This window comes from Geodermatophilus sp. SYSU D00779, from assembly GCF_054050595.1.
The window spans coordinates 171548-286890 of sequence record NZ_JBJGZQ010000001.1; the positions used below are offsets into that span (position 1 = coordinate 171548).

Annotated in this window: 99 protein-coding genes, 4 pseudogenes and 1 riboswitch (2 of these 104 running past the window's edge); of the genes and pseudogenes, 45 read left to right on the forward strand and 58 right to left on the reverse strand. The window is 75.4% G+C overall.

Annotated features, from left to right (window positions below):
* Positions 1-460: the 3' portion of a DUF7846 domain-containing protein gene (locus tag ACI79G_RS00785; RefSeq protein ID WP_456878830.1), read on the forward strand. The gene continues 1403 nt to the left of window position 1, outside the view; the window shows 460 of its 1863 coding nt (coding positions 1404-1863); its start codon lies off the left edge, out of view; its stop codon occupies positions 458-460.
* Here ACI79G_RS00785 and ACI79G_RS00790 read toward each other — a convergent pair.
* The 3 genes and pseudogenes from ACI79G_RS00790 to ACI79G_RS00800 all read right to left on the reverse strand — a co-directional run.
* Positions 460-621 (reverse strand): annotated as a pseudogene (locus ACI79G_RS00790) (IS5/IS1182 family transposase); the annotation flags it as partial. The gene ACI79G_RS00785 and the pseudogene ACI79G_RS00790 overlap by 1 nt on opposite strands.
* A 107-nt stretch (positions 622-728) precedes the next feature.
* On the reverse strand, positions 729-1934 hold the full coding sequence (locus tag ACI79G_RS00795; protein ID WP_456878831.1) for a hypothetical protein: 1206 nt from the start codon (positions 1932-1934) through the stop codon (positions 729-731).
* A 447-nt stretch (positions 1935-2381) separates the two neighbouring features.
* A complete protein-coding gene (locus ACI79G_RS00800; protein WP_456878833.1) occupies positions 2382-3560 on the reverse strand; it encodes an alpha/beta hydrolase family protein in 1179 nt (392 codons plus the stop codon).
* Between the two features lie 178 nt (positions 3561-3738).
* Here ACI79G_RS00800 and ACI79G_RS00805 point away from each other — a divergent pair, with 178 nt between their 5' ends.
* From ACI79G_RS00805 to ACI79G_RS00820, 4 genes and pseudogenes are all read left to right on the forward strand, one after another.
* Positions 3739-4602: a DMT family transporter gene (locus tag ACI79G_RS00805; RefSeq protein WP_456878835.1), complete on the forward strand. Its 864-nt coding sequence runs from the start codon at positions 3739-3741 to the stop codon at positions 4600-4602.
* A 107-nt stretch (positions 4603-4709) separates the two neighbouring features.
* A pseudogene (locus ACI79G_RS00810) lies at positions 4710-4897 on the forward strand (IS3-like element ISMysp3 family transposase); the annotation flags it as partial.
* Positions 4898-5010: 113 nt separating this feature from the next.
* Complete coding sequence (locus ACI79G_RS00815) at positions 5011-5652, forward strand: dihydrofolate reductase family protein (protein ID WP_456878838.1); 642 nt, start codon at positions 5011-5013, stop codon at positions 5650-5652.
* A complete protein-coding gene (locus ACI79G_RS00820; RefSeq protein ID WP_456878840.1) occupies positions 5649-5981 on the forward strand; it encodes a hypothetical protein in 333 nt (110 codons plus the stop codon). The genes ACI79G_RS00815 and ACI79G_RS00820 overlap by 4 nt, the downstream gene beginning before the upstream one ends.
* Positions 5982-6031: 50 nt before the next feature.
* Here the strand turns inward: ACI79G_RS00820 and ACI79G_RS00825 are convergent, their stop codons facing one another.
* The 5 genes from ACI79G_RS00825 to lysS form a co-directional block, all read right to left on the reverse strand.
* The gene (locus tag ACI79G_RS00825) at positions 6032-6367 is read right to left on the reverse strand and encodes a hypothetical protein (protein WP_456878841.1); all 336 of its coding nucleotides are present in this window, start codon (positions 6365-6367) and stop codon (positions 6032-6034) included.
* A 321-nt stretch (positions 6368-6688) separates the two neighbouring features.
* On the reverse strand, positions 6689-7174 hold the full coding sequence (locus tag ACI79G_RS00830; RefSeq protein WP_456878842.1) for a cupin domain-containing protein: 486 nt from the start codon (positions 7172-7174) through the stop codon (positions 6689-6691).
* 439 nt (positions 7175-7613) lie between these two features.
* Positions 7614-8774, reverse strand: a complete 1161-nt coding sequence (locus ACI79G_RS00835) for an adenylate/guanylate cyclase domain-containing protein (RefSeq protein WP_456878843.1) — start codon at positions 8772-8774, stop codon at positions 7614-7616.
* Positions 8775-8790: 16 nt separating this feature from the next.
* Positions 8791-10191: an APC family permease gene (locus ACI79G_RS00840; protein WP_456878844.1), complete on the reverse strand. Its 1401-nt coding sequence runs from the start codon at positions 10189-10191 to the stop codon at positions 8791-8793.
* Positions 10188-13586 carry a lysine--tRNA ligase gene (lysS, locus tag ACI79G_RS00845; RefSeq protein ID WP_456878845.1) on the reverse strand — a complete coding sequence of 1133 codons (3399 nt, stop codon included), beginning with the start codon at positions 13584-13586 and terminating at the stop codon, positions 10188-10190. Before lysS ends, ACI79G_RS00840 begins: the two co-directional genes overlap by 4 nt.
* 201 nt (positions 13587-13787) lie before the next feature.
* On the opposite strand from lysS, the gene ACI79G_RS00850 reads away from it, so the two are divergent.
* Positions 13788-14258: a copper chaperone PCu(A)C gene (locus ACI79G_RS00850; RefSeq protein ID WP_456878846.1), complete on the forward strand. Its 471-nt coding sequence runs from the start codon at positions 13788-13790 to the stop codon at positions 14256-14258.
* A 186-nt stretch (positions 14259-14444) separates the two neighbouring features.
* The gene (locus tag ACI79G_RS00855; protein WP_456878848.1) at positions 14445-15068 is read left to right on the forward strand and encodes a hypothetical protein; all 624 of its coding nucleotides are present in this window, start codon (positions 14445-14447) and stop codon (positions 15066-15068) included.
* Between the two features lie 98 nt (positions 15069-15166).
* Here the strand turns inward: ACI79G_RS00855 and ACI79G_RS00860 are convergent, their stop codons facing one another.
* The 4 genes from ACI79G_RS00860 to ACI79G_RS00875 all read right to left on the reverse strand — a co-directional run bounded on the left by ACI79G_RS00860 (position 15167) and on the right by ACI79G_RS00875 (position 19158).
* Positions 15167-16180 (reverse strand): LLM class flavin-dependent oxidoreductase, encoded by a 1014-nt coding sequence (locus tag ACI79G_RS00860; protein ID WP_456878849.1) that lies wholly within the window; start codon positions 16178-16180, stop codon positions 15167-15169.
* 612 nt (positions 16181-16792) lie between these two features.
* Complete coding sequence (locus ACI79G_RS00865; protein WP_456878851.1) at positions 16793-17233, reverse strand: hypothetical protein; 441 nt, start codon at positions 17231-17233, stop codon at positions 16793-16795.
* Positions 17234-17285: 52 nt separating this feature from the next.
* The gene (locus ACI79G_RS00870) at positions 17286-18167 is read right to left on the reverse strand and encodes a polysaccharide deacetylase family protein (RefSeq protein ID WP_456878853.1); all 882 of its coding nucleotides are present in this window, start codon (positions 18165-18167) and stop codon (positions 17286-17288) included.
* A 28-nt stretch (positions 18168-18195) separates the two neighbouring features.
* Positions 18196-19158, reverse strand: a complete 963-nt coding sequence (locus ACI79G_RS00875) for an asparaginase (protein ID WP_456878855.1) — start codon at positions 19156-19158, stop codon at positions 18196-18198.
* Between the two features lie 394 nt (positions 19159-19552).
* Here ACI79G_RS00875 and ACI79G_RS00880 point away from each other — a divergent pair, with 394 nt between their 5' ends.
* Together ACI79G_RS00880 and ACI79G_RS00885 are read left to right on the forward strand one after the other, a co-directional pair.
* Positions 19553-20950: a ferredoxin reductase family protein gene (locus tag ACI79G_RS00880; protein ID WP_456878857.1), complete on the forward strand. Its 1398-nt coding sequence runs from the start codon at positions 19553-19555 to the stop codon at positions 20948-20950.
* Positions 20951-21117: 167 nt separating this feature from the next.
* Positions 21118-22683: an acyl--CoA ligase family protein gene (locus ACI79G_RS00885; protein WP_456878859.1), complete on the forward strand. Its 1566-nt coding sequence runs from the start codon at positions 21118-21120 to the stop codon at positions 22681-22683.
* 9 nt (positions 22684-22692) lie between these two features.
* On the opposite strand, the gene nthA is transcribed toward ACI79G_RS00885, so the two are convergent.
* From nthA to ACI79G_RS00900, 3 genes are read right to left on the reverse strand one after another with little or no spacing between them, the layout of a single operon-like run.
* Positions 22693-23286, reverse strand: coding sequence for a nitrile hydratase subunit alpha (gene nthA / locus ACI79G_RS00890; protein ID WP_456878861.1), 594 nt, complete (start codon positions 23284-23286; stop codon positions 22693-22695).
* Positions 23283-23573: an SH3-like domain-containing protein gene (locus ACI79G_RS00895; RefSeq protein WP_456878862.1), complete on the reverse strand. Its 291-nt coding sequence runs from the start codon at positions 23571-23573 to the stop codon at positions 23283-23285. The genes nthA and ACI79G_RS00895 overlap by 4 nt, the downstream gene beginning before the upstream one ends.
* Entirely contained in the window at positions 23566-23922 is a 357-nt protein-coding gene (locus tag ACI79G_RS00900) for a hypothetical protein (protein ID WP_456878864.1), read from the reverse strand. Before ACI79G_RS00900 ends, ACI79G_RS00895 begins: the two co-directional genes overlap by 8 nt.
* A gap of 114 nt (positions 23923-24036) precedes the next feature.
* Here ACI79G_RS00900 and ggt point away from each other — a divergent pair, with 114 nt between their 5' ends.
* Positions 24037-25845, forward strand: a complete 1809-nt coding sequence (ggt, locus tag ACI79G_RS00905; RefSeq protein WP_456878866.1) for a gamma-glutamyltransferase — start codon at positions 24037-24039, stop codon at positions 25843-25845.
* Between the two features lie 7 nt (positions 25846-25852).
* On the opposite strand, the gene ACI79G_RS00910 is transcribed toward ggt, so the two are convergent.
* Together ACI79G_RS00910 and ACI79G_RS00915 are read right to left on the reverse strand one after the other, a co-directional pair.
* The gene (locus tag ACI79G_RS00910; RefSeq protein ID WP_456878867.1) at positions 25853-27406 is read right to left on the reverse strand and encodes a DUF6297 family protein; all 1554 of its coding nucleotides are present in this window, start codon (positions 27404-27406) and stop codon (positions 25853-25855) included.
* Positions 27407-27408: 2 nt separating this feature from the next.
* The gene (locus tag ACI79G_RS00915; RefSeq protein WP_456878869.1) at positions 27409-28107 is read right to left on the reverse strand and encodes an ABC transporter ATP-binding protein; all 699 of its coding nucleotides are present in this window, start codon (positions 28105-28107) and stop codon (positions 27409-27411) included.
* A 74-nt stretch (positions 28108-28181) separates the two neighbouring features.
* Here ACI79G_RS00915 and ACI79G_RS00920 point away from each other — a divergent pair, with 74 nt between their 5' ends.
* A complete protein-coding gene (locus ACI79G_RS00920) occupies positions 28182-28577 on the forward strand; it encodes a DUF6221 family protein (protein WP_456878870.1) in 396 nt (131 codons plus the stop codon).
* A gap of 110 nt (positions 28578-28687) precedes the next feature.
* Complete coding sequence (locus ACI79G_RS00925) at positions 28688-29248, forward strand: dihydrofolate reductase family protein (RefSeq protein ID WP_456878871.1); 561 nt, start codon at positions 28688-28690, stop codon at positions 29246-29248.
* A 40-nt stretch (positions 29249-29288) separates the two neighbouring features.
* Here ACI79G_RS00925 and ACI79G_RS00930 read toward each other — a convergent pair whose 3' ends face one another.
* Complete coding sequence (locus ACI79G_RS00930; RefSeq protein ID WP_456878873.1) at positions 29289-30221, reverse strand: alpha/beta hydrolase; 933 nt, start codon at positions 30219-30221, stop codon at positions 29289-29291.
* A gap of 242 nt (positions 30222-30463) precedes the next feature.
* Between ACI79G_RS00930 and ACI79G_RS00935 the strand changes: the two genes are divergently transcribed.
* Complete coding sequence (locus ACI79G_RS00935) at positions 30464-31492, forward strand: Atu2307/SP_0267 family LLM class monooxygenase (protein ID WP_456878875.1); 1029 nt, start codon at positions 30464-30466, stop codon at positions 31490-31492.
* 3 nt (positions 31493-31495) lie between these two features.
* On the opposite strand, the gene ACI79G_RS00940 is transcribed toward ACI79G_RS00935, so the two are convergent.
* Complete coding sequence (locus ACI79G_RS00940) at positions 31496-32125, reverse strand: CG0192-related protein (RefSeq protein ID WP_456878877.1); 630 nt, start codon at positions 32123-32125, stop codon at positions 31496-31498.
* Positions 32126-32310: 185 nt separating this feature from the next.
* Between ACI79G_RS00940 and ACI79G_RS00945 the strand changes: the two genes are divergently transcribed.
* The 3 genes from ACI79G_RS00945 to ACI79G_RS00955 all read left to right on the forward strand — a co-directional run bounded on the left by ACI79G_RS00945 (position 32311) and on the right by ACI79G_RS00955 (position 35641).
* Positions 32311-32961 (forward strand): hypothetical protein, encoded by a 651-nt coding sequence (locus ACI79G_RS00945; protein ID WP_456878878.1) that lies wholly within the window; start codon positions 32311-32313, stop codon positions 32959-32961.
* Positions 32962-33027: 66 nt separating this feature from the next.
* Complete coding sequence (locus ACI79G_RS00950) at positions 33028-34260, forward strand: MFS transporter (RefSeq protein WP_456878879.1); 1233 nt, start codon at positions 33028-33030, stop codon at positions 34258-34260.
* Between the two features lie 202 nt (positions 34261-34462).
* Complete coding sequence (locus ACI79G_RS00955) at positions 34463-35641, forward strand: FAD-dependent oxidoreductase (protein ID WP_456878881.1); 1179 nt, start codon at positions 34463-34465, stop codon at positions 35639-35641.
* A gap of 11 nt (positions 35642-35652) precedes the next feature.
* Here ACI79G_RS00955 and ACI79G_RS00960 read toward each other — a convergent pair whose 3' ends face one another.
* Positions 35653-37185, reverse strand: coding sequence for an ATP-dependent DNA ligase (locus tag ACI79G_RS00960; RefSeq protein ID WP_456878883.1), 1533 nt, complete (start codon positions 37183-37185; stop codon positions 35653-35655).
* Positions 37186-37311: 126 nt separating this feature from the next.
* On the opposite strand from ACI79G_RS00960, the gene ACI79G_RS00965 reads away from it, so the two are divergent.
* On the forward strand, positions 37312-38535 hold the full coding sequence (locus tag ACI79G_RS00965; RefSeq protein WP_456878885.1) for an MFS transporter: 1224 nt from the start codon (positions 37312-37314) through the stop codon (positions 38533-38535).
* A complete protein-coding gene (locus ACI79G_RS00970) occupies positions 38532-39302 on the forward strand; it encodes a PIG-L deacetylase family protein (RefSeq protein ID WP_456878887.1) in 771 nt (256 codons plus the stop codon). The genes ACI79G_RS00965 and ACI79G_RS00970 overlap by 4 nt, the downstream gene beginning before the upstream one ends.
* Here the strand turns inward: ACI79G_RS00970 and ACI79G_RS00975 are convergent.
* A complete protein-coding gene (locus ACI79G_RS00975; protein ID WP_456878889.1) occupies positions 39289-42120 on the reverse strand; it encodes an ATP-binding protein in 2832 nt (943 codons plus the stop codon). The genes ACI79G_RS00970 and ACI79G_RS00975 overlap by 14 nt on opposite strands.
* 153 nt (positions 42121-42273) lie before the next feature.
* Here ACI79G_RS00975 and ACI79G_RS00980 point away from each other — a divergent pair, with 153 nt between their 5' ends.
* Complete coding sequence (locus tag ACI79G_RS00980) at positions 42274-43320, forward strand: class I SAM-dependent methyltransferase (RefSeq protein ID WP_456878891.1); 1047 nt, start codon at positions 42274-42276, stop codon at positions 43318-43320.
* A 35-nt stretch (positions 43321-43355) separates the two neighbouring features.
* Here the strand turns inward: ACI79G_RS00980 and dhaM are convergent, their stop codons facing one another.
* From dhaM to ACI79G_RS01015, 7 genes are all read right to left on the reverse strand, one after another.
* Positions 43356-43781 carry a dihydroxyacetone kinase phosphoryl donor subunit DhaM gene (dhaM, locus tag ACI79G_RS00985; protein WP_456878892.1) on the reverse strand — a complete coding sequence of 142 codons (426 nt, stop codon included), beginning with the start codon at positions 43779-43781 and terminating at the stop codon, positions 43356-43358.
* Between the two features lie 3 nt (positions 43782-43784).
* Entirely contained in the window at positions 43785-44417 is a 633-nt protein-coding gene (gene dhaL, locus ACI79G_RS00990) for a dihydroxyacetone kinase subunit DhaL (RefSeq protein WP_456878894.1), read from the reverse strand.
* Positions 44414-45415 (reverse strand): dihydroxyacetone kinase subunit DhaK, encoded by a 1002-nt coding sequence (gene dhaK, locus ACI79G_RS00995; RefSeq protein ID WP_456878896.1) that lies wholly within the window; start codon positions 45413-45415, stop codon positions 44414-44416. The genes dhaL and dhaK overlap by 4 nt, the downstream gene beginning before the upstream one ends.
* 108 nt (positions 45416-45523) lie before the next feature.
* Complete coding sequence (locus ACI79G_RS01000; RefSeq protein ID WP_456878897.1) at positions 45524-45991, reverse strand: universal stress protein; 468 nt, start codon at positions 45989-45991, stop codon at positions 45524-45526.
* Positions 45984-46742: a hypothetical protein gene (locus ACI79G_RS01005; RefSeq protein ID WP_456878899.1), complete on the reverse strand. Its 759-nt coding sequence runs from the start codon at positions 46740-46742 to the stop codon at positions 45984-45986. Before ACI79G_RS01005 ends, ACI79G_RS01000 begins: the two co-directional genes overlap by 8 nt.
* 34 nt (positions 46743-46776) lie before the next feature.
* Positions 46777-47601, reverse strand: coding sequence for a YceI family protein (locus tag ACI79G_RS01010; protein WP_456878901.1), 825 nt, complete (start codon positions 47599-47601; stop codon positions 46777-46779).
* A complete protein-coding gene (locus ACI79G_RS01015; RefSeq protein WP_456878903.1) occupies positions 47598-50039 on the reverse strand; it encodes an MFS transporter in 2442 nt (813 codons plus the stop codon). Before ACI79G_RS01015 ends, ACI79G_RS01010 begins: the two co-directional genes overlap by 4 nt.
* Before the next feature lie 363 nt (positions 50040-50402).
* Here ACI79G_RS01015 and ACI79G_RS01020 point away from each other — a divergent pair, with 363 nt between their 5' ends.
* Positions 50403-51950: a DUF222 domain-containing protein gene (locus tag ACI79G_RS01020; RefSeq protein ID WP_456878904.1), complete on the forward strand. Its 1548-nt coding sequence runs from the start codon at positions 50403-50405 to the stop codon at positions 51948-51950.
* A 589-nt stretch (positions 51951-52539) separates the two neighbouring features.
* On the opposite strand, the gene ACI79G_RS01025 is transcribed toward ACI79G_RS01020, so the two are convergent.
* A complete protein-coding gene (locus ACI79G_RS01025; protein WP_456878905.1) occupies positions 52540-53142 on the reverse strand; it encodes a hypothetical protein in 603 nt (200 codons plus the stop codon).
* 354 nt (positions 53143-53496) lie between these two features.
* Positions 53497-54276 carry a sporulation protein gene (locus ACI79G_RS01030; RefSeq protein WP_456878906.1) on the reverse strand — a complete coding sequence of 260 codons (780 nt, stop codon included), beginning with the start codon at positions 54274-54276 and terminating at the stop codon, positions 53497-53499.
* Positions 54277-54426: 150 nt separating this feature from the next.
* On the opposite strand from ACI79G_RS01030, the gene ACI79G_RS01035 reads away from it, so the two are divergent.
* The gene (locus ACI79G_RS01035; protein WP_456878908.1) at positions 54427-55617 is read left to right on the forward strand and encodes a site-2 protease family protein; all 1191 of its coding nucleotides are present in this window, start codon (positions 54427-54429) and stop codon (positions 55615-55617) included.
* A gap of 27 nt (positions 55618-55644) precedes the next feature.
* On the opposite strand, the gene ACI79G_RS01040 is transcribed toward ACI79G_RS01035, so the two are convergent.
* From ACI79G_RS01040 to ACI79G_RS01050, 3 genes are read right to left on the reverse strand one after another with little or no spacing between them, the layout of a single operon-like run.
* Positions 55645-56484 carry an SDR family NAD(P)-dependent oxidoreductase gene (locus tag ACI79G_RS01040; protein ID WP_456878910.1) on the reverse strand — a complete coding sequence of 280 codons (840 nt, stop codon included), beginning with the start codon at positions 56482-56484 and terminating at the stop codon, positions 55645-55647.
* Complete coding sequence (locus ACI79G_RS01045; RefSeq protein WP_456878912.1) at positions 56481-57401, reverse strand: alpha/beta fold hydrolase; 921 nt, start codon at positions 57399-57401, stop codon at positions 56481-56483. Before ACI79G_RS01045 ends, ACI79G_RS01040 begins: the two co-directional genes overlap by 4 nt.
* Positions 57398-58894, reverse strand: coding sequence for a flavin-containing monooxygenase (locus ACI79G_RS01050; RefSeq protein WP_456878914.1), 1497 nt, complete (start codon positions 58892-58894; stop codon positions 57398-57400). Before ACI79G_RS01050 ends, ACI79G_RS01045 begins: the two co-directional genes overlap by 4 nt.
* A gap of 142 nt (positions 58895-59036) precedes the next feature.
* Between ACI79G_RS01050 and ACI79G_RS01055 the strand changes: the two genes are divergently transcribed.
* Entirely contained in the window at positions 59037-60203 is a 1167-nt protein-coding gene (locus ACI79G_RS01055) for a PucR family transcriptional regulator (RefSeq protein ID WP_456878915.1), read from the forward strand.
* Between the two features lie 69 nt (positions 60204-60272).
* Here ACI79G_RS01055 and ACI79G_RS01060 read toward each other — a convergent pair whose 3' ends face one another.
* The 3 genes from ACI79G_RS01060 to ACI79G_RS01070 all read right to left on the reverse strand — a co-directional run bounded on the left by ACI79G_RS01060 (position 60273) and on the right by ACI79G_RS01070 (position 62058).
* A complete protein-coding gene (locus tag ACI79G_RS01060; RefSeq protein ID WP_456878917.1) occupies positions 60273-61241 on the reverse strand; it encodes an NADPH:quinone oxidoreductase family protein in 969 nt (322 codons plus the stop codon).
* Positions 61242-61322: 81 nt separating this feature from the next.
* Positions 61323-61499, reverse strand: a complete 177-nt coding sequence (locus ACI79G_RS01065) for a hypothetical protein (protein WP_456878919.1) — start codon at positions 61497-61499, stop codon at positions 61323-61325.
* Positions 61500-61530: 31 nt separating this feature from the next.
* Positions 61531-62058: a DNA-directed RNA polymerase subunit alpha C-terminal domain-containing protein gene (locus ACI79G_RS01070; RefSeq protein WP_456878921.1), complete on the reverse strand. Its 528-nt coding sequence runs from the start codon at positions 62056-62058 to the stop codon at positions 61531-61533.
* An 87-nt stretch (positions 62059-62145) separates the two neighbouring features.
* On the opposite strand from ACI79G_RS01070, the gene ACI79G_RS01075 reads away from it, so the two are divergent.
* Both ACI79G_RS01075 and ACI79G_RS01080 read left to right on the forward strand, forming a co-directional pair.
* Positions 62146-63006: an alpha/beta hydrolase gene (locus ACI79G_RS01075; RefSeq protein ID WP_456878922.1), complete on the forward strand. Its 861-nt coding sequence runs from the start codon at positions 62146-62148 to the stop codon at positions 63004-63006.
* A 264-nt stretch (positions 63007-63270) separates the two neighbouring features.
* A riboswitch (cyclic di-AMP (ydaO/yuaA leader) is annotated at positions 63271-63390 on the forward strand.
* Position 63391: 1 nt separating this feature from the next.
* On the forward strand, positions 63392-64498 hold the full coding sequence (locus ACI79G_RS01080) for a LysM peptidoglycan-binding domain-containing protein (RefSeq protein ID WP_456878924.1): 1107 nt from the start codon (positions 63392-63394) through the stop codon (positions 64496-64498).
* Between the two features lie 183 nt (positions 64499-64681).
* On the opposite strand, the pseudogene ACI79G_RS01085 reads toward ACI79G_RS01080, so the two are convergent.
* Positions 64682-65350: pseudogene (locus ACI79G_RS01085) on the reverse strand (NAD(P)-dependent oxidoreductase); the annotation flags it as partial.
* A 779-nt stretch (positions 65351-66129) separates the two neighbouring features.
* On the opposite strand from ACI79G_RS01085, the pseudogene ACI79G_RS01090 reads away from it, so the two are divergent.
* The 3 genes and pseudogenes from ACI79G_RS01090 to ACI79G_RS01100 all read left to right on the forward strand — a co-directional run bounded on the left by ACI79G_RS01090 (position 66130) and on the right by ACI79G_RS01100 (position 67921).
* A pseudogene (locus tag ACI79G_RS01090) lies at positions 66130-66814 on the forward strand (glycoside hydrolase family 3 protein).
* Entirely contained in the window at positions 66709-66957 is a 249-nt protein-coding gene (locus ACI79G_RS01095) for a fibronectin type III-like domain-contianing protein (RefSeq protein WP_456878926.1), read from the forward strand. The pseudogene ACI79G_RS01090 and the gene ACI79G_RS01095 overlap by 106 nt, the downstream one beginning before the upstream one ends.
* A 19-nt stretch (positions 66958-66976) precedes the next feature.
* The gene (locus ACI79G_RS01100; protein WP_456878928.1) at positions 66977-67921 is read left to right on the forward strand and encodes an aldo/keto reductase; all 945 of its coding nucleotides are present in this window, start codon (positions 66977-66979) and stop codon (positions 67919-67921) included.
* Here the strand turns inward: ACI79G_RS01100 and ACI79G_RS01105 are convergent.
* Positions 67885-68244, reverse strand: a complete 360-nt coding sequence (locus ACI79G_RS01105; RefSeq protein WP_456878930.1) for a DUF7455 domain-containing protein — start codon at positions 68242-68244, stop codon at positions 67885-67887. The two genes, ACI79G_RS01100 and ACI79G_RS01105, sit on opposite strands and share 37 nt — an antisense overlap.
* Before the next feature lie 1137 nt (positions 68245-69381).
* Here ACI79G_RS01105 and ACI79G_RS01110 point away from each other — a divergent pair.
* Positions 69382-69507 carry a hypothetical protein gene (locus ACI79G_RS01110; protein ID WP_456878931.1) on the forward strand — a complete coding sequence of 42 codons (126 nt, stop codon included), beginning with the start codon at positions 69382-69384 and terminating at the stop codon, positions 69505-69507.
* 96 nt (positions 69508-69603) lie between these two features.
* Positions 69604-71235, forward strand: a complete 1632-nt coding sequence (locus ACI79G_RS01115) for a phospholipase D family protein (protein ID WP_456878932.1) — start codon at positions 69604-69606, stop codon at positions 71233-71235.
* A 517-nt stretch (positions 71236-71752) separates the two neighbouring features.
* On the opposite strand, the gene ACI79G_RS01120 is transcribed toward ACI79G_RS01115, so the two are convergent.
* Both ACI79G_RS01120 and ACI79G_RS01125 read right to left on the reverse strand, forming a co-directional pair.
* A complete protein-coding gene (locus ACI79G_RS01120) occupies positions 71753-72403 on the reverse strand; it encodes a trimeric intracellular cation channel family protein (protein ID WP_456878934.1) in 651 nt (216 codons plus the stop codon).
* A gap of 22 nt (positions 72404-72425) precedes the next feature.
* The gene (locus ACI79G_RS01125; RefSeq protein ID WP_456878936.1) at positions 72426-73331 is read right to left on the reverse strand and encodes a universal stress protein; all 906 of its coding nucleotides are present in this window, start codon (positions 73329-73331) and stop codon (positions 72426-72428) included.
* 334 nt (positions 73332-73665) lie between these two features.
* On the opposite strand from ACI79G_RS01125, the gene ACI79G_RS01130 reads away from it, so the two are divergent.
* From ACI79G_RS01130 to ACI79G_RS01145, 4 genes are all read left to right on the forward strand, one after another.
* Positions 73666-73845, forward strand: coding sequence for a hypothetical protein (locus tag ACI79G_RS01130; protein WP_091220486.1), 180 nt, complete (start codon positions 73666-73668; stop codon positions 73843-73845).
* 75 nt (positions 73846-73920) lie between these two features.
* Positions 73921-74241 (forward strand): TraR/DksA family transcriptional regulator, encoded by a 321-nt coding sequence (locus ACI79G_RS01135; RefSeq protein WP_456878938.1) that lies wholly within the window; start codon positions 73921-73923, stop codon positions 74239-74241.
* 73 nt (positions 74242-74314) lie between these two features.
* Complete coding sequence (locus ACI79G_RS01140; protein WP_456878940.1) at positions 74315-74779, forward strand: STAS domain-containing protein; 465 nt, start codon at positions 74315-74317, stop codon at positions 74777-74779.
* Positions 74776-76170 carry a DUF2254 domain-containing protein gene (locus ACI79G_RS01145; RefSeq protein ID WP_456878942.1) on the forward strand — a complete coding sequence of 465 codons (1395 nt, stop codon included), beginning with the start codon at positions 74776-74778 and terminating at the stop codon, positions 76168-76170. Before ACI79G_RS01140 ends, ACI79G_RS01145 begins: the two co-directional genes overlap by 4 nt.
* Positions 76171-76193: 23 nt before the next feature.
* Here the strand turns inward: ACI79G_RS01145 and ACI79G_RS01150 are convergent, their stop codons facing one another.
* Together ACI79G_RS01150 and ACI79G_RS01155 are read right to left on the reverse strand one after the other, a co-directional pair.
* Positions 76194-76970: a DUF6544 family protein gene (locus tag ACI79G_RS01150; protein WP_456878943.1), complete on the reverse strand. Its 777-nt coding sequence runs from the start codon at positions 76968-76970 to the stop codon at positions 76194-76196.
* 235 nt (positions 76971-77205) lie between these two features.
* On the reverse strand, positions 77206-77586 hold the full coding sequence (locus tag ACI79G_RS01155; protein ID WP_456878945.1) for a hypothetical protein: 381 nt from the start codon (positions 77584-77586) through the stop codon (positions 77206-77208).
* Positions 77587-77747: 161 nt separating this feature from the next.
* Here ACI79G_RS01155 and ACI79G_RS01160 point away from each other — a divergent pair, with 161 nt between their 5' ends.
* Both ACI79G_RS01160 and ACI79G_RS01165 read left to right on the forward strand, forming a co-directional pair.
* Positions 77748-78971, forward strand: coding sequence for a PucR family transcriptional regulator (locus ACI79G_RS01160; RefSeq protein WP_456878946.1), 1224 nt, complete (start codon positions 77748-77750; stop codon positions 78969-78971).
* Positions 78972-79071: 100 nt separating this feature from the next.
* Positions 79072-79818 (forward strand): SDR family oxidoreductase, encoded by a 747-nt coding sequence (locus ACI79G_RS01165; protein WP_456878948.1) that lies wholly within the window; start codon positions 79072-79074, stop codon positions 79816-79818.
* 26 nt (positions 79819-79844) lie between these two features.
* On the opposite strand, the gene ACI79G_RS01170 is transcribed toward ACI79G_RS01165, so the two are convergent.
* The 13 genes from ACI79G_RS01170 to uraD (ACI79G_RS01230) form a co-directional block, all read right to left on the reverse strand.
* The gene (locus tag ACI79G_RS01170; protein ID WP_456878949.1) at positions 79845-81101 is read right to left on the reverse strand and encodes a DUF6986 family protein; all 1257 of its coding nucleotides are present in this window, start codon (positions 81099-81101) and stop codon (positions 79845-79847) included.
* Positions 81102-81236: 135 nt separating this feature from the next.
* Positions 81237-82949: an NAD-dependent malic enzyme gene (locus ACI79G_RS01175; RefSeq protein ID WP_456878951.1), complete on the reverse strand. Its 1713-nt coding sequence runs from the start codon at positions 82947-82949 to the stop codon at positions 81237-81239.
* Positions 82950-83051: 102 nt separating this feature from the next.
* Positions 83052-84542 carry a nucleobase:cation symporter-2 family protein gene (locus ACI79G_RS01180; RefSeq protein ID WP_456878953.1) on the reverse strand — a complete coding sequence of 497 codons (1491 nt, stop codon included), beginning with the start codon at positions 84540-84542 and terminating at the stop codon, positions 83052-83054.
* A 35-nt stretch (positions 84543-84577) separates the two neighbouring features.
* Positions 84578-85456, reverse strand: coding sequence for a factor-independent urate hydroxylase (pucL, locus tag ACI79G_RS01185; protein ID WP_456878954.1), 879 nt, complete (start codon positions 85454-85456; stop codon positions 84578-84580).
* A 16-nt stretch (positions 85457-85472) separates the two neighbouring features.
* On the reverse strand, positions 85473-85805 hold the full coding sequence (uraH, locus tag ACI79G_RS01190) for a hydroxyisourate hydrolase (protein ID WP_456878956.1): 333 nt from the start codon (positions 85803-85805) through the stop codon (positions 85473-85475).
* The gene (gene uraD / locus ACI79G_RS01195) at positions 85802-86326 is read right to left on the reverse strand and encodes a 2-oxo-4-hydroxy-4-carboxy-5-ureidoimidazoline decarboxylase (RefSeq protein WP_456878958.1); all 525 of its coding nucleotides are present in this window, start codon (positions 86324-86326) and stop codon (positions 85802-85804) included. Before uraD (ACI79G_RS01195) ends, uraH begins: the two co-directional genes overlap by 4 nt.
* Positions 86323-87555 carry an allantoicase gene (gene alc, locus ACI79G_RS01200; protein ID WP_456878959.1) on the reverse strand — a complete coding sequence of 411 codons (1233 nt, stop codon included), beginning with the start codon at positions 87553-87555 and terminating at the stop codon, positions 86323-86325. The genes uraD (ACI79G_RS01195) and alc overlap by 4 nt, the downstream gene beginning before the upstream one ends.
* Positions 87552-88904 (reverse strand): allantoinase AllB, encoded by a 1353-nt coding sequence (allB, locus tag ACI79G_RS01205; protein ID WP_456878961.1) that lies wholly within the window; start codon positions 88902-88904, stop codon positions 87552-87554. The genes alc and allB overlap by 4 nt, the downstream gene beginning before the upstream one ends.
* Before the next feature lie 448 nt (positions 88905-89352).
* Complete coding sequence (locus ACI79G_RS01210) at positions 89353-90651, reverse strand: guanine deaminase (RefSeq protein WP_456878963.1); 1299 nt, start codon at positions 90649-90651, stop codon at positions 89353-89355.
* Positions 90648-91517 carry a xanthine dehydrogenase accessory protein XdhC gene (xdhC, locus tag ACI79G_RS01215; protein ID WP_456878966.1) on the reverse strand — a complete coding sequence of 290 codons (870 nt, stop codon included), beginning with the start codon at positions 91515-91517 and terminating at the stop codon, positions 90648-90650. The genes ACI79G_RS01210 and xdhC overlap by 4 nt, the downstream gene beginning before the upstream one ends.
* A gap of 10 nt (positions 91518-91527) precedes the next feature.
* Complete coding sequence (gene xdhB, locus ACI79G_RS01220; RefSeq protein WP_456878967.1) at positions 91528-93972, reverse strand: xanthine dehydrogenase molybdopterin binding subunit; 2445 nt, start codon at positions 93970-93972, stop codon at positions 91528-91530.
* Positions 93969-95432, reverse strand: coding sequence for a xanthine dehydrogenase small subunit (locus ACI79G_RS01225; protein WP_456878969.1), 1464 nt, complete (start codon positions 95430-95432; stop codon positions 93969-93971). The genes xdhB and ACI79G_RS01225 overlap by 4 nt, the downstream gene beginning before the upstream one ends.
* A gap of 90 nt (positions 95433-95522) precedes the next feature.
* A complete protein-coding gene (gene uraD / locus ACI79G_RS01230; protein ID WP_456878971.1) occupies positions 95523-97460 on the reverse strand; it encodes a 2-oxo-4-hydroxy-4-carboxy-5-ureidoimidazoline decarboxylase in 1938 nt (645 codons plus the stop codon).
* 502 nt (positions 97461-97962) lie between these two features.
* On the opposite strand from uraD (ACI79G_RS01230), the gene ACI79G_RS01235 reads away from it, so the two are divergent.
* From ACI79G_RS01235 to ACI79G_RS01280, 10 genes are all read left to right on the forward strand, one after another.
* Positions 97963-98778 (forward strand): hydroxypyruvate isomerase family protein, encoded by an 816-nt coding sequence (locus ACI79G_RS01235; RefSeq protein ID WP_456878973.1) that lies wholly within the window; start codon positions 97963-97965, stop codon positions 98776-98778.
* A gap of 31 nt (positions 98779-98809) precedes the next feature.
* Complete coding sequence (locus ACI79G_RS01240) at positions 98810-99688, forward strand: 2-hydroxy-3-oxopropionate reductase (RefSeq protein ID WP_456878975.1); 879 nt, start codon at positions 98810-98812, stop codon at positions 99686-99688.
* 76 nt (positions 99689-99764) lie between these two features.
* Positions 99765-101555: a glyoxylate carboligase gene (gene gcl, locus ACI79G_RS01245; RefSeq protein WP_456878977.1), complete on the forward strand. Its 1791-nt coding sequence runs from the start codon at positions 99765-99767 to the stop codon at positions 101553-101555.
* A 294-nt stretch (positions 101556-101849) separates the two neighbouring features.
* Positions 101850-102272 (forward strand): allophanate hydrolase-related protein, encoded by a 423-nt coding sequence (locus ACI79G_RS01250; RefSeq protein WP_456878979.1) that lies wholly within the window; start codon positions 101850-101852, stop codon positions 102270-102272.
* Positions 102273-102329: 57 nt separating this feature from the next.
* Positions 102330-103007 carry a GntR family transcriptional regulator gene (locus tag ACI79G_RS01255; protein ID WP_456878981.1) on the forward strand — a complete coding sequence of 226 codons (678 nt, stop codon included), beginning with the start codon at positions 102330-102332 and terminating at the stop codon, positions 103005-103007.
* Positions 103008-103385: 378 nt separating this feature from the next.
* On the forward strand, positions 103386-105518 hold the full coding sequence (locus tag ACI79G_RS01260; RefSeq protein WP_456878983.1) for a S8 family serine peptidase: 2133 nt from the start codon (positions 103386-103388) through the stop codon (positions 105516-105518).
* Between the two features lie 354 nt (positions 105519-105872).
* The gene (locus tag ACI79G_RS01265) at positions 105873-107225 is read left to right on the forward strand and encodes a family 43 glycosylhydrolase (RefSeq protein WP_456878985.1); all 1353 of its coding nucleotides are present in this window, start codon (positions 105873-105875) and stop codon (positions 107223-107225) included.
* A 275-nt stretch (positions 107226-107500) separates the two neighbouring features.
* The gene (locus ACI79G_RS01270; RefSeq protein WP_456878987.1) at positions 107501-108682 is read left to right on the forward strand and encodes a heparan-alpha-glucosaminide N-acetyltransferase domain-containing protein; all 1182 of its coding nucleotides are present in this window, start codon (positions 107501-107503) and stop codon (positions 108680-108682) included.
* 378 nt (positions 108683-109060) lie between these two features.
* Complete coding sequence (locus ACI79G_RS01275) at positions 109061-110413, forward strand: histidine kinase dimerization/phospho-acceptor domain-containing protein (RefSeq protein WP_456878989.1); 1353 nt, start codon at positions 109061-109063, stop codon at positions 110411-110413.
* 308 nt (positions 110414-110721) lie between these two features.
* A complete protein-coding gene (locus tag ACI79G_RS01280; RefSeq protein WP_456878991.1) occupies positions 110722-111264 on the forward strand; it encodes a DUF305 domain-containing protein in 543 nt (180 codons plus the stop codon).
* A 123-nt stretch (positions 111265-111387) separates the two neighbouring features.
* On the opposite strand, the gene ACI79G_RS01285 is transcribed toward ACI79G_RS01280, so the two are convergent.
* The 3 genes in view from ACI79G_RS01285 to ACI79G_RS01295 are tightly spaced (each overlapping or abutting the next) and all read right to left on the reverse strand, a layout consistent with a single transcriptional unit that may run on beyond the window.
* Positions 111388-112854: an NADH-quinone oxidoreductase subunit N gene (locus ACI79G_RS01285; protein ID WP_456878993.1), complete on the reverse strand. Its 1467-nt coding sequence runs from the start codon at positions 112852-112854 to the stop codon at positions 111388-111390.
* On the reverse strand, positions 112851-114494 hold the full coding sequence (locus tag ACI79G_RS01290; protein ID WP_456878994.1) for a complex I subunit 4 family protein: 1644 nt from the start codon (positions 114492-114494) through the stop codon (positions 112851-112853). The genes ACI79G_RS01285 and ACI79G_RS01290 overlap by 4 nt, the downstream gene beginning before the upstream one ends.
* A protein-coding gene (locus ACI79G_RS01295) for a proton-conducting transporter transmembrane domain-containing protein (RefSeq protein ID WP_456878996.1) crosses the window boundary here: on the reverse strand, positions 114491-115343 show its end. It continues 1028 nt past the right edge of the window; the window shows 853 of its 1881 coding nt (coding positions 1029-1881); its start codon lies off the right edge, out of view; it ends in the stop codon at positions 114491-114493. Before ACI79G_RS01295 ends, ACI79G_RS01290 begins: the two co-directional genes overlap by 4 nt.

Below are 115343 nucleotides of genomic sequence, written 5' to 3' on the forward strand. Positions count from 1 at the left end.
CCCGGGCCGTTCCCCGTACCGGCTGTCGCAGGACGACGACGACCCGCCGGTCGTCGAGCCGCTGCGGGTGGACGCCGGTCCGCAGGTGACCCTGCGGCTGCGGCTCGCCGTCCCTGCCGGCGCGCCCTCCGCCGTCGCCTACCTGCGGGTGGGGGACCGCACGTACGAGCAGCCCCTGGGCTCGTCCGGCGAGGTGAGCTGGACCGTCGCCGCGCCCGGCGCGGCGGCCGACCCCGGGGCGGTGGTGCTCGACGCCGACGGCGTGCTCGCCGTCGGCCTGGCCGTCCGCGCGCCGGGGGACGACGGCCCCGGCGACCGCTGGGAGCGGCGGGTCGCGCACCGCACCGTCGACGGCGGGGCGCGGGTGGAGCTGCTGCGGCCGGGCCAGGCCTGGGCGCGCGCCGACGGCGGCGGCTGGGTGCCCGACGCGACCGGCAGCCCGGTCGAGGAGTTGGGTTGACGGACCTGTCGCTCGGCGGGGGTCAGGACCGAGGCTGCAGCGGCGGTCGCACCGATCCGCTGCGGGCACAGGCGGATGTGGCGTAGCGCTCTGCACCGGGTCTCGAGCAGGGCGGTGCCGCGCTCGCCCTCGGCGCGTAGCCGGGTCAGCAGCTGATCGCGGTGCTCGGGGCCAGGCGGGCGCCCTCGAGTTCGAACCCCTTCTGTGACCCCTCCCGCGAGAACCCCCTACGCGGCACCGTGGGCCCTGAGGGACACCACGGCCGTGATCAGGGCGCCAGGAAGGCGCGCCATCCGTCGGGAGGAGGTTGACCCGGCGAGAGCGTCCGCAGCCGGGCGAGTGTGGTCGGGTCCTGGACTTCCAGCCAGGCGACGAGTTGGCGGAAGGACACCAGGCGGACGTCAGGCTGTTCGGCCATCTGGCGCAGGGCATCCTCGACGGCGTCCATGTAGATGCCGCCGTTCCACTGCTCGAAGTGGTTGCCGATGAACAGCGGCGCCCGGTTGGTGGTGTAGGCGCGTTCGAAGCCCGCGAGGTAGGCGTCGCGGGCCTGGGCTCGCCAGGTCGGGTACATGCCCGGGTCGCCGTCCGTATCGCCGTTGGTCTGCTTGTACATGATGTTGTAGTCCATCGCCAGGGCGTGGCGGGCCTTACCGGCGGGGGCGCCGGGGAACGGCACGGCCTGCAGGGGGAAGTCCCACAGGCCCAACCGCTGGTCGGGCCAGACCTGCACTCCACCGGGTGAGCTGGCGTCGTACTTCCAGCCCAGCGCGGCGGCGGTGGGCAGCAGCCCCTCCTGGCCCTGCAGGCAGGGGGTGCGGCCGCCGATGAGCTCGCGCTCGTAGTCGAAGGGGAGCGGCGCCACGTCGGGTCGGCCGGCCAGCCCGGTGGTGGTCTTCCAGGTCTGCACGAACCGCTTGGCCTGGGCGATCTCCTCGGCCCAGTCGGCCGGCGTCCACAGCGAGACCCCGTTGTCCCCGCAGAAGTGCCCGTTGAAGTGGGTGCCGATCTCGTGGCCGTCCAGCCACGCGGCGCGGATCTCGCTCATGGTGGCGACGACCTCGGCGGTGGACAGGAAGGTGATGTCCGAGGCGCCCACCGGGTGCCGCGGCGGGGCGTACAGCATCCGGTGTTCGGACGGCAGCGCGTAGATGCCGCTGAGGAAGAAGGTCATCGCCGCGCCGTACTCGGCCGCCAGCGAGCGGAACCGCGGGAAGAGTCCGGTCTCCAGGTTGGCGGCTCCGTCCCAGGAGAAGACCACGAACTGCGGCGGCGTCTGTCCTGGCTCCAGCCGCTGGGGCACTGGCTGGTGCGGCTGGGGACCTGTGTCGGCGGTCGACCCGTCGCCGATGAGCCGTCCGGTTCCGTCACTGCTCTCAGCAGGGTCGTACCCGGTCAGGCCACGACCCAGCCCGATCCCCAGCACTGCTACCGACGCATACTCCAGGAACTCCCGCCGGGACAACCCGCTCATGTGGCCGAGCTCCTTCCGCTTGGCGTCGTGTGCGGATGTCGAGTCGGACCGGGCTCGAACGGCATCCGCAGATCGGCCGCGACCGCCGCCACCAGCGCGGCCAGCTGCTCGTGGACGAAGCGGTCGCGGGCCCATCGTTCACGCGCTCCGGGATCAGCCGGTGGTGACGCGCCGAGCACCTGGACGACTGTCCGCGAACCCCGTCACGAGGTGTCCTCATCGGAAGGGGCTGTTCATGGGCGCGTGTCGGCCGCGTCGTCCCAGGACGCGTCGTGGACCTCGCTGACCGGGCCAGCCGTCGGGACATGGTCATGGTCATGGCGAGGTGGACCATCGCCTCGGCGTGCTCGGTGGGGGTCCGACTGAGGTCTTCTCACCCGGAGTTCACACCCAGTCGAAGGGCGCGGTTGGCGTCGCTGGGCTTCTCTCACCAGGATCCCGTGTCACTCAGGCCCACTGCCGCGCCAGCCAGTCGAGGACCCGCTCCCCGCGCAGACCGACGGCGAGCGGCTCGCAGTGGCCGGCCGCGCCCTCCTCGGCGGTGAAGCGCACGAGCTCCCTGGGACCGGGCAGCATCTCGTACAGCCGCCGGGACTGGCCCGGCCAGAACTGCTCCTGCTCGGGGTCGGTCACCAGCACCGGGCAGGTGACCTGCCGGACGACGTCCTCGGTCAGCGTGTACGCGCGGGCGGCGGTGAAGAAGTCGAACGGTGAGGTCGTGCCGTAGGGCCGCATGCGCCACGTCATCATCGCCTGGACGCGCGGGGTCAGCCGCAGCCCCAGCGTCACCTCCTTGTCGAACACCTCCCGGTTCCCGGCGTCGAGCAGCCGCACGAGGTGGTGCGGCAGGTGAGCGAGCATCGCCGCGGACACGTCGACGACGCCGGGGTCGGCGACTGCGGCGGCGACGCGGTGCTCGAAGGCCACGGCCCGGGGCACCCAGTAGCCGGCCTGGCTGACGCCGACCAGGGCCAGCCGGTGCGGGTCGACGTCGGGACGGGCGAGCAGGGCGTCGACGACCGGGGTGACGACGTGCTCCCAGTCGGGCCGGAAGTGCAGCCCCTGGCGGACGAGGGCGGCGTTCTGGCCGGGGCCGTCGAAGGTCATCGCGTTCCACCCGCGGGCCAGGGCGCCGGAGATGCCCCGCACCCAGGCACCCACCACCGAGCCGTCGCTGCCGTTGGTGTAGACCAGCGTGGGCCGGGGGTCGTCGGGCGCGCCGGACCGGAACAGGTAGCCGGGCAGGGTGGTGCCCTCGTAGGGGATCTCGAGGCGTTCGACGGCGAGGTCGGTGGCGTCGACGAAGGCGTCCCAGGCCCGCCGGTGCCGTTCCCACAGCGATGCGAACAGGCCGTCGTCGCCGGTTCGGTCGGCCGCCTCGGTCGCGGTGGCGAGGTAGCTCGCGGCGCGCAGGGCCCGGGCCGCGGTGGAGGCGGCGCTCCCGTCCTCGGCGAGCAGCCGGTCGGCGGTGGCGGTCCACTCGTCGACCCAGGACCGGCCGTTGCCGTCGCGGATCCGGTCGACGGTGGTGAGCACCTCGCCGACGTCGGCGGCGCCGGCGAACACGCCGCCGAGCAGGGTGCGGGTGGCGAACTGGAAGTCCTCGTCGGTGAAGAGGGGCCGCACGGCCGTCACCTCCCGGGTGGACGACGACTGTGCCGTCCGGCGGCAGCCCGCGGCACCCTGCCGGCGCCGCGCGGGGGCGGGCGCTCGCGGGTCGCGCCGGGGCGCGAGGGGACCGGCCGGTTCCGTGAGGCCGCGCAACGGGGTTCCCGGGCCGGACCGGGCCCGGCAGCATGGCGCGGTGGATGGACTGGCCGCGGCGCTCGCGCTGCTCGCCGCCGTCCTGTTCGCGGTCGCCTCGGCGGTGCAGCAGGAGTCGGCCGCCGACGTCCCCCAGGCGCAGGCCCGCGGCGGCCGGCTGCTGCTCGCGCTGGCCCGCAGCCCGCGGTGGTGGGCCGGGACGCTCTGCGACACGGCAGGGTTCGCCGCGCAGGCGGCGGCGCTGGGACTGGGCTCGCTGCTGCTGGTGCAGCCGCTGCTGGTCACCACCCTGCTGGTCGCGCTGCCGCTGGGCGCCCGCTGGGGCGGCCGACGGCTGCGCCGCTCGGATTGGGTCTGGGCGGCGCTGCTCGTGCTCGCCCTGGCCGTCTTCGCCGTGGTGGGGGAGCCCACCGCGGGCGTCGACCGCGCCGGCTGGCGGCCGTGGCTGCCGGCACTGGTGCTCCTCGGCCTGCTCGTCGGCGGGTGCCTGGCCGGCGCGGCGGTCCGCCGGGGGACGGCGCGGTCGGTGCTGCTCGCCGTCGCCGCGGGAGTGGCCTTCGGCGTCGGCGCGGCGCTGACCAAGGGCGTGGTGAGCCTGCTCGACGACGGGCTGCTCGCCCTGCTGACCAGCTGGGAGACGTGGCTGCTGGCCGTCGCGATGGGCGGCGGCACGCTGCTGCAGCAGTCGGCCTATCAGGCCGGGGCGCTGGAGGCGTCGCTGCCCGCGGTGACCGTGGGGGAGCCCGTGGTCGCCGTCGCCCTGGGCATCGCGGTGCTGGGGGAGCGGCTGCGGGCCGACGGGCTGGAGTGGGCGCTGGTCGGCGTCCTGGTCCTGGTCATGGTCGCTGCGACGGTGGCGCTGGCCCGGGCCGCGGCGCGGGACGCCGCGCCCGTTCCCGCCTGAGCACGGCGGACGAGGACGGGGTCGGGTCGGGTCGGTACAGCGCACAGGACGTCGTCCCACAACGCGGCGTGAGGGGCCCCTGACCGGACCGATGGGGTGTGATCCAGTCACCGTTCCGGCGCGGCAGGCAGCAGCGCCTCGGCGATGTCGAATTCCATCGCCCACTACGTGGCCTGGTACACCAGCAGCGCCTCATGCACCGCCTCGGCCGCGTCCCACCCACCGAGGCCGAGGTGACCTACTTCGTCGAGCCGTGGCCCGCCAACCGGCAGGCCCACCGAGACCCGAGGGTGCATGGAACCGGGGACGCTCCAGCTCGGACGAAGCTGAGCCGCACGGGACCGATGAGTGCCGAGGCCGGCAGAGGTCTCCACCCGCGGCAAGCAGCCAAGCGGACGGAGCGAGCAGATGACACGGACCCGCATCCACAACCTCTCCATGTCGTTGGACGGATTCGCCACCGGTGAGGGCCAGGCGCCCGACGCCCCCTTCGGCCACGCCGGCCAACGGCTGCACGAGTGGATGATCGCCACCCGCTTCGGCGCCCCGATCCTGGGACGCAAGGGCGGCACCGTCGGCATCGACAACGCGTTCGCCCAGCAGCACGAGCCGGGCATCGGCGCCGAGATCATGGGCGCGGGCAAGTTCGGCCCCCCGGGCTGGCAGGACGACGCCGACTGGAAGGGGTGGTGGGGGCCGAACCCGCCGTTCCACACGCCGACCTTCGTGCTCACCCACCGGCCGCGGTCGCCGATCGAGATGGCCGGCGGGACGACATTCCACTTCCTCGACGCGCCGCCGGCCGAGGCCCTCGACGTCGCGCGCGAGGCGGCAGCCGGCCAGGACGTGCGCATCGGCGGCGGCCCGACCGTCGCCCGCGACTTCATCGCGGCGGGGCTCGTCGACCACGTCCACCTGGTCCAAGTGCCGATCGTGCTCGGTCGCGGAGTGCGGCTGTGGGACGGTCTCGAAGCTCTAGAGGCGGACTACGACATCGAGGCGGTCTCGGCACCCAGCGGCGTCACCCACTTCACGTTCACGAGGTCGTGACGGCGCGGATCTTCCTGCGTGTCGATAACCGATGCCGGCTTGGGCGGTTTCAGTCAGGTCGGGATCTTGCCAAGGCGTTGATGGACGGTCAGATCCCGGCGAGCTTCACGGCGCAAGGGCCGACCGGCTCGGTCACAGAGGTGCTCGACATCGCTGAGGTGCACAGTGTGCCCGAGGCTCACATCTTCGCCTTCGACCTCGCGAAACAGCTGGACGCTGCCAAGAGCACGCGCGGGGACATCCGGAAGCTCCCGCGATGTCGACCTCAGGTAGCGGATGCGATCGGTTGGGCGCCCACTCGTCCACCTGCCGTGCGTCGCGGTTGGTGACGCCTCTTCCGCTGACTGTCCTTCAGTGGGCCGCTGAGGGGGAATCGCCGTCAGATCTGACCGATGATGAACCGCAGGAATGTCCAGAGTCCGAGGACCGCGAGCGCGACGACAAGACCGAAGGACAAGCCCACAGCAGTGCTGGCGAGGCGGTCAGACGAGGTCATCTCGTACGGGGTTGGTGGCACTGGATCAGGCAGTGGTCGGTGAAGCCATTCAGCGGCGTGCTGTTGCGAGCAGAAATCGGCATCCAGGAAGTCGAGTCCATCCCCGCGATCGTGACGGGTCACTTCCAGATGCAGCCAGTTCCGCCCGCCGTCAACATCCGTCCACCGCCGACCACAAGTCGCGCAGGCAGCTGCGTCCACCGGGTCGATCGTGGGCATGTCACAACCGACGGCGACGCCGCGATGGTCCCTGCAGAGGCAACACCGACGTCGTGGCGGCGAACGAGTCCGAGTCGGAACGGTGCGCGGTGTTCCATCGTGAGCTGCTCAAGAGCCCCCTGCCCAGCTCGCCGCGAGGACGGATTCGGGGACACGAGGCCGCACCTATCGCTCGTCCGAACCACCTTCCGGGCCACGTCTCGACGTGGCGACCCGGGCAACCCACGGCATCCGCTCCATGTGGAACGGCAGGGTCCGACTGATCGGGCCGATGATCAGAATCGCAGCTCGCCGGGACGAGCGGGGGTGTACGACCCGACGTCAGGGAGCCGGAGGTGGACCGGTGATGGACACCCCGTAGTCGCTGAGTATCTGCGAGAGCCGCTCCACTGCCTCGGGAGGCGGAGGCCCGGGTACGGGTGGCAGTTCACCACCGGGATGGCTGGGTGCGCCATCGGTGACGAAGAACTGCTCGAAACCGGCTGGCGTGATGAGCAGGAGGAACCGCGCGGTGTCGCTACGAACCCGGTACGCGTGCTCGCTGCCCGAAGGCAGATAGAGGGTGTCGCCGGCCGACACGACCGTGTGGTCCTTCTCCGACCAGCCGTCCAGGTCGCCGTCGAGGACGATGAAGGTCTCGGCCTCACGGGTGTGCCGGTGCAGGGGCGAACCCGCTCCCCGGCGCCCGATGTGCTCGATCAGCGCGAGACTGCCCGCGGTGTCCTGGCCGGTGAGGCGCATACGCAGACGCAGACCCAGGTGGTCGTACGTGCTGCCCGCGGCGGCACGAACGAGCTGAGTCGTCATGGTGACTCCCTTCCACGACGCCCCTGCAGTCTGACGACAGCCGGCGCGATTGTCTGCGTCGGCCGGCACCCCGGACGAGTCGACGTCGCCAGCCCGGCCGACCGCGGCAACGACGGCAGGAGTGGATGAGTCCGCGGCAACCTCCGGTGGGGACACCTCGACAGCCGGGCGCCGGAGGAGTCCAGGGCCCCGGTACGTCACCCGCCGCAGCGTCGGCAGCGGGTTCCGACGGCTCGGCGGGAGGTACGGTGTCGTCCCGGATCCGAGGTCCTACCTCTGACCGACGCGGTCGAGCCCCAGCGCAGCCACGTCCTGCCCGGCTGCCGAGCAGCGCCAGACCTCGTCCGCGTCGACCATGCAGCGGTCCCACACGGTCGAGGCGCGCAACCCGGGCTCCTGCGCCGATGAGCTGTTGCCCTGGTCCTCCTTATCCGGGGGCTCAGCCAGGTCGACGTCCGGGACCGTCGGGGACGTCGTCGGCGCGCTCGCCGATCAGGGGAGGACCCCCCTGCTCCCCGCCACTCGCAGGCTCGCGACGGGACCCCGCGGGGGGGCCGCCGTCCTCCCCATCCCTCCAGAGCTCAGGGCGGGACCTGGGACGGGACCTCGGCTCCTCGTCGGCGTCGCTGCGGCTGACCAGCCACGGCTGCAGGTCCTCGAAGCCGCGCACCGAGCGGCGCTGCAGCGGCTCGATCCGGTAGCCGGGGTGCCGCCGCAGCCGGGCGGCCAGCTCGCGGTCGACGAGCACGCTGCCGGCGCGGGCCACCGTGGTCAGCCGGCTGGCCAGGTTGACCACCGACGAGTACACGTCCCCGAGCCGGGTGAGCACCCGGCCGTGCGCCAGGCCGACCCGCAGCGGCGGCCGGTCCCCGGCCGCCCACCGCTCCGGCAGCGACAGCGCGATCTCCGCCGCGGCGGCCGGGTCGGTCGCGGTGAACAGCACCCCGTCGCCGACGGTCTTCACCACCCGCCCGCCGCCGCGCGCGACCACCTCGGCGGCGGTCGCCTCGAAGTCCTCGACCATGACGCCGAGCTCGGCGCCGCTCATGCCGCGCGTGCGGGTGGTGTAGCCGACCAGGTCGGCGAAGCCGACGGCCAGCTCGCGGATCTCGTCGCCGGGCGGTGCGGTCGGCGCCCGCTCGACGGCGTCGGCCAGGTGGCGGCGCCACACGTGGTCCTGCACCTCGCGCAGCCGCGACAGCAGCGCGTCGGCCGCCAGCGGCTCGCCCGGCTGGTCGGGCTGGCCGGCGCGATCCCGGCCGAGGGCGCCGGTGAGCAGGGGAGCCTGCCAGTCGGCCAGCCGCGCCAGCGGCTGCGCCAGCGCACGGGCGAACGACGCCTCGGTCCCCGGGCCCACGGACCCGGCGTCGGCGAGGTCCAGCAGGGTGCGCACCGCGGCGACGTCCTCATCGGTGAACACGACGTCGTCCTCGGCGACCTCGGCGAAACCCAGGGCGTGCCACAGCCGCCGGAAGCGGTCCGGCGGCAGCCCGGACAGCTGGGCCACCTGCGCCCGGGTGTACCGGCGGCGGCCCCCCAGCAGCAGCCGGTCGAGCTGCGCGGCGATCGGGTCGCGACGCGTCCCACACTCGTCGTGCACCTCCCGAGTGTGCGGCTCACCCCGGGACGGCGCTGCGCCGGCGCTCGAGCAGGGCGAAGACGAACGGCGGCAGCGAGAGCACCACGGTCGCCAGCGCGAGCAGCAGCACGTAGACCACCGGGTTGCCGGTCTGCAGCTGGTCGGGGGGCACGAACCCGAGCAGGAACGAGACGACGCAGCCGAGCAGGCCCACGCCGCCGATGAGCCAGACGCCGGGCAGGCCGCCGGGGATGCGGTAGGGGCGGGGGACGTCGGGCTGCGTGTGCCGCAGCCGGATGACCGCGGCGAACACCAGGGCGTACATGGTCACGATGACCTGCGCGGTGACCGCCGAGAGCATCCAGTACGAGGTGCTGACGCTCGGCACGAGCACGAACAGCAGCGCGAACACCGACCCCGCGACCGCCTGCACGACCAGCAGCGCCACCGGGACGTCGTTGCCGTTCACCCGGCCCAGCCGCGCCGGGGCCAGCCCCTCGCGGGCGACCGCGCCGACGCCCTTGGCCGGCCCCAGCACCCACGGCGTCAGGTGCGCGACCCCGCCGAGCGCGACGACGACGGCCAGCGGCGCCAGCAGCCACCCGATGTCGAGCCGCTGCAGCACGGTGGAGAACAGTTCCATCGTCCCGGAGACCAGGCTGATCTCCCGCTGCGGCACGACGAACGCCATGAACAGCGAGCCGAGCACCGAGAAGGCGACGGTGACGGCGACGGCCAGCGCGATCGCCCGGGGCACGGTGCGGCCGGGGTCGGCGGTCTCCCGGGCGTGGAAGCCGGCCATCTCCATGCCGGTGAACAGCAGGATGACCCCGCCGAGGAAGGCCACGTTCTCCAACCGCACGTCCGGCACCAGCGCGCCGGCGGAGAACGGGATCTCGGAGGGGCCGCCACGCAGCAGATACGCCGCCCCCAGAGCGACGACGAGGACGGCGGGCAGGATCGAGCCCGCGATCGTGCCGACCGCCCCGATCACCGACGACGTCCGCACCCCGCCCAGCGCGGCGGCGGTGGTGCCCCAGAAGACGACGAGCATGACCGCGACCAGGAAGAACCGGTCGTCCGCGAGCGCCGGGTCGAACGCGTAGGCCAGCGAGGCGGCGATGAACGACAGCACGGTGGGGAACCAGGCGATGTTCTCGGCGTAGTCGCACCAGACCGCCAGCGCCCCGGTCCGGCCGCCGAAGGCCTCCTTGACCCAGGCGTACACGCCGCCCTCGCGCGGCCAGGCGGTGCCGAGCTCGGCCGCGGCCATGGACACCGGCACCAGGAACACGCCGATCGACAGCGCGAACAGCGCGAGCATCGACCAGCCGTACTCGGCCATGACCGGCAGGTTCCGGGCGCTGACGATCGAGGCGATGTTGACCATGGCCAGCGACAGGACGCCGAGGCGGACGGTGCCGCCCGGCCGGGTCACGCCGCCGACCGCCGCTCCGGCGCCGACGGCGCGGGCACGCCGCCGACGGCCTTGGGCACCAGCAGCTCGCCCAGCCCGGGCAGGGCCAGGAAGCCCTCCGCGCCGGCGTAGCGCAGTCCCACCCGCGGGAGGTCCGCGCGGCGCCGGTAGGCGAGCACCCGCGGCAGCCACTCGGGGTCGAACTTGGCGTTGAAGTCGTGCAGCGACTTGATCTGGAAGAACGGGTTCAGCACACCGACCGCCCAGCGCGCCGCGCGCTGCGCGGGGGTGAACGGGACGTCGTCGGCGAACAACCGCCCCCACATGGCGAAGTTCATCGACAGCCGGGCCACGCCGCGGGCGCCCAGGGCGGTCGCGGTGGAGGCGATGAGGAACTCCGTCATCCCGTTCGGCGCATCCGGGTCGTGGCGCATCAGGTCCAGCGTGTAGCCGAACGACGGCCCGTAGGCGGGCACCAGCCGGAGGAAGCCGCCGGGCCTGCCCTCGGCGTCCTCCGCGACGCACAGCAGGAACCCGGGGTCTGCACCGGCGCCGCGGACGTCCTGGGACAGCGACATGGTGAAGCCGCGCTCGGGGTGCTTGCCGCGCCAGCGGGCGCTGATCGCGTTGAGCTGGTCGACCAGCGCCGGCGGGGCGTCGGCCTCGGCGACCAGCCGGAAGCGGTGGGTCCGCCCCACCCGCCGGACGGCGGCCCGCAGCCCCTTGCGGCCCGGGCCCTCGAGGGTGAACCGGCGGCAGTCGATGACCGCCTCGTCGCCCAGGTAGAACGCGCTGAACCCGCGCGAGGAGTACAGCGGCATGCTCGCCTCACGGGCGGCCAGCAGGGCCGGCGTCCAGGCCCGCTCGTCGCAGAGGGCGAGGAACTCGTCCAGCACCCGCGGCACCGACTCGCGGGCGCCGATCGGGTCGCCGGAGACCAGCGCGTAGCCGCCGAGGTACGTGTAGGCCAGGAACGCCTCGCCGTCCCGGGAGAAGAAGAACGACTTGTCGTCGCGCAGGGCGAAGTAGGCCAGGGTGTCCCAGCCGTAGGTGTGCACCAGCCGCTCGGCGTGCGCCCAGTCCTCCTCGGTGTGCGGACGGCGGGCCGCGGCCAGCGGGCGGAACAGCAGCACCGCCAGCGCGACCAGCCCGACCACCCCCAGCGCGAGCAGGGCCGCGGGGTAGAACGCCGCGAAGAACCGGGAGCCGTAGCTGTAGGGGCCGTCGAGGCCGACCAGCCCGGCGAGCACGGTCTGCAGCGCCCCGAGGAGGGTGAGCGGCGGGTCGACCCGCCCCCGCTCGGCCCACAGCGCGGCCAGGCCGAACAGCAGCACCGCGGTCAGGTACAGGGGGACGAACCGCAGCAGGCGCAGCAGGGACGGCGGATCGGCCGGGGCACGGAACGCCGACCGGTACCGCACCAGCCCGGCGAGCAGCGCCAGGCACAGCGCCACGGCGACCGGGTGCGGCCCCTTGACCACGTGCGCGACCGCCCCGACGGCGAACAGCAGCACCGCCAGCCGCCAGGCCAGCGCCTTGCGCCGGGCCAGCTGGTCGGACAGCAGGAGGAGCAGCAGCCCCACCACAACCGACGCGACCGCGCCGCTCACCGGGACCCACAGCGGGCCGAACGCCGTCCCCCGGCCGACGAGCCGCTCGTGCACCACGGGCAGGGCGGTGAGCAGCTGCAGGACGCCGGAGAGCGCGGTCAGCCCGGCGAGCACCCGCACGGCCGGCGCATGGGTGCGCGCCGTGGGCGGGGGTGCCGGGACCGGGCCGGAGGAAGGGGCCATCGACGGCAGCGCGACGACCGAGCCGTCCGCCGTCCCCGCGCCGTCCGGGCCGGCCGTGCTGCCGGCGGGCAGCGGGGTGGGGGCGACCAGCGGGCGCACCGCGCCGTCCGGGCCGGTGCCGGGGACCTCGGGGCGCAGCGTCGGGAAGAGGATGACCTCGCGGATCGAGTCGACGCCGGCCAGCAGCATGACCAGCCGGTCGATGCCGATGCCCAGCCCGCCGGTGCAGGGCATCCCGCACTCCAGCGCGCGGACGTAGTCGAGGTCGACGTCCCCGGCCTCGGGGTCGCCGTGCGACTTGGCGCGGGCCTCGGCCTCGAACGCGGCGAGCTGCTCGACCGGGTCGTTCTGCTCGGAGTAGGCGTTGCACAGCTCGAAGCCGGCGACGATCAGCTCGAAGCGCTCGACGTAAGCGGGGTCGTCGCGGTGCACCCGGGCCAGCGGCGAGACCTCGCGCGGGTAGTCGACGCAGAACACCGGCCCCACGACCGAGTGCTGCACCTTCTCGTCGTAGACCTCCTTCATCAGCCGCCCGGCGCCCCACGAGGCCTCGTAGGGGATGCCCAGCCGGTCGAGCACCGCGCGCGCGTCGTCGATCGGCATGGCCGGGTGCATGGGAGCGCCGGTGGCCTCGGCGATCATGTCGGCGAACCGCTTGCGGGGCCACGGCGTCGCGGCCAGGTCGATGGTGTGGCCGGCGTACCTGACGGTGAGGTCCTCACCCAGGGCGGCTCGTGCCGCGGCGGTGATCAGACCCTCGGTCAGCTCCATCATGTCGGTGATGTCGCCGAAGGCCTGGTAGGCCTCCAGCAGCGTGAACTCGGGGTTGTGCCGGGTGTCGACGCCCTCGTTGCGGAAGACCCGACCGATCTCGAAGACCCGCTCCAGGCCGCCGACGATCAGCCGCTTGAGGTGCAGCTCGAGGGCGATCCTCAGGTAGAGGTCGAGGTTCAGGGCGTTGGAGTGGGTGACGAACGGCCGCGCGCTGGCCCCGCCCTGGATGGTCTGCAGCACCGGCCCCTCGACCTCGGTGAAGTCGAGGTCCTCCAGGTGCCGGCGGATCGCCCGCACCGCCGCGTGCCGGATGCGGAAGACCTGCCGGGTGCGCTCGTTGACCTCGAGGTCGACGTAGCGCTGGCGGTAGCGGGTCTCCACGTCGGTCAGGCCGGCGTGCTCGGGCGGCGGCGCGCGCAGCGCCTTGCCGAGGACGGCGAAGTCCTCGACGCACACCGACAGCTCGCCGGTCCGGGTGGTCATCACGGTGCCCTCGGCGCCGATCCAGTCGCCGCGGTCGACGTCGTCGAACTCGGCGTGCCGGTCGGCGCCGAGGACGGAGCTGTCGACGTACAGCTGAATGGCACCGGTCCGGTCGCGCAGCGTCGCGAAGCTCAGCCAGCCCTGCCGGCGGATGAGCTCGACCCGGCCGGCGACCCGCACGCGGTCCGTCGTCCGCACGTCGGGGGCGAGGTCCGGGTGGGCCGCGCGGATGCCGGCGGCGGTGGCGTCCGGGGGCCAGCGGTAGGGGTAGGCGGCGGTGCCCCGGGCGCGCAGCGCCTCCAGCTTGGCCAGCCGGTGCGCGCGCTGCCCCGCGCTGCGCCCGGCGACGTCGGTTCCGCTGACCACCGGGCCATGATGGGGAGGACCCCGGGCGGTGCGATCCTCGCGACGACGCCGGTCGCCCCCGGCCTCGCGCGTCCCCGGTGGGTCGCTGCGCTCAGGGGCGGACGGCCCCCGCTGCGTGTGGTCGCGACCGGGACCCTCGCCCCTGGTGGCGAGCCGGGCGGGACGGGATCGTGCGCTCTCGTGCGACGGACTTCTCTTCCCGTGTGGGCAGCCGCCGGCCTCCTGGTGCTCGGCGGTTGCGCCGCCGGGCAGGAGGCCGAGACAGCCGAGGAGACCCCGGACGTCGCGGGCGTCGACGGCACGGTCGGCGAGGTGTCGCTGGACGACGTCTTCCTCGACGCCGAGGACACCGTCGAGGCAGGGGCCTCCGTGCCGCTGCGGGGTGTGCTGACCAACGACGCCGAGCAGGCCGACCGGCTGGTCGGCGTCAGCACCCCGGCGGCGGAGTCGGTCCAGCTGCTCGACGAGTCCGGTGCACCGAGCCCTGACGGGATCCAGCTGCCGGCCGGCGGTCAGGTGGAGGCCGTCAGCGGTGCCGTGCGGATGCAGCTGGAGGGGGTGACCGCACCGATCGCCCCCACCGACACCGTCTCGGTCACCTTCACCTTCGCGACGGCCGGTGAGGTGGCCCTCGACGTGCCGGTCGCCCCCGGCGCCGGTCCCGTCGACTAGGGCGCCGCCCGCACCCGTTCGGTGGCTCGGCCGGATGCGTGCCCGGCGGCGTGCGCTCGGTCCGCACGCGCCGGGACCGGCCCCGGCCGGCCCGACGGGACACCACGGGCGCCGCCGACCCCGGTGTGAGCGAGGACATTTCACCCTGGGCGGTGCCGCCCGGCGCCGCCAGGGAGGAGAACGGTCATGTACGCCAGGACCACCACCGTCCGCGGCGACCCGCGTGCGGTCGAGGACGGGGTCGCGTTCGCCCGGAGCGACCTCTGGCCGGCCATCCAGCGGATGGACGGGTGCATCGGGATGTCGATGCTGGCCGACCCCGAGGCGGGGCGGTGCATCCTCACCTCCGCGTGGGCCAGCGAGGACGCGATGCGGGCCAGCGCCGACGAGATCGGGGAGCTGCGGCGGCAGGCGGCCGAGGTGCTCCGCGCCGATGCCGTCGACATCGACGAGTGGGAGATCGCCGTCCTGCACCGGTCCCGGCCGGCGGGGGACGCGGCGTGCGTCCGGGGCACCTGGCTCGACGTCCCGGCCGGCCACGTCGACGAGATGGTCGACACCTTCCGGATGAGCCTGCTGTCGAGGCTCGAGGACCTCCCCGGCTTCTGCAGCGTCAGCCTGCTGGTCGACCGGCCCGGCCACCGCGGCGTGGCCGCCGTGACCTACGAGGACCGGGCCGCCATGGAGCGGGCCCGCGAGCAGGGCGCGGCGCTCCGTGAGGAGTTCAGCCGGGCGATGGGCGCGAGGATCACCGATGTCGCGGAGTTCGACCTCGCGATCGCCCACCTGCACGTCCCCGAGATGGCGTGAGGTGGTGGCGCCGCTGAGGCGGTGCCCCTGCAGTACTGCGCGCCCACGGCCCGTTCCGGTCCCCTGAACGGGCCACCGGCGCGCGACGACCGGTGGGCTCAGCCGCCGGGCCGCCACCCCAGCGCCGGGCCGAGGCGCGTGGCGACGTCGGTGAGGATCTGCTCGTAGTCCGCGGGTGCGAAGTCGAACGGCAGCGCGAAGACGACCTCGGTGACCTCGCGGAAGCCGGCGTGGGCGTACAGCGCCTCGGCGACCTCCTCGGAGCCGCCCAGCAGGTCACGGGCGAAGAGCATCCGCGCCGGGCCCTGCGGTGCCGTCGTCCGCGGGGTGCGGGCCTCGACGTAGGCGGCGTAGCGCGCCCGCTGCTCGGGGGTGGCGCTGTCGGTGGGGATGACCACCAGCCCCTGGGAGACCCGGCCGGCGGGGTTGGCGGCCCGGAAGGCCCGCACGTGCGAGGCCTGGACCTCGGCGAAGTCCTCGGACTGCTCGGCCTTGACCACGCTGGAGGTCAGGAAGTGCATGCCGTGCTCGCCGGCCCACGCCGCCGAGCGCAGGCTGCCCCCGCCGTACCACATCCGGCCGGCCAGCCCGGGGGACTGCGGCTGCACCCGGTCGGACCACTCCTCGACGACGCCCTCCCGGCCGACGAAGGTGGACGCCCGCTCGCCGCGGACGAACCCCAGCAGCCGCTCCACGCGCGCGTAGCTGAAGTCCTCGCGGTCGGCGGTGTCGGGGTAGAGGGCGTCCTTCACGTCGTCCCAGTGCATCGGCGGGCCGACGCTGACGCCCGGGTTGAGCCGCCCACCGGAGAGGACGTCGACGGTGGCGAGGTCCTCCGCCAGCCGAAGCGGGTTCTCCCACGCCAGCGGCGTGACGGCGGTGCCGAGACCGATCTGGCGGGTGCGCTGGGTGAGTGCGGCGAGGACGGCGACCGGTGAGGAGATGCCCGGCTGCAGGTGTCGGTGGCGCAGCCACGCGCTGTCGAACCCGAGCTGCTCGCCGAGCTCGACCATCGCGAGGGTCGCCTCGTGCCCGGGGCCGGGGTCGGCCGGGTCGAAGGTGCCGATGGTCAGGAAGCCGAGCTGGTGCAGCGGGGTCCCGGGGGCGGGCATGGGGCGGCTCCTCGATCGGTGCGGTGGGTCCCGTGCCATCGTCGGTCAGTGGCCGACGACGTGCTCCTGCGCCCCGACTCGACGAGCGGCCCGGCCTGTTGCAGCCAAGGGCACCCATGGGTCCCGCGCGACGGGCTGACACTGCTCCCGGTCCGGGAGCCCTGATCAGTGCCCCAGGACTGTCGTACCCCGTACGTGTGTCCGGGTCATGACGTCGTCCGGTTTCCTGCGCACGCCGTTGGAGGCTGCGCTGGTCGGCCGGCTGCGGGCGCGGGCGCTGGCGCTGCTGCTCGAGTTGGATGCCGACGCGATCGACGCCCGGCGCAAGGAGGCCACGCGGCAGGCCGATGTGCGCACCTACGACCACCCGGCATGCACCCACCGGCACCCGAGCCACCGGAGACGAACGGCGACCATCCACCCCTGGTACCGATCACCCCCGATGGCGACCCACCACCGTTCTGAGCGGGCAGAGACGCACGTGTCGGCCCGTCGCCGTGTCGACGAGCCGACACGGCGACGGCCCACCACTCGTCAGTGCGAGGGAGCAGCTCCGGCTGGTGGCAACGGGCGACACCGGACCGATGACCGCCGACCGAGCGACACCTGCTGTCAACCGTGCGTCGCGAACTGCAGGAGGTCGGTGAGCGCGGCCTCCGGCTCCGGCCCGAGGACGCCGACCTCCGCCGTACCGGACGAGGAGTCGACGTGCGCCGCGCCGCCGTCCCGGAACTCCACCACGCCACCGGGCAGCGCCGCCGCGGTGATCGTCCCGGCGCGGGCGGCCGCCGCCACCCAGACGGCCGCCGCTTGCCGGTCCCAGCCGGCCGGAACAGGCACCCGGGCCCAGCGCTGCTCGCCCGGGGGTGCGCCGTCCCGCTCCACGGCCGCCCAGAGCTCGTCGAGCGAGGCCACCGGGCGGGTGGCCCCGGTCGCGGTGGCCAGCAGGTAGCCGCCGCGCCAGGGCGTGACCCGCAGTCGCCGGCCGGTCAGCAACCGGCCGGCGGCACCGGCCCGGGCGGCCCGCTCCGCGGGACCGGCCCCGGCGAGCACGTCCTCCCACGGTGCGACGGCCCGGCCGGTGCCGCAGGCGCCGCACACCGTGTCAGGCCGGACGGGGCGAGCGGCGCAGGAAGTCCTGCGCGATCTCGTCGAAGGTCACCCAGCGCACGCCGTCGTGGCCCTTGATGTGGGCGATGATCCGCTCCAGGGCCATCAGCACCTGCGGCCGCCCGGCGACGTCGGGGTGGATGGTCATCGTGAACGCCGCGTAGTCCTGCTCGCGGTAGACCCAGTCGAACTGGTCGGTCCACATCTGCTCGATGTCGCGCGGGTTGACGAACCCGTGGCTGTTCGGGCTGGTCTTGACGAACATCATCGGCGGCAGGTCGTCGAGGTACCAGTTCGCCGGGATCTCCACCAGCTCGGTCTCCCGGCCGCGGACCAGCGGCTGCATCCACGTGTCGGCCGGCTGCGAGTAGTCGATCTTCGTCCAGCTGTCGCCGACGCGGACGTAGTAGGGCTCGAAGTCGCGGTGCATGAGCGAGTGGTCGTACGTGATGCCCCGCTCCAGCAGCAGCTCGTTGGTGACGGGGGAGAACTCCCACCACGGCGCGACGTACCCGGTGGGACGGCGTCCGGCCCGCTTCTCGATGAGCTCGATGCAGCGGTCGAGCACCGCCGACTCCTGCTCGCGGCTCATCGCGATCGGGTTCTCGTGGCTGTAGCCGTGCACGCCGATCTCGTGGCCGGCCGCCACGCAGGCGTCGAACTGCTCCGGGAACGTGTCGATGGAGTGGCCCGGCCAGAAGAACGTCTGGGTCAGTCCCTCCCGGCGGAACAGCTCGAGGATGCGCGGCACGCCCACCTCGCCGGCGAACAGCCCGCGCGAGATGTCGTCGGGGGAGTCCTCCCCGCCGTAGGACCCCAGCCACCCGGCTACGGCGTCGATGTCGACGCCGAAGGACACGAAGATCTCCTTGGCCATGCCCGTTCCCCTCTCGACGTGTCGGTGCCTACAGCCGGCCGGCGAGGACCCGCCCCGGGTCCCGCGGGTCCAGCGCCAGGGCGGCGGCCAGCAGCAGCCGCCCCTGCCACGGGCTCAGGTCCCCGCCGAACAGGGCGCCGTCGCGCGCCAGGCTCGCCCCGCCCCCGGCGTAGAGCGGGGCGACCGGACCCGACGGCACCCGCGAGCACACCAGGACCGGCACGCCGCCGGCCACCAGCTCGGCCGCCGCCGCGGCCACCGGCGGCGGGACGTTGCCCGCCCCGAAGGCCTCCAGCACGACCCCGGCGGCGCCGGCGGCGACCGCGGCGCGCAGCAGGGCGTCGTCCGAGCCCTGGGCGCAGGCGACGACGTCGACCCGCGGCAGGTCGGCGGTCAGGTCCAGCGGCAGCGCGGGCGGCCGCGGCGGCCGCCCCAGGGGGACGACGGCCCCGCCCGCGACCCGGAGCACCGGTCCGCGGCCGGGGGCGCCGAAGGCCGCGCCGCGCAGGGTCTCCACCTTGCGCACCCCGCGGGCGGCGAAGACCAGGCCGTCGAAGGCGAGCAGCGCACCGAGGTCCCGGGCCGCGGGGTCGGCGGCGACCCGGAGCGCGTCGGCGAGGTTCGCCGGGCCGTCGGGGGCCGGCGCGTCGAACGGCCGCTGCGCGCCGGTGAAGACCACCGGCCGCGGGTCGTCGTGCACCAGGTCGGCCAGGAACGCCGACTCCTCCATCGTGTCCGTGCCGTGGGTGACGACGACGCCGTCGACGCCGTCGGCCAGGTGCTCCCGCACCTCGCGGAGCAGCCCCCGCACGTCGGCGCCGGTGAGCGCGAAGCTCGGCACCGTCGTGAGGTCGCTGACGGTGACCTCGAGGCCCGGGAGCGGCCCGGCCGCGGCCAGCAGCTCGGCGGCCGGCGTGGTCGCCGACAGCCCGTCGTCGGTGCGACGGCTGGCGATCGTGCCCCCGGTCGCCAGCAGGTGGACCCGTGCCACGGCACCCTCCCGTCCTCGCACCTGACCTCCCGCAGCGGCCCCAGGTGACCACGACGCGCCGAGCGACGCACCTCGGGGAGCGGTGTGAGCGGATCCACCCTCGGCGCTGACCTGCGTCGTTGCCGGACCGGTCCGTCCCGGGCTTGACGGTGCACGGCGGGACTCACTTAGTGTTCTCATCCGGACACCGCCCGTCATGGGGGGCCGCACGCCGCGAGGGCCACGGGGCTCCCGCGTCGCGCGGTGCGGGGGTGGCCCGCCGGAGCGCTCCGTCGCCCGGTCGACCGCCGCCCGGGTGTTCGGAGCCCGGGCGCGCCCGACGCCCGTACGCACTGGAGAACGCCCTGATGCACCGCCCTGCCCTCCGGCGTCGCACCCCCGCAGGAGCCCGCCGGTGACGACGGTCCTCGACCGGCCGCGCGTCTCGGACCTCACCGGCGAGATCCCCGTGCCGGTCACCCGCCGGGCCGCACCCTCGACCCGCGCACAGGCGGTGGCGTGGACGGCGCTGCACGCGTTGCTCGCCGCCGCCCCGCTGGCCCTCTGCGCCACCGCCGTCCGGCCCGGGCGCGGCTTCCTCGTCGACCTCTCCGTGGCGCTGGGCTTCCTGGCCCTCTCGGTGATGGGCCTGCAGTTCGCCCTGGCCGCGCGGTTCTCCCGCGCCACGGCGCCGTTCGGCATCGACGCCGTCCTGCGCTACCACAAGCAGATGTCGGCGCTGTCGGTCCTCGCGGCGTTCGGGCACCCGACGCTGCTGTTCCTCGCCGACGACCGGTACCTGGTGCTGCTCGACGTCGTCGACGCGCCGCTGCGGGCCCAGTTCGCCTGGCTGTCGGTGCTGGCGCTCGGGCTGCTCATGGTGACCTCGATCTGGCGGCGGGCGCTGCGGATCCCGTACCAGGTCTGGCACGTGCTGCACTCGCTGCTCGGCGTCACGATCGTGCTGGCCGGCCTGGGGCACGCCTTCCTCGTGGACAACTGGCTGAGCGCGCCCTGGGTGCGCATCGGCTGGATCGGCTACGCCGCGGCCTTCCTGTGGCTGGCGGTGTGGGTCCGGCTGGTCAAGCCGCTGCGGCTGTGGCGCCGCCCCTGGCGGGTGGTGGAGCTGTGGCCCGAGCCCGGCGGCGCCGTGACCGTCGGCCTCGAGCCCGCGCACCGGCACGGCGGGCGGCCGTGGTCGTTCACGGCCGGGCAGTTCGCCTGGATCCTCCCCGGCCGGGTGCCCTTCACCCCGACCTACCACCCGTTCTCGATCTCCTCGAGCGCGCTGCGCCCCCGCGTGGAGTTCACGATCAAGCAGGTCGGCGACTTCACCTCCTCCATCCGCCGGCTGCGGGTGGGTGACACCGTCTACGTCGACGGTCCGCACGGCTCGTTCACCCTCGACCGGCACCCGGGCATGGGCTACGTCTTCCTGGCCACGGGCGTCGGCGTCACGCCGTTCCTCAGCATGCTGGCCACGCTGGCCGACCAGGGCGACCGGCGCCCGGTGTGGTTGTTCCTCGGCAACCGCAGCGAGGACCAGATCACCGGCATCCGCCAGCTGGAGCGGCTGAAGGGCCGGCTGGACCTGCGGGTGGTGCACGTGATCAGCCGGGCGTCCGAGGGCTGGCCGGGCGAGCGCGGCCGCATCGACGCCGCGCTGCTGGCCCGCCACCTGCCGCCGTACGCCCGCTCGCTGCAGTACTTCGTCTGCTCCCGCGAGGAGACGGTGCGGGCGGTCCGTGCCTCGCTCGGCGAGCTCGGCGTGCCCGCGGACCGGGTGCACAGCGAGCAGTTCGGGATGGTCTGACGTGCGCGGCGACGGAGCGGCCCCGGCGGCCTGGGTGGTCAGCGGCGTGCTGCTGGCCCTCTGCGTGCTCTGGGCCCTCCTGCAGACCTGACGCGTCCGGGGAGCGCGGTCGCGGGACTGTGCCGACAATCCACCACGGAACCGTCCGCACAGCCTGAGGAGACCCGGTGGCGACCTTCAGCTCCGCCCCGCTGACCCCGACCGCCTTCCTCGACCGCTCCGCGCGGGTGTTCCCCGAGCGCACCGCGGTGGTCGACGGCGACCGGCGGTTCACCTACCGCGAGTTCGCCGACCGCTCGCGCCGGCTCGCCGGGGCCCTGGCGGCCCGGGGCGTCTCACCCGGCGACCGGGTGGCCGCGCTGTGCACGAACAGCTCGGCGATGCTCGAGCTGCACAACGGCGTGCCGTGGGCCGGTGCGGTCCTGGTCCCGCTCAACACGCGGCTGAAGGCGGGCGAGCTGGAGTACATCCTCGGGCACTCCGGCGCCGCGGTCCTGGTCGCCGACGCCGCGTTCGCCGCGACCGCCACCGAGGTCGCCGCGGCGGTGGGGATCCCGGTCGTGGTGGCGGGCGGGGAGGCCGACGAGTACGAGCAGTGGCTGGCCTCGACCGAGCCCCTGGCGCGGCCGTGCGCCGACGAGGAGGGGCTGCTGGCGCTCAACTACACCTCGGGCACCACCGGCCGGCCCAAGGGCGTGATGTACAGCCACCGGGGCGCCTACCTGCAGGCGATGGCGATGGCGCTGCACACCGGGCTGCGACCGGGCAGCCAGTACCTGTGGACCCTGCCGATGTTCCACTGCGACGGCTGGTGCTTCCCCTGGGCGGTGTCGGCCGGCGGCGCCACCCACGTGTGCCTGCCCCGGGTGGAGCCCGCCCGCATCTGGCAGCTGCTGCGCACCGAGGGCATCACCCACTTCAGCGCGGCGCCGACCGTGCTGACCATGATCGCCAACGCCGAGGAGGCGGAGGCCGGCCCGGTCTCCCCGCGGGTCGCGGTGCAGACCGGCGGCGCGCCGCCCACTCCGACCCTGCTGGCCCGGATGTCCGCGCTCAACATGGACGTCACCCACCTGTACGGGCTCACCGAGACCTACGGGCCGGTGGCGATCAACCAGTGGCACCCGGAGTGGGACGACCTCCCGGACGAGCGGCAGGCCGAGCTCAAGGCCCGGCAGGGTGTCGCCAACGTGGTCGCCGAGCCGCTGCGGGTGGTGGGGGAGGACGGCGCGGACGTGCCCCGCGACGGGGAGACGATCGGGGAGATCGTCGCCCGCGGGAACGACGTCATGCTCGGCTACTACCAGGACGAGGAGGCGACGGCGAAGGCGACGCTGCCGGGGCCGGACGGCGGACCCGGCTGGTTCCGCACCGGGGACCTCGCGGTCGTCCACCCGGACGGCTACCTCGAGATCCGGGACCGCAGCAAGGACATCATCATCTCCGGCGGCGAGAACATCTCCTCGGTGGAGGTCGAGCGGGCCCTGGACGCCCACCCCGCCGTCCTGGAGTCCGCCGTGGTCGCCGAGCCCCACGAGAAGTGGGGGGAGGTCCCGGTCGCCCACGTGACGCTGCGGCCCGGCGGCGACGTGACCGACGAGGAGCTGGCGGCCTTCGTGCGGTCGCGGCTGGCCGGGTTCAAGGTCCCCAAGCGGTTCGTCTACGGGGACCTGCCGAAGACCTCCACCGGCAAGGTGCAGAAGAACCTGCTGCGCGAGCGCTCCTCCGGCTGACCGCGGGCCTCAGACGGCGGCGGTCCCGATCAGGCCCTTGCGGGTGACCAGGCCGGCGAGCTCCTCCTCCGGCATCCCGTCGGTCCCCTCCGGCCGGCGGGGGACGACCATGTACCGGGACTCGGCGCTGGCGTCCCACACGCTGATCCGCGTCCCGGCCGGCAGCTCGAGCCCGAACTCCCGCAGCACGCCGCGCGGGTCCCGGACCACCCGGGACCGGTAGGCCTCGCTCTTGTACCAGGCCGGGGAGGGGCCGAGCAGCGCGATCGGGTAGCAGGAGCACAGCGTGCAGACCACCACGTTGTGCTCGTCCTCGGTGTTGGCGACGACCTTCAGCCGTTGCTCCTGCAGGCCGCCGGACATCGACAGCCCGAGCTCCCGGATCGCGGCGTTGGCGTCGGCGAGCAGCCGGTCCCGGAAGTCCGGGTCCACCCAGGCCCGCGCGGTGATCCGGGCCCCGTTGGCGGGGGAGCCCCCGGCGAGGAACTCGTCGATGCGCCGGTCGATCTCGCCCTCGTCGACGAGGCCGCGCGCCTCCAGGAGGGCCTCGACGTGCCGCACCCGCTCGGAGATCGTCGAGCTGCCGTGGTGGTCTGCGCTCATGGTGTCCCTCCCCGGGGGTCGGCGGGCTCCAGGTAGTCCTCCCAGAGCTCCACGGTGACGGCGTGGTCGCCGTCGCCGAACAGGTCCGCGGCGGCGAACCGCACGTGGTAGACGGCCTGCGTCGTGCCCGGCAGGCCACGGGCCCGGTCGTCGGCGAGGGGGTGGTGCCCGGCGAGCTCGACCACCCGGCCGACCGCGCCGCGGGCGTACCGCGGCAGCCGGGTGTGCCACGCCGGGTCGGCGGTGCTGGTCCGCACCGCGTCCCCGGGGACGAACCGGTCAGCCACCGGCCAGCTCCTCCGGCGTGGCCGGTTCCTCCGGAGTGGCCGGTTCCTGCGGGGTGGCCGGTTCCTGCGGGGTGGCCAATTCCTGCGGGGTGGCCACGCCCTTCTCGACCAGCAGGGTCGTGATGGCCGTGAACCACTTCTCGTAGTAGGAGCTCGAGAGGTAGGCGTCCGGCGGCATCCGCTCGATGGCGTCGCGGAACTCGTCGAGGTTGTAGACGCCGCGCCGGATCAGCGCCGCGTTGAGGGCCAGGACGTGCGCTTCCCAGTCGGCGTGGAAGGCCGGCTCGTCGGGCTCCTCGACGATCGCGGGGAAGCCCACCATGCCGCCGACGTCGTTGATGCGGCTCACCCCGCGTTCCTACGCCGACGCAGCCGCCCCCGTCCAGCTCGACGGGCGGGCCGGCCGGGCCAGGAGCAGGCTGGGCCCCTGGACAGCGACCGTCCCGACGCCCGAGGAGTCCCCGTGCCGCGTCGACGCACCGTCTTCACCGCCCTGACCGCCGCCGTCCTGGCCGGGGTCGCCCCGGCCGGCACCGCGGCCGCCGCACCCGGGGACGCCGCCGTCCCGCCGCCGGAGAAGGTGCCCCGCGCGGTCGGGACCGGCGGCGCGGTCGCCACGGTCGACCCCGACGCCACCCGGGTCGGCCTGGAGGTCCTGGCCGCGGGCGGCAACGCGGCCGACGCGGCGGTCGCCGCGGCCGCCGCGCTCGGCGTGAGCGAGCCCTACTCGGCGGGCGTGGGAGGCGGCGGCTTCTTCGTGTACTACGACGCCGCGACCGGCGAGGTCACGACCGTCGACGGCCGGGAGACCGCGCCGCAGGCGATGGGCGCCGACGCCTTCCTCGGGGAGGACGGCGAGCCCCTGCCCTTCGACGAGGCCGTGACCAGCGGGCTGTCGGTCGGCACGCCGGGGACCCCGCTGACGTGGCAGCGGGTGCTCGACGAGTTCGGCACGCTCTCGCTGGCCGAGGCGCTGGAGGGCGGCACCGAGCTGGCCGAGGAGGGCTTCGTCGTCGACGAGACGTTCCGCCAGCAGACCGCCGACAACGAGGAGCGGTTCCGCCGCTTCACGTCGAGCGCCGAGCTGTTCCTCCCCGGCGGTGCGCTGCCCGAGGTGGGCTCGGTGTTCCGCAACCCCGACCTCGCGCGCACCTACGAGCTGCTGGCCACCGACGGGGTCGAGGCCCTCTACACCGGTGAGCTGGGCGAGGACGTCGTGCGCACCGCCCAGGAGCCCCCGCTGGCGGAGGGCGCGGCGCCGGTGCGGGCCGGCCTGCTGGAGGAGTCCGACCTGGCCGCGTACGAGGCGCCGATGCGCGAGCCGACCCGCGTCGAGTACCGCGGCCTGGAGGTCTACGGGATGGCCCCGCCCTCCAGCGGTGGCCCGGCCGTCGGCGAGGCGCTGAACGTCCTGGAGGACTCCGACCTGGCCGCGCTGCCGGAGGTCGACGTCCTGCACACCTACCTCGAGGCGAGCGCGCTGGCCTTCGCCGACCGCAACGCCTACGTCGGCGACCCCGCCCACACCCAGGTGCCGCTGGCCGAGCTGCTCTCCGACGGCTTCGCCGCCGAGCGGGCCTGCCTCATCGACCCGGAGCGGGCGGCGCCCAAGCCGGTGCCGGCGGGCGTCCCGGACGGCGAGTACGGCCCGTGCCCGGCCGCGGCCGCAGCCACCGACGACGGCGGCCCGGAGGGGCCGTCCACCACGCACCTCACCGTGGCCGACGCCGAGGGCAACGTGGCCGCCTACACGCTGACCATCGAGCAGACCGGGGGCAGCGGGATCACCGTCCCCGACCGCGGGTTCCTGCTGAACAACGAGCTGACCGACTTCACCTTCGCGCCCGCCGACCCGACCCGTCCCGAACCGAACCTGCCCGCTCCGGGCAAGCGGCCGCGCAGCAGCATGGCGCCGACGGTCGTGCTGCAGGACGGCGAGCCGCTGCTGGCCCTCGGCACGCCCGGCGGCGCCACGATCATCACCACCGTGCTGCAGACGCTGGTGGACCGGCTCGACCGCGGCACCGACCTCGCCGACGCGATCGCGGCCCCGCGGGCCAGCCAGCGCAACGCCGCGACGGCCGACGCCGAGCCGGCCTTCATCGACGCGTACGGCGCCGAGCTGACCGCCCGCGGACACGCCTTCGCGCCGGTCGACGAGATCGGGGCCGCCACCGGGGTGGAGTTCCTGCCCGACGGCCGGCTGCTGGCCGCGGCCGAGACCGTGCGGCGCGGCGGCGGCAGCGCGGGCGTGGTGCAGCCGGGCAGCTGACCTCCGGTCAGCTCGCGCGAGAGCGTCGCCGGCCGAGCTGCACCAGCACCGCCACGGCCAGCAGCAGCGCCCACACCCCCTGGACGGCGACCAGCACCGGGGTCGGGCCCCCGGTCCCCAGCGCGGCGAGCAGCGGCAGGCTGCCGACGACACCGACGTCCACGCCCTGCACCAGCGTGGCGCCGACCCCGGCCGGCAGCACGCCCATCGGGGTCGAGACCACCGGCCCGGACCAGTCCGGGTCCGGGCGCAGCGCCCCGCGCAGCGCCGCGGCCGCCCACGCCGGCGCCGCGGCCAGCCCGAGCAGCGCCCAGCTGCCGAGGAGCCCCGTGCCGACGCCCAGCAGCAGCCCGCTGAGGGTGCCGACCAGCGCGGTGGCGAGCAGCGGGACGACGGCGCGGCTGCGCACCACGGCCGCGGCCGACAGGGCGAACAGCCGGTCGAGCTCCGGTGCGCCCTGCGCCTCCCGCGCGGCCCGCCCGGCCGCCGTCGCGGCCAGCGCCCAGCCGAGCAGGCAGCCGGCCCACACCGCGGGCGGCAGCGCGCCCAGCCCCTCGGTGCGGGCCACGACGACCGGGACGGCGGCGGCGACGGCGAGCTGGCCGAGCTGCCACCGGCCGCGGGCGAGGACGGCGAGGTCGGCGGCCACCACCGCCTGCCAGGGGTGGCGCACCCGGGAGAACCGGCGGCTGCGGCGCGGCGGGCGGTCCCGGCCGGCCAGCGCGCGGCCCAGCTGGCGGGTATCCAGCGAGAGCAGCGAGCCGCTGGCGTAGCGGGCCGTCTCCCCGCCGGCGAGCAGCCGGCCGGCGTCCAGCCGGCCCAGGCCCCGGTCGGCCCGCACGAGCAGGGCCGCCGCGGCGACCGCCGCGACCGGGAGGGCCCAGCCCGGCGGGGTGCCGGCGACCGGGACGCCGACCGGCCTCCCGCCCGCCGCGGCGAGGGTGCCGGCGACCGCCGGGACGACGGCCGCCGCGCCCGCGACCGCACCGGCGAGCCCGGCCACGGCGCGGCCGCGGCGCCGGGTCTGCAGCAGCGCCGTGCCGCCGACCGCGGCGACGGCCAGCGCGACCGCCGCGCCCAGCCCGCCCAGCACCGAGGCCGCCGTCGGTGTGGCGACGGCCCCGAACACCAGCGGCAGCGCCAGCAGCACGGCGACGGCCACCCCGGCCAGGGTCAGCCGCACCAGCTCGCCGCGCAGCAGGCTCCGGCGGTCGGCGGGCAGCGGCAGCCACCACGCGGCGGCCGCCGGCGTGGCGCTCACCGGCCCCAGCCGGGCCAGGACGACGACCACGCCGGCCAGCGCGAGCAGCGCCAGGGCGGCGGAGGTGAGCGAGGCGGGCAGCGTCGTCCCGGTGACCGGCGCGCCGGCCAGCGCGATGCGCTCGCGCAGCGAGGCGAGGCTGCCGCCGGCGACGGCCACGCCGATCCCGGCGGTGACGAGCCCGCCCCAGGCCTCGGAGAGCCGCTCGCCCAGCGTGGTCCGCGCCCGCGCCGCCGTCGCCGAGCGGGTCCAGCGGCGCACCGCCGCACCGTCCAGCGGCGCGGTCACCTCGGTCGCCACGCTCAGAGCTCCGCGATGCGGCCGGCGGCCTCGGCCGGGGCCAGCAGCCGGCAGGCGTCGTCGTCCACCACGAGGACCTCGTCGGCGACCGTCCCGACCACGTCGGCGTCGTGGCTGGCGAGGAGCACGGCGGTGCCGGCGTCCCGCAGGGTGGCGAGCCGGGCGGCCAGCCGGGCCCGCATGCCGGCGTCGAGCCGGCGCTCGGGCTCGTCGAGCACCAGCAGCCGGGCGGGCCGGACGAACGCGGCCGCGAGCGCCAGCCGCCGCCGCTGGCCGGAGGAGAGCGCCGAGGGCAGCGCGTCGGCGCGCTCGCCGAGGCCGAACGCCTCGACCTCGGCGTCCACGACCTCCTCGGCCGCGGCCACCCCGTGCCCGCGCGCGGTCAGCAGCAGGTGCTCGCGGCCGGTGAGCGAGACGAAGAAGGCGTCGTCGTCCAGCACGGCGGCGACGTCGCGGCGGAAGGCCGCCGACCGCTCGTCCACCGGTGCGCCGGCGAAGGCGACGGCGCCGTCGAGCGGCTCCAGCAGGCCGACCAGCGTGCGCAGCAGCGTGGACTTGCCCGAGCCGTTCGCTCCGACGACGGCCACGGCGCGGCCGGCGGCCAGGCGGAGGTCGACCGGGGCGCACACCGGGGCGGTCCCGTACCCCACCGCGAGTCCCTCGGCGACGAGCAGGTCGGGCGATCCGGGCGGGTTCCGCATGTCCCGCCCACCGTAGGACGCCCAGCACACCGCAGCCGGTTCCGGCGCGCGGGCCCGCGGCCCAGGATGGCCGCATGGACGCCGACCCCGGGCTCGAACCCGACCTCGAACCGGACCTGGACGGCTTCCTGCTGGCCCGGATCGCCGAGGACCAGCGGCTGGCCGCCGAGGCGGCCCAGGCGAGCGGCCGCGCGTCCTGGGACGGCGGCGTGACCGCGCCGGACGGCGCCGCCGACCACGTCGCCCACCACGACCCGGCACGGGTGCTCGCCGAGTGCGCCGCCAAGCGACGCCTCGTGCTGGCCTGCCGCGACGTCCGACCCGACCTGCGGCTGCTCGGCGCCCGCCCGGCGGGCCTGGACATCCCGCTGCCGCCCACCGACCAGCACCAGCTGGCCGCGCTCACCCTGGCGCTGCTCGCGCTGCCCTACGCCGCGCACCCCGACTACCGGCCGGCGTGGCGCCCCTGACCGGACCCGGCGACCCCCGAGCCGCGGTCGAGACCGGACAGGGTCCCGGCGATGAGTCGCGGGCGCCCGGGCGGTCGGTACTGCGACGGGAACCGACCCCGGGAGGCACGGTGCGCACGCTCGCGATCACGCAGAACACGACCGTCGACGGCGCGGTGGAGATGCTCGGCGACTGGTTCGACCCGCAGGGGCAGGCGGGGGTGGACGACTCCGACCTGGTCGAGGAGATCCACCGCCAGGACGAGCGTGCCGACGCCCTGCTCCTCGGCCGGCAGACCTTCGAGGACTTCCGCAGCTACTGGCCGGGGCGCACCGACGACCCGACCGGCATCAGCGCCTACCTGGACCGGGTGCAGAAGTACGTCGTCTCCTCGACGCTCACCGAGCCCGGCTGGGCGCACACCACCGTGCTCGACGGCGACCCGGTCGAGCAGGTGCGCGGGCTCAAGGAGCAGCCCGGTGCGGACATCGTCGTCACCGGCAGCATCACCCTCTGCCACACGCTGATCGGCGCCGGGCTGGTCGACGAGTACCGGCTGTTCACCTACCCCGCCGTCCAGGGCCGCGGCCGGCGGCTGTTCCCCGACGGCGCCGCGGCGGACCGGCTGCGGCTGGTCGAGTGCCGGGGCTTCCGCAACGGGGTGACGTACTCGCGCTACACCCGCGCGTGACGCCCGCCGCCGCCCGCGCGTGGGCGGCGGCGGGCTCGGCTCAGCGGTGCAGCAGCTCCCCGAAGGCCGCGCAGGTCTCGTCGACGGCGGCCTGCGCCGCCGGGGACACCGCGCCCATGGCGAAGAAGCCGTGGATCAGCCCGTCGTACCGGCGGACCCGGGCCTCCACCCCCGCGGCGCGCAGCGCCTCGCCGTAGGCCTCGCCCTCGTCGCGCAGCGGGTCGTACTCCGCGGTGACGACGACCGCGGGCGGCAGCCCGGAGAGGTCGGCGGCGTGCAGCGGGGACAGCCGCGGGTCCTTGGCGTCGTCCCAGGCGCCGGCGTAGTGGCCGTAGAACCAGTCCATGGTCGGCTGCTCGAGGAAGTAGCCGCGGGCGTTCTCGGTGCGCGAGGGGTAGTCGCCGAGCGCGTCGACCGCCGGGTAGATGAGCAGCTGCGCGGTGAGCGGGGTGCCCTCGGCGGTCAGCTGCTGGGCGACGACGGCGGCGAGGTTGCCGCCCGCGCTGTCGCCGGCCACGGCCAGCCGGTCGTCCCCGCCCAGCTCGCCCCGGTGCGCGGCGACCCAGCGGGCGGCGGCGACGGCGTCCTCGGCCGCGGCGGGGAAGGGGTGCTCGGGGGCGAGCCGGTAGTCGACGGCGACGACGACCGCGCGGCTGCCGCGGCAGATCTCGCGCACCGACTGGTCGTGGGTGTCGAGGTCGCCGATGACCCAGCCGCCGCCGTGGAAGAAGGCGACGGTGGGGAAGGGGCCCTCGCCCTCGGGCCGGTACACGCGGGCGCGCAGGTCACCCTCGGCGCCGGGCACGGTGGTGTCCTCGACCGCTCCCACCGGCACGACGAGGTCCGGGGAGCGCGCCGCGCTCAGCGTCAGGTACTGGGTCCGGGCGGCCTCCGCCGTCCCCTCGTACATGGGCGGCAGGCCGGTCTCGGCGAGCATGGTGAGCAGAGCGGCGATGTGCGGGTCGACCGGCACCGGACCTCCTGTGCGTGCGTGCGCTGGGTCACGGCAACCTATCCGCGCCGCACGACGGTTCCGGCACCCGGGTGTCCGCACCGCTCCCGGTGGGCAGGGGGAGGACGACGGCGCTGGCGCGCTGGGGCTGCTGGCCACCCGGGCGACCCGCCGCTGACCTCGGGGCCGGGGTCCTCGCCTGGTTGACTGGTTGAACACTGGACCGTCGCCGGTGGCGGCCCCCACCCCTGAGGAGGACAGCCGTGCACGTCGGCGTCGACAGCTTCGTCGCAGCGGTGACCGACCCCTCGACCGAGCGACCGGTCGGGCCCGAGGAGCGGATGGCGCACCTGCTCGAGGAGATCGCCCTCGCCGACGAGGTCGGGCTGTACTCCTTCGGCATCGGTGAGCACCACCGCCCGGAGTACTACGACTCGGCACCGCCGGTGGTCCTGGGCGCCGCAGCCGCACGCACCTCGCGCATCCGGCTGGGCAGCGCGGTGACCGTGCTCAGCGCCGCGGACCCGGTCCGCGTCTTCCAGCAGTTCGCCACGCTGGACCTCGTCTCCCGCGGCCGCGTCGACCTGGTGGTGGGCCGCGGCTCTTTCGTCGAGGCGTTCCCGCTGTTCGGGCTGTCGCTGGCGGACTACGACGAGCTGTTCGAGGAGAAGCTGGACCTGCTGCTGCGGCTGCGGGACTCCGAGGAGGTGACCTGGTCGGGCCGGCACCGCCCCCCGCTCACCGGACAGGGCGTCTACCCGCGGCCGCTGCAGGACCCGCTGCCGATCTGGGTCGGGGTCGGCGGGACGCCGGAGTCCTTCGTCCGCGCCGGGCTGCTCGGCCTGCCGCTGATGGTGGCGATCATCGGCGGGGAGCCGCGGCAGTTCGCGCCCCTGGTCGACCTCTACCGCCGGGCCGGGGCGCAGGCCGGGCACGCGCCCGAGCGACTGCGGGTGGGGCTGCACGTCTTCGGCTACGTCGCGGAGAGCACCCGGGCCGCCGCCGACACCATCTACCCGGGCTGGCACGAAATGTTCGCCAAGGTCTCCCGCGAGCGCGGCTTCGCCCGGCCGACCCGGGCGCAGTTCGATGCGACGAGCGGCCCGAACGGCGCCTTCTTCATGGGCGACCCGGACACCGTGGCCGACAAGCTCGTCCGGGTGTCCGGGCAGCTCGGCGGGGTCGACCGCGTCTCGATCCAGATGACCAACCCGCGGCTGGCGCACGCCGACCTGCTGCGCGGCATCGAGCTGCTGGGCACCGAGGTCGCGCCCCGGGTCGCCGGGGTCTGACGGTCAGACCCGCCGGGCGGTGGCGAGCAGGACCGGGTCGGTCTGGCCGGCCCAGGTGCCGGTGAGCGTCGCGGCGCCGTCGGCGGGCACGACCGGCGTCAGCACGCGGCGCACGACCAGCTCCAGGTCCCCGGCGCGGACGGTCGTCGCGTCGGCGGTGTCGGTGGCGGCCGGCGTGCCCAGGGCGCCGACGTCGGCCGCCGTCCCGCTGCCGGTGACGTGCGCGGTGGGGTCGCGGCGCTCCTGCCGGTCGTCGACCACGACGTGCTCCTCGGCCTGCGGGGCGCCGGTGAGCACCGCGGCGGCCAGCGCGGCGACGTACACCGGGTCGGCGCAGGCGTCGTAGACCCAGCGCCGGCCGAGCACCGAGTGCTCCGTCGTCCCCACCAGGTGCTCCGCCAGCTCCGGGGCGGGCGCGCCGCGGTAGGTCAGCGGCACGTGCAGCAGGGTGTCGCCGGCGCGCAGCACGAACGTCTCGGTGCCGACCTCGCCGGCCGGGTCGTCGAAGCGGTAGGCGGCGACCTGCTCGAGCTCGGCGCCTGCGGCCGCGGCACCCCACGGCCGGCCGGGCGCCCAGCCCGCCACCAGCTCGAGCTTCGACGGCCGCAGGGTGGCCCGGTGGATGAGTGCCATGGGGGCGACCGTACGGGCCGGCGTCCGGGCTCCCCGGACCGGTGTCGTCGCCGGCGGCTGCCGCGGACGACCCGTCCGCCGTACGCTCCTACGACCGGGAACGGGCGGCGGGACGTCGCTCGTGCTCCCCGGTCGGAGCGCACCGGGACCCCGTCCGTCGGGGCGCCGGTGGAGGAGGCGGGGCGATGGCGCAGGGTCCGGCGTCCATGCCGGTGCTCAGCCGGGGCAGGCACCGCAGTCCGGCGCGCGGGGCGTGCTTCATGGAGTACACCGCCCTCCTGGCCGGCGAGCCGTTTACCGACGCCCCGGACTCCGTGGACGGGGAACTGGCCGCGGTCCTGCGGCACGCCAACGACCGGCTGTCGGACGGCGACCGGTTCCGGTTGACGTTCCTGCTCGGTCGCGCGATCGGCCTGGTGGTCCCGGGGCCGGCGGCGTCACGGCGCCCGCGCCGCTCGGCGCGCCGGACCGGCGGGGAGGACGCGCACGCCCTCGCTGTCCACGACGCGGTCGTCGGCGAGCTGCGGGAGTCGGTCTCGCGGCGCTTCACGGCCGCCCTGGGCCACCGCCCGTCCCCGGCGGAGTGGCGCAGGCACGCCTGCGGCCGGGACGTCGACCGACTGTTCTGGTCGCTGATGCTGGAGCCCGCTCCGGTCAGCACCTCCGCCGCGTACGTGGACCGGCTGGTCCACCGGCTGGTCCTGCTGCACGAGTGCTACGAGCAGGAGATGGCGCGGCTCGGACTCGCGAGTCGGCCGCCGGTACGGACGCCGTCCCCGGGCGCGGCTGCCTCGTCCTCCGACGGCATCCCCGCCGCGTCCCCGTCGGGGGTCTGACCGCCGCTCCGCACGCGGACCGACCCCGGCGTCCGCGCCCCGACCCCCTGTGGTGCGGTGGGCGGGGTGCGGACACCGCGAGGGACGGACACGGCGGTCTTCCTGCTGGGCCTGTCGGCGCTGCTGACGCTCTACGCGACCCAGCCGCTGCTGCCGGCGCTCGCCGCCGACCTCGACGTCTCCGCGACCGCCGCCGCCTGGACGGTGAGCGCCACGGCGCTGGGGGTCGCGGTCGCCGCGCCGTTCGCCGGGGCGGTGTCGGACCGGCTGGGCCGCAAGCGCGTGATGCTGACGGCGATCGCCGTGCTGGCCGGAGCGACGGCGGCCGGCGCCCTCGCCCCCGGCTTCGCCGTGCTGCTGGCCGCGCGGGCGGCGCAGGGCCTGGCCGTCCCGTTCGTCTTCGCGGTCGCGGTCGCCTACGTGGCCGAGGAGGTGCCCGCCTCGCGGTCGGCCGCCGTCAACGGCCTCTACGTCTCGGGGACGGCGTTCGGCGGCTTCCTCGGCCGGTTCCTCTCCGGCGCGGTCGCGGATGCGTTCGGCTGGCGGGCGTCGTCCGCGGCGCTGGCCCTGGTGCTGGTGGTCGTGCTCGGCGGGGTGGCGGCGTCGCTGCCACCGGAGCGGCGGTTCGCGCCGACGGCCGGTGTGCTCGGCGGCCTGCGCGGCATCGGCGGCCACCTGCGCAACGGGCGGCTGCTGGGCACCTGCGCCCTGGGCGCCGCGGTGCTGTTCGTGCAGGTGGGCGCCTTCACCTACGCCGGGCTGCACCTGTCCGGGCCGCCGTTCGGGCTGGGCACCGCGCAGGTCGGGGCGGTGTTCGCGGTGTTCCTCGTCGCCGTCGTCGTCACGCCGCTGACCGGGCGGCTGGTGTCGCGGGCAGGCCGTCGTGCCGTGCTCGTGCTGGCCACCGCCGTCGTGCTCGCCGGGCTGGCACTGACCCTCGTGCCGGCGACCGCGGCCGTCGTCGCCGGACTGGCGGCGGCCTGCACCGGCGTGTTCGCCGTCCAGGCGTGCGCCACCGCGCAGGCCGCCGCCAGCGGCGGGGCGGCCCGGTCGAGCGCGGTCGGGCTCTACCTGACCTGCTACTACGCCGGTGGCGCCATCGGCGCCGTCGTCCCGGCGCCGCTGTTCTCGTCGGCCGGGTGGCCGGCGTGCGTGGCGCTGCTGGGTGCGGTCGCCGTCCTGGGTGCGGGCACGGCGCTGGTGAGCTGGCCGCCGCGGGCCGGAGTCCAGCCCTCCGCGAGCCGGGCCCGGACGCCGTCGAGCGGATCGGCGCCGGTCGGCGACCCGGCCGGCCGGTAGCGGACGGCGAGCGGGACGGGAGCCGGAGCGGACGTGGCTGCGGGGACGCTCTGCCCCTGCCCCGCATGGTGGGCAGCGGGGGAGCGTGCGGGAACGGTGGTCGGGCACGCTGCTCCCGGCGCCCATCGGGCGCACAGGGGTGGCATCCGGCGCCGGCCTGTGAGGAGATGCCCTCTCGGACGGGACCACGCGGAGGTGCGGCATGACCCGAGCGATCGTCGTCGGCGGCGGGGTCGCCGGGCCCGTCGTGGCGATGGCCCTGCAGCGCGTCGGCATCGAGGTCACCGTGCACGAGGCGCACGCCGGCCCCGCGGGCGACGTCGGCGCGTGGCTGGGCCTGCAGACCAACGGGCTCGACGCGCTGCGGGCGATCGACGCGGACCAGGCGGTCGCCGGCGTGGGCTTCCCGACGCCGGTCATCGAGTTCCGCAGCTGGACCGGGAAGGTGCTGGGCGCCGTCCCCACATCGGGCCCCGACGGGAGCGTCGGCCTCTCCCTGCGGCGCTCCGATCTCTACCGGGCGCTGCACGCCGAGGCCGTGCGCCGCGGCGTGCGGGTCCGCTACGGCTCCCGCCTGGTCGACGCGCGCAGCACCGCCTCCGCGGTCACGGCGGCCTTCGCCGACGGCACCGCCGAGGAGGCGGACCTCCTGATCGGGGCCGACGGCGTCCGCTCCACCGTCCGGGCCCTGGTCGACCCCGGTGGTCCGCCACCCCGCTTCGTCCCGGTGCTCAACACCGCGGGGTATTCCGAGCACGTCCCGCCGGACGCCGAGGTCGGCCAGCTCACGATGGTGTTCGGCCGGCGCGGGTTCGCCGGGTACCTCGCGGCGCCGTCCGGGGGGACCTGGTGGTTCGCCAACCCGCCGCTGACCCGTGAGCCGCCCGCCGGCGAGGTGGCGGGCACCTCGGACGCCGAGTGGCGTGCCCTGCTGTCCGACCTGCACCGCGGCGACCGGTCGCCGGTCCTGGACCTGGTCGAGGCCACACCCGGCCCGCTGCGCGGGTGGACGACCTACGACGTCCCGACCGTCCGCCGGTGGTCCGCCGGCCGCATGGTGCTGATCGGGGACGCCGCGCACGCCACCTCACCGGCGGCCGGTCAGGGGTCGTCGCTCGCCGTCGAGGACGCCGTCGTCCTCGCCCGCTGCCTGCGCGACCTGCCGCTCCCCGCGGCCCTGACGGCGTTCGAGGGACTGCGCCGGGAGCGGGTGGAGCGGGTCGTCGCCCAGGGCTTCCGCACCAGCAGCGCCAAGTCGCCCCCCGCCATCGGCCGGGTCGCCCGCGACCTGGTCATGCCGTTCGTGCTGCGGCGCCGGGACCCGCAGGCCTGGGTGCGGGCCCACTCCGTCGACTGGGACGCCCCCGCGGTCCCCGCCTGAGGGCTCCGCGTTCAGCTCCCGGTGAGCAGGGCGCGGACGGCGTCGAGGGGATCGGCGTCGGCCGGCGACCGGTCCGGCCGGTAGCGCACCACCCGGGCGAAGCGCAGCGCGACGCCGCCGGGGTAGCGGGGGCTGCGCTGGGCGCCGTCCAGGGCGACCTCGACGACCAGCTCCGGTTCCAGCAGCACGCCCCACTCGTGCTGCTCGCGGGCGAGCCCGGGGAAGGTCCGCGTCTGCCACTCGAGCAGCTCGTCGGTCATCCCCTTGAAGGTCTTGCCGACCATCACCGGCTCGCCGCCGTCGGGGTCGCGGGCGCCCAGGTGGATGTTCGACAGCTTCCCGGACCGCCGGCCGTACCCCCACTCCGCGCCGAGCACGACCAGGTCGAGGGTGTGCACCGGCTTGACCTTCTGCCAGGCCCGCCCGCGGCGCCCGGCGGCGTAGGGCGCGTCGAGCGCCTTGACCACCACGCCCTCGTGCCCTGCTCCCAGCGCGGCGTCGAGCACCTCGGCGGCCTGCTCGGGGGTGGGCCGGCGGACGCCGGGCATCCGCAGCGCCGCGTGCTCCGCGCCGGCCAGCAGCCCCGCCAGCGCGTCGAGGCGGACGGCCAGCGGCTCGTCGAGCAGGTCGCGGCCGTCGAGGTGCAGCAGGTCGAAGAAGAACGGGCTGAGCACGACGGCGGGGTCGGGCTCGTCACTGCCGAAGCGGCTCATCGTGTCCTGGAAGGCGCGCGGCCGGCCGTCGTCGTCCAGGGCGAGGGTCTCCCCGTCGAGGACGGCGGTGCGGCACGGCAGCGACCGGACCTGCGCGACCAGCTCGGGCACCCCGTCGGTCACCTCGCGCAGGGTGCGGGTCCAGACGCGCACGACGTCGCCGTCGCGGTGCACCTGGATCCGGGCGCCGTCCAGCTTGTGCTCGACCGTGACGTCGCCGCCGAGGTCGGCCAGCACGGCGTCCAGCGAGGAGCCGGGGCCGGCCAGCATCGGCCGCACCGGGCGGCCGACCCGCAGGTGCACGGCCTCCAGCGCGTCGGTGCCGCCGGCCAGGGCGGTGGCGGCGGTCCCGGGCAGGCTGCCCGACAGCATGAACGCCCGCCGCACGGCCGCGGTGGGGACGTCGGCTGCGGCGGCGATCGCGTCGAGGACGACGCCCTCGAGCGCGCCCTGCCGCAGCTCGCCGGTGAGCAGCCGGACGAGGAAGCGCTGCTCGTCGGTGGTGGCGGCGGTGAACAGCTGCTCGAGGAGCACCTCCCGCCGGGCCGCCGACCCGGTGCCGCTCGTGCCGGCCAGCTCGGTGAGCGCTCGGTCGACGGCGGGGACGGTCAGCTGCGGCGAGGTGGCCGGGTCGTGCGCGAGGCGGCCGAGCGTGCGCCAGCCGACCCCGAGCCGGCCCTGCAGGGGATCGCCGGCCAGCCACGCGGTGACCGCCCGCACCTCGTCGCCGTCCGCGCGGCGCAGCAGGTCGGCGATGGCCGTGGCCTTGGCCGTGCGCGAGCGGGTGGCCGCCACCGCGGCGGAGGCGGTGACGACGTCGGCGAACAGCACGGCGCCATGGTGGCAGCCGGGTCCGACACCGCCGCGGTGCCGGCGCCGCAGCGCTGCCACGCGGGCGGCGGCCGTGCCAGCCGCGTGACAGGGCGCTGCGAGGGGGCGCGGCCACCGTGAGGACCCGTGGAGGTGGAGGACGAGATGGCCGGTCGACCGGTGGACGCAGCGGTGCCGCCTCAGGCGGTCCGCGCGCCGGAGCGGGGCCGCGGGCCGGCGACGCCGGTGGCGGTCCTGGGGATCGGTGCGTTCGCGACCGGCACCGACCTCTTCGTCGTGGCCGGGGTGCTCCCCGGCCTGGCCGACGACCTCGGGATCACGGTCGGCACCGCCGGCCTGACGGTGACGGTCTCCGCGGCCGCACAGGCGGTCGGCGGCCCGCTGCTCGGCGCCGCGCTCGGCGCGCGGCCGCGGCGGCGGGTGCTGATCGGCTCCCTGGCGCTGTTCGGGGCGTGCACCGCGGTGGCGGCGGTGGCGCCGACGTTCGCGGTGCTGCTCGTCGCCCGGGCACTGGGCGCCCTCGCGGCGTCCGTGCACGTGCCGGTCGCCGCCGCGGCAGCCGTCGCGGCGGCCCCCGCGCGGTCCCGCGGCCGGGCGCTGGGGGTGGTCCTCGGCGGGGCCTCGGCCGCGATGGTCCTGGGTGCCCCGCTCGGCGTCCTGCTGGCCGGGGTGCTGTCGTGGCGTGCGGCCTTCGGCCTGGCCGCCCTCTTCGCGGCGGGCGGCGCCGTCGTCCTGCTGCGCGGCGACGTCGGGTCCGGTCGGCTGCCCCCGTCGACGCTGTCCGAGCGGCTGCGTCCGGTCCGCCGCCCCGCGGTCGTCGTCACGCTGGGCGCGACGGTCCTGGTCATGGCCGGCTCGAACGGCGTGTACAGCTACCTCGGCGTGCTCCTGGACCCGGTCGCCGGACCGGCCGGTCCCGGCCTGGTCATGGCGGCGTTCGGCCTCGGCGGCGCGGCGGGGGCCTGGTGGGGCGGGACCCTGGCGGACCGGCTCGGGGACCGGCGCCTGGTCCTGCTGGCGGGAGGGGCGCTGACGGCGGCGGTCGCCGCGCTCCCGCTGGTCGCCGCGACCGGCGGCGCGCTGCTGGTCGTCGTGGCCGGGTGGGGGACCGCGGCCTGGGCGTTCACCGCGGCGCAGCAGCACCGCGTGCTCCGGCTGGGCGGGGACGCGGCGGCGGTGTCCCTGGCCCTGAACAGCGCGGCGACCCACGTCGGGTTCGCGGTGGGTGCGCTGCTCGGCGGTCTCGTCGTGGACACCGCCGGCCCCCGTCCGCTGGCGCTGCTGGGCGTCGCCCTCGGCGGCGCCGGACTGATCCTGCACCGATCCCTCGACCTGGAGGTCCGATCATGACCGAGTCCGTGACCGTCGTCGCCGAGCTGGGCACCGTCCTCGGCGTCTGGGCGCACCCCGACGACGAGGCCTACCTGTCCGGCGGGCTGATGGCGCTGGCCCGCGACGGCGGCTCGCGCGTGGTGTGCGTGACCGCGACGCGCGGCGAGCTGGGCACCCCCGACCCGGAGGCGTGGCCGCCCCGACGGCTGGCCGCGGAGCGCACCCGCGAGCTGGCGCGCTGCCTGGCGGTCCTCGGCGTCTCCGAGCACCGCTGGCTCGCGTACCGAGACGGCGAGTGCCCGGCCGCCCCCGCGTCCGAGGCGGTCGCGGGGTTGTGCGAGGTGATCGACGAGGTCGCCCCGGACACCGTGGTGACGTTCGGCCCGGACGGCATCACCGGTCACCCCGACCACCAGGCGGTGTCGGCGTGGGTGACCGCGGCGTTCGAGCGGGCGGCCGCGCCGGGGGCCCGGCTGCTGTACGCGGCGGCCGCTGCGCGGCGGGTGCCCCGGTGGCAGGACCTGGACGAACGCCTGGGCGTCTACCTGCCGGGCTACCCCGTCGCGGTCCCCGACGAGCAGCTGGCGGTCGACCTGGTGCTGGACCCGGACACGGCAGCCCGCAAGGTCCGGGCGCTGGCGGCCCAGACGACCCAGACGGCCGGCCTCATCTCCACGATGGGGATCGACTGCTACACCGCCTGGGTCGGTGAGGAGTCGTTCGTCGAGCACCGGCGCTCGGCGCCGGTCGCCCAGCAGCCGGTCGCGGCGGTCACACGCGCGTGAGGTTGCGCTCGATGGCCAGCCGGGCCACCTCGAGGACGGCGTCCCGGCCGGGCGCCTCGACGGAGGCCGGCTGCGGTGGGGTGCTGCGGGCGGCGGCGTCGGGAGCCCGGTCGGAGGCCGCGTCGAGCAGGTCGGCCGGCTGCTCGTCGCCGAGCCGGCGGAGGAGGTCGGCGAGGTTGCGCAGCGTCGTCCACTGGTGGGTCCAGTTGCCGGTGCGGGCGAAGTAGTCGACCACCTCCCGGTACCCCACCAGCGCCTCGCGGACCCGGCCGGCGTCGGCGCGCGCGGGGAGCAGCCCCACGGAGGCGATGCCGACGACGAAGGTGGCCCCCGCCGTCCGGGCCAGGTCGATGGCCCGGACGTAGTGGGGCTCGGCGCGGTCCCGGCGGCCGACGGAGGTCTCGATCTCCCCGGTGACGTAGGCACCGAAGGCCCGTATCGAGGGCGAGGCCGCCTCGGCGAGCCCGCGGGCGTTGAGGCTCCGCGCCCGGTCGGCGTCCCCCGCGTAGGCGAGCGCGAGGGCGGCGATCCCGAGCAACTCGCCGGGCCGGACCCGGAGCGCGGCCCCGGCGAGGGCGTGCTCGGCGGCCTCGGCGTACGCCCCGCGGGCCAGGGCGACCACCGACAGCGGCAGTAGGCAGTACCCCGTCCCGATCGCGTCGGTGGCGCGCTCCAGCCCCGCGCGGGCGAGCCGGACCGCCGTGGTGAGGTCGCCGCGGTGGTAGGCGGCCTCGCCGGCCGTGCCCAGCACCGCGGCCTCCTGCGGGTGGCCGGCGAGCGCCGGGTCGGCGGCCAGCTCCTCGGCCCAGCTGCGGAGCTCGACGAGGTCGCGGTACGTGACGGCGTCGTACAGCCCCAGGACCATCGCGACCGCGTCGTCGAGGGCGCCGCGGCTGCGGGCCGACCGCCAGGCGGCCCGCAGGTTGGCCACCTCCCGGCGCAGGACGGCGTCGGCCTCGGGCTCGCGGGCGGTGGGCGTGGTGGCGGCGAACCAGGCGGTCAGCTCGACCGCCCAGCGCTGCATGCGCTCGGTCGCGGCCTCGTGCTCACCGGCCGCAGCCAGCCGGTCCAGGCCGAAGACCCGCAGCGTGTCGAGCATGCGGTAGCGGGTGCCGGCCTCCCCGATGTCGGCCTCGACCATCGAGGCATCGACCAGACGGGCGAGGACGCTCCCCGGGTCGCTGCCCAGGCCCAGGTCGGCGGCGAGCCGCTCGGCGGTCCCCAGGTCGACGCCGTCGACGAACACCGACAGGTGCCGGAACAGGCGCCGCTCGTCCTCGGAGAGGAGCTGGTAGGACCACTCGACGGTCGCGCGCAGCGTCCGGTGCCGGACGTCCCCGCTGGGTCGACCCCCGCCCAGCAGGTCCAGCGAGCGGGTCAGCCGGCTGCGCAGGTCGGTCAGCGAGAAGGTCGACAGCCGGCCGGCGGCGAGTTCGATGGCCAACGGCATGCCGTCGAGCCGGTGGACGATGTCGGCGATCGTGCGCAGCTCGTCGGGTGTCGGCGGTGGGCCGGGGCGCACCCGTCCGGCCCGGTCCAGGAAGACCGCCACGGAGGGGACCCGGGCGAGGTCCCGATCGCCGTCCGGGAGCGGGAGCGGGGCCAGCCGGACGACGCACTCGGCCGCGAGACCGAGCGGTTCCCGGCTCGTGGCGAGCACGGCGAGCCGCGGGCAGGCGGACAGGACGGCGTCGACGGCGTCGCGGACCGCGTCCAGCAGGTGCTCGCAGTTGTCCACCACCAGCAGGCCGGGGCGGTCGCCCAGGACGGCGACGCAGGCCGCGAGGACGTCGCCCCGGACGACCTCCAGGCCCAGGGCCGCCGCCAGCGCGTGCGGGACGGCGGCCGGATCGGTGACCGGTGCGAGCAGCAGCGTCGCGGTCGCCCCGCTGCGTCGCGCGACCTCGAGGGCGACGCGGGTCTTCCCGACGCCGCCCGGCCCGACGAGGGTCACCAGCCGCTCGCTCTCCAGCCGCCGGTGCAGCGCGGCGACCTCCGCGTCCCGGCCGATGAGCCGGGTCGTGGGCCGGACGGACACCCGGTGTCCGGGGGCCGGGCCGGCGGCTCCTCCGGCGACCTCGCGTTCCAGCTGGTCCAGCTCCGGTGACGGGTCGAGGCCGGTCTCCTCGGCCAGCCGCTGCCGGTACCCGCGCGCAGTCTGCAGCGCCTCGGGCGCCCGCCCGGTCGCCGCCAGTGCCCGGACCAGCAGCAGCACCGCGGGTTCGCGCAGCGGGTCCTCGGTCACCGACGCAGCCGCCAGGCCCAGCACCTCCTCCGCCTGCCCGGCGGCGATCGCGCTGCCGATCAGCGCGTCGGTCACCTCGTGCCGGAGCCGTGTGCACTCCTCGACCGCGGTGGCGATCGGCAGGACGTCGGTGAGGTCGGACAGGAGCGGTCCCCGCCAGAGGGCCCGTGCCTCCCGCAACACGGCGAGCGCACCGGCCGGGTCCTGCCGTCCGCGCGAGCGCGCCGCCGCGAGCAGTGCCCGCGCCCGCGCCACGTCGAGGGCGTCGTCCTCGAGCACGAGCCGGTAGCCGTCCGGCTGGGTCTCCAGCCGGGCCGCCGCGGAGCCGAGGTGCCCGCGCAGCCGGGACACGTGGCTGTGCAGGGCCTGGCGGCCCGACTCCGGCACCTCCGACGGCCACAGCGCGTCCACCAGGGAGTCCACCGGCACGGTCCGGCCCTCGGCGAGTGCGAGGAGGGCGAGCACCGCGCGTCGCTTGGGGCCGCGGACGTCGACCGGTCGGCCGTCGACGACCAGCCGCAGCGGACCGAGCACCTCCACCCGGACCCGCGCCGTCGCCTGGTCGTCCGACATCGCGCACCTCCGGAGCCCAGCGTGCCCGCGTCGGCGTCCGGACGGGAGGCCCGGGGCCGCCCTGTCAGCGGGCTGCCAGCGCGTGCGAGAGCCGTGACAGCGCCCGCGCCCACCGTCTGTCGCGACCGGGCAGGACACTGGGAGGAGAACGAGATGGACCAGAGCAGGGTGACGGCGTTCCTCGAGCGCTTCGTCACGGACCTGGGTGCGGGTGGATCCGTCGGCGCGGTGGCGATCGGCCACCGGCTGGGGCTCTACCGCGCCCTGGCGCAGGGCCCGGCGACGCCCGAGCAGCTCGCCGAGCGCAGCGGGTGCCACCCGAGGTACCTCACCGAGTGGCTGCGCGGCCAGGCCGCCGGCGGGTGGGTGGGCTACGACGCGGCGACCGGCGAGTTCTCGCTCACCGAGGAGCAGGCGTTCTGCCTGGCCGACCCGAACGGTCCCGACCTGGCCGCGGCGTCCCTCGTCGTCCTCGGCTACCTGCGCGCGGAACCGAGGATCACCGAGGCCTTCCGCACCGGTGCCGGCGTCGCCTGGAGCGAGCACCACGAGGACGTCTTCGTGGGGTGCGACGCCTTCTACCGGCCCGGCTACGTGGCCCAGCTGGTGCCGGACTGGATCCCCGCCCTCGACGGGGTCGAGGAGAAGCTGACCGCGGGGGCCCGGGTCGCCGACGTCGGGTGCGGTCTCGGGTCGACCTCGGTGCTGCTCGCCCAGGCCCACCCGCGCACGACCGTCGTGGGCTCGGACTCGCACGCCGAGTCGATCGACCTGGCGCGCAAGAAGGCCGCCGAAGCCGGGGTCGGCGACCGGGTCGTCTTCGAGGTGGCCTCCGCGCAGACCTTCTCCGGCAGCGAATACGACCTCGTGACGATGTTCGACTGCCTGCACGACATGGGGGACCCGGTGGGTGCCGCCCGCCGGGTGCGCGAGGCGCTGGCGCCCGACGGCACGTGGCTGCTCGTCGAACCGTTCGCCGGCGACACGGTCGAGGACACCCTCAACCCCGTGGGGCGGCTGTACTACAACGGCTCGACCTTCCTGTGCGTCCCCAACGCGCTCGCCCAGCCGGGCGGCTACGCACTCGGCGCCCAGGCCGGTGAGGCCGCCATCCGCGAGGTCGCGGCCGAGGCGGGCTTCACGCGGTTCCGGCGGGCGGCGCAGACCCCGTTCAACCTGGTCTACGAGATCCGTCCGTAGCCCCCGGCCGGCGCCGGGGTCCCGGCCGGCGGGGGTCAGCTCCCGCCGGCCGGCCCACCGAGGTGCGTCTGCTTGGGGGCCAGGCCGCGCAGCGCCTCGGCGGCGACCCGGTCCCGGTCGGCGCCGGCGGCCGCGGTGACCGCCGCGCCGACGAGACCCTCGACCAGCGGAGCGGGGGAGAGGACCACCCGCTCGCGGACGTCGTCGTCCAGCAGCTCCAGCGCGGTCTCGGCGGAGAGGACGGCGCTGCCGAGGTCCATGAGGACGACGACGCCGTCCCCGCTGTCGGCCGCGGTGACGGCGTCGGCGATCGCCGTCGCGTCGGTGCCGAGGCCGCCGTCGACGTCACCGGCGGCCACGCCGACGGCGAGCTCGCGGCCGGGCAGCATGCCGCGGGCGAGCTCGACCGCGGCGTCGGCGAGGGCGCGGCTGTGCGACACCACCACCAGCCCGACCGGCACCGCTCAGCCCTCGCCGGCCAGCGCGGTGGCGGCGGCCTGCACCAGCAGCGTCGCCGAGGCCGCGCCGGGGTCGACGTGGCCGGCGCTGCGCTCGCCCAGGTAGCTGGCCCGGCCCTTGCGGGCGATCAGCGGCTCGGTCGCGTCGCGCCCGGCCGCGGCCGCCTCGGCGGCGGCCCCCAGGGCCTCGCCCAGCGGTTCGCCGGAGCCGAGCGCCTCGTCGAGCGCGTCGCACGCCGGGCCGAGCGCGTCGAGCATCGTCTTGTCGCCGCGCTCGGCCTTGCCGCGGGCGACGACGCCGTCGTACCCGGCGCGCACCGCGGCGGCCAGCGCACGACCGTCGTCCCCGTCCAGGGTGCCTGCGGCGCGCAGGAAGAAGGTGCCGTAGAGCGGCCCGCTGGCACCGCCGACCGTCTTGATCAGCGTCGTCGCGACGGTCTTGAGGACCGCGGCGGGGTCGTCCGAGGGGGTGGCCTCGAGGGCGGCCACGGCCGCGGTCATCCCGCGGTCGAGGTTGGCGCCGTGGTCGGCGTCGCCGATGGCGGCGTCGAGCTGGGTGAGCGCGTCGCGCTGCTCGTGCACCAGCCGGGCGAACTCCCGGACCCAGGCGGTGAGCGCGGCGGCGTCGACGGCGCTCATGCGCCCCAGCGCAGGGACGGGGTGCGCACGGGGGCGTCCCACAGCCGCAGCAGCTCGTCGTCGGCCTTGAGCAGGGTGACCGAGCAGCCGGCCATGTCTAGGCTGGTCATGTACGAGCCGACGAGGTTGCGGGCGACCCCGACCCCGGCCTTCTCCAGGACGGCGACCACCTCGGCGTACATGAGGTAGAGCTCGAGCAGGGGGGTGCCGCCCATGCCGTTGACGAAGGCGATGACCCCGTCGCCGCCGGTCATGTCCAGGTCGGCCAGGACCGGCTCGAGGAGCATCTCGGCGACCTCCCGCGCCGGCGCCAGCGGGACGCGGCGGCGGCCGGGCTCGCCGTGGATCCCGATGCCGATCTCCATCTCGTCGTCCGGCAGGTCGAAGGTGGGCCGGCCGGCCGCGGGCACGGTGCAGGAGGTGAGCGCCATGCCCATGCTGCGGCCGTTGGCGTTGACCCGCTTGGCGATGTCGGCGACCTGGGCCAGCGGCCGGCCCTCCTCGGCCGCGGCGCCGGCCAGCTTCTCGACGAGGACGGTGACGCCGACGCCCCGCCGTCCGGCGGTGTAGAGGCTGTCCTGGACGGCGACGTCGTCGTCGGTGACCACCGCGACGACCTCGGTGTCGGACTCGGCGGCCACCAGCTCCGCCGCCATCTCGAAGTTCATGACGTCGCCGGTGTAGTTCTTCACGATGTGCAGCACCCCGGCGCCGCCGTCGACGCCGCGGGTCGCCGCCACCACCTGGTCGGGGACCGGCGAGGTGAACACCTCCCCGGCGCAGGCCGCGTCGAGCATCCCCATCCCGACGAACCCGGCGTGCATCGGCTCGTGCCCCGAGCCGCCGCCGGAGACCAGGCCGACCTTGCCCCGCACCGGCGCGTCGGCCCGGAGGACGACGCGGTTCTCGTGGTCGACCCGCAGCTCGGGGTGTGCCAGGGCCAGGCCGCGCAACGCCTCGGGGACGACGTCCGCGGGGTCGTTGATGAGCTTCTTCATCGCAGCCTCCTGGCCTCGGCGTTCCCGGTGACGGGGGTCCCGGGGCAGGAGGCTAGGAGGGTGCACCGACCGGCACAAGCGAGGCGGTGGTCGATCGTCCGGTGCCCGTCAGGGGACGACGACGACCGGCCAGCGGCCGCTGCGCACCAGGCGGGTGCCCAGCGACCCGAGGAGGCGGTGCCCCACCCGGGCGGAGGCCCCGACCACGACCAGGTCGGCCCGCAGCTGCGTGGCCAGGCGGCACAGCTGGGCGAACGGCTCGCCGCGCACCGCGACGAACTCGGCGCGGACCCCGGCGTGCGCGGCGTCGTCCTCCACCTGCGTGCGCAGGTCGGCCGTCCGCTGCGCCATCGTCTCCCGGATCGGCCACGGCTGGTCGGGGGAGAGCAGGGCCATCACCGGCGGGGTCTCGACGTGGACCACGACGAGCCGGGCGCCCTCGCGGCGGGCGACCCCCGCGGCGTACGCGCCGGCCCGCACCGAGGGCGGCGACCCGTCGAAGCCGACGACCACCACGGACGGGCCGTCGGTGCCGAGCTCGAACGCCGGCCGCTGCGGCGCGGCCTCCTCAGCCATGGCGCGCGCCGGTCCGGTGGGGCCGGTCCTGCCGGCAGGGCGGCGTCGAGGGCGATGGTGCGGACGACGCGGAGGACGGCGTGGCCCGCTCGCGGGACGGCGTCGACGTGGGGGTCGACCCGGGACTGGGGGTCGCGGACCGCGCCGGTCCTGCGGCGGGGGACGACGGGGGCGCGGCGGGTACCGCCGTGGACCGCGTCTCGGTGGGCGGGGCGGGCGGCGTCGCGACGGCGGCCGCGGTGGCGGGCTGCGCAGCCGGCGCTCCGGCCGGGGCGTCCGCGCCCATGGGAACGGCTGGGGGCCGCGGTCGCGGCGTGGCCGGCGCGGTGGGCACGACCGGTGCGGCGTCCGCCGGTCGTCGGGCGGCGGCCGGAGCCGTTCCGGGGTCCTCGTGCACGCCGGCCGCCTCGGGAGTGCCGGTCGGCACGTCGGCCGGTTCGGTCGTGCCGATCGGTGCCGCGGCGGCCGGCAGGGCCGTGGCGGCAGGACCGGGACCGGCCGGTGCGGACTGCTGGTCGTCCGCGGTGGCGGCCAGGACGACCCCGCCGGCGATCACCGCGGCTGCCGCTCCGGTCGCCAGGGCGAGCCGGCCGCGCCGCGCCGGCCGCGGCTCGGGGGACCGCCGCGGCTCGCCGCCCAGGATGCGGAGGGCGGCCACCGCCGGCGGGCTGAGCCGGGTCCGGCCGGCGCGGAGCTCCGCGAGGACGACGCCGGCGAGGTCCTGACGCAGGTCGTCGTCTGCGTCGGGCATCGGTCAGCCTCCTCGGGCGTGGTGGGGTGAGCGGTCAGTCGGCCAGCACGGCCTGGATCTCGAGCTCGACGAGCAGGTGCGTGCCGACGAGGGAGAGACCCAGCTCGACGGCCTGGTTCCAGTTCATCCGGAAGTCCTCGCGGTCGAGCCGGGCGGTGGCCGTGAAGCCCGCCCGGACGCCGCCCCACGGATCGGGGCGGGTGCCGCCGTAGCGCAGCTCCAGCGGCACGTCGCGGGCGGTGCCGGCGAGGTCCAGCCGGCCGCGCACGGTCCAGCGGCCCGGGCCCGCGGGTTCGACCGCGGTGGAGGTGTAGCGGATCTCGGGGAAGCGCTCGACGTCGAGGAAGTCCGCCGAGCGCAGGTGCGCGTCGCGCTGGTCGTTGGCGGTGTCGATGCTGGCCGCGTCGATCACCGCCTCGCACCGCGACCCCTCGAGCGGCTCGGCCACCACGATCTCGCCGGAGAAGTCGCGGAAGCGACCGTGCACGGTCGAGAGGGCCAGGTGCCGGGCGGTGACCTCGATCGTGGAGTGCGCCGGGTCGATCACCCACCGGCCGGGCCGCGGGGTGCCGGAGTCGCCGGGGCGGCTGAGCACGAGCAGCCCGAGGTCGGTGCCGGCCGGTCCGGTGGCCACGGTGCGCGCGACCGGGACGCAGCCGGGGGCGGCCACGACGACCGTCGCCGTCCCCGGGGTGGGGACCGGGACGGCGAAGCGGCCCGCGGCGTCCACGGCGGCGCGGCCGAGCTGCCGGCCGGTGCCGTCCACGAGCGTCACCGTGGCCGCCTCCAGCGGCTCGCCGTCCCGGCCGAGGACGGTCCCGGTGACGGCGTCCCGGACGTCCAGCCGACCGGCGCTCACCGCAGCGCTCCCAGCGTCATGTCGTGCGCCACCTCGGCCCCGGCGGGCAGCCGCAGCGCCTCGGCGACGGGGGCGAAGCCGCTCGCGGTGACCGTGTAGTCGCCGGGCAGCAGGTCGGCGAAGGCGTAGCCGCCGTCCCCTCCGGTGCGGGTCGTGGCCAGCACGGTGCCCGCCTCGTCGAGCAGGGTGACCGTCGCCTCCGGCAGCGGGCGCCGGTCGCTGGCGGCGCGGACGGTGCCGCTGAGCCGGGCGCCGCCGACGAGGACGAGGTCCCGGACGACGGTGCCGCCGTCGGGCAGGTCGACGGTGCCGGCGACCGGCTGGTGTCCCGGCGCCTGCGCGGTCAGGGTGTAGACCCCGGCCAGCAGCTCGCCGAGCGCGAACGTCCCGTCGGTGGCGGTCGTGGTGCTGGCCACCACCTCGCCCTGGACGTCGGTCAGGGTGACCAGCGCCCCGGGCAGCGGCCCGCCGGTCGCCCCGCACACGGTGCCGCGGACCTCGCCGCTGCCGGCCAGGACGACGTCCCGGTGCACGGCGGAGTCGGCCACGGCGACCATGGCGGCGTTCGGGGCCAGCTGCGGCGCGGCGGCGATGAGCAGGTAGGTGCCGCCGCTGGCCGGCCGCAGGCGGTAGCCGCCGTCGTCGCCGGTGCTGGCGCGGTCGACCTGGCGCCCGGTGACGTCGGCCAGGGTGACCGACGCGCCGGCCAGCGGCCGGCCGTCGCCGCGCAGCACGCGGCCCAGCACGACCCGCCCGTCCGCGGCGTGCCCGTTGCCGTTGAGGCTGGGCGCCGCGCCGTTCGTGCTCGCGGCGGCGGCCAGGGGGACGGGCTGCGTCCGCGGCGCGCGAGGGGCCTGCGCGGCGGCGGCCGGAGCGGCGGCCGCGGGAGCGGCCTCGCCGGCGGTGTTGCTGCGGCGGAGCGGCACCTCCGTGATGAACAGGACGGCGAGCACGGCGACCGCGGAGATGACCGCCGCGAAGACGAACACGTCGCCGATGACGTCGCCGTAGACGGCCCGGACCAGGGCCTGCACCGGGGCGGGGAGCCCGGCCAGGTCCAGGGACTCCGAGCCGCCACCCTGCGGCGCGGGCAGGCCCATCGCCACCAGGCCCTCGGCCACCCGGTCGCTGACCCGGTTGGCGGCGATCGAGCCCAGGACCGAGACGCCGGCGGCGCCGCCCATCGAGCGGAAGAAGGTGACCACGGAGGTCGCGGCGCCGATGTCGCGCAGGTCGACGGTGTTCTGCACCGCCAGGACCAGGTTCTGCATGGTCATGCCGACGCCGAGGCCGAGCAGCGCCATGTAGGCGGCCATGACCGCGTAGTCGGTCTCGTGGTCGATCGTGCCGAGCAGGCCCATGCCGGCGACCAGCAGGATCGTGCCGGCGAGCAGGTAGACCTTCCACTTCCCGAACCGGGTGACGAGTTGGCCGGAGACCGTGGAGGAGACCAGCAGCGCGCCGATCATCGGGATCGTCGCCAGCCCGGCCTTGGTCGGCGACCAGCCGCGGGCGATCTGGAAGTACTGACCGAAGAAGACCGAGGCGCCGAACATCCCGACGCCGACCGCGATCGAGGCGATGATCGCCAGCGCGGTGGTCCGGTCCCGCACGATGGGCAGCGGGATGATCGGCTCCCGCACCCGGCTCTCGACGAGCACGGTGAGCAGCAGGGCGACGAGGCCGCCCCCGGCCATGACCGCCGACTGCCAGGAGACCCAGTCGAACTCGTTGCCGGCGAAGGTGACCCAGATGAGCAGGTCGCTGACGGCGGCGGTGACGAGCGTGGCACCCAGCCAGTCGATGCTCACCGTCCGGCGCGCGGTCGGCAGGTGCAGCGTCTTCTGCAGCAGCACCAGGGCGATGAGGGCCAGCGGCACGCAGGCGTAGAAGGTCCAGCGCCAGCCGAGCCACGAGGTGTCGACGATGACGCCGCCGAGCAGCGGGCCGCCCACGGTGGCCACGGCCATGACCGCGCCCAGGTAGCCGGAGTACGTGCCCCGTTCCCGCGGCGGGATCATCGCCCCGATGACGACCTGGACCAGGGACTGCAGGCCGCCCATCCCGATGCCCTGGAGCACCCGGAACCCGATGAGCATCCCCATCGACTGGGTGAGGCCGCAGAGCGCGGAGCCGATGACGAAGATGACGATCGCGAGCTGGACCAGCAGCTTCTTGCTGTAGAGGTCGGCGAGCTTGCCCCAGATGGGCGTCGACGCCGTGGCCGCCAGCAGGGCCGCGGTGACGACCCAGGTGTACTGCGACTGGGTGCCCCCGAGCTTGGCGGTGATCGTCGGCAGTGCGTTCGCGACGATCGTGGTGCTGAGCAGGCCGACGAAGAGGGCCATCAGCAGGCCGCTGAGTGCCTCGAGCGTCTCGCGGCGCGTCATGGCGGACTCGACGGCGACCGGCCTCGTGGCCCGGTGTGTGGTGCTCATGCAGTGTCCTTCGCGGATGACGGCCGCCGGCCGTGCGCAGGTACCAGGGAGGCGGTCGGCGCTTCCCGCGGCCGCCGCTACAGGTTGTATTACGCAACGATATGCGGAGAGCTTCCCGCTGCCTGCCGAGACGTGCGTCACCGTCGGCGCACGCCGGGTCGCCGGCCGGTGGGCGGCGCGCTGGGTGGTCCTCGGGAGGTCGGTCGGCGTGCCAAGTCGTCCCGCGCTCTGGTCGTCGGGTCGGCCGTCTGGTCCTGCGGCCTCCTGGAAGCACCCGGCTGTAGTCCCACGTTCTCCACGTCCAGGTCCCTGACCTGCGAGTTTGTCTTGTGCTGACCTCTGCTCGAACGTATGATCGAGCGCGTGGACGACGGGACGCCGACCGGCACGCTGGGTCGGGCTGCTGCGCCTGTCGTGGGGTGGGCGACCGGGCCGTTGGGGGCGGTGCAGGCCGCGGACCGGGAGATCTCCCGGCAGACGGCGCTCAAGGCGCGGGCGGTCGCGGAGTTCGCCACGTCCCGGCCGGCGTCGGCGGACCGGGCCCAGGGGGAGCGCGGGGCGATGTCGGCCGAGCGGTGGGCGGCCCGGCCGGAGGTGCTGCGGTCGGTGTCGGAGTGGGCCACCCCGGAGCTGGCGATCGCACTCAACCTGACCCAGCCGGGCGCGGCGCGGGAGCTGGAGCGGTCGGTGACGCTGGTGCACCGGCTGCCCGCGACGCTGGCGGCGCTGGAGTCCGGGGTGCTGCACGCCGGGCATCTGTGGCACCTGATCGAGCACGTCGCCCCGATCGCCGACGACCGGCTGCGCGCCGAGGTGGAGGCCGAGCTGCTGGCCTGGCTGGCCGGCCGGCACCGGGTGACCTCTCCGGCGCAGCTGGGCGACAAGGCCCGCCGGCTGGTGGCGCAGCGGGATGCCGCGGCGGCCGGGCGCCGGCTGGCCCGGGCGCTGCGGGAGCGCGGGGTGTCGGTGCGCCCGGACCGGGTCGAGGGCATGGCGGCGGTGAGCGTGTACTGCTCGCTGCCCGAGGCCCGGGCGTTCCACGCCGCGCTGGTGCAGTGCGCCGACGCGATCGTGGACGAGCCCGGTGCGCCGGTGCGGACCCGCGGGCAGAAGATGGTCGATGCACTGCTGGAGCTGGTGCTGCGCCCCGGTGAGTCCGAGCTGCCGCCGGTGCGGGTGCTGCTGACGCTGGTGGCCTCGGTGGCCACCCTGCTGGGTGGGGACGCGCCGGCGGAGCTGGACGGGGAGCTGCTGCCGGCGGAGATGGCCCGCCGGCTGGCCCACGCCTTCGCCGGTGTCGACCCGGTCGACGGTGCGCCCGCGCCGGGGCTGGCGGTGGCGTGGCAGGAGGCCGAGCAGGCCGAGCTGGCCGCCTGGTGGGATGAGATGGAGCGCCGCCTGCTCGCCGGCGAACTGCCCGACGAACCGACTGGGGCCCGGACCCGCTGCCCGCCACAGCGCCGGGCACCGCGCCACCGCCGGGCACCGACCCGGCGCCGTCACCGGACACCGACGCACCGCCGGGCGCCGAGGCCCCAGCGGGTGCCGACCGGGCACCGGGTAGTCCCGCGTCACTGCCGGACAGTGATCGAGCACCGAGCGGTTGGTGGGCGACCGCGGATCGGGCGGTGGCGGACGCCGGTGCGGCGGTGCACGCCGCCCGGATGGCACTGGGCCATGCCGCCCGCAGCGTGCGCACCGCGGCCCGGGCCGACGCCGATGACGAGGCCGCCTGGCAGGCGAGTGCCGCCGGGCGGGTGGACGCCGCCGCCGGCGCGCTGGGCGCGCTGGCCGCCGCCGCGGACGCCCAGCGCGCGCAGCTGGCCGCCCTGCTGGACCGCACCGCCGGTGGCGGGCTGGCCGACCGGCCCCGGATCGCGCTCACCGACGCGGTCAGCGGCGCGCTGCTGACCCTGACCGACCTGCCCGCACTCCGCCGCACCGGCAGCTGCTGCAGGCCCGCCTGCCGCCGGCCCGAGGCTTGCGGTCACGACCTGAGCGGCCGGCCCGGCCTGCGCGTACCGGACCCGACCGCCGGCTACCGGCCGGGTGCGGCGCTGGACCGCCACGTCCGCGCCCGGGATCGGCGCTGCCGGTTTCCCGGCTGCCGCCGCCGGGTGCCCGCCGCCGGCGAGCTGGACCACCACCGGCCCCACGCCGAGAGGGGTGAGACCGCCGCGGCCAACCTGGTCGGCTACTGCACCGGCGACCACCGCGGCAAGCACCAGGCACCGGGCTGGACCCACACCCTCGCCGCCGAGGGCACCCTCACCGTCACCACCCCCACCGGCCTCACCGCCGTCACCGAACCACCGCCCTACTGAGGGCCGTCCCTGTGAGCGAGGCCGCTGCCGACGCGAGGCCGTCCGCAGTCGGATGGGGGTCAGCGCGGGGCGGCAACGAGACGCACCAGGCCGCACGCTGCAGCGAGACCCCGAACCGGTGGCCGGGTCGGGCCCTCGCTGCGGCAGTGACGTGCGCCCGGCGGGAGCCGAGCGGCTCAGGTGGTGGGCGACGAGGTGCTGGTGCCGTCCTCGGTCGGGTCCTGGTCGGGGTCGTCGTCCGGGAAGTCGAACGGCGGCGCCGGGTTCTGGCCCTCGGCGGACACCGGCACGTCGACGGTCACCTCGCCGGCCTCGCCGAAGGTGAAGGTGACGGGGATCGACTGTGACGAGCGCAGCTCCCGCCCCAGGTCCAGCAGCGTCACGTCGGGTGGTCCCTCGGCTCCCACGTAGAGGGTGTCGTCGGCGTCCACGGTCAGCGGCAGCCCCTGGCCCTCGGCGGTCTCGACCCGCACCCCGCCGAAGTCCGGCCCGCTGATGTCGGTCAGCGTCACCGGCTCCTCGCCGGTGTTGGTGACCGCCATGAACAGCCGTGCGTCCTCGCCGGCCTCGTACGCGCCGTCCAGCGGGTACTCCAGCTGCACCTGCTGCAGGCCGACGTCGTCGTCGAGCCGGACGTCGGGGCCGACGGCGCCGCCCTCGACCTCGGCGGGGTCGTCCGACAGCGTCTCGTCCGGCTCGGCGTTCCCGCAGCCGGTCAGCACCAGGACTGCTCCGGCGGCGGCGGCCAGCCGGCGGCGGGTGGGGAGAAGCGCGTTCACGGGACCTCCTGCTCAGCGCTGAGTGGGACGTCGATCGGTGCGGAGCGGGCTCAGGGCGCGGGCGCGAGCACCTCGGCGACCGAGGAGCCCCCGCGCCCTAACTCCTGCCCGGACGCGCCGCCCACACCTCCACCCCGGCCGGTTGTGTTACCGAACCGTCATGTCCCCGGCGGCACCTCAGGAGGGGGCGGCCGGCGGCGCGGTGCCCCCGTCCGTACCGGAGGACGGTGCCGGCGCGGCGACCGAGGCGTGGCCGTCCCGATCCACCGGCTCGGCGGTCAGCACGCAGCGGGCCGTGCCCGCGGCACCGCCCAGCGGTGCAGCCCCCGACACCGCGCGGTCCCGACGCCGGGGTCAGAACCAGCCGCGGCGGGCGCCCAGCTGACGGACGGCGGCGTCGAGGTGTGCGGCCACGGCGCGGACGTCGGTGTCGGAGTGGCTCAACCGCAGCCGGCCGCCGACGTCCCGGCCCTCGCTGAGCAGCCCGCCCCGCCGGTCGACCTCCAGGACGACGTCCACGCCCTGCGGGTCGGCGAGGAAGGTGACCTCCAGCTCGTTCACCCGGCCTCGGAGGCCCGGCGGCGGGCTGAACTCGACCTCCTGGTAGAAGGGCAGCTCGCTGCCGCGGACGTGGCCCTTCTCCACGTCGGCGCCGCGGAAGGCGAAGCCGAGACCGTCGAGCGCGTGCAGCACGGTGCGCTGCACGGGCAGCGGCAGCACGGTCACCGGATCGAGGTCGCCGGGGTCGACCGAGCCGGCGATGTCGACCCGGGTGCGCAGGCCGACGCGCATGCCGCGCAGGTGCCAGCCGTCGATCGCCGTGATCGGGCACTGCCACGGCACCGGCAGGCTGAACGGGACCTGGTACTGCTGGCCCGGCTCCAGCCGCCCGGCCCCGGCGATGGCGGCGGTGCCGAAGGTGACCTCCTCGCGCCACGAGGAGTCGCCGCTCTCCACCTCCACGGTGGCCTGCAGCGCGACGCGCACCTCCGTGACGTCCTGCGGCACCTTGCCCCCGGTGACGTGCACGGTGCCGGTGACAGCGCCGCCCGGGGTCGTCTCCGGCCGGTCGAGCACGGTCTCGACGCCGGCGCCGCCGGAGCCCAGGCGCGCCATCATGCCGCGGAAGGCCATCGGTCCTCCTCGTTCGTGGGGGTCGTCGGACGGGGTCGAGATCACGACGGTCGGAGCCTGTCACGGGGCTCGTCCGCGTGTCACCGCCCCGTGGCGAGGGCACCGGGTCCGCATGGACCTCCCACCGGCACCGTCACCGAGGAGGGCAACGTGAGGGAGACCTTCAGCCTGGGCCGGATCGCCGGCATCCGCGTCGGCGTGAACGCCAGCGTCCTGGTGATCGTCCTGATCATCGCCGGGGGACTGGCGTTCGGCCGGTTCCCCCTGGTGCTGCCCGGCCGCGGTGCCGCCGCGTACGTCGTTGCCGCGGTGGCCGCCGCCGTCGCCTTCCTCGCCTCGCTGCTGGCGCACGAGCTGGCCCACGCCCTGGTGGCCCGCCGCAACGGGGTCGAGGTCGAGGGCATCACCCTGTGGCTGCTGGGGGGCGTGGCCCGGCTGAGGGGAGGTGCGCGCACGCCCGGGGCGGAGTTCCGCATCGCCGGCGTCGGCCCGCTCACCAGCTTCGTCCTCGGCCTCCTCCTCGCCGCCGTCGCCGTCACGGCGCGGCTGGCGGGCGCCGACGGGCTGCCGGTCGCCGTCCTGGAGTACCTCGCCGGCATCAACGTGGTGCTCGCCGTCTTCAACCTGGTCCCGGCCGCCCCGCTCGACGGCGGGCGGCTGCTGCGCGCGTTCCTGTGGCGTCTCCGCGGCGACGCCTGGTCCTCCGCGGTGACCGCGGCCCGGGCGGGCCGGTTCTTCGGCTTCGCCCTGATCGCCCTGGGCTTCCTGCAGCTGGTCACCGGCCAGGGGTTCGGCGGGCTGTGGCTGGCCCTCGTCGGGCTGTTCGTGGTGAACGCGGCGACCGCCGAGGAGCAGCACGCGCTCGTGTCCGGCCGCCTGGGCGGGCTGACCGTCGGCGCGGTCATGAGCAGCCCCGCGCTGGTCGCCGACCCCGACCTGACCGTCGAGCGGTTCCTGCACGAGGTGGCCCTGGTGCGGCGCTTCAGCACCTATCCGCTCGTCGACGGCTCCGGCGCACTCGTCGGCCTCGTGACGCTCAACCGGTTGCGCTCGGTCCCGCCCGCGGCCCGGGCCACGACCCGGCTCCGGGACGTCGCCTGCCCGCCGCCGGAGATCCCGGTCGCCCGGCCCGGCGAGCCGCTGACCGAGCTGCTGCCCCGCATGGAGGGGTGCAGCGACGGCCGCGCGGTCGTCCTCGACGACGGCCGGGTCGCGGGCGTCGTCTCGCCGAGCGACGTCGCCCGGACCCTCCAGCTCGCCGACCTCGCCGCCTTCGACCGGTACCCGTCGGCGGGGGGCGGGGCCGACGTCGCCCGCGTGCCGGACGCCGGTCGTCCCTGACCGTCCCGGCCCCGCCCCCGGGGACGGTCAGGAGAAGCGGCGCTCGGCGCGGGCGACCAGCACCGGGTAGAGCCGCGGCGCCAGCCGCACCAGCAGGTCGACGACCTTGGCGTCGTTGCCGACCAGGATGCGCGGCCGGCCGGCCTCCACCCCGTCGACGACGATCCGCGCGGCCTGCTCGGGCGGCATCCTCAGCAGCTTCTCGTTGTAGGCGCGGTGGCGGGCCTCCTCGGCCGCGGTGACCTCCCGGCCCTGCGCCTTGGCGTGCTCCCACGCCGCCGTGGCGATGTTGGTCCGCACCCCGCCGGGGTGGACGACGCTGACCTGCACCGGGTGCCCGGCGGCCAGCAGCTCCGCGCGCAGGCTCTCGGTGAAGCCGCGGACGCCGAACTTGCTGGTGCAGTACGCCGTCATGCTGCCCTGGCCCATGATCCCGTTGAGGCTGGAGACGTTGACGACGTGCCCGTCGCCGGAGGCGACCAGGTGCGGCAGGAACGCCTTGGTGCCGTGGATGACGCCGAACAGGTTGATCGACAGGACCCGGTCGTACTCGGCCCAGTCGGTGTCGAGCACCGCACCGCCGCCCGCGACACCGGCGTTGTTGTAGACCTGGTGGACGACGCCGAAGTGCTCCGCCACCGCGGTCGCGTACGCCTCGACGGCCGCGCGGTCGCGGACGTCGAGCCGGGCGGTGTGCACCTCCGCGCCCAGCGCCCCGGCCCGGTCGGCGGTCTCGCCCAGGCCCAGCTCGTCGACGTCGGACAGCGCCAGGCGCGCGCCGCGCTTGGCCAGCTCGAGGGCCAGCTGCCGGCCGATGCCGGAGCCGGCGCCGGTCACGACGGCGACCTTGCCGCGCACGCTGCTCATCGGATTCCTCCTGCGGTGGTCGAGTGGGCGAGGTCGGTGGTGAGCTCGACGAGACGGTCGACGGCGCCGGGCGCCAGGTGGTGGCCCATGCCGGCGATCTCGACGTGCCGCGCCCCCGGGACGGCGTCGGCGGTGGCCCACCCGCCGGTCGGGTGCACCATCGGGTCGCGGTCGCCGTGGACGACCAGGGTCGGCGCGGTGATGCGGGCCAGCTCCGCCGTCCGGTCGCCGGAGGCCTGGATGGCGCCGATCTGCCGGGCCACCGGCGCGCCGGAGCCGGAGTCGCCGCCGCGGTGCCACACCGCGGTCGCCCAGGCCCGCTCGACCTCCTCGTCCGGCGGGAAGGTCGTCGAGCCGATGTGCGCCAGCATCGCCACGTGCCGCTCGACGGACTCCTCGACCGTGCGCGCCGGGTTCCTGGCCAGCCGCAGCAGCGTCGAGCGGGCCGGCTGGCCCACCCGCCGGTGCCCGGTGGTCGAGAAGATCGACGTCAGGCTGAGCACCCGCGCCGGGTGCCTCGCCGCGACGGTCTGGGCGATCATCCCGCCCATCGACATCCCGACCAGGTGCACCCGCTCGATGCCCAGGGCGTCGAGCAGGCCCACGACGTCGGCGGCCATGTCGGCCAGGTCGTAGGCGTCCGGCCGCGGCCGGGCCAGCAGCTGGCGCAGCCGGCCGGGCGGCGGCGCCCCGATCCGCGAGGACCGGCCGGCGTCGCGGTTGTCGAGGCGGACGACGCGGAAGCCCCGCTCGACGAAGCCGTCGACCATCCGCTGCGGCCACGAGGTGAGGTCCAGGCCCAGGCCGGCGATGAGCAGCAGCGGCGTCCCGTCGTCCGGCCCGTCGACCCGGAAGCAGATCCGCGGGCCGGCCGGGAGGTCGACGAAGCGATCGGTGTCCTGCGCCGTGGCGCTCACGCGGTCACCGCCGCGCGGTCGGCGGAGCGGGACAGGTGCAGCTCGGGGTCGGTGACGCTGTCGGCCCGCAGCAGCTTGACGTCGGTCGAGTAGCTCATCGAGGTCAGCCAGGGCATCCGGTCGCCCTGGCGGGGCAGCTGGTCGACCGCGCGCTGGATGTAGCCGGCGGCGAAGTCGAGCAACGGCCGGGTCGGCATGTCCGGGTCGCTGGGCTCGGGCCGGGCCACGTCGTACCCGTGCGCGTCCATGTACGCCAGCAGCCGGCAGAAGTGCTCGCAGAGCAGGCCGATCTTCAGCGTCCAGGAGGAGTTCGTGTAGCCGATGGCCAGCACGAAGTTGGGGACGCCGGAGAGCATCATCCCCTTGTAGGCCACCGTGTCGGGCAGGTGCACCGGCTCGCCGTCGACCGTCAGCGAGATGCCGCCGATGGCCTGCACGTTGAGCCCGGTCGCGGTGACGATCACGTCGGCCTCGAGCTCCCGGCCGGAGGCCAGCAGCACGCCGTCCTCGGTGAAGGTCTCGATCCGGTCTGTGACGACGTCGGCCGTCCCGTTGCGGATGGCGCGGAACAGGTCACCGTCGGGGACGGCGCACAGCCGCTGGTCCCACGGGTCGTACGGCGGGTTGAAGTGCTCGTCGACCGGATAGCCCTCGGGCAGCTGCTTGGTGTTCACCCAGCGGATCAGCCGGCGGGCCGCCCTGGGGTACTTCTGGCAGAACTTCCAGATGCCGATGCCGCGGGCGATGTTCTTGCGCCGGGTCAGCGCGTAGGCGCGCTCGTCACCCAGCAGGGCGCGCAGCCGGTCGGCGAGGGCGTCGTTGCGGGGCACTGGCATCACGTAGGACGGCGTGCGCTGCAGCATCGTCACGTGCCCGGCCGTCCCGGCCATCGCCGGCACCAGGGTGACCGCGGTGGCGCCGCTGCCGATCACCAGCACCCGCTTGCCGGCGTAGTCCAGGTCCTCGGGCCAGGCTTGAGGGTGGACGACCGGGCCGCGGAAGCGCTCCCGGCCGGGGAAGACGGGCGTGAAGCCCTCGTCGTAGCGGTAGTAGCCGCCGGCGCAGAACAGCCAGCCCGCCGAGAGCTGCAGCCGCTCGCCGGTGTCGGTGCGCTCGACGTCGACGGTCCACCGGGCGTCGGCGGTCGACCACGAGGCCGCCAGCACCCGGTGGTGGTACCGGATGTGGGCGTCCAGGCCGTTCTCGGTGATCGTCTCGCGCAGGTAGGCGAGGATCCGCGGCGCGTCGGCGATCGACTGCTCGTCCCGCCACGGCTTGAACTCGTAGCCGAAGGTGTGCAGGTCCGAGTCCGAGCGGATGCCGGGGTAGCGGAACAGGTCCCAGGTGCCACCGGAGGCCGCGCGGGCCTCGAGGACGGCGAAGCTCTTCGCCGGCAGCTCGGTCGTGAGGTACCGGCCGGCCCCGATGCCGGAGATCCCGGCCCCGACGACGAGGACGTCGAGGTGCTCGACCGGCGTCTGCGTGGTGGTCACCCGTCCGACTCTCCGTGGTGCGCACCACTTGTGCCACTGCATGCTGCACCACGATGCTCGCCCGGTGGTGCAGAGTGCTGCGGGCGGGCGGTGGCCGGAGCTCTCCCCTCGGGGGCGGGAGCTCTTCCGGAGGGGTGCGGAGGTGGCCCTCGACCCCCACGACGCGTGGGTCGAGGAGCTGCACGCCGCCTCCCTGGGCGGGCCGCGGATGCGGCCGGTCGCCGAGGACCCGGTGCTCGCCGCGGCGACCCGGCGGGTCAGCCTGGCCAACCTGCTGCACTGGGCGGCGGCCAACGTGCAGCACCCGGGACGCCGGGTGCCGCCCAACACCGGGCCCGAGTCGCTGGAGGCGGCCCGCGACCTGGTGCGGCGGGGCCTGGACGAGTCGGCCCTGGACGCCTACCGCGCCGCGCAGGGCGTGGCCTGGCGGCGGTGGATGGAGATCTGCTTCGACCTGACCTCCGACCCCGCCGAGCTGCGCGAGCTGCTCGACGTCTCCGCGCTGTCCATCGCCACCTTCATCGAGGACACCGTCGCGGCCACCTCCGAGCGGATGCGGGCCGAGCGCGACGAGCTCACCCGCGGTGCGCACGCCGAGCGCCGGGCCGCGGTCAGCCTGCTGCTGGAGGGCGCCCCCATCAGCCGGGCCCGCGCCGAGGCCCAGCTCGGCTACGGCCTGGCCGGCCCGCACACCGCCGTCGTCGTGTGGAGCGGGTCGGGGACGGCCTCCGAGCAGCTCGAGGCCGCGGCCGAGGCCGTCGTCCGGGCCGGCGGGGCCGCGCACCGGCTCACCGTCGTCGCCAGCGCCGCCGCGCTGTGGGTCTGGCTGCCGGTGGCGACCGCGCCGAACGCGGGGCAGCTCGCCGACGAGCTGGCCCCGCACCCCGACGTCCGGGTGGCCGTGGGCCGCCCGGGCCGGGACGTCGACGGCTTCCGCCGCAGCCACCTCGACGCCGCCACCACCCAGCGCATGGTCGCCCGGCTGACCAGCCCGCAGCAGGTGGCCCGCTACGAGGACGTGCAGCTGGTGGCGCTGCTCACCGCCGAGCCGACGCAGGCCGACGAGTTCCTCGTCGACACCCTGGGCGGCCTGCTGCACGCCGACGCCGACACCCAGCAGGCGGTCCGGACCTACGTCCGCGAGCTGGGCAACACCTCGCGCACCGCCGAGCGGCTCTACACGCACCGCAACACGGTGCTGCGCCGGCTGGCCCGCGCCGACGAGCTGCTGCCGCGCCCGCTCGCCGACAACGTCGTCAGCGTCGCCGCGGCCCTGGAGGTGCTGCGCTGGCGCGGCACGGCGACCTGAGGGAGGACCCCGCTGCCCCCGCCACCCGCAGGCTCGCGCCGGGACCCTGCAGCGGGGCCGCGCCGCTCGTCAGTCGCGGATGCGCAGCAGCACCTTGCCGGTGGCCCGGCGCTCGTCGAGCTCGGTGACCGCCGCGGCGGCGTCGGCGAGGTCGTGCACCGACCCGAGGACCGGGTCGAGGGCGCCGCGCTCGAGCAGCGGCTGCAGGTCGCGCCACTGCTCCTGCACGTAGCCGGGGTCACCCATCCAGAACGCGCCCCAGCCGACGCCGACGACCGAGACGTTGTTCAGCAGCAGCCGGTTCACCTTGACCGTGGGGATCTCCCCGCCGGTGAAACCGAGGACCAGCAGCCGGCCCTCCCGCGCCAGGCTGCGCAGCGAGTCGGTGAAGCGGTCCCCGCCCACCGGGTCGGCCACGAGGTCCACGCCGCGGCCGCCGGTGAGCTCCTTGACCCGGTCGCGGAACCCGTCGGCGAGCACGACCTCGTCGGCGCCGGCGGCCCGCGCGGTCTCGCCCTTGCCCTCGCTCGACACCACCGCGAGTACGCGCGCGCCGTAGGCCTTGGCCAGCTGGATGCCCGCCGTCCCCAGGCCGCCGGCGGCGCCGTGCACCAGCACCGTCTCGCCCTCGCGCAGCTGCCCGCGGCGGCGCAGCGCGAAGTGCATGGTCAGGTAGTTCATGGGCAGCGCCGCGCCCTGCTCGAAGCCCACGCGGTCGGGCAGGGGGAAGACCAGGCCGGGGTCGACCGCGGCCACCTCGGCGAACCCGCCGAAACCGGGGAAGGCCGCCACCCGCTGACCGGGCCGGAAGCCGCTCCCCTCCGGCGCGCCGCGCACCGTGCCGGCGACCTCGCTGCCGGGGACGAACGGCAGCTCCGGCTTGACCTGGTACTGGCCGCGGCTGAGCAGCACCTCGGGGAAGGTCACCCCGGCGACGTGCACGTCGATCAGCACACCCGCGTCCGCGTCGGGCTCGGGGACGTCGACGACCGAGATGGCCGAGGGGCCGTCGAGGGTGGTGATCTGGGCGGCGCGCACGGGTCCTCCTGGACGGTGGGGGTGCTCAGGCGGCGAGCTTGTCAGAGCGCGGAACCGGGGCCGCACCGCGGGGTGACGGCCTCAGTCGGTCTCCGGCTGCTCCGTCGACTCCGGTCCGACGGCGGGGGCGGCGCCGCCGAGCTCGGTGCTCCGTGTCGACTCCGCGTCCTCGAGCCTCGGGACGCGGGGGTCGTCGGGCAGCGGGGGAGCGGTCTCCTGCGGGCCGTCGTCGCGCGGCGGGGTGCTCTCGGTGTCCATGACCCCCGGGGTACCCCGCCGGGCGGCGGACTCATCCCCTGGCGAGCCGGCGCAGCCGGCGGACCGGCTCCCGGACGGCGCACAGCGCCAGCCGCACCGGCAGGGTCGCGACGGCCTGCCCGACCCGGACGCCGAGGCGCCACAGGTCGGCGTAGTCCGGCGGCCGGGGCGCGGTCGGCGGAGGCTCGGGCGGGGGCGGCGTCGCGGGCACGATGAGGTCCACCGTCGTCCGGCGGCGCGTGCTGCGCAGCGACTCGAACGACGGGATCGCCGGCGCGGCGGGCGACTCCTCGTCGTCCGGGTGGGTGTCCGGGGGAGGGAGCCGTTCCTCGCGCTGGCCCCCGGGCGTGCGGCCGGGCGGCTCCGGGACGACGCGGCGGATCGCCGCGATGCTGCCCGGGCCCAGCCCGTTGACCGCCCGGAGGTCGGCCCGGGTGAGGCCGGCGAGCTGCGCGGTCGTGGTGATCCCGGCCCGGGCCAGTGCGGTGACCGCCCGCGCGGGCAGGCCGAGGTCGCTGACGGTCTCCCCGGGCGCGGTCCCCGGCGACGTGGTCGGCATGGTGTCCAACCTAGGACCGGCCGCCCGGCCGCACCGGTCCAGGGCTCCTGCAGGATGCCCGCAGTCCGTGCGCACAGGAGGCTCCCGATGGCTGCTGCCCGTCCCGGCGGGTCCCCGCCCCCGATCCACACCGAGGGCACGCTGGCCTCGGGGCTGTACCGGCAGGCCTGGACGGTCGAGGACCCGGTCGGCGCGGTCGTCCTGGTGCACGGCGCGCACGAGCACGGCGGCCGGTACCGGCACGTCGCCGAGCGGCTGGCCGCCGCGGGGTACGCCACCCACGCCGTCGACCACCCCGGCCACGGCCGGTCCCCGGGCCGCCGCGGCAACATCGGCAGCATGGCCGCCGCCGTCGAGGGCGTGGCCGAGCTGGTGCGGTCCGCCGGCGAGCAGCACCCCGGCGTCCCGCTGTTCGTCTACGGGCACAGCCTGGGCGGGCTGATCGCGCTGCAGTACCTGACCGGGACGCCGGACGCCCGGGTCGCCGGCGCCGTCATCTCCGCGGCCGCGCTGGACACCAGTGCCGCGAACGCCGTCCAGCGGACCGTGGCGCCGCTGCTGTCCCGCGTCCTGCCCGACCTCGGCGTCCTGCGGCTCGACGCGGAGGCGGTCAGCCGGGATCCCGAGGTGGTCCGCGACTACCGGGCCGACCCGCTCAACCACAACGGCCGGATGGTCGCCCGCACCGGCGCCGAGCTGATGACCGCCGCGCTGGCCATGCCCCGGCGGCTGCCCTCGCTGACCGTGCCGCTGCTGGTGCTGCACGGCACCGCCGACCGGCTGGTGCCGCCGGCCGCCAGCGAGGTCGTCCGGGCGCACGCCGGCTCCCCCGATCTCACGCTCCGGACCTACGAGGGGCTGTTCCACGAGCCGCACAACGAGCCCGAGAGGGACGAGGTCCTGGCCGACGTCGTCGCCTGGCTCGACGCCCACCGTCCCTCCTCCTGACCGCTCGCCGCGGGGCGGGAGGCCGTGCGGCGAGCGGTCAGGGGTGACCACGGCTACACCGGCGCGACACGCCGCGCCGACCTGCGGCGCGCCGGTTCCGGAGCCGGTTTGTGACCGGCGTCACGACGACAATGCACATGACTGCACGTAGCTTTTCGTGTGCGCTCAGCAAACGAGAGAGCGCGGCGCCGGTCCGCCAAACCCTGCCCACCGGTCGCCCTCCAGATCCCAGGGCAGGGGTGGGGGACCCACGACCACGGCGCGCCACGACTCGAGCCGCACGACTCGAGCGGAGGACCGCCTCGGGGTGAAGCCGCGGACCGCGGCCGGGCACCGATCGCCCGAACCCGACAGCTCACCTCGCCGGCGGTGATCGGAGATCACCATGGCCAAGCACCGCGCACCCCGCTACGTCCGCACCAAGAAGGCCCTCGCCAAGGCGCCCGTCGCCGCCGGCGCCACCGTCGTCGGGTTCAGCGTCCTGGGCTCCCCGGCCCAGGCCCTCGCCGCCACCACCCACGACTGGACCGGCGTGGCCGAGTGCGAGTCCGGCGGCGACTGGAGCATCAACACCGGGAACGGCTACTACGGCGGGCTCCAGTTCAGCCAGTCGACCTGGGCCGCATACGGCGGCACGGCGCTCGCACCCCGCGCTGACCTGGCGACCCCCGCCCAGCAGGTCGAGATCGCGGAGAAGGTCCTCGCCGGCCAGGGCATCGGCGCCTGGCCGACCTGCGGGGGTCGCCTGACCGACGGCACCACGGCGGCCGCCGCCGAGACGCCGGGAGCCGCGCCGAGCGCCGCTCCGGCGACGAGCCCGGAGGACGCCGACACCCACGGTCGCCACGCCTCCGAGGACGGCTACACCGTCGAGCGCGGTGACACGATCGGGACGATCGCCGCCGCCCACGGCCAGTCGTGGCGCGACCTGTACCAGCGCAACGTCGACGTCATCGGCGCCGACCCGAACGTGATCCTCCCGGGGCAGGTCCTGCACACCGCCGACCCGGCGGCCGCCGCTCCGGCTCCCGCCGCCGGCTGGGCGGGGAACGCGGCGCCCGCGTCGGTGGTCGTCCCGCTCGCCGCGGCGGCCGCTCCGGCCCCGGTGGCCGCTGCGGCTCCCGCGGCCACCGCGCGCATCACGAACAGCGCCGGCGACGTGGCCTCGCAGGTGCAGGCCGCGGCGAACCGGGTGGTCAGCGAGGTGCCCGGCGCCGACTCGATCACCATCGGCGGCACCCGGGCCAGCGCGACCGACCCGAACGGCCACCCGTCCGGCCTCGCGCTGGACTACATGGTCACGTCCGACGCCGCCCTCGGCGACGCCATCGCCGAGTACCACATCGCCCACTGGGACGAGCTCGGCGTCGAGTACGTCATCTGGCAGCAGCGGATCCTGACCTCGCCGGACGGCGTGTGGAAGGCCATGGCCGACCGCGGCAGCGCGACGGCGAACCACATGGACCACGTGCACGTGAACTACGCCGGCTGAGTCCCGGCCCGGCCCGCGGGCGGGGCCCCCCCCCCGGCGCGGGGGGGGGGGGGCCCCCCCCCGGGGCCCCCCGGCCCCCCCCCCCGCCCCCCCCCCCCCCCCCCCCCCCCCCCCCCCCCCCCCCGCCCCCCCCCCCCCCCCCCCCCCCCCCCCCCCCCCCGGCCGGCCGCCGGCGGCGTGCGGGGTGAGCAGCAGGTTCGGCGCGTCCCACAGCGGGGAGTCGGCCGGCAGCGGCTCGACCTCCGTGACGTCCAGCGCGGCGCCGGCGATGCCCGCCTCGGTGAGCGCGGCGACGAGGGCGGGCTCGTCGACCGTCGTCCCCCGGCCGACGTTCACGACGAGGGCGTGCCGCGGCAGCGCGGCCAGCCGGGCGGCGTCCAGCGCGTGGGTCGTGGCCTCGGTGGCGGGCAGGATCATCACCAGGACGTCGGTCTGCCGGAGCTCGTCCTCCAGGTCGTCCTGGGCGACGACGGGGAACCCGGCCCGCTCCCCCGCGCTGCGCCCCACGCCCCGCACCTGCGCACCGAGGGCCTGCAGCAGCGGGGCCAGGTGCTGACCGATGTTGCCGAAGCCCCACACGAGCACCCGGGCGCCGAGCAGGGTGGTCACCCGGCCGTCGGGGTGCAGCGGCTGCAGCCCGCCGAGCTCGTCGGCCCAGCGGTGCCCGGCCTGCGCGGCGATCGCCTCCGGCAGCCGGCGCAGCAGCGCGAGCACCAGGGCGAGGGCGTGCTCGGTGACCGGCCGGTCGTGCAGGCCCGCGCCGGAGGTCACGACGACGTCGTCGGGGAAACCCGCGTTCAGGACGACGTCCGGCCCGGCCGCCAGGGTCTGCACCCAGCGCAGCTGCGGCATCCGGCCGGCGACGGCGCGCAGGTCGTCCAGGCCGTTGCCCCACACCACCAGCGCCTCGGCGTCCAGGTGCTCCTCGGGCACCGGGGCCGCGGCGTCGTAGCGCACCGCGTCGACCCCCTCGGGCAGCCTGGGGTCGAGCGGGACGGAGTCGGGCAGCAGCAGCTTCACGGGGACCACCCTGCCCGAGGGACGACGCCCGGCGCACGGCGCTCCGGTTGACCGCGCCCGTCGGACCGAACTAGACCTTGCGGTGGCCCGCCCCCGCCGAGGAGGGAACGCCCCCGTGCACGACGACGACCTGCGCGAGCGGCTCGAGCGGCTGGACCTCGAGCAGCAGGCGCGCCTGCTGACCGGCGCGGACGTCTGGTCGCCGCCCCCCGAGCCGGCCGTCGGGCTGCGCCGCCTGGTGGTCTCCGACGGTCCGGCCGGCGTCCGCGGCGAGCGCTGGGACGAGCGGGACTCCTCCGCGAACGTCCCCTCCCCCACGGCGCTGGCCGCGACCTGGGACGTCGACCGCGTCGAGCGCCGCGGCCGGGGACGGGCTGCTGGACCTGGTGATGCCGGGTCCGCGGAGCTCCTGGGGGGACGCCCTCGTCGCGGCGGTGCGCGCCGGGGAGGTGCCGGAGTCGGCGGTCGAGGGCATGATGCGGCGCCCGCAGGAGTCGGTGGCCGTGGAGCTGCGGGCCGATGAGGAGGTCGAGGTCGTCGTCGGACACGTACCGGAGGCGGCCGGGGGCGTCCAGGGCACGGCCGTGGAGTCGGTGACGGTCCAGGTGAACATGGCCCGCGAGACCGACGACGACGCCGAGCTGGAGCAGGCCGTGGCGCTGGCCCGGGACGCCGACGTGGCCGTCGTCGTCGTGGGGACCACCGAGGAGGTGGAGAGCGAGGGCTTCGACCGCACCTCGCTCGCGCTGCCGGGCCGGCAGGACGAGCTGGTCCGCCGGGTGGCCGAGGCCGACCCGCGCACGGTGGTGGTCGTCAACTCCGGCCCCGGTGCTGCTGCCGTGGGCCGGCGAGGTGGCGGCGGTGCTGCTGACCTGGTTCCCGGGGCAGGAGTGCGGCAACGCCCTCGCCGACGTCCTCCTCGGGGCCGTCGAGCCCGGCGGCCGGCCGCCGGTCACCTGGCCGGCCGACGAGGTGGGCCTGCTCTCCCCGCGACCGGTCGACGGGACGCTGCGCTACGACGAGGGCCTGTTCGTCGGCACCGCGGCCACGACCGCGACGGCCGGGAGCCGCGGTGCCGGTTCGGCTCCGGTCTCGGCTACACCACGTGGGAGTACCTGTCCGCCGAGGGAGGCACCTCGGCGGTCACCGTGCGGCTGCGCAACACCGGCAGCCGGCGGGGACGGGAGGTCGTGCAGGTCTACGCCGCCCGGCCGGACGGCGCGGTCGAGCGGCCGGTCCGCCGGCTGGCCGGCTTCGCCGTGGCAGAGGCCGACCCGGCGGAGGAGGTGGCGGTGACGGTGGAGCTGCCGGAGCGCGCCTACCAGCACTGGGACGGAGCCGCCCACCGGTGGGCCACCGAGGCGGGTGCCTTCCGGCTGCACGTGGGTCCGTCGTCCGGCGTCCTGCCGCTGGTGCTCGACGTGCACGTGCAGGGCTGACCCGGGGAAGGGGACGACGATGACCGGAGGCACCTCGACCGCGGTGCTGGGGCTCGGCCTGGCGGCGGTCGGGCGGCCGGCCTACATCACCCTCGGCCGCGACCGCGACCTGCCCGCCGACCGCACGCCGGCGGCGCTGCGCGCCCGCACCTCCGAGCTGCTCGACACCGCGGCGTCCCTGGGCATCGGCTACGTCGACGCCGCCCGCTCCTACGGGCGCGCGGAGGAGTTCCTCGCCTCCTGGCTGCAGGGTCGCGAGCAGGTGCCGTTCGTCGCCAGCAAGTGGGGCTACCGGTACACCGGCGACTGGCGCACCGACGCCGACCGCCACGAGGTCAAGGAGCACACCGCGGCGGCGTTCGAGCGCCAGTACCGGGAGAGCACCGAGCTGCTCGGCCCCTGGCTGCGGCTCTACCAGGTGCACTCGCTGACCGCGGAGAGCCCGCTGTGGGACGACGAGCCGCTGCAGCGCCGGCTGGCCGAGGTCCGGGACGCCGGCACCGAGATCGGGTTCTCGACCTCCGGGCCGGAGCAGGCCGCCACCGTCCGCCGCGGCCTGGAGCTCACCGTCGACGGTCGGCCGCTGTTCTCCAGCGTGCAGTCGACCTGGAACCTGCTCGAGCCGTCCGCAGGCGACGCGCTGGCCGAGGCGCACGCCGCCGGCCTGCGCGTCGTCGTCAAGGAGGGCGTCGCCAACGGGCGCCTCACCGACCACGGGCTGCCGGCCGACAGCCCGCTCGCCGCGGCCGCGCGGGAGCACGGGGTCGGGGTCGACGCCCTCGCGCTGGGGGCGGCGCTCGCCCGGCCGTGGTGCGACGTCGTGCTCAGCGGCGCGGTGACCGTGGCCCAGCTGACCAGCAACGCGGACGCGCCCCGGGTCGCCGGCCTCGACGTCGGCGGACTGGTCGAGCCGCAGGACCCCGAGGACTACTGGGGCACCCGCAGCCGGCTGCCCTGGGAGTGAGTCCGCGACGACGACCCCTGACCGACGTCTCCACTGGTCGGGCGCCGGGCTGGGCGGGTTATCGCGCCCGTCCCGTCGTGGACGGTCGCACCGGCAGCGGCGAGCGCCACCTCGTGCTCCCGGCCGTGGTGGGCGCAGAAGACCAGGTCCTCGCCGCTGGGCAGCACGGCACGGATGAGTGCCTGCGCACCGCAGGCGCCCCGTCCGGTCCTGCTGTCGGGGCCGCCTACGACAGCGGACGCGTCGCAGCGGTCGGCGAGGGTCGGGAGAGCGACGACGGACTCAGCAGACACGACGTCCGCGTCCCCGGTGGCGATGGACACCTGGTTCCTCCGGTGGGGTCTCGTACGGTTCAGGTCTGTGGCCGGGAACGCCGGCTCCCGGTGACCGCGGGACCCGGCGGGCGATCGCTCGACGACGATCGCCTCGCGGTCCCGACCGGCTGGACCCGACCATGCCCTCCGGACGCCGGCCCGGGCCAGGGACGCTGCCGGTCAGCTGGTGCACACCGACCTTGCCGAGCGCCGGCAACGACCGCGGGGAACGGCCGTCCGGACCGAGCCGAGCGGGTGCAGGGCCAGCCGGGACCGGGTCCAGCCGCAGCTTGCCGACCGTCGGCAAGCAGGGCCACGCCCACCTGACGGACGGCACCCTGGGGGATCGGGCGACCGAGGAGCACGCTGGGGGTACGCCCCCCCAGTGAAGGAGATGCCGGCATGACCCTCGCCCTCCCCCGCAGTCCAGCGGTCAGGTCACGTCCCGTCGCGACACCCGAGGTCCACCCAGCCCCTGTCGAGGTCCTCGGCCGCACCCGGACGACCGTGGACGGACTCGCCGCCGGGCAGGCGAGCAACGCGGGGACGGAACCGCTCATCGACGTCGTCGAGGAGTGGGGACTGCAGTCCTCCCCCGCCAGCGATCCCCCGACGAACTGGTGACCGACGCCCCGCCGCGATGGGGACACCGACACGACCGAGGAGAGCGAATTGCTGACGCACGACCTCACACGACTCAGGCAGGAGCTGGAGAGCCCCCGGTTGTCCGCCCTGCGCCCCACGCTCGGGCTCGCGGTCGCGGTCGCCGCCCTGCCCTCTCCCGGGAGCGGGACGGCCGCTGGAGCACCGCCCCGCACGGAGGCGCCTCCGGCCGCGGAACGCGGGGCTGCTGCCCACGCCGCGTGACCGGAGCACCACGGCGCCGGGCGGGGACCTCACCCCTGCGGTGAGGCCCCCCGGCGTGCAGCCGGTGGCCACGACGGCGTCCGCTGGGTCCCGGGATCCCGCCGGGCCGCCGGTCAGGGGTCGACGGGCAGTGGCCGCGCCGGCCATGTGCGAGGGGCGGGGAGGTCGGGGTCCACCGCACGGTGAGGGGACGGGGTCCGTCATCGCTCGCCGTCGTCCTCCGCAGCAGCCGGGGGTGCCGGCGGACGGGGCGCTTGGAGGTCGAACCGCAGGCTCACCATGCGCGACACCGGCCAGGACGTGGAGGTCGAGTACGAGGAGACGTCCCGCGGCGGCCTCGCGGTCGACGTCATCGACGTGCGGAACCCTCCACCGACGGGCGACGGCACCCCCGTCCTCCCCTGACGACTGCCCGGCCCGGGGCAGGGGTAGCACGCGGACGGTCGGGCGGCCCCTGAGCGGGCGGCGGATGCGGGCGGCACGAGGGGTGGATCGCCGGTCATGTCCAGGTCGCCGGCCTCCCGTCGCGAGCCACGCTGGGCGCGGGAACTGCGCGGCGGGCACCCGTGGCTGCTCTCCTCCGCCCAGCGGGGCAACGAGCACGCCGGGCTGCGTGCCTGGCGCGAGGGCAACGCGGTGCGCGCCCTGGTGGACGGTCGCAGCTACCTGCCCGTGCTCGCCGAGGCCGTGCTCCGCGCGGGGAGGGGGGACGCCGTCCTGTTCACCGGGTGGCGTGCTGAGGGCGAGGAGCTGCTCGACGACGGCGGACCGCCGCTGGGCGCCGCGCTGGTCGGGGCGGCCCGCCGGGGGGCGCTGGTGCGCGGGCTGCTGTGGCGTTCCCACCCCGAGGCGATCGGCTACACCCTGGAGGCGAACCGGGCCCTGGCGCGGGCGGTGACCGCCGCGGGCGGGCGGGTGCTGTTGGACCAGCGGGTGCGGCCGCTGGGCGCCCACCACCAGAAGTCCGTCGTGGTGACCGGCGACGGGAGGACCGACGAGGTGGCCTTCCTCGGGGGCATCGACCCCGCACGCTCCCGGCGCGACGGCGATGGTCACCCGGGGGACCCGCAGGCGCGGTCCTTCGCCCGGGTGTACGGCCCGACACCGGCCTGGCACGACGTCCAGCTGGAGGTGCGCGGCCCCGCCGTCCGCGACGTCGAGACGGTCTTCCGGCAGCGGTGGGCCGATCCTGCCCCGCCGACCCGGTGGCCCTGGCACACCGTCCCCGACCGGCTGCACGGGATCGACCGCGCGCCCGACCCCCTCCCGCGACCCGCGCCGCCACCGGATCCGGCCGGCACCTGCACGGTGCAGCTGCTGCGCACCTACCCCCGGCGGCGGCCCCGGTACCCGTTCGCGCCGGACGGCGAGCGCAGCGTGGCCCGGGGCTACGCCAAGGCCCTCGCCCGGGCCCGTCGGTTGGTCTACGTCGAGGACCAGTACCTCTGGTCGCGCGACGTCGCGCGCATCTTCGCCGCTGCGCTGCGCCGCTCCCCCACGCTGCACCTGGTCGCCGTCGTCCCCCGGTACGTCGACCGCGAGGGCGGCTTCGACTTCCCCGCCTCCGTGCTCGGGCAGAACGCGGCCTGGAGGACCGTGCTGGCGGCCGGCGGGGACCGGGTGCAGCTGTTCGACCTGGAGAACGAGGCCGGCCGCCCGGTCTACGTGCACGCCAAGGTCTGCGTGGTCGACGACGTGTGGGCCGCGGTGGGCAGCGCCAACCTCAACCGGCGGTCCTGGACGCACGACTCCGAGCTCACCGCCGCCGTCCTCGACGACCAGCGCGACGGCCGCGACCCGGTCGACCCCGCCGGGCTGGGCGACGGCGCGCGCACCTTCGCCCGCGAGCTTCGGCTGGCCCTGGTGCGCGAGCACCTCGGCCGGACCGACGACGACGACGCCGGACTGCTGGACCTCGACGAGGCGGCCGCGGCGATGCGCCGGGCCGCCGCCGAGCTGGACGCCTGGCACGACGGCGGTCGCCGCGGTCCGCGCCCGGCCGGCCGGCTGCGCGCCCACCCCCGGCGGACCGGCGGCGGGTCGTTGGCCCGCGCGCTGGTCACCCCGGTGTACGACCTGGCCTACGACCCGGACGGCCGTCCCTGGCGCAAGCGCCTCCGGCACGAGTTCTGACCGGCTGCGAGCCGAACCCCTGGGCGCTCGCCGACCGGAGCGGGGACGGCCACGTGCGCGCACACTGGCGCGGGGTGCGGCCCGACCGTCCGTCCCGGATCGGCGTGGGCCATGACCGCCGTCTCCGCCGGCCTGGAGGACACGAGGCCGTGCAGGAGGAGCTGTACCGGTTCGACCGGTTCCCGCTGACCGACGACGACGCCGCCACCACCGAGCGGGTGGCCGCGGCGTTCGCGGACTCCTCCGGCGAGCGGTTCGCGCCGGCCGGCCCGCAGTCGGCGAGCGAGGACTCCAGCGACATCCCGACCGCACTGGGCGTCCCCCACACCCGCTGGTCTCGTCGGCGGGACCGACCCCGAGCTGTACGGCGCGGCGGAGGCGGCCGGCCGGATCGGCCAGGACGTCCCGGTCAACCACTCCGCCGGCTCCGCGCCGGTCGTCCGACCGACCCTGGACACCGGCACCCAGGCCCTCGTCGTCGTCGCGCCGGCCTGGCTGGCCGCGTAGCGACCGCCGGTCAGCGCGGCCCGTCGTCGGGCGGCGGGTCGAACGCCCGCCGGGGCATCGGCGCGTCCAGGTCGTAGTGGACACCGACCATGCGGATCAGGAAGCACAGGGCCGCCGCACCGACCGCGGTCGCGGGACCGTGGACGCCGAGCAGCGTCACGACGACGGTGGCCGTGGCGCCGATCAGGGCGGGGATGGCGTAGAGGCCGCTGCTGAGCACCGACGGGACCTGCCGGACCAGGACGTCGCGCAGCGTGCCGCCCCCCACGCCGGTGGTCGCGCCGAGGATGACCGCCTGGGCCGGGCCCAGGCCCAGGTCCAGCGCCTTCCCGGCACCGGTGACCGCGAACAGGCTCAGGCCCACGGCGTCGAGCACGGTGATGGGTGTGCTGAGCCGCTCGAGATGGCGGCCGGACACGAAGGCGATCAGGCCGCCGCCGGCCGCCACGGCCAGGTAGCGCCAGTCGTTGAACGTGGCCGGCGGGACGTCGAGCAGGACGTCGCGGATGATGCCGCCACCGAGCGCGGTGATCATGCCCAGGGTGACGACGCCGACGATGTCCAGCCGGACCACGCGCAACGCGGTCAGCGCGCCGTTGAGGGCGAAGGCGAACGTGCCCAGGAGGTCCAGGACCAGCAGCACCGGGAGGTCCGTCGTCATCCGGCGGTCCTCCCGAGGGCGGTCACCGCCGGTCCCGGGGCGGCCGGACGACCGCGACCGGGCACGGTGCGGCGGTCACGCAGTGCAGGGCCACCGACCCCAGGAGCAGCGCGGCCCACCCGGACCGGCCGCGGGACCCCACCACCAGCAGGTCGGCGCCCTCGGCCACGTCGAGGAGGACGTCCCAGTCGACCCCCTCGACCGCCTCCGCCCGGACCCGCAGGCCTGGTCCCCCGTCCAGCCCGGCGTCCTGGACGCTGCGCCGCAGCGCCGACGCGGCCTCCTCGCGCAGCGTCGCGTCGGGCACCGCCCACGGCGGCCCGCCGTAGCCGGAGACGGTGTCGCTCCAGGCGTGGACGACGTGCAGCTCCGCGCCGCGCGCCCGCGCCTCGGCCGCGGCGAACCGCGCCGCGGTGACCGAGTCGGGCGAGCCGTCCACCCCGACCACGACCCGCCCGGCCGGTGCGGCTCCCTCGACGGGGCGGTCCCCGCGGACGACGACGACCGGACCGGTCGCGTACTGGGCGCACTGCTGGCTGACCGAGCCGAACAACTGGCCGCGCAGGCCCCCCAGCCCGCGCTGACCCACGACCAGCAGGCCGTCGGCACCGGCTCCCTCGACGAGCGACTGGGCGGGGTGGCCGTACCGCACCTGTGTCTCGAACGGGACCGCCGAGGTGCCCGTGACCCGGGCCGCCTCGACGGCCTCGGCACGCACCCGGGCCTCGACGTCGCGTTCGAACCCAGCCGTCGTGCGCGACCCCTCCCCGGCACCGGACGGCGGCGACCCGGTCCAGACGGTGAGCATCCGGACCGCGACCCCGCGCAACCCGGCCTCCCGGAAGCCCCAGGCCAGCGCCCGTCGCGCCTCGCCCGAGCCGTCGACCCCGACGACGACCTCGCGCACCTGGTCTGCCTGCTGTGTCATCGACTTCCCCTCATCCGGGCGCTCCGGCCACCGGCGGGACGGTCCGTCCGGCCTGAGTGCGTCGCTCTACCCGTGCCGGCACCGGATGCACGCGGTCGCCGACCCGGTCGGCCTCCAGCGCCGGGTGCCGTCGGTCGAGCCCGACCGCAGCGGCGTGCTCACCGGGCGTCCACCGCCGCAGCCTCCTCCGACCTCGTTGCCGGTCGTCGGCAACCCCGAGGTGCCTGAGTTGACCGGCCGCTGCCGTGTCCCGGCCAGCAGTGCGCAGGCATGGTGGGCTCAGGCCCGCGGGAGGTGCGGGCCGGCCCGGCCCACGACGAGGAGGGGGAACCCGGTGGACGCGCAGACCTCGCCCCCTGGTCCGGCCGTGCTCGCCGGGTCGCCCGCGCGCCGTCCGTCCCCGGTGACCGGCGGCGGGCTGCTGGCCCTGGCGACGAGCCTGCGGGCCCGGGGCCTGCGCGGCCTGGACGTGCTGCGCCGCAGTCAGGACCGCGCGCCACCGGCGGGTGCCTGACCCCTGCGGGTCTCCGCCCTCGTCCCGCGCGTCCCGCTCCGGTGGGACGCGTCCTCGTCGTACCGGGAGGACTCCATGACCACCCTCAGCCCCGCCCCGACCACCGCGTCCCCGGACCGGACGCCGTTCCGGGTGCTGCTCGAGACCCAGCGGGCCGACTGCGTCCGGCAGCGCGAGCTCGCCCTGGCCGAGACGGCCACCTCCGTGCCGGACCCGGTCGCGCAGAGCCGCGCGACCGCCCTGCTGCGCACGATCGAGGAGATCGACGCGGCGCTCCAGCGCATCGCCACCGGCACCTACGGCGCCTGCGTGTACTGCGGCGGCGCCATCCCCGCCGAGCGGCTGGAGTTCCGGCCGTTCGCGGCCGGCTGCGTCTCCTGCCAGCAGTCGCGCTGACCCGCCCGGACCCCCACCCGTCGGCGACACCTCTCCGGCGCCGACGGGTGGACCTCCCCGCAAGGAGCTCCCCGTGCTGCACACGCCCGCCTCCCCGGCCGCTCCCGACACCGGTCAGCTGCTGTCGGTCACCGTCGTGCCCGGCGGTCGCCCCGGCCGCGTGGTCGTCGAGGTCATCGGCGAGGTGGACGCCTACACCGCTCCGGCGCTGGACGTCTGCCTGCACTCGCAGGCGCGACAGCGCGGCGTCCGCGTGCTCGTCGTCGACCTGAGCCGGGTGACCTTCATCGGTGCTGCCGGCGTCACCGTGCTGGCGCAGGCGGACCGCCGGTGCCGGATGCGCGGCGCGCGGCTGGTGGTCCGCACGGGCGGCCGGCGCCGCGTGCTCCGCCCGCTGCAGCTCACCGGGTTCGCCGACCTGGTCGCGATCGACCCGAGCGAGCCGGAGCCGCAGGGCAGCGGTCCCCGGACGGCCGCGCGACCGCGGCCCCGGCAGCGGCGGGCGTCGCCCCGGCGCCCTCGCCGGGTGTGCCGGTGAGCGGCACGGCCCGGTCGCCGCTGCCGATGCGCGCCGCGGCGGCGGCCTACCGATTCCGCGAGAGCCTGTTCGCCCTGCCCGCGCTGCTCGTCCTCGGCAGCATCGCCCTGGCCGAGGCCGCCACCGCGGTCGACCGGGCCGCCGCCGCGCGAGACCTCCCGCTCACCCTGTCGATGCACAGCAGCACCGCCACCTGGCTGCTGAGCACCGTCGCCGGGGCGACCATCACCACCGCCGGAGTCGTGCTCTCCCTGACCGTCGTCAGCCTCCAGCTGGCCAGCAGCCAGTTCTCCCCGCGGGTGATGCGCTCGTTCATCCGCGACCGGCTCAGCCAGGTCGTCATCGGCCTGCTGGTCGCGACCTTCGTCTACGCGGTGCTGGTCCTGCGGGCGGTCGACGCCGACAGCCGGGCGACGGCGCCGCGGATCTCGCTGACCGTCGCGGTGCTGCTCACCGTGGTCACGGTCCTGCTCATCGTGGCGCACCTGGACCACCTCGCCCACGGGCTGCAGGTCGGCCGGGTCGTCGAGCGCATCGGAGCCGAGGGCCGGCAGGTCCTCGCCGCCACCGCCCGCACGACCGCCGCGGAGCGACCGGCCGTGGTCCGGACGCAGCCGGCCGGGCAGCCGGTGCTGACGGTGCCGGCACCGTGCGACGGCTGGGTGACCCAGGCGCCCAGCGACCGGCTGCTGGCCGCCGTGCCGCCGGGCACCACCGTGCGCCTGGAGACCCGCGTGGGCGCCTACGTCCACGGCGGTGAGCCCCTGGTCACCGTCCGGCCGGCACCCGAGGACCGGGGAGCGACCGCCCGCCGCCTGTCGGCGACGGTGCTCGTCTCCGCCGGCCGCACCATGCAGTGCGATGTCGACTTCGCGCTGCGGCAGCTGGTCGACATCGGGCTGCGCGCGCTGAGCGCGGCGGTCAACGACCCCACCACCGCCGTCGAGGCCGGCCTCCGGATCGGCAGCCTGCTGCGGCGGCTGCTGACCGCCGACGCCCCCGCCGACGCGGTCGCCGGCCCGGACGGGCGGGTGCTGCTGCGCCCCTGGCAGCTGTCCGCCGAGGAGTACATCGCCCACGGCTTCGACCAGCTCCGCCACGCCGCTCCCGCGCAACCGCAGGTCGCCGCCGCGCTGCTGCGGGTCCTCCGGATGTTGATCGCGCACGTCGAGGTCGCGGGCCGGGCCGAGCACGTGCCGGCCCTGCACCGCCAGATCGACCTGCTCCTCGAGTCGCTGCGCACCACGTCCGGTCTGCACCCGGCCGACCTCGCGCGCCTGGAGGCCGTCGCCACCGCCGCCGATCCGGCCGACCACAGCAGCCACTGGGCGCTGGCACCGGCCGGAGCTCGGGGGCTGGACGGCCACCACGCGGCGGCCGGCACGCCCTGACCGACGCCGTCCACCGCCCGCGGTCAGCCGAAGGTGGCGTCGGTGACCTCGGCGCGGAAGAACTCCCCGGCGTCCTGCCGGTCGGTGCCCCACCACCAGCCGGCGCGCAGCACCGACGGGATCGTCACGCCGCCGAAGGAGCGCTCGTCCTCGACGGCGACACCGAACGGGTGGCGGCCGAACGCCTGCCCGTCCGGGTTGCCCCAGCGCTGCAGCCGGACCTCCCGCAGCGCACCGTCGGGGTCGACCCGCAGGTGGACGGACTCGTCGGCGTCGCCGATCCGCCAGGTGGCCACGGCCGTGTCCGGCCCGGGCCCGGCCGACCAGCGGGCCGCGCCGAAGGCGGTCGGCAGCCAGCAGACCCCCTCGCCGGCGAGCCGTCCCGCGGCGCTGCGGGTGACGTCGGGCCCCGCTCCGCTCACCACCGGGACGAGGCCGAGCAGCCGCCAGCGCATCCGACCGGCGCCGGAGCCGTACCGGTCGAACCCGGTGACCGGCAGCCCCGCGACGCGGGCGGTGGCCGCCCAGATGAAGCCGTGCGGCGGGGCGAGCACCTGGGAGGCGGTGAAGGACCGCCACGCCCCGATGCGGATCCGGCCGCGCATCCGCAGCTGCACCGAGGACCACAGCGGAGTCCCCGGCGCGAGGGCGTGGGTCAGCCAGCGGCGGGCCGGCTCCGGCAGCCCGGTCACGAGATCGGGGCTGAACCGGCCGGGCATCGAGGGTGCGGCGGCGAGCCGTGCCCACTCGGCGCGCAGCGACCGAGGCGCGGCCGACGCTCCCCGCAGGTCCGTGGTCACGCGACCGGCCTCTGCGTCCGGGAGCTCCCCCGCCCGGCGCGCGAGCGGCTGCCGACGACGACCGGTGTCCCGACCAGACGACCACCTCCGGGAGCGGTGCGGACCCGGACTCCCGCAGCCCGGCCGGTCCCCGCGGCCGGTCGGCCCGCGGGGAGCCACCGCGGTCAGCGTGACCGGTGGGACGCGGATCCACCAGCCGGGACGTGCCCGCGCGGGCCCCCACGACGGAGGCCGGTCACCGGTCCGGCGACCCGCCACGCTGCTGCCGCGGTCGCCGCTGCTCCGCCGGACGGCGGGCCGCCTGCAGCCCCCGGTCGACTTCGCGCAGCACCGACCGGGTCGTGGTCGGGTCCGTCCGGCCCGGCCGGGGCCAGTACCGCCACAGGGCCCAGCCCAGCGCGGTCGAGACACCGACCGCCAGACCCGCGGTCAGCGCCCCGAAGAGGACCAGCAGGATCGCGCCCCAGGCGCCGGCGACCACGGGGGCGGGCAGATCGGCCGGGTCCCGGGGCGCCCGCCGGCGCGGGAGGGGTGCGGGCCGGGGCGGTTCCTCGGCCTCCTCGGCCCAGGACCGCTCGACGTCGTCCCACACCCGCTGCTCGTGATCGCTGAGCACTCCCGACTCCCTCCTCGTCGACCTCGACCATGCCCGCTGCCGGCGGCTCCCGGCTACGGTCCCCGCCGGTCGGATGAGGAACGCTCTCCTTGCCGGTGATCGGCAATGATGGCCAGCGGCCGCACCTCCACCCACGAGCCGCGGCCGGGGAAGGAGCGCACGTGTCCCCCGGTGTCGATCGGCGGCGCCCCGGCCGGGCCGCGCCGCCGTCGGAGGACTGGCTGGCCCCGGTCGGCGCCTCGGCGGCGGCCGCGACCCGGGCGCCGGCCGACCTGCTCGACGAGTACCTGCCGCTGCTGGCCGACGCCGCGATCCACGGGCGCCGTCCCGAGGCCTGGGAGCTCGACGCCGTCCGGGAGCAGGGACGGCGTGCGGCGGCGCAGGGCGTCGGCGCACGGCGCGCGGTCGACCTGTACCTGTCCGCGGCGTGGCGGTTGTGGCGTCAGCTGCCCGTCGTCGTGCGCTCGTCCGATGCGGAGGAGGTCCGCGCGGCCGCCGAGGCGGTGCTGCGCGTCCTCGACGACGCCGTCGGCGTGCTCGTCGACGGGCACCAGGTCGAGCGCCGGGAGATGATCCGCCGCGAGGAGGCCGTGCGGGCGGAGTTCGTCGACGACCTGCTCCGCGGGGACGCCGACGTGTCCCGGATGGTGGAGCGCGCCGAGCTGTTCGGGATCGACCTGGGCAAGCCGCACCACGTCGCGCTGGTCGCGCCCCGCGACCCCGACGGCGACGTCGCCCGCGCCGCCACCGTGCTGGAGCGCGCGGTCGTCGACCGGTTCGGCGACCGCGAGGTGCTGGTCGCGATGAAGGACGGCCGCGTCGTCGTCCTGGTCCCCAGCGCCGCCACGCCCGCGGGCGCCGCCGCGCGTGGCGCCGACATCGGTGAGCTGCTGCAGCAGGACCTGCGTCGGCTCCGGGTCGCGGGCCGGTGGCGGGTGGTCGCGGGACGGGCCTTCCCCGGGGTATGGGGCGTGCCGCGCAGCTACGAGGAGGCGCGGGAGGCGCTGACCCTCGCCGATCGGCTGGACTCCGACGACGACGTGGTGCACGCCCGGGACCTGCTGGTGTACCGGGTGCTCGGCCGCGACCAGGCGGCGATCGTGGACCTGGTCCGCGACGTGCTCGGCCCCCTGGAGCAGGTCCGCGGCGGCGCGCAGGTGCTGATGGAGACCCTGCGGGCGTACTTCGACGCCGGCGACGTCGCGACCGAGGCCGCCCGGCAGCTCCACGTCTCGGTCCGCACGGTGACCTACCGCCTCACCCGGGTCGCGCAGCTGACCGGGTACGGCGTGTCCCGGCCCGACCAGCGGTTCGCGCTGCAGACCGCGGTGCTCGGCGCCCGCCTGCTGGAGTGGCCCACCCGACCGCTGCCGGCCGAACCGTGACCGGGTGCCCGGTGTGGTGGATCGGCCGAGGTGGTCCCATGACCTCCGGGGACGTCCCCGGTCCTGTGGAGCAGGGATCGAGGCCCAGCGAGGAGGAGACGTGAGCGAGAAGGTCGCCATCGTGACCGGCGGGGGCAGCGGCATCGGCGCGGCCACCGCCCTGGCCCTCGCCGCGGACGGCTGGCAGGTCGTCCTGGCCGGACGCCGGCAGGCAGCGCTGCAGGCGGTCGCCGAGCAGGGCGGTGCGGGGAGGCTGCGGCCGGTCCCGACCGACGTGACCGACGAGGCGTCGGTGCGGGCGCTCTTCGACACCGCCGTCGACTCCTGCGGGCGGGTCGACCTGCTGTTCAACAACGCGGGTTCCTTCGCGGCCGCCCGGGAGGTCGCCGACATCCCGCTGGCCGAGTGGCAGGCGGCCGTCGCGGTCAACCTCACCGGCGTCTTCCTCTGCACCCGCGAGGCGTTCCGCGTCATGCGCGACCAGGAGCCACAGGGCGGCCGCATCGTCAACAACGGCTCCATCTCCGCCCAGGTCCCCCGGCCGATGTCCGCGGCCTACACCGCGACCAAGCACGCCGTCACCGGTCTGACGAAGTCCACGTCCCTGGACGGCCGCCCCTACGGCATCGCCTGCGGCCAGATCGACGTCGGCAACGCCGCGACCGACATGACCGAGGCGATGGCGGAGGGCGTCCGCCAGGCCGACGGCAGCATCCGACCGGAGCCGCGGATGGCGGCCGAGGACGTGGCCCGCGCGGTCGTCTACATGGCCAGCCTGCCGCTCGAGGCGAACGTCGCGACCATGACCGTGCTGGCCACCGCGATGCCCTACGTCGGCCGCGGCTGACCCGCCCGGGAGCGCTCTGGCCGTGGTCAGACCCCGGTGCGCCGGGCGAGCCCCTCGAGCCGGGCGCGGTCGACACCCGTGAGCTCGCCGGCCTCCTCCGGCGTCACGGCGCCGCAGTCGACCCCGCGCAGGACGGCGCCGGCGAGCGCCTGCGCCGTCGCGGGTTCGTCCATGACCCCGCCCTCCACGCGGCCGAGGTAGGCCCTGATCCGCGCCCCCGTCGCCGGCAGGCTCGCGCGGAAGAAGGAGTACGTGGCCAGGTAGCGGGTCGGCAGGTGCCCGGGGTGCATGTCCCAGCCCTGGTAGTAGCCGCGTTCCAGCGACCGTGTGACGAGCCGGGCGTGCAGGCGCCACGCCGCGTGCACCGCACCCCGGTCCCCCGTCGGCAGCACGTTGGTCGACCCGTCGGAGAGGCGCACACCGGTGCCGGCTGCGGCGACCTGCAGCACCGCCTTCGCGTGGTCCGCGGCGGGGTGCTCCAGGCTCTGCTGGGTGGCGGTGATCCCGAGGGCGGCGCTGTAGTCGTAGGTGCCGTAGTGCAGTCCGGTGCAGCGCCCCTCCGCCGCGGGGATCATGCGGGCGACGGGAGCGGTCCCGTCCGCGCCCAGGACGGCCTGCGGCGTCTCCACCTGGATCTCGAACCGCAGCCGGCCGGCGGGCAGCCCGTGCGCCTGCTCCAGCCGGCCGCAGACCTCCACCATCGCCTCGACCTGGGCCACCGAGGTCACCTTCGGCAGGGTCACGACGAACCCCTCCGGCAGGCCACCGGCAGCGACCAGTCCGGCGACGACCAGGTCGAGGGTGCGCAGACCCCGCCGGCGGGTCGGCGCCTCGAGGCTCTTGAACCGGATGCCCAGGAACGGCGGCCCGCCCTCGGCTCCGGCCACCGCGGCCAGCGCGGCGACCGCCTCGGTGGCCGCCCCGTCCTCCTCCTCGTCGGAACGCCGGCCGTAGCCGTCCTCGAAGTCGACGCGCAGGTCCTCGATCGGTTCCCGGGCGAGCTTCGCGCGCACCCGGTCCTGGACGTCGTCCACCAGGGGGACGGGCATGCCGGTGACACCGGCCAGGACGTCCGCCGTCGGTGCGTGCCGGTCCAGCAGCGCCACCGCCGCCGCCCCCCACTCGCCGGGGACGTCGGCGGTGAACCGGTCGGCCGGGACGTAGACGGTGTGCACCGGCTGCCGGGCGCCGGTGTCACCGGGGTACCGCGCCCCCAGTTCCCGGTCGGCGTCCGCGAGCCGGTGGTCCAGGTCGTCGGCGATCTCGTCGCTCAGTCGCGTCATCCGTGTGGTCCTCCGCGTGTCGGTCGTGCACCCGTCGCCGACCTCGTCGCCGTTGGTGGGAGCCCTGCCGGGTCGGCCCGTGCCCCGGTCATCCCGGGCCGGGGGTCCGGTGCAGTCCGGTGACCTGCCCGGCGGTCAGACGGCCTCGATCCGCGGGTACTCCGGCCGCCACATCGCGGCGTGCACCTGCCGGACCGGGTCGTGCAGCTCGACCTGGGCCAGCCCCTCGGCCGCCGCGGCCTGCGCCACCGCGACGCCGACCGCCGCGGACACCGACCGCAGGTCGTCCACCGGTGGGAGGAGCGCCGACCCGGGGGTCCCCGCGTCGGACAGCTCGGCGACCGCGGCGGCGGCCGCGGTCAGCATGCCGGTGCTGACCCGCCGTGCCCTGACCACCGAGACCCCCAGCCCCAGACCGGGGAAGACCAGGGCGTTGTTCGCCTGCGCGATGACGTGCTCCGTGCCGTCGTGGTGCACCGGCGGGAACGGGCTGCCGGTCGCCACCAGGGCGCGGCCGTCGGTCCAGGCCACGAGGTCCTCCGGCAGCGCCTCGCACAGGGAGGTGGGGTTGGACAGCGGCAGGATGACCGGTCGCTCGGCGGAGGCCGCCATCGTGCGCACGATCGGCTCGCTGAAGGCCCCCGGCTGGGTGGAGGTGCCGATCAGGATCGTCGGCCGGGCCCGGGCCACCACCTCGGCGAGCCCGATGGACCCGTCCGCTCCGGCCCAGCCGGCCGTCTCGCCGGCGCGGCGGGTGTACGGCACCTGGAAGTCCCGCAGCTCGGCGGCGCGTTCCTCGGTCAGGAGCCCGCGGCTGCCCAGCGCCCAGAACCGCTGCGTCGCCTCCTCGCGGGACAGCCCCTCCCGCACCATGGCGTCCCGGAGCATGTCGGCGATCCCGATCCCCGCGGTCCCGGCGCCGTAGACGACCACCCGCTGATCGCGCAGCCGCTCGCCGGTGGCCCTCAGTCCGGCGAAGACCGCGGCGAGCACGACCGCCGCCGTGCCCTGCATGTCGTCGTTGAAGGTGCAGCAGGTCGGGTCGTACCGCTCGAGGATCCGTCGGGCGTTGCTGGCGCCGAAGTCCTCCCAGTGCAGCAGGGCGTTCGGGAACAGCGTGGTGGCCGCGGTCACGAACGCGTCGATGAAGTCGTCGTAGCGCTGGCCGCGCACCCGGGGGTGCCGGTTGCCGAGGTACATCGGGTCGTCGAGCAGGCGGAGGTTGTCCGTGCCGACGTCGAGGACGACGGGGACGACCCGCCGCGGGTGGATGCCCCCGGCCGCGGTGTAGACGGTGAGCTTGCCGATGGAGATCTGGATGCCGCCGACGCCCTGGTCCCCGATGCCGAGGATCCCCTCGGAGTCGGTGGCGACGATGAGGTCGCAGTCGTCCGGCCCGAGGCCGTAGGCGCGCAGCGCCCCCTCGATGGCGTCCGGCTCGTCGATGGACAGGAAGACCCCGCGCGGGCGGTTGTAGTCGTGGCTGAAGCGCTCGATGACGTCGCCGATGGTCGGCGTGTAGACGATCGGCAGCATCTCCTCCAGGTGCTCGCTGAGCAGCCGGTAGAACAGGACCTCGTTGCGGTCCCGGAGGCTGGCCAGGTACACGTGCTTGGCGAGCGGGTCGGGCTGCCCCCGGTACTGCTGCTCCGTTCGGCGCACCTGCCCGTCCATCGACGACACCGCGCTGGGCAGCAGGCCATCCAGGCCCAGTGCCTCCCGCTCGGCCCTGGTGAAGGCCGTGCCGCGGTTGAGCATCGGGTTGCGCAGCACGTCGTTGCCGCGGGCGCGGACGCGCGCGATCAGGCTGTCGGCCGCACCGACCAGCTCGTAGGGCCTCTCGTACACGCGGTCCTCCTGGGTGTCGGGCTCGGCCGGTGGCCGTCGGGGATGGCGGCCGGGTGACGACGGAACGGGCTCCGGCGGGTCCCGTTCCGTCGTCGGTCCCGGTCAGTGGTGGGGGCTGTCGGGGACCCGGCGCCTCGGCCTGGTGGGGGTCGGGTGGGCGGTGTCGGTGTGCTCGACCACGATCCCCTCCGTGTCCCCTTCGTAGGTGGTGCCGATCGCCGGCGCCTCCGCGAAGATCGGCGCTTCCTCCGGCTGCCCGCGCCGCACGTTGAACAGCAGGTTGAGCAGGATGGCGGTGATCGCGGCGGCGCTGATGCCCGAGTCGAAGACGACCTCGAACCAGCTCGGGAAGGGCTCGTAGAACTCGGGGATGGCGATGGGGATGACGCCCATCGCCAGGGCGGCCGCGACGATGACCAGGTTGGCGTTGCCGTCGTACTCCACCTTGCTCAGCGTGCGGATGCCGCTGGCGGCGACCGTGCCGAACAGCACCAGCCCCGCACCCCCGAGGACGGGCAGCGGCACGACCGCCACGACGGCGCCGAGGACCGGGAAGAGGCCGAGCAGGAGGAGGATGACGCCGCTCACCGCGACGACGAACCGGCTCTTGATCCCGGTCACGGCGACCAGGCCGACGTTCTGGGCGAACGCGCTGACCGAGAAGCCGTTGAAGACGCCGGCGACCGTCGTGGAGAGCATGTCGGCCTGCAGTCCACCGGTGACGTCGCGGCGGGTGAGCCGCTTGTCGACGACCTCACCGATGGCCAGGATGTCGGCCGTCGTCTCCGTCATGATCACCAGCATCACGACGAGCATCGAGACGATCGCCCCGACGGCGAAGGTCGGCGTGCCGAAGTGGAACGGCTCGGTCAGCTGGAAGGCAGCGGCGTCCCCGAGACGGCCGAAGTCCGTGGCGCCGAACGGGATGGCCACCAGCGTCCCGAGCACGAGCCCGAAGAGGATGGCCACGCGGTTGAAGAAGCCGCCCAGGAAGCGGTAGATCAGCACGATGATCAGCAGGGTCGCCCCGGCCAGGCCGATGTTGCGCATCGAGCCGTACCCGGGGGTGTTCGCCGTCCCGAGCGCCCACCGCATCGCCACCGGCAGGAGCGACACGCCGATGACCGTGATGACCGTGCCGGTCACGACCGGGGGGAAGAAGCGGAGCAGCCTGGTGAAGAACGGCGCGATCAGCAGCGCGATGGCGCCGGCGACGATGAGCGCCCCGAAGATGGCGCGCAGTCCCGCCTCACCGCCCAGCGGTGCGCCGATGGCCAGCATGGTGGAGACGGCCGCGAACGACGTCCCCTGCACGATCGGCAGCCGGGCGCCGATCCGCCAGACGCCGAGCGTCTGCAGGAGCGTGGCCAGGCCGGACATGAACAGGCCGGCGCTGATCAGGTAGGTGGTCTGCTGGGTGGAGAGCCCGAGCGCGGTGCCGACGATGATCGGCACGGCGACCACCCCCGCGTACATGCTCAGCACGTGCTGCAGGCCGTAGGCCGCCATCGGCCCCGGCGGCAGCACCTCGTCCACCGGGTGCCCGCCCGTCCCGGCCGCTCCCGTACGCCGCTTCTTGTTCCACAGGGCCATCGGTCCTCCTCCTCCGGTCAGCCGGTCGGGTGCGGTCACCAGCCCTGACCGGGGTCGAAGGCCAGGCCGGGGGCGGGGGCGTCGTCGCGGCGGACGGTGAGCTCCTGGAGCCCGTAGGGCCGGTCGTCGGCGTGGAAGACCTCGCCGGCGTTCTCGATCCCGAAGCGGGCCAGGTCGTAGGCGAAGTGGTGCTTGTTCGGGGCGGTGACGCGGAACTCGGCGATCTCCGGCTGCTCCTCCAGCACGGCTGCGCCGCAGTCGAAGAGGGTCTGCTGGTGCGCCAGGCTGTGGTGGTTGCCGTAGGTCTCCAGCACCGTCTGCACGACCCGGTCGTGGGACTTGCCCCAGTCGACGTCCTCGCCGGTGTGCCACCACTGGGCGCGCAGCGAGGTCGCCATGAGGCGGTCGTGCGTGGGCGCCAGCGTCGTGAACCGGTCCTCCAGGAAGCCCGCGAACTCCGAGTCGGTGGTCTTGAGGATCCACAGGTCCTCGACCCCGGAGACCACCCAGGTGGTCGAGCCGTCGTAGGTCACCGTCGCCGTGCGGACGAAGCGGCCGTCGCGGGTGAAGGCGTGCGGGTTGCCCAGCCGGGTCCACGGGTACATCTCGATGCGGACCCGCGCGTGGGTGATCGGCTCGGTCTCGTCGACGAAGTGGCGGGCCAGCCGGGTGCCGAACGACTCCGGCTGCGCGACGACGTCGTCCTCCTTGGCGAAGGCGTAGACGGTGTTCTTCTGCGTGTCCGTCGGCAGCACCGGGGCGTTGTCGCCGGTCAGGTGCGGCGCCTCCTGGCCGCCCCAGAGCGCGACGCTGACGTTGTAGTCGACGATCTCGTGGGGGTCGCTGTCGCGGAAGACCCGGACCACCCGGTTCTCCGCCTTGCCGTACTGGTTGTGGCCGAGCACGACTGCCATGGGGATCACTCCTGTTCTAGGAACCTCGGTAGGTGGAGTAGGCGTACGGGCTGAGCAGCAGGGGGACGTGGTGGTGCCGGTCCTCGGTCACGGTGAAGGCCACCGTCACCTCGGGGTAGAAGCCGGTCTGGCCGGTTGCCGCGAAGTAGTCGCCCGTGGCGAAGGTCAGGCGGTGCACACCGGCGTCGAGCCCGTCGGGGGCCAGGTCGCGCAGCCGGCCGTCGGCGTCGGTGACGCCGTCCCCGAGCGGCTGCCAGTCCTCCCCCGCACGGCGTTCCAGGGTCACCCGCACGCCTGCGGCGGGCTGCCCGGAGACGGCGTCGAGGACGTGCGTCGACAGGGAGCTCACGGCTGCAGCGACCTCTCCAGCCGGAGGCGGGTGATCTGCCGCAGCTGCTCGGCGACCTCGCGCCGTTCGGTCTCGGGGTCGTTGCCCAGCCGGCGGCGCAGCTCGGTGAGCATCTCCGCGGGTGACCGGCCGGCCGCGCGGATCAGGAAGACCCGGTCGAAGCGCTCCTCGTAGGCGAGGTTGCCCTCGCGCAACGCGGCGCGGACCTCGGTGTCGGCGTCGTCCATCCCCGACTGCTCCTGCCGGGACCAGGCGGCCTCGGGAGACGAGCCGGCCACCCGCTGTCCGATGCGGGGGTGCGCCGCCAGGGCCTCGGCCAGGTCGTCGGGTCCGAGTTCCTGGATCGCCCGGTCGCTGGCGGCCAGGAGGTCGTCGACGTCGGCGTAGGGCCGGCCGGCGACCATGCGGGCGACCCAGGCGCGGGCCGCGCAGCAGGCGGCCAGCTGCTCCCCGGCCCGGTCGGCGGGCAGCGCGTCCAGCGTCTCCAGACCGGCCCGCAGCGCGTCCACGGACCCGCTCACCGGGCGCCTCCCGTCAGCAGGGAGCGGACGGCGCCGGGGAGCGCGCTCGGGTCGGGAACCGGACGGCCGGCGAGGACGTCGTCGGCCGCCGTGCCGTCCAGGCCGCACTCCTGGTCCAGCACCTGCCGGGCCTGGGCGGCCGGCAGGCTGTTGAACCAGCGCAGTCCCAGCTCGGCCCGTCCCCGGTCACTGAGGGCGCCGTGCAGCCGCACCCGGGCCATCCCGCCGTCGGGGAAGACGTCGAGCCGGACGGTGTCGACCTCGCCGACGTCGGGCAGGCGGAACAGGTGGCGGGTGTCGGGCTGCAGCCGGGTCCGGGGCAGCAGCTCGGTCCAGTCCTCCGGACCGGCCGGCGCACCGGGTCCGCGGCGGGTGCCGCGGAGGGAGGCCCAGCCGGGGGCGTTGCCCACGAACCAGCTGGTGTCCAGCTCGGCCAGGCGCACCACGCCGGGCCCGGCCAGGGAGAACTCCACCCAGTCGTTGCCGTCGTCGCGGCGGCGGGCGGTCTCCCACCCCTCCCCCATCAGCCGCGCCAGGCCGGGCGAGATGAGGTTCGTGGGCGAGGAGAAGAACATGTTGCTGCAGCCGCTCACCACGCCCCCGTTGGCGAGGGCGGCCAGGTCGACGGCTCCGTCCGCCAGGAACCGGGGGTCGGGGACCACCTCGCCGTGCACCCGCAGCCGGGCCACCCCGCCGTCGGGGTACATGCACAGGCGGACGTGGGTGAAGCGCTGCGGCTGGTCGACCGCGAAGACGTTCTGCGTGTCACCGGCGGCCGGCGAGCGGGGCACCAGGGGGACCCACTCCGCGTCCAGCAGCTCCGCCGGGGAGGGGTAGCCCTCGACCGCGGCACCCTCGACCGACACGGCGGGCGGGTAGTTGCCCGTGAAGAAGGCGGTGTCGACGACGACCCCCCGCACGATCCCCGGCACCCCCAGGCGCACGATGGCGGAGTCGTGGCCGGGCTCGCGGCGCCGGCGGGTCTCCCAGCCGTCGTAGACCTGACCCTTGTGCCCGAAGGTGTACGTCGAGTAGGACGGCGCCCCCGGCTTGATCAGGTTCTCCCGCTCGGCGAACAGCTCGTCGTTGGCGTAGACGACGCTGCCGCCCAGGCTGCGCGAGGCCAGGTCGGGCAGGTGGGTGAAGTCCTCCGGCACCGGCGCCGCGTCGGCTCCGGGGGCCGCCGTCGCGACGCCGGACCGTTCCTGTACTGGGCTGCTCGCTGTCATGCCTCTCCTCGGGTCAGCAGGTGGCCCCGCGGTCGGTCGCCGGCCGGCCCTGCGCCGCCTGTCTCGAGGCCGCGCAGCCAGGTGCTGCGGACGACCCCGTCGAGCCGCCGGCCCGCGTACGGGGTGATCGGGTTGCGGTGGAAGAGCGTGGCGGGGTCGACGACGAAGCCGTCGTCCGGCGCGAAGACGCAGAAGTCGGCGTCGCAGCCGGGCTCGATGCGGCCCTTGCGCTGCAGCCCGGCGAGCTGCGCCGGCCGCTCGGCCATCCAGCGCACGACGTCGGCGAGGGCGAAACCGCGCCGCCGGGCCTCGGTCCACACGTCGGAGAGGCCGAGCTGGAGGGAGGAGATGCCGCCCCACGCCTGCGCGAAGTCGCCCAGGTCGAGCCGCTTGAGCTCCGGGGTGCACGGCGAGTGGTCGGAGACGATGCAGTCGATCGTCCCGTCGGCGAGTCCCTGCCACAGCCGCTCGCGGTTGGCCGCCTCCCGGATGGGCGGGCAGCACTTGAACTGCGTCGCGCCCGCGGGGATCTCCTCGGCCGCGAACGTCAGGTAGTGAGGACAGGTCTCGGCGGTGATCCGGACGCCGTCGCGGCGCGCCCCGGCGATCAGCGGGAGGGCGTCGCTGCTGGACAGGTGCAGGATGTGCGCCCGCGCACCCGTGGCCCGGGCGGCGTCGATGACCCGGCCGATGGCCCGGTCCTCCGCCACCCGTGGCCGTGAGGACAGGAAATCGCGGTAGTCGTCGCTGTGCACGCTGGGGGCCTGCTCGATCGCGTCACCGTCCTCGGCGTGGACGATGAGCAGCCCGTCGACGGTCCGCAGGACCCGCAGGTAGTCCTCGAGGTCCGCAGGACGCAGCGGGGGGAACTCCTCGACACCCGAGTGCACCAGGAAGCACTTGAAGCCGAAGACGCCCGCGGCGTGCAGCGCGGTCAGCTCGCCCAGGTTCCCGGGGACGGCGCCGCCCCAGAAGCCGACGTCGACCGAGATCTGGCCGGAGGCGCTCTTGCGCTTCACCTCCAGCGCGGCCACGTCCACCGTCGGCGGGATGCTGTTGAGCGGCATGTCCAGGATCGTGGTGACGCCACCGGCAGCAGCCGCCCGCGTCGCCGACGCGAACCCCTCCCACTCGGTGCGGCCGGGTTCGTTGACGTGCACGTGGGCGTCGACCAGGCCGGGGAGCAGGACGACGTCCTCGTCGAGCTCGACGACGCGCCGTCCCTCCAGACCCGACTCCAGCGGCTCGACGGCGGCGATGCGCCCGTCGGTGACCCCGACGCAGCCGGCCTGCTCGCGGCCGGCCGTCACGAGGCGGCGAGCGCGCAGGACCGTGTCGTACCGGGTCACGAGGCCTCCCGTTGCCGAGGGAAGAGGGCGGTGGAGTGGTCCGAGCACGGGGAAACGGCGGAGGAGAGGGGTGCGGGAGCACCGGCACCGGGTGCCGATCGCACGCTTCCCGGACCCCGTCGAAACGCCTGTCCGTTGTCCGGAACGCTAGGAGTGGGCGCGTGTCCCGGTCAATGGTCCCGGGCTCGATATACGACATACTGCGCGCCGTCGAAATGCATTCGACATTGGCCCGACATTTGCTCCGCCACGGAGGACCGACGATCACACCGGACGCACCCGGCGTCCGGGCAGCCGAATTCCCGGGAGACCGGTGGGGGAATTGCGCAGGGACCCCCGGCCCGTGCACCGGGTGCGCCCGGTCGGACCGGCGACGTCGGGCCCCCGCGGGTGCCGGAGCGAGCCGTCGACGCCGTGGACCTGGCCGCCCACCGCACCCGCGCGGACGTCAGGCGACGGGGTTCCTGCTCCGGCACGGCCGGCCGTCCACCCACACCGTGTCGATGTCGGCCGGTGAGCCCAGCACGAACGCCTTGGCCAGGGCGTCCTCCGGGTCCGCCGCGTGGCGCAGCGCGACGTCGAGGGTCGTGCCTGCGGAGGGCCGCAGCCACACGGCGTCGAAGCGCCGCCCGGCTCCGAGGTCACCGGTCTGGTCCCGGAGCCCGAGCACGTCGGCTCCGGCGGCGGTCGCGAGGTGCAGCAGGTGGGTCGACGTCAGCTCCGCGCCGTCGTCCCCGAGCAGCTGCTGCACGAAGTAGGCCTGCAGTCCCTCCTTGAGCAGGCAGAACCCCGTGCCGGCGCCGACGTCGGAGCCGAGCGCCACCCGGACGCCGTGGGCCAGGTGGCGGGCGAGCGGGAAGAGCCCGCTGCCGAGGGCCGCGTTGCTGGTCGGGCAGTGGGCGACGCTCGCGCCCCGCGCGGCCAGGCAGGTCAGCTCGTCGTCCGTGGGGTGCACGTTGTGCGCCAGCACGCTGCGTCGGCCGATGAGTCCGTGCCGGTCGTAGGTGTCCAGGTACCGGCAGCCGTCGAAGAGCTCGGCGACGGCGGCGATCTCACGGACGTTCTCGTTGACGTGCGAGGTGAACCACGACCCCTCGACGTCGGTCAGCAGCGATGCGCACGACTGCAGGAGAGCGTCGCCGCACGACAGCGAGAACCGCGGGATGACGGCGTAGCGGTTGGCTCCGACCCCGTGCCAGCGCCGGGCCAGGGCGAGCCCCTCGTCGTAGGCGCGCTGCGGCGTCGTCAGGAGCTCGTCGCGCAGCAGCCGGTCGCTGACGACGAGACCGCTGGTGACCCGCAGGCCGGTGCGGGCGGCCTCGGCGAACAGCGCGTCGACCGCCGGGGCGAAGTGGGCGCCGAACACCAGCGCCGTCGTCGTGCCCGCCTGGACCAGACCGCTGACGAACTCCGCCGCGACGGCTCGGGCGTACCCGGGGTCGGCCAGCCTCGCCTCCTCGGGGAGGGCGCAGCGGGAGAGCCAGTCCAGCAGCGGCATGCCCAGCCCGCCGATCGCCCGGACCTGGGGGAAGTGCACGTGGGTGTCGACGAAGCCCGGCAGCACCAGCCCGCCGCGCAGGTCGACGACCTCCTCGCCGGGGTGCCGCGCGCGCAGCTCGGCGAAGCCGCCCCGGGCCCCGATCGTCCCGTCGCGCACGAGCAGCCCGGCGTCGGCGTCGGCGCGGAGCGTCCCTCCCGTGAACGGGTCGACGGGGGTGTCGAGGACCGTGCCCCGGTAGAGCGTCACGACGGTGCTCCCGGGGCCGGGACCCGTCTCCCGTCCGCGGCGGCCTGCGCGCCGTCCGTCCCCGCCGCCTCCCGCTCGAGCGTCGCCACCAGGGCGGCGGCCACACCGATCGCGATGGTCGACGGGTCCTTGCCGATGAGCCCGGGCAGCCCGATGGGCGTGGTGATCCGGTCGATCGCCTCGTCCGGGTGGCCCTCGTCGGCGAGCTTGCGCCGGAAGCGGGACCACTTCGCCGCCGAGCCGATGAGCCCGATGGAGCCCAGACCGGGGGTGCGCAGCGCGGCGTCGCAGAGGGCGGCGTCCTCGGCGTGGTCGTGCGTCATGACCAGCACGTGCGCTCCGGGCGGCAGCTCGGCCAGCACCAGCTCCGGCAGCACCGGCACGTGGTGCACGTGCACCGTCGCCACCGCGTCGGCCAGCACGGCCAGCCGCTCGTCGGCGAGCTGCTCCGGGCGCGAGTCGACCAGGTGCAGGTCCAGGTCGCGCCGGGCGAGGATCCGCGCCAGCTCCAGCCCGACGTGCCCGATGCCGAAGACGGCGACCGCCGGCGCGACCGGCAGCGGCTCCAGCAGCAGCGTCACCTCTCCCCCGCAGCACTGGACGCCGTGCTGGTACGGGGCCTTGTCCGACAGGGCGACGGTCAGCAGCTCGGGCCGCGAGCCCCCGGTGTCGAGCAGCTCCCGCGCCCGGGCCACCGCCACCGCCTCGAGGTTGCCGCCGCCGACCGAGCACCAGGTGCGGTCGGCGGCGACGACCATCTTGGCGCCGGCCTCGCGGGGGGCGTGCCCGCGGACCGCCGCCACCGTGACCAGCACGCCGCGGCGCCGGCCGGCGCGCAGCTCCTCGACCGCCTTCGTCCACTCCACGACCGCTCCCTCACGTGCGGGTCATCAGCTGGGCGCGCTCGGAGAACGGCACCATGGGCGGCGCGTCCGGGCCCGGCTGGTCGGGGAGGACGCCGGGGGCGCCCTCGTCGACGTGCCCGTGCTCGGTGCTCCGCCGGGCCTGCTCGACGGCCCAGTAGACGGCCTCCGGCGTCGCGGGCGAGGCCAGGTCGACGCTGAGCCCGGGCGGCCCGAACGCGGCAGCGGCCTGGCGCAGCGCCTCGCGGACGGAGAAGGCGAGCATGAGGGGCGGCTCGCCGACGGCCTTGGAGCCGTACACCACGCCCTCCTCGGTCGCGTTGCGCAGCAGTCGCACGTTGAACTCCTCGGGCATCTCCGAGAAGCTCGGCAGCTTGTAGGTGCTGGCCGCCTGCGTGGCCAGCCGCCCGTGGTGCGGGCCCTCGCGTTCCTCCCAGCGCAGGTCCTCGAGGGTGAGCCACCCGGCGCCCTGCACGAAGCCGCCCTCGATCTGCCCCAGGTCCACCAGCGGTGAGAGCGAGTCGCCGACGTCGTGCACGATGTCGACCCGCCGGGTGCGGTAGGCCCCGGTGAACCCGTCGACCTCGACCTCCGCCGCCGCGGCGCCGTAGGCGAAGTACTTGAACGGCTCGCCCTGCATCCGCGACGAGTCCCAGTGCAGCCCCTCGGTCCGGTAGAAGCCCGCGGCCCACAGCTGGACGCGCTGGAAGTAGGCCGCCGTGACGACCTCCTCCCACGTGAGCCGGTCGCTGGCGAACGCGATGCCGTGCACCGAGCCGTGGACGAAGCGCACGTCGGCGGGGCTGATCCCGAGCCGCTCCGCGGCGACCTGCGCCAGGCGCCCGCGGATCTGCTCGCAGGCGTTCTTGATCGCCGCCCCGTTGAGGTCGGCGCCGGAGCTCGCCGCCGTGGCCGACGTGTTGGGCACCTTGTCGGTGCGCGTCGGCGCCAGCCGGACCCGGGACAGCGGGATCCCGAGCGTGGTCGCCGCGACCTGCAGCATCTTGGTGTGCAGGCCCTGGCCCATCTCGGTGCCGCCGTGGTTGATCAGCACCGACCCGTCCTTGTAGACGTGCACGAGGGCGCCGCCCTGGTTGAACGCCGTCAGGTTGAACGAGATGCCGAACTTGACCGGCGTGACCGCCAGGCCCCGCTTGCGGTGCGGATGGGTGGCGTTGAACTCCTCGACCTCGCGGTGCCGTCCGGCGACGTCGCTCGTCTCGAGCAGCTCCTGCCAGATGGCCGCCAGCCGCTCGGGGTGGCGCACCGGCTGCCCGTAGGGCGTCGTCCGGCCCGCGGTGTAGAAGTTGCGGCGCCGCAGCTCGGCCGCCTCCAGCCCGAGCAGCGGCGCGCAGCGGCCCAGGACGTCCTCGATCACCAGCATGCCCTGCGGACCGCCGAACCCGCGGAACGCCGTCTGCGAGGTCTTGTTGGTCTTCGCGATCCGGCCGTTCACCCGGACGTTCGGGATCCAGTAGGCGTTGTCGACGTGGCACAGCGCCCGGGCCAGCACCGGCTCGGACAGGTCGAGGCTCCAGCCGCCGTCCGAGGTCAGCGTGGCGTCCAGCGCCTGCAGGCGGCCCGACTCGTCGAAGCCCACCCGCCACCGGGCGGCGAACCCGTGCCGCTTGCCCGACATGGTCATGTCCTGCGAGCGGTTGAGCCGCAGCCGGACCGGCCGGTCGGTGAGCGTGGCGCCCAGCGCGGCGATCGCGGCGAAGCCGTGCGGCTGCATCTCCTTGCCGCCGAAGCCGCCGCCCATCCGCAGGCACTGCACGGTGACCTGCGAGTTGGTCAGCCCGAGCACGTGGGCCACGATCTCCTGGGTCTCCGACGGGTGCTGCGTGCTGCTCTGCACGAACACCTGCCCGTTCTCGTCGACGTGCGCCAGCGAGCAGTGCGTCTCCAGGTAGAAGTGCTCCTGGCCGGCGAACTCCAGCTCGCCGCTGAACACGTGCGCCGCGCCGGCGAGACCGGCCTCCACGTCGCCGCGCTCCAGGCGCGGCTGCCCGCCCTGGAAACTGCCGGCGGCGATCGCCTCCCGGACGGTCACCAGCGCGGGCAGCGGCTCGATCTCCACCTCGACGGCCTCCGCACCGAGCCGGGCGGCCTCGATCGTCTCGCCGAGCACCCAGCAGACGGCGTGGCCGTAGAACATGACCTCGTCGGGGAACAGCGGCTCGTCGTGCTTGACCCCGGCGTCGTTGACCCCGGGGACGTCCTCGGCGGTGAGCACCCGGACGACGCCGGGGACGGCGTGGGCCGGCTCCGTGCGCAACGCGGTCACGCGGGCGTGCGCGTGCATGACCTGCACGGGCCAGGCGTGCAGCACGTCCTTGGTGCGCCCCACCAGGTCGTCGGTGTAGAGGGCCTGGCCCGTGACGTGCAGGGCGGCGCTCTCGTGCGGCACGGCCCGGCCCACCACCGGCTCGGCCGGCCGCTCGGACAACGCGCTCATGCTCCCACCTCCGAAGGCGTCGGGTTCTCGGCGAACAGCCGGTGCAGGGCCTGGCCCAACATCGCCGACCGGTAGGCGGCGCTGGACCGGTGGTCGTCGATCGGGGTGCCCTCGCCGGCCAGCACGGCGGCCGCCTCCCGCACCGTGTCGGCGTCCCACGGCCGGTCGGTGAGGGCCTCCTCGGTGGCCCGGGCGCGCACCGGCGTGGCGGCCACCCCGCCGAGGCCGATCCGCGCCCGCCGCACGACGCCGCCGCGCACGTCGAGGGCGAAGGCGATCGCGACGCTGGAGATGTCGTCGAAGCGCCGCTTGGCCACCTTGTGGAAGGCGGCCAGCCCGGCCGGGGGCAGCGGCACCCGGACGGCGCGGATGACCTCGTCGGCGCGTCGCACGCTGCGGCGGTACCCGGTGAAGTAGTCGGCCAGCGGCACCTCGCGCTCGCCGTCGAGCGAGGCGAGGACGACGGTCGCCTCGAGGGCCAGCAGCGCCGGCGTCGTGTCGCCGATGGGCGAGCCGGTGCCGAGGTTGCCGCCGATCGTGGCGCCGTTGCGGATCAGCCGCGAGGCGAACTGGGGGAAGACCTGGTCGAGCAGCGGGAGCCGTCCGGCGAGCCGCTCCTCGACCTCCGACAGGCTCAGCGCCGCACCGATCTCCACCGCGGAGTCCGTGACGGCGAAGCCGCGCAGCTCCGGGAGCTGGTCGATCGCCACCACCAACGGCGCGCGCTGCCCGCGCAGGTTGACGTCGACGCCCCAGTCGGTGCACCCGGCGACGAGCAGCGCCTCGGGCCGCTCGGCCAGCAGGGTCAGCGCCTCGGCGAGCCCGGACGGCCGGACGAACTCCGCCCCGTCGGCGGCGACGCGGGTCGCGCGCACCTCCGGTGGCGGCTGGCTGCGCCGGGCCGCCAGCAGGTCGTCGTCCTCCGGGGCGCCGAGCGCGAAGGCGGCGTCGCGGATGGGCCGGTAACCGGTGCAGCGGCAGAGGTTGCCGCTGAGGGCGTGCAGGTCGAACCCGTTCGGGCCGTGCAGGTGGTCCGGCCCGCCGCCCCCGTGGCCGTCGGAGGCCGCGGCCGGGGCGCGGTCGGCGCGGTAGTACTCCGCCGCCATGCTGCAGACGAAGCCGGGGGTGCAGTACCCGCACTGCGAGCCGCCCCGCTCGGCCATCTCCCGCTGGACGGGGTGCAGCGCGTCCGGGGTGCCCAGGCCCTCGGCGGTCACCAGCTCCTGTCCGGCGAGGGCGGCGACGGGGACCAGGCAGGCGTTGAGGGCCGTCCACCGCGTGGGGGTCGTCCTCCCGGGCCGCGCGACGAGGACGGAGCACGCCCCGCACTCCCCCTCGGCGCAGCCCTCCTTGCACCCGACGAGTCCCTGCGTCCGCAGCCAGTCGAGCGCGGTGGTGTGTGGCGTGGTGCCGTCGAGCGGGATCGACCGCCCGTTCACGGTGACGGCTGGCGACTGCATCGCTGCTGCTCCTGTCTGTCTCGGGCCGGCCGGGCGGCGGTCCGCCGCCCGGCCGGGGCCGGAGGTCGCCTCCAGCCTCCCGCGTGCTGGTTACAGCGCGGTCGCGCCGTAGCGCTGGGTCCGCGCGCTGTGGATCGGGTTGGCGTCGGCCACCAGGTCGTCGAACCGGTGCCCGGCGATCTTCGCGATCTCGATGAGCGCGGCCGCGTGCTCCTGGACGGGCGAGTTCTGCATGCGGGCCCGGCCCTGCTCGAGGATCCGCTCCCGGCTGGGGTTGTCGCGGACGCAGACGATGAGCGGGAAGCCGAACTTCTCCCGGTACGCGGTGGTCACCTCGCGGAAGGCGGCGTGGTCCTCGTCGGTCAGCCGGGTGAGGCCCGCGGTCGCCTGGTCGAGGGTGGACTGCTCCCCCGCCGTCCCCTCGGCGACCGTGTCGCTGCCCAGCGCCGGGTAGGCGTCCATCAGCTGCCGCTGCTGCTCCGGGGTGGCCGCGAACAGGGCCTCCTGGAACGCCAGCCGCAGCGAGGCGGTGTCGGCGAACGGCCGCTGGGTGTAGGCGTTCTCCACCACCCACGTCGGGCCCTGGAACAGCCGGCCGAACGTGGCGACGAACTCCTCGCGGCTCATCGCGTTGACGTCCTGCAGCCGGACCTGCCGCTGCCCCGGGATGCCGGCGACGGCGGGGCCGTGGGGGCGCCCGATGTGGTGGAAGACGGCGTTCAGCACGATCGCGGAGATGCTGCCCAGCGTGATGCCGCTGCCGAGGATGATCCGGGCCCACGACGGCACCGCCTCGGCGATCCCCGGCTGGACGGTGACCAGCAGCGCCAGCCCCAGGCTGGTGGCGACGATGACCACGTTGCGGTGGTCGTTGAAGTCCACCCGGCTCAGCGTCTGGATGCCGACGACCGCCACGGTCGCGAACATCGCCAGCGCCGCCCCGCCGAGCACGGGGTGCGGGATGCCGGCCACCACGGCACCGGCCTTGGGCACCAGGCCGACGAGGATCATGAAGCCGCCCGCCGCGGCGACGACCCAGCGGCTCTTCACCTGGGTGAGGCGCACCAGGCCGACGTTCTCGGCGAAGCAGGTGTAGGGGAAGGAGTTGAGGACGCCGCCGATCGTGGTGGCCAGGCCGTCGGCGCGCAGCGCCGCGGCGATGTCCTTGCGACCGACCCGCTTGTCGACGATCTCGCCCGTGGCGAACACGTCACCGGTGGTCTCCACCGCGGTGATCAGCATGACCACGATCATCGACACGATGGCGGCCAGGCTGAACTTCGGCCAGCCGAAGTGGAACGGCGTGGTCACGCCGATCCACGACGAGTCGGCCACCGCGCCGAAGGTGGCGTCGCCCAGCGCCCAGGCGGTCAGTGTGCCGACGACCAGCCCGACCAGGACGGCGACCGTCGCCAGGAAGCCGCGGAAGAACCGCTGCATGAGCACGATCAGGGCCAGGGTGCCCAGCGCGTACGCGAGGTTGCGCGCGTTGCCCGGGTCCGGGTCGGCCGCGCCACCGACGGCATCGGCCGCGGCCACCGGGAGCAGCGCGATGCCGATGATCGTGATGACCGACCCGGTGACCACCGGGGGGAAGAACCGGATGAGGCGGCTGAAGTACGGAGCGATGGCGAAGGTGAACAGCCCGGCGACGATGACCGCGCCGTAGATGACCAGCAGCCCCTCGGTCCCGCCGCCCGCGGCGAGCCCGATGGCGATCATCGGCGAGACCGCGGTGAAGGTGACGCCCTGCAGCAGCGGCAGGCGGACGCCGACCTTCCAGAAGCCGACCGACTGGATGATCGACGCGATGCCGCAGGTGAACAGGTCGGCGTTGATCAGGTGGATGAGCTCGCGGTCGGAGAGCCCGATGGCGCCGGCCAGCAGGATCGGCACGATCACCGCGCCGGCGTAGAAGGCGAGCAGGTGCTGGATGCCGTAGACCGCGAGCTTCCCCGCAGGGGGGACCTCGTCGACGGGGTGCTTGCGGCGCTTGCCCGGCGCCGCGGGTCGGGCTGTGGTGGACATGGCGCTCCTCGGTGAGCCGGTCGGCTGTCTCCGCCGGGCGGAGTGGTCGTCCCCGTTGCTCGTGCGCAGGGTCTGTGCCGACGCCGCGCACCACCAGGCCTGCGTCCTCCCCGCTGCCGTCCCCGGTCGGGCCCGGACGGAGGAGGGACGCCCGGTCGGGTCCCGTGCGCGGGAGGCGCGGCGGTCCGGTGTCGCGGCGTCCACGGGACCTCCCGGGCAGGGGCTCGGCGCACCGAGGGGCGGTGCGGTGCCGGAGGACGCTAGGAGCGCGAATGGACCGGGTCAACGAGATCCCGTGCGATATACGAAATACTTCCGTCGAGAGAGTGCCCACTGGCCCGATTCCGGATATCCGATATATCGACCCTCGTGGTGGGATCGGCCGTTGACCGCGCTCCCCACCGTACTTAATGTCCGGACAGCAATTCCCGCAGGCGTTCGCCACGCCGACGACGCAACTCGTCGCGGGTCCCTCGTCCCGACCGGATCCATGGAAGAAGTGATGGTCGCCAGCCCCATCCGCTACGAGGTCAACTGCTCCATCCTCTTCACCGAACTCCCCCTGCTGGAGCGCCCGGCTGCCGCGAGGCAGGCCGGGTTCGACGCCGTCGAGTTCTGGTGGCCGTTCCCGGTCGCCGTGCCGTCGGACTCCGACGCCGACGCCTTCGTCCGCGCCGTCCGCGACGCCGGCGTCCGGCTGGTCGGGCTCAACTTCTCCGCCGGCGACATGCCGGGCGGGGACCGGGGCCTGGTGTCCTGGCCCGCGCGCTCCTCGGAGTTCCGGGACAACGTCGACGTCACCGTCGGGATCGGCGAGCAGCTCGGCTGCCGCGCGTTCAACGCGCTCTACGGCAACCGGGTCGACGACGCCCGGCCCGAGGAGCAGGACGCCCTGGCGGTGGAGAACCTCGCGCTCGCCGGCCGGGCCGCGAGCCGGGTCGGCGGCACGGTCCTGGTCGAACCGGTCAGCGGCGCGCCCCGGTACCCGCTGCGGACCGCGGCAGACGCCGTCGGGGTGGTCGACCGCGTCGCCGAGGAGACCGGGGTGACCAGCCTGGGCTTCCTCTGCGACCTCTACCACCTGGCCGTCAACGGTGAGGACCTCGACCGGGTGGTCACCACGTACGGCTCGCGGGTCGCGCACGTGCAGATCGCCGACGCGCCCGGCCGGCACGAGCCCGGCACCGGGGAGCTCGACCTCGACCGGTACCTCGGCCGGCTCGCGGACGCCGGTTACGACGGCTGGGTCGGGCTGGAGTACGTGCCCAGCGGCGCCTCGGCCGACAGCTTCGGCTGGCTCCGCGGCCCCGCCGCCTGAACGCCCACCGCCCCGACACGGAGGAACCCTCATGACAACGGTCGCCTTCATCGGCCTCGGCATCATGGGCGGCCCGATGGCCGCCAACCTGGTCACGGCCGGCTTCGACGTCATCGGCCACAACCGCAGCCCCGAGCCCGTCCAGCGGCTCGTCGAGCGGGGCGGGCGTGGAGCCGGCAGCCTCACGGAGGCGGTGCGGGACGCCGACGTCGTCGTCACCATGGTCCCCGACTCCCCGGACGTCGAGGCGGTCACCATCGGCGCGGACGGCTTCTACGGCCTGGTCAAGCCGGGGACCCTGCACATCGACATGAGCTCGATCCGCCCGGACGTCGCGAAGAGGGTCGCCGAGGCGGGCCGCGAGCGCGGGGTCCGCGTCCTCGACGCCCCGGTGAGCGGCGGCGAGCAGGGCGCGATCGACGCGACCCTCTCGATCATGGTCGGCGGCAGCCCGGAGGACTTCGCCGACAGCCGACCCGTCCTCGAGGCGGTCGGCAGGACCATCGTGCACGTGGGGCCGGCCGGCTCCGGCCAGACGGTCAAGGCGGCCAACCAGCTCATCGTCGCCGGCACCATCGAGCTCGTCGCGGAGGCCATCGTCTTCCTCGAGGCCCACGGCGTCGACACCGAGGCCGCGGTCGAGGTCCTCGCCGGAGGGCTGGCCGGCAACGCGATCCTCGACCGCAAGGCGGCGGCGATGCTCCGCCGCGACTTCACGCCCGGGTTCCGCATCGAGCTGCACCACAAGGACCTGGGCATCGTGACCTCTGCTGCCCGCGAGGCCGGGGTGGTCATCCCGCTCGGGGCGGTCGTCGCCCAGCTCGTCGCCAGCCTGAAGGCCCAGGGCGACGGCGCCCTCGACCACTCGGCGCTGCTCAAGCTCGTCGAGCAGCTGTCCGGCCGCTCCTGACCGCTCCTCCCGACACCCCACGCGACGACGCGGGGCCCGGCTCCCGGGCTCCGGAGACAGGAGACCCATGCCTCGCATGAGGGCCATCCAGGCCGCGGTGCAGATCCTCCAGCGCGAAGGCGTGACGCACGCCTTCGGCGTGCCCGGAGCGGCGATCAACCCGCTCTACGCCGCGCTCCGCGAGAACGGCACCATCTCCCACGTGCTCGCCCGGCACGTCGAGGGCGCCTCGCACATGGCGGAGGGCTACACCCGGGCCGAGGCCGGCAACATCGGCGTCTGCATCGGGACGTCGGGACCGGCCGGCACCGACATGATCACCGGGCTGTACTCGGCCTCCGGCGACTCCATCCCGATCCTGTGCATCACCGGCCAGGCGCCGACCGCCCGGTTGCACAAGGAGGACTTCCAGGCCGTCGACATCGCCGCGATCGCCGCGCCGGTCACCAAGATGGCGACGACCGTCCTGGAGCCGGCGCAGGTGCCGCGCGCCTTCCAGCAGGCCTTCCACCTCATGCGCTCCGGCCGGCCCGGCCCGGTGCTGATCGACCTGCCCTTCGACGTGCAGATGGCCGAGATCGAGTTCGACGTCGACGCCTACGAGCCGCTGCCGGTCTACAAGCCGCAGGCCACCCGCGGCCAGATCGAGAAGGCGCTCGACCTGCTCGCCGCGGCCGAGCGGCCGCTGGTCGTCGCCGGCGGGGGGATCGTCAACGCCGACGCCGCCGACCTGCTGGTGGAGTTCGCCGAGCTGGTCGACGTCCCGGTCGTCCCGACGCTGATGGGCTGGGGCGCGATCCCCGACGACCACCGGCTGCAGGCCGGCATGGCCGGGCTGCAGACGTCGCAGCGCTACGGCAACGAGAACCTGCTGGCCTCGGACCTCGTGCTCGGCATCGGCAACCGGTGGGCCAACCGGCACACCGGCGGGCTGCAGACCTACACCCGCGGGCGCACGTTCGTCCACGTCGACATCGAGCCGACCCAGATCGGGCGGGTGTTCACCCCCGACCTCGGCATCGTCTCCGACGCCGGAGCGGCGCTGCGGCTCTTCGTCGAGGTGGCCCGGGAGCGGCGGGCGGCCGGGCAGCTGCCCGACCGCGGCGACTGGGTCGAGGAGTGCGCCCGGCGCAAGCGGACCCTGCTGCGCCGCACCCACTTCGACGACGTCCCGATCAAGCCGCAGCGGGTGTACGAGGAGATGAACAAGGCGTTCGGGAGGGACACCCGCTACGTCAGCACCATCGGCCTCTCCCAGATCGCCGGCGGCCAGTTCCTGCACGTCTACCGACCCCGGCACTGGATCAACGCCGGCCAGGCCGGGCCCCTGGGCTGGACCGTGCCCGCGGCCCTCGGCGTCTGCGTGGCCGACCCGGATGCCACGGTGGTGGCGCTGTCCGGCGACTACGACCTCCAGTTCCTCATCGAGGAGCTGGCGGTCGGGGCGCAGTTCAACCTGCCCTACATCCAGGTGCTGGTGAACAACTCGTACCTGGGGCTGATCCGGCAGGCGCAGCGCGCCTTCGACATGGACTACGCCGTGCAGCTGGCCTTCGACAACGTCAACTCCCCCGAGCTCGGCGGCTACGGCGTGGACCACGTCAAGGTCGCCGAGGGACTGGGCTGCAAGGCCCTGCGGGTGCACGAGCCCGACCAGATCGGGCCCGCCCTGGAGGAGGCCAAGAAGCTGCTGATCGAGCACCGCGTGCCGGTGGTCGTCGAGGTCATCCTCGAGCGGGTCACCAACATCTCGATGGGCACCGAGCTCGACAACGTCGTGGAGTTCGAGGAGCTGGCCAGCACGGGCGAGCACGCGCCCACCGCCGTCTCCGCGCTCGACCTCGAGCCGATGCACCTGCTCGACTAGCGAGGAGGACGCGTGCCGTCGTGGTGGCGCCGGGCACGTTCAGGGGCTCCCTGTCCGCGCCGCAGGTCGCGGGGGTGCCCGCGGGGGGATGGACGTGCCGGTCGTCGCCGTCGCCGGCCGCTCGCTGCTGACCCCTGCCGACCTGGCGCCCACCGGGATCCGCGCCGCGTACGCGCTGACCGACATCGAGCCCGACCCTGCCCGGTGCACGGGCGAGGCCGGGCCCCCTCCTGGAGCGGCTGGCCGGGCTGGTCGCCGCCGACTGGGTGACCGACGACGACGAGGAGCGATCACGTGACACCACCAGCCGCGTCCGAGGAGGGTGTTGCCGTCCCCCTCTTCCTCAACGGTGAGGGCATGCGCGGTGGTCGGGTGCACCCCGGCATCGCGCGGTACCCGTTCCTCGGTGAGGCGAGGACGGCTCCGCGTTACCGCTTCTACGCCTGCGAGGGCGGCTTCCCGGCCCTGTGGCCGGTCACCGAGGGCGGGGTCTCCGTTCCCGGCGAGCTGTGCGCACTGCCCCTGGCGGCCGTCCGCGACGAGTTCATGCCCGTGGAGCCCCCCGAGCTGGAACTCGCCGTGATCGAGCTCGCCGACGGGTCGGCCAGCCTGGCCGTCGTGCTGCGTCCCGAGGTGCACGCCCGGGGGGACGGGCTCGTCGACATCTCCGACTCCGGTGGCTGGCGCGCCCACCAGGCGAGTCCAGGGCATCGCTGACGGCCGGGAGGAGGGAGACTACCTGCCACACAGGTCAGCAGAGCGAGGTGGCAGGTGGTGACGACGTTCCGACCGCAGACCATGCAGGAGGCGGTCCTCCGGGAGCTGCGGCGCCGGATCAACGACGGTGAGCTGCCGCCGGGGACCGTGATCCGGGTCGACGCGGTGGCGGCGGCCCTGGGAGTCAGCCGGATCCCGGTCCGCGAGGCCCTCATGATCCTCGAGGGAGAAGGGCTCGTGACGCACCGGCCCCACGTGGGCTTCGCCGTCCCGAGCCTGACCGCCGAGGAGCTCGAGGAGATCTACTACCTCCGCGCGCTGCTCGAGGACGAGGCCCTGCGGCGAGCGGTGGCAAACGCCACGGACGCCGACCGCGCAGCGGCCCACGAGGCCTGCGCGGCGGCCGAGGACGCGCTCGCCCGAGGACAGGTCAACGCCTTCAGCGACAACGGCCGGCGTTTCCACGCCGTCGTCCTCGCCTCCTGCCGCATGCCGCGCCTCCTCCGTCTGCTCGACGGCCTGTGGGACGCCACCGAGACCTACCGGGCAGCGAACAAACTGGACGAGACGGGGCAGAAGACCCTGCAGGCCGAGCACCAGGTGATGCTCGACGCCTTCCTCGCCGGGGACGAGCAGCAGCTGGTCGGAGCAGCGGAGCTGCACCGGCAGCACCTCCTCGCCGGAGCCCTCCTCGGCACGTGTCCCACAGCCGACCCGCCCGCCGACCGGACCTGACGGCTCGGCGGAGGCGCGACACCGGTGTGCGCACCGGTGAGGTCTGAGCGCTCCGCTGGTCGGCCCGACGCGTCGCCCCTGAGGGCTCGCCACGGCGCCCGGTCGGTCCGGACGCGCAGGGGCTGGTCGGTCGCGGCACCCGGTGCGTCCGGCCCTCGAGCCGCCGGACCTCCGGTGTCGCTGACCCCCAGGACCACCGACCCCGCGGGTCGATCCCGAGGCAGGACGAGTCCTCGGCTCGGTGATGGACCGGTGACGTCGTCATGACAGGCGCCTCGGAGCCTGTGGGCGTCGGGATGGGGGGCTGGACGGTCGACCCACGGTCGTCCCCCGTCCCCCGGCCGCACCCACTGAGCACCGGACACGAGGAGACGTGACATGTCGGACAGCCGCTCCCAGGATGCGTTCCGCGATGGTCGGCGGTCGTACTGGGCCGACGGCGAACGGGTGGCGCTGACCCCGTCGTCGGCCTTCCTCGCCGTCGAGCCGGCACCGGGCGGGGCAGCAGAGCTGGCGGCGGCCGCCGATCGGATCGCCGGGATGGCGGCTGCGGAACGGGTGATCCCCCTGCCCGAGCGAGGTCTCCTCCTCGTCGGCACCAGTGGCCACGCCGCCGGCGCCGCACGCTCGGCCGACCGGCTCCGCATGGCGGTCGAGGACGACGAGCGCCTCGTCAGCGGGCCCACCGTGTTCGAGACGGACAGTGCTCCCGGCGTGTACCTCGTGTCGGCCGGCGAGGTGATCGTGAAGTTCCACGGCGGCGCCGAGAGCGCCGCCGTCCGGGCCGTCCTGGACCGTCACGGCGCCACGGTGGTGCGGCCCGACCACCCCGAGCCCGGCGCCTTCCTCGTGCACGTGGACGGAGGCGACGCGGCTGTCGACGCGGCCAACGCCCTCCACGACGAGGACCTCGTCGACTACGCCGAACCCAACTTCGTGCAGATCAGCAGGCAGCCTGGACCGATGCGCACGCTCGCCGACGCCGTGCCGGCACCTGCGCGGCCCGTCGACGACCTGAGCGCGCTCGTCACCCCAGAACGCGCCTCCCTGGACGGGCGGGTCGCGGATCCCGGCTTCGCCTCCCAGTGGGGCCTGACCAAGATCCGGGCTCCGGAGGCATGGACCATCACCACCGGCAACTCCGCCGTCACCGTCGCGGTGGTCGACCAGGGCACCGACACCGCCCACGAGGACATCACCTTCCGCCTGCCGGGCTTCGATGCCTACGACGGTGACAACGATCCCCGTCCCCATGGCAACGACGCCCACGGGACGGCGTGCTCGGGGATCGTGGCGGCGAAGAAGGACAACGGCAAGGGCGGCGTCGGTGTGGCTCCCGGCTGTCCGGTGCTGCCCGTCCGCATCGCCAAGGGCCTGCCTGACGGCTTGTGGGACACCGACAGCGCCAAGGTGGCCAGCGGCGTGCGCACAGCGGTGGACCGAGGGGCCGACGTCCTGTCGAACAGCTACTACGTGATGCCCAGCACCGCGGTGACCAACGCCTTCCAGTACGCGGCCACGAACGGCCGCGGCGGCCTCGGCTGCGTCATGACGGCCGCAACCGGCAACGAGGACACGCTCGGCGTCGTCTACCCGGCCCGCCTGTCGCCGTCGGTCAGGGGCCTGCTGGCTGTCGGGGCCTCCAACGAGTGGGACCAGCGGAAGAGCAGGACCAGCCTCGATGGCGAGACCGGGTGGGGGTCGAACTACGGGCCCGAGGTCGACGTGGTCGCACCCGGGGTCCACGTCCACACGACCGACATCACGGGCGCCGCCGGCTACGGCGGCGGGAACTACGTGTCGAACTTCTGGGGCACCTCGGCGGCCGCCCCGCACGTCGCCGGGATCGCCGCGCTGGTCCTGTCGGTCGATCCCGGCCTGCGCGGTTGGGAGGTCGAGGACATCCTCAAGCTGACCGCGCGCGACCTCGGCGCCGCCGGCCACGACCAGTTCACCGGCTTCGGGCGCGTCGACGCACGCGCTGCGGTGGAGGCAGCCAGTCGGCTCTGGTCCGACGTCGTCCCAACGGCCGAGTTCATCGGAGGCCAGGCGTTCATGCGCGTCGACGTCCGCCTCTACAACCCCGGGATCAACACCGTGCGGGTCGACTCGTTCGCCCTGACCTCACTCACACCCGACGGGTCGAGCGAGATCGATCGGTTCGAGTACCGGCCCGAGTCGGGCACTGTGCTCCTGCCACGCAGCGGCCAGGACATCCGCTTCACCGGGCTGCTGCTCAAGGCCCACGGGACGTCGAGTTCGTGGTCGCACCGGTGGGCTTCGAGTTGGACCTACACGTTCTGGCGTCCCTCGACGCCCGTGTTCCCCCTCACCGTCGGCACGGCCGGTCCCGATGGAGCGATGGTCGGACCCCACGGCAGCGGCGAAGGCCGGTCCGGCGGCGAGTCGGGGGGCTCGGCACCGGCCACGCGCACCGGTGGCGCGCCCACGGTCGCCGGTGAGGCCATCCACCTGACCGGCAGCCGCACGATCACCATCACGATCACCTGATCGGTCGGGATGGCCTGGGCTCCGGCCTCGGTCATCGAGGGCCGCTCGGCGTGCGGCTGCCGAGCGGCCCTCGAGCGCGCCCGTGACCTCGGGGCAGCGGCCTCCCGCCACCGCCGGCGATCACCTGCACCGTCCGGCGCCGGGGTCGCGAGGACGACGGGATCGCGGTGCCTGGTCCCTGCGGTCGGCGATCCCGTGGGTCCGCTCGTGCGTGCTCGTCGGTCCCCACCGGCCCACCCGGCGTGCCATATTCGTCGGGTCCGCCCGACGGCCCCACGACGCCGGCACCTGCCGCGGTACGGGACGCCTCCGCGCGACGTCGTCCGAGGGCACCACCGCCCCTGGGAGGGCACGATGCCGGGTACGAGCACCCTTCGCGTCCGCGGTGCCGGGCGCCGGCGTCCCCGCTGCCGCCGTCAGGCGCTCACGCTGCCCGGCCTGCTCGCCGTCCTCCTGCCGCTGCTGGCGGGCGTCGGCGCCGACCCCGCGCACGCCGAGAGCTCGCCGTACGGCCGGCAGCTCGCCGTCGAGGGGCTCGCCGACCCCGACGTCTACAAGGTCGACGACGACCTGTACTTCCTGTCCGGGACGTCGCCCGAGGACGTCCTGCCGATCTACACCTCGACCGATCTGCAGACGTTCAGCCTGCTGCGCCGCTACGACCCCAGCGAGCACGACCCCCTCTACCACTACTGCGCCAAGTGGGCGCCGGACCTGGACAAGCAGGGCGACCACTACGTCCTCCACTTCGTGGCCAACCGCGTGTCCAAGGGCGAGCCCTGCCCCTCGGACGACAGCGCGCCGACGATCTTCTACGCGACGGCGCCGGCGACGAACGACGACATGCAGTTCGGTGCACCGCAGACGATCAACGGGGACACGGGGTACCCCCGCACCCACGTGACGGCGGGCTGCCCGGCCGACGGGTGCGACAAGGCGATGCGGCTGGACCCGTCGGTGTACTTCGACGGCTCCCGCCGGTGGATGCACTACACCTGGTTCCTCCCGGAGGGCGGCAACGTGGTGTCGGCCTACCCACTCGACGCACCGGAGGAGCTCTTCGAGGTGACCCGGCCGACCACACCGGCCGAGGAGGGCGTCAACGAGGCGCCCACCCTCTTCGGCCGTGACGGCCGGCACTACCTCGTCTACAGCCAGGGGCACTACCGGAGCGAGTACGCGATGAGCTACGTCATGGCTGCCCAGGTGAGCGACCTGACCCGCGAGCGCGAGCGGTACTCCCTCTCGTCGCCGCTCAAGACGCACGACGGGCAGCTGATCGAGAACCAGGGGCACAACACCGTCACCGACCGGCACGGCCAGTTCTACACGCTGTACCACGTCGGCCGGTTCAGCCCCACCGGCGTCTTCGCCGGCCGCGACGTCTACGTGCAGCCTCTGGTGTTCAAGGCCGACGGCTCCCTGAACACGATCAACACCGTCGCCCTGCAGTGGGGAGCGGCACCTCGGGGTGAGTACTCGATCGACGTGCAGACCCGGGACGGCGAGAGCATCACCGCCTGCCTACGTGCCGGCAACGTGACGTCGGTGGTCTTCAACGAGGTGTGCACGGCCGCCGGCGACCGGGTCGTGCACAAGGCCGACATCGCCGCCTTCCGGATCAACCGGATCGTGGACGGTGAGACGGTGGCCACCACGACGCTCGCCTACGACGGCTACACCGACAGCCTCGCCACGACCGTCTGAGCCGGCCGGTCCCGGGGTCGTCGCGGCCTGCGGTGCGGCTGCCGACCACCTCCGGACCGGTCCCCGGGCGCCCTCCTGGTGCGGGGAGCCCTCCGTCCCCTGCATCCGACCGAGGACCTCGAGCGGCTCCTCCCCGCAGGGGCGGGAGGGGGCGTGTCGTCGTCTCCGGAGATCCCTGCGATCGAGGCGAGCAGCGCCTCATCGGAGGGCAAGGACTCGGCAAAGGAGCCTCGGGCTGCGGCGCGGTCCGATCGGCGGCTCCTACGGTGCCCGCCATGGGCACTCAGACGATCGTTAGTACTACCCGGGCTGGACCACCCGCGTCGGCCAGACACCGAAGCTCCCGAACTGCCGGCAAGGTCCGCATCAGCGGGCTGGACCTCGCGCGCGGCCTGGCGGTCCTGGGGATGATCGGCGCTCACCTGGACCTGACCGAGAACCTGTCCTGGTCGCCGTCGAGCTGGCAGGCCCTCGTCTACGGCCGGCCCGCGGCGTTGTTCGGCGTCCTGGCCGGGGTCTCCATCGCGCTGCTCGCCGGGGGAACGCGACCACCGTCCGGGGACGAGCTGGTCCGCGCACGGAAGCGGATCATGGTCCGCGCGGCCTGGGTGTTCCTCATCGGCGGGGTGCTGGAACTGCTCGGCACGGAGGTCGAGGTCATCCTCGGCGTGTACGCGGTCCTCTTCGTGCTGGCGCTGCCGTTCCTCCGGTGGTCCCCGCGCCATCTGCTGATGCTGGCCGCGGGCCTGGCCGTGGTCGCCCCGCCCGCGTCCCTGCTGCTGTCGCAGGTGGCGATCGTGACCGAGGCCGAAACGGCGTTCACCTTCCTGGTCCTCACCGGTGCCTACCCCGCCCTGTGGTGGTGGGTGTTCGTCCTGGTGGGCCTGGCCGTCGGCCGGCTCGACCTCTCCGCCCGCCGGGTCCGGGCCGTCCTCCTCCTCGCCGGCACAGCGGCGGCGGTCGCGGGCTACTCGCTCGGCTGGCTGAGCACCCAACTGCTCGCCGACGGCGTGGCCTTCCCCGAGCCCGTGGATGCGTCCGGGCGCATGCCGGGGTGGAACGAGCACAGTGCCGGGCAGTGGGACTGGAGCTGGCTGAGCGGGTCGCACCCGCACAGCGGGACACCGTTCTGGTTGCTGGCCTCGGCCGGTCTCGCGACCGCCGTCATCGCGGTGTGCCTGGTGGTCGCCGAGGCCTTCCCCCGCCTGACCCACCCCGTCGCATCCGTGGGCGCGATGGCCTTGACGGCGTACAGCCTCCAGATCGTGGCCTTCCGGGTCTTCCCCCCGGACGGGTCCTTCGGCGGCCGCGTCTGGCTCGCCTCCACCGCCGGGGTGGTCGTCTTCGCGGTGGCCTGGCGGCGGCTGATCGGCCGCGGCCCGCTGGAGCGGCTGCTCACCTGGAGTTCCAACCAGGCAGCCGGGTTGTCCGTCCGCACGCCCGCGCCGGCGGTCTGACGACTGCTCGCTGCCCCGCACGAAGGGGCGGACTCCGGTGCACGACGTGACGTCGGAGCGCACTCGCGGTGTCCGGCACGGGGTGCCCGCTGTGCCGCACGGAGCGGTCGAGCGACACCGCCGGGCGTTCGGTGCCGTGGACCCAGCGAGTGCCGGCGCCCGGGACGGATGCGAACAGGGACGACACGTCCGTGCCCTCCCTGGTGGGCTCCCCTCCACCGGACGTCAGACGCAGACCCCGCCCTGTTCCTCGCGCGGGCCGGAGCACCTGCGACCGGTCACCGCGCACGGAGGGTCCGACAGCGCCGGCCGGGGGCTGCATCCTGGCGACCGCCGAGAACCGCACCGCTGGGCGGCTGCGGAACGGAGATGACGCCCATGCGCACTCGGATCATCGGCGTGGCCGTGCTGGCCTCGGTTCTCGCCACCTGCCTGTTCGGTGTGCCCCTGGGCGTCGGGGCCCTGGAGTACCTCACGAACGAGGAGCGCGGTCATCTGGTCAGGGTGGCGAGCGACGTGGCGATCGACGTCGCCGCTGATGTGGAGGAGGGCTCAGCGATCGCCCCTGACGCCCTGACCGACATCGGCGAGGACGGAGAGCACCTCACCGCGGCCGTGTTCGACGAGTCGGGTCGACGCCTGGCCGGCGCTGTGTCCGACGGTGACGCCGGGGCCCTGGCCCGGGCCTTGGACGGAGACATCGAGGTCGGCGCCGGAGCCGACGTCCTGGTCGCGGCTGTCCCGGTGACCCACGGGGACGACGTCGTCGGTGCGGTGGTGGTCTCCGAGCCACGAACGGACGTGCTCAGGGAGGTCGTGCCCATCTGGGCGGCCATGGCGGCGTTGGCGTGTGCAGCGGTGACCGTCGCCGTGCTGGTGGGACGGTGGCAGGCTCGCCGCCTGGCGCGGCCGCTGGAGGACCTCGAGGAGAGCGCCCGCCGCCTGGGCGACGGCGACTTCAGCGTCCGGAACCGCAGGGGTGGGATCGAGGAGATCGACGCCGTCGGCGCAGCCCTCGACGCGACCGCGGCCCGGCTGGACGACCTGCTCGCACGCGAACGGGCTTTCTCCGCCGACGCCTCCCACCAACTCCGCACCCCCCTGGCCGGGATGCGGCTGCGCCTCGAGGCCGCGCTCGATCAGACCGACGTCGACCCCCGCCCCGCGATCGCCGCCAGCCTGGTCGACGCCGACCGCCTGGGGACGATCATCGACGAGGTGCTGACGCTGGCTCGCGCCGGCCAGGCCGCGTCGGCCGCCCCCATCGACCTCGGCGCGCTGCTCGGCGAGTTGTCGCCTGAGTGGGGCGCGCGCCTGGCACTGCACGGGCGCGACCTCGACGTGCAGGTCGATCCCGGCGCTCCGCGAGCTCGCGGGTCGACCGCGGCCGTCCGCCAGGTGCTGGGCGTGCTGGTCGACAACGCCACCACGCACGGCCAGGGCACCGTCGCAGTCGTCGTCCGGGAGGCCTCGGGGGCCGTCGCGGTCGACGTCTCCGACGAGGGCCCGGGTCCACAGGACGCGACGGCGGTGGTCTTCGGCGGGCGGACCGACGTGCACGAGGGACACGGGATGGGACTGCACCTGGCACGCCGGCTCGCCGAGGCCGAGCAGGGCCGACTCACCCTCTCCCGAACAGCGCCACCGGTGTTCACCCTGCTCCTGCCCCGAGCTGAGGAGGTGTCGTCGGAGGAGACGGGGGTGGGTCTGGCCACCGCGCCACAGGAGTGACCACCCGGGAGACTGCCCGCGCTCCACCACGGCGGCCCCCAGACGGCGGGCGAGGTGCCCGGATCGGCGCGAGCCGGAGCTGGGCGACCGAGCTGCCGCAGGGATGCCCCCGTCGGGCGCTGAGGTGGACCACGGCCGTCTCAGCTGGGACGGCCCTGGCGGCACCGACGAGCGTTGACCTGCAGGGCCTGCCCGGACAACTATGGGCGATAGTGGCCGCCGAGCGGGGGTGGCCGAGGCCGACCGGGATGGAGGCACCCGAGGTGCCTGAGGGGCCCGGACAGGTCGGATGGACCCCGTGGCGCGCGATGGCCTCCGCCGTCGACCCGCTCGAGTCGCCTCCCCACCCGGCGACCGCGGCGGTCGGCCGGCTGTCGGCGTCGGACGCGATCTGGGCGGCCGCGCTCGTGCACCACCTCAACGCAGGTGTCGAGATGTCCGAGCTCGCGATGGACAGGGCGACGAGGGAGGAGCTGCGGCAGTTCGCCGCTGTCTCGAAGTCGGCCCAGGAGGAGGACCTCGCCCGGCTGCAGCAGATCGTGGACGCAGCCGAGGTGACGGCCACAGCGCCGGAGCCCCGGATCGAGCGGATGAACCGGTTGCACGTGGAGACGCTGCGGTCGCTGACCGGCACGGCGTTCGACCGGCACTGGGTCACCGTGGCCAGCGGACACCACATGTCGGCGGCCATGCTCACAGCCGTGGCCATGGCCGGCAGTGGGAGTGATGGCGGGCGGGCGCTGCAGGCCGCGGTGCGGGCCGGCCACCTCCGAGCGCTCGGGCTCCTCCTCCAGCTGATGGGATCGACCCCGGACCCAGCAGTGGGCGGCGGGCACGGCGCGGACGGGTGAAGGCCGCTGGAGTGTCGTCGGCGTCCCCACGCCCACACGGGGGCCGCCGGCGTCGCCGCTGGTCGAGCTGCCCGGGACCGGACAGGCGCTCGTCACGTACACGACGCACCGGCGTCCGGTCCGTCAGGCGGGCAGGGCGAGGGCGAGCCACAGGCCGGCGCCGACGCCGAGGAGCACCGAGGTGATGGCGGCCGAGTGCAGGACGACGGCCGGTTGCACGGCCGTGCGCTGCGCGGTCCTCGTCGCCGTCGGGCCGCCGGTGGGACCGGCGTCGGCGGCTCCGAGGTCCTCCTCGGCGGGCGCGCCGAGTGCGCCGGGCGTGATCCAGCGCAGGTAGTAGAAGAGGCTGGCGACGGTGTTGACCGCAGCCAGCACGACCAGCCAGACCATCGCCCCGTCCCAGGCGGCGGAGAAGACGGCGAGCTTGCCGACGAACACGGCCGTCGGCGGCGTCCCGACCAGCCCCAGCAGGCAGACGACCAGGCTGACGACCAGCGGCCGCCGCCGTGCCACCGCGGCGGTCCAGTCGGGGATGGTCCGGGCGGCCGGCGCCGCGGCCACCGCGGCGAAGGCGCCGATGTTCGTGACGGCGTAGCCGGCCAGGTAGACCACCAGCGCCGGGACGGCGAGGTCGGAGCGGGCCGCGACGGCGACCACCACGAACAGGTACCCGACCTGGCTCACCGTGGAGTAGGCCAGCAGCCGCAGCACCTCGGTCTGCGTGAAGGCGGCGAGGTTGCCGAGGGTCATGCTGGCGGCGGCGAGCACGGCCACGAGGAGCGGCGCGTCGACCGGGACGGCGACGAACGGCTCGGTGAGCAGCCGGAAGGCCGCCGCGACCGCCCCCAGCTTGGGGACGGTGGTGATGAACGCGGCCATCGCCGGCGTGGTCCCGGCAGTGACGTCGGGGACCCAGAAGTGCACCGGCACCGCACCGGCCTTGAAGGCCACTCCGATCAGCACACCCAGCACGCCGACCGCGACGAGCGGAGCGGAGGCGTCCGGCAGACCGAGGGCGAGGGCGGCGTAGCCGGTCGAGCCCGAGGCGAGCACGAGGGCCGCGATGCCGATCATCATCAGGACGCCGCTGAGGGCGCCCATCAGGTAGTACTTCAGCGTCGCCTCGGTCCCCCTGCGGTCCTTGGCGAAGCCGGCCAGCGCGTAGAGCGGGAAGCTGGCGAGCAGGAACGCGGCCATCAGCAGCAGCACGTCGCTGGCCGCGGCCAGGGCGGTGGTGCCGAGCGCGGCGAGCAGCATCAGCACGTAGGCCTCGGTCTCCCGGGGATGACCTGCCACCGACGGCGCGGCGAGCACCATCGCGACGGCGGTGGCCAGGGCCACGGTGATCCGGACGACGCCCGTGGTGGTGTCGACCGTCCAGGTGCCCTCGAAGACGGCCGTGGCCGGACCGGGCAGCACCGACGCGGCGGCGACCGCACTGCCCAGGCAGGCCAGCACGGCGAGCGCACGTACCCGCCACTGCCGGCGCTGCGGCGTCCACAGCCCGAGCAGCAGTCCACCGACCGCGCCGGCCATCAGGACCAGCTCGGGCAGCAGCGCCAGGAACTCGGCGCCCGGGTCGCCGGTCACCGGGACACCAGCTGCGCGACCGCCGCAGCCGCCGGTTCCACCACGTCGAGCAGGAGACGCGGGAACAACCCGAGCAGCACCGACAGCGCGAGGAGGGGGACCACGGCGGCCACCTCCCGCCCGGACAGGTCCCGGACGCGGACCCGCGTCCCCGCCGAGTCACGTTCCAGGGTCGCCGTGGCGCCGTCCCGTCCGGAGGGCGCGGGCCGCTGCACGGGAGCCGCCTCGTCAGCTCCGGCCTCCGGTGCTGCTGCGTTCCCCTCCTGGCCGGCCGGCACGACCAGCGGCCCGGTGAGCAGCCGCTGCAGGGCCAGCAGGAACAGGCCGGCGGTCACCAGGATGCCGACGACCGCGACGACGGTGGCCACCGGAGCGGCCGGGAGCGCACCGGCGAAGACCTGGAACTCGGCGATGAAGCCGGACAGGCCCGGCAGGCCGAGGGAGCCGAAGGCGGCGACGGCCAGAGCCGCCGCGAAGACCGGCGCAGGGCGGGCGAGGCCGCCCCACCGGCCGACGTCGTAGGTCCTGCCCCGCGACCAGAGCACGCCGCTGAGCAGGAACAGCGCTCCGGTGAGCAGCCCGTGGCTGACCATCTGGTACGCAGCGCCCACCGTGGCGACGGTCCGGACGGCCTCGTCCGCCGCGGCGACCAGTCCGGTGGCGCCGAGCCCCAGCAGCACGTAGCCCATGTGGTTGACCGAGGTGTACGCGATCATGCGTTTGACGTCGGTCTGGGCCAGCGCCACGAAGGCGCCCCACAGCACGCTCACCACGCCCAGGACGACGACCACCGTGGCCCAGCGCTGCCAGGCGTCGGGCAGGATCGGCATCGCGATCCGCACGAACCCGTAGGTGCCGAGCTTGAGCAGCACCCCGGCCAGGATCGCCGACCCCGGAGCGGGCGCGTCGGTGTGGGCATCGGGCAGCCAGGTGTGGAACGGGAACAGCGGCGTCTTCACCGCCAGCCCCAGCCCGATGGCCAGCAGCACCAGCCCGCCCGCCACCGGGGAGTCGGCCAGCGGCGGGTCCTGCGCCAGCGCGACCATGTCGAAGGTGCGCTCCTCGCCGCCGAGGAACAACCCGATGAACCCGACGAGCAGCGCCAGCGACCCGACGAACGTGTAGAGGAAGAACGTCAGCGCGCTGCGCCGGGCGTCGCCGTGTCCCCAACCGGCGATGACGAAGTACATCCCGACGATCGTCAGGTCGAAGAAGACGAAGAACAGGATCAGGTCCAGCGCGGCGAACGTGCCCAGGCAGGCCGTCTGCAGGAACAGGAACAGCGCGGCGAAGCTGCGCGGCCGGTCCTCCTCCCGCATCGACCACACGGCACACGCCAGGAACAGCACCCCGGTGAGGGCGAGCAGCGGCAGCGAGAGCCCGTCGACGCCGATGTGGTAGCCGGCGTCCACGGTGGGGATCCAGCGCACGTCGACCTCGTAGGCGATGCCACCGACGACCCCGGAGGCCCCCTCCCCCGGCTCGTAGCGCCACCACATCCAGCCGATGAGCGCGAGGTCGACGCTCGCGGCCGCGATCCACGTCCAGGACGCCGCGCGCCCGGACAGCCGCGGAACGGCGAGCAACACCCCCGCGACGGCCACCGGCAGCAGGATCACCACGGTCAGGAACACGGTCACCTCACCAGCAGCAGGAGGGCGAACAGGAGGCCCAGCCCGGCGACGGCCTGGGCGTAGTACTGGTGCAGCAGGCCCGTCTGCGGACGACGGGCCGCGGCACCGGCGCGGCGGATGGCGCGGGCCAGCCCCCGCACGCCGCCGTCGACGACCGATCCATCGGCGCGGGACAGCAGACCGGCCAGCCGCCGGACCCCCACCGCGACGCCCACCACCGCGCGATCGACCACACGGTCGTCGATCGCCGCCAGCACACGGGCGACCGCCAGTGCCGGTCGCGGGGACAGCAGCGTCCCCAGCCCCGCCCAGCTGCCCAACGGACTGCGCTCGAGCGCTGCCACGGCACCGGGCCGGCGGCGGACGAACACGACGGTGCCGGCGAGAGCGAGGACCGCCAGCCCACCGGAGAGCACCAGTTCGCCGAGGGTCGGGGAGGGCTCGCCCTCCACACCCAGCACGGCCTGGACCGGCTCGGCGACCGTCGGCAGCGCCAGCACCCCGAGCCCGGCCGCGAACAGCGCGAGCACGACGGCGACCGCCGTGCCGGCGGTGGGCACCCGGCGGGTGCCGCGCTCCTCCTCGTCGAGGTGCTCCTCGCCCACCGGGCGGGCGAGGACGACGGCCAGCAACCGTCCGGCATAGACGGCGGAGAGCGCCGCGGCGGCCAGGCCCACGACCCGCAGCGCGGCACCGTCGACCCCGGCGAGCACCTCGTCCTTGGTCGCCCACAGCGACAGCGGCGGGACCCCGGCCAGCGCGAGCCCGGCCACGGTGGCCGCGGCACCGACGCCCGGATGGCGGCGCGCGGCGCCGCGCAACCCGACGAGCTGCTTGGTGCCCAGCGCGGTGAGC

Bases quoted from the DNA above. Each gene is read 5' to 3' on its own strand.
- ACI79G_RS00915 (WP_456878869.1), bottom strand. From the start codon at position 28,107: ATGCGGAACCCGCCCGGATCGCCCGACCTGCTCGTCGCCGAGGGACTC.
- ACI79G_RS00945 (WP_456878878.1), top strand. From the start codon at position 32,311: ATGGCGCAGGGTCCGGCGTCCATGCCGGTGCTCAGCCGGGGCAGGCAC.
- ACI79G_RS00855 (WP_456878848.1), top strand. From the start codon at position 14,445: ATGTACGCCAGGACCACCACCGTCCGCGGCGACCCGCGTGCGGTCGAG.
- ACI79G_RS00830 (WP_456878842.1), bottom strand. From the start codon at position 7,174: ATGACGACTCAGCTCGTTCGTGCCGCCGCGGGCAGCACGTACGACCAC.
- ACI79G_RS01000 (WP_456878897.1), bottom strand. From the start codon at position 45,991: ATGGCTGAGGAGGCCGCGCCGCAGCGGCCGGCGTTCGAGCTCGGCACC.
- ACI79G_RS01115 (WP_456878932.1), top strand. From the start codon at position 69,604: ATGTCCAGGTCGCCGGCCTCCCGTCGCGAGCCACGCTGGGCGCGGGAA.
- ACI79G_RS01240 (WP_456878975.1), top strand. From the start codon at position 98,810: ATGACAACGGTCGCCTTCATCGGCCTCGGCATCATGGGCGGCCCGATG.
- ACI79G_RS00795 (WP_456878831.1), bottom strand. From the start codon at position 1,934: ATGAGCGGGTTGTCCCGGCGGGAGTTCCTGGAGTATGCGTCGGTAGCA.
- ACI79G_RS01235 (WP_456878973.1), top strand. From the start codon at position 97,963: ATGGTCGCCAGCCCCATCCGCTACGAGGTCAACTGCTCCATCCTCTTC.
- ACI79G_RS01080 (WP_456878924.1), top strand. From the start codon at position 63,392: ATGGCCAAGCACCGCGCACCCCGCTACGTCCGCACCAAGAAGGCCCTC.
- ACI79G_RS01180 (WP_456878953.1), bottom strand. From the start codon at position 84,542: ATGGCCCTGTGGAACAAGAAGCGGCGTACGGGAGCGGCCGGGACGGGC.
- ACI79G_RS00975 (WP_456878889.1), bottom strand. From the start codon at position 42,120: ATGTCGGACGACCAGGCGACGGCGCGGGTCCGGGTGGAGGTGCTCGGT.
- ACI79G_RS00870 (WP_456878853.1), bottom strand. From the start codon at position 18,167: ATGGCCAAGGAGATCTTCGTGTCCTTCGGCGTCGACATCGACGCCGTA.
- ACI79G_RS01265 (WP_456878985.1), top strand. From the start codon at position 105,873: ATGCCGGGTACGAGCACCCTTCGCGTCCGCGGTGCCGGGCGCCGGCGT.
- ACI79G_RS00920 (WP_456878870.1), top strand. From the start codon at position 28,182: ATGGACGCCGACCCCGGGCTCGAACCCGACCTCGAACCGGACCTGGAC.
- ACI79G_RS01100 (WP_456878928.1), top strand. From the start codon at position 66,977: ATGACCGGAGGCACCTCGACCGCGGTGCTGGGGCTCGGCCTGGCGGCG.
- ACI79G_RS01005 (WP_456878899.1), bottom strand. From the start codon at position 46,742: ATGCCCGACGCAGACGACGACCTGCGTCAGGACCTCGCCGGCGTCGTC.
- ACI79G_RS01040 (WP_456878910.1), bottom strand. From the start codon at position 56,484: ATGAGCAGCGTGCGCGGCAAGGTCGCCGTCGTGACCGGCGCCGGCTCC.
- alc (WP_456878959.1), bottom strand. From the start codon at position 87,555: ATGACAGCGAGCAGCCCAGTACAGGAACGGTCCGGCGTCGCGACGGCG.
- nthA (WP_456878861.1), bottom strand. From the start codon at position 23,286: ATGAGCGCAGACCACCACGGCAGCTCGACGATCTCCGAGCGGGTGCGG.
- ACI79G_RS01070 (WP_456878921.1), bottom strand. From the start codon at position 62,058: ATGCCGACCACGTCGCCGGGGACCGCGCCCGGGGAGACCGTCAGCGAC.
- ACI79G_RS01065 (WP_456878919.1), bottom strand. From the start codon at position 61,499: ATGGACACCGAGAGCACCCCGCCGCGCGACGACGGCCCGCAGGAGACC.
- ACI79G_RS00955 (WP_456878881.1), top strand. From the start codon at position 34,463: ATGACCCGAGCGATCGTCGTCGGCGGCGGGGTCGCCGGGCCCGTCGTG.
- ACI79G_RS00980 (WP_456878891.1), top strand. From the start codon at position 42,274: ATGGACCAGAGCAGGGTGACGGCGTTCCTCGAGCGCTTCGTCACGGAC.
- uraD (WP_456878971.1), bottom strand. From the start codon at position 97,460: ATGTCCACCACAGCCCGACCCGCGGCGCCGGGCAAGCGCCGCAAGCAC.
- ACI79G_RS00825 (WP_456878841.1), bottom strand. From the start codon at position 6,367: ATGCCCACGATCGACCCGGTGGACGCAGCTGCCTGCGCGACTTGTGGT.
- ACI79G_RS00815 (WP_456878838.1), top strand. From the start codon at position 5,011: ATGACACGGACCCGCATCCACAACCTCTCCATGTCGTTGGACGGATTC.
- ACI79G_RS01170 (WP_456878949.1), bottom strand. From the start codon at position 81,101: ATGACGCGACTGAGCGACGAGATCGCCGACGACCTGGACCACCGGCTC.
- dhaL (WP_456878894.1), bottom strand. From the start codon at position 44,417: ATGAGCGCCGTCGACGCCGCCGCGCTCACCGCCTGGGTCCGGGAGTTC.
- ACI79G_RS01015 (WP_456878903.1), bottom strand. From the start codon at position 50,039: ATGAGCACCACACACCGGGCCACGAGGCCGGTCGCCGTCGAGTCCGCC.
- ACI79G_RS01275 (WP_456878989.1), top strand. From the start codon at position 109,061: ATGCGCACTCGGATCATCGGCGTGGCCGTGCTGGCCTCGGTTCTCGCC.
- ACI79G_RS00940 (WP_456878877.1), bottom strand. From the start codon at position 32,125: ATGGCACTCATCCACCGGGCCACCCTGCGGCCGTCGAAGCTCGAGCTG.
- pucL (WP_456878954.1), bottom strand. From the start codon at position 85,456: ATGGCAGTCGTGCTCGGCCACAACCAGTACGGCAAGGCGGAGAACCGG.
- ACI79G_RS01225 (WP_456878969.1), bottom strand. From the start codon at position 95,432: ATGCAGTCGCCAGCCGTCACCGTGAACGGGCGGTCGATCCCGCTCGAC.
- ACI79G_RS01270 (WP_456878987.1), top strand. From the start codon at position 107,501: ATGGGCACTCAGACGATCGTTAGTACTACCCGGGCTGGACCACCCGCG.
- ACI79G_RS01030 (WP_456878906.1), bottom strand. From the start codon at position 54,276: ATGGCCTTCCGCGGCATGATGGCGCGCCTGGGCTCCGGCGGCGCCGGC.
- xdhB (WP_456878967.1), bottom strand. From the start codon at position 93,972: ATGAGCGCGTTGTCCGAGCGGCCGGCCGAGCCGGTGGTGGGCCGGGCC.
- ACI79G_RS01125 (WP_456878936.1), bottom strand. From the start codon at position 73,331: ATGACACAGCAGGCAGACCAGGTGCGCGAGGTCGTCGTCGGGGTCGAC.
- dhaK (WP_456878896.1), bottom strand. From the start codon at position 45,415: ATGAAGAAGCTCATCAACGACCCCGCGGACGTCGTCCCCGAGGCGTTG.
- ACI79G_RS01280 (WP_456878991.1), top strand. From the start codon at position 110,722: ATGGCCTCCGCCGTCGACCCGCTCGAGTCGCCTCCCCACCCGGCGACC.
- ACI79G_RS01135 (WP_456878938.1), top strand. From the start codon at position 73,921: ATGACCACCCTCAGCCCCGCCCCGACCACCGCGTCCCCGGACCGGACG.
- ACI79G_RS00860 (WP_456878849.1), bottom strand. From the start codon at position 16,180: ATGCCCGCCCCCGGGACCCCGCTGCACCAGCTCGGCTTCCTGACCATC.
- gcl (WP_456878977.1), top strand. From the start codon at position 99,765: ATGAGGGCCATCCAGGCCGCGGTGCAGATCCTCCAGCGCGAAGGCGTG.
- ACI79G_RS01260 (WP_456878983.1), top strand. From the start codon at position 103,386: ATGTCGGACAGCCGCTCCCAGGATGCGTTCCGCGATGGTCGGCGGTCG.
- ACI79G_RS01120 (WP_456878934.1), bottom strand. From the start codon at position 72,403: ATGACGACGGACCTCCCGGTGCTGCTGGTCCTGGACCTCCTGGGCACG.
- ACI79G_RS00970 (WP_456878887.1), top strand. From the start codon at position 38,532: ATGACCGAGTCCGTGACCGTCGTCGCCGAGCTGGGCACCGTCCTCGGC.
- ACI79G_RS01075 (WP_456878922.1), top strand. From the start codon at position 62,146: ATGGCTGCTGCCCGTCCCGGCGGGTCCCCGCCCCCGATCCACACCGAG.
- ACI79G_RS01110 (WP_456878931.1), top strand. From the start codon at position 69,382: ATGCGCGACACCGGCCAGGACGTGGAGGTCGAGTACGAGGAGACGTCC.